The organism is Lachnospira pectinoschiza, assembly GCF_900103815.1.
Classification (GTDB): domain Bacteria; phylum Bacillota; class Clostridia; order Lachnospirales; family Lachnospiraceae; genus Lachnospira; species Lachnospira pectinoschiza_B.
Genome location: NZ_FNHZ01000007.1, coordinates 57672 through 163564 on the forward strand (window position 1 = coordinate 57672; position 105893 = coordinate 163564).

The window sequence follows — 105893 nt, forward strand, 5'->3', positions numbered from 1 at the left end:
TAAGGGTGGAAAGATTAATCCTGGCGACGTTGTTGTTATTAGATATGAAGGACCAAAGGGTGGACCTGGTATGAGAGAAATGCTTAATCCTACATCAGCTATTGCAGGTATGGGACTTGGCTCATCAGTAGCTTTAATTACTGATGGTAGATTCTCAGGCGCAAGCCGTGGTGCATCAATTGGACATGTTTCTCCAGAAGCTGCTGTTGGCGGACCTATTGCTTTAGTAGAAGAAGGAGATATTATCTCAATTGATATCCCTAAGCTAAGCCTTAACTTAAAGGTTTCTGATGAAGAATTAGAGAAGAGAAGACAGGCTTGGACTCCAAGAGAACCAAAGGTTACAACAGGCTACTTAAAGAGATATGCTTCTATGGTTACATCAGGTAACAGAGGTGCAATTCTAGAAGTTCCTAAGGGTGTAAACTAATATTTAGACTTTATTTATATATAAAAAAGTATTAAACTAAGTCTTAAGCTGTATTATGGCCACAGCTTAAGACTTATAACTTAATACTCAGGTATAATCGCATTTAATACCGGGTTTTAAGTATATTTTCCTAATAGTTACACATTTACTTAAAAACTATAGGGTCGAAATAGGAGAGAAGGTTTATGAAAATTAATGGTTCAGAGATCATCGTTGAATGTTTGAAAGAACAAGGCGTTGATACAGTTTTTGGATATCCAGGAGGAGCTATCCTTAACGTATATGACGCACTTTATAAGCATTCTGATGAAATTACTCATGTATTAACAAGTCATGAGCAAGGGGCTGCTCATGCTGCAGATGGATACGCAAGAGCAACAGGTAAGGTTGGTGTTTGCTTTGCTACATCAGGTCCTGGGGCAACTAATCTTGTAACTGGTATTGCTACAGCTTATATGGATTCAATTCCTGTAGTAGCAATTACTTGTAATGTTACTGTACCTTTACTTGGTAAGGATTCCTTCCAGGAGGTAGATATTGCAGGTGTTGCTATGCCTATTACTAAGCACAGCTATATCGTTAAGGATGTTACAAAACTTGCAGATACAATTAGAGCTGCATTTAGAATAGCTAAAGAGGGACGTCCAGGCCCTGTTTTAGTGGATGTTACAAAGGATGTAACAGCTAATTTAACTGAATTTACTAAGATGACAATTGAAGCTCCAAAAAGAAAAGTTGCTGATATCAGTGAGGAAGATTTAGATAAGGCAGCAGCTATGATTAAGGCTTCTAAAAAGCCATTCCTTTATGTTGGTGGTGGTGTAATTTTATCTGATGCTTCAGAAGAATTAAGAGAATTTGCTAACTTAGTAGATGCACCAGTTTGCGATTCCTTAATGGGTAAAGGTGCATTTTCAGGACATGACAAGAAATATACTGGCATGATTGGTATGCATGGTACTAAGACTTCAAACTTTGGAGTGTCTGAGTGTGACCTACTTATTGCCATCGGTGCTAGATTCTCAGATAGAGTGACAGGTAATGCTAAGAAGTTTGCCCGTCATGCTAAGATCTTACATATTGATGTAGATCCAGCTGAAATCAATAAGAATATTCATACAGATGCCTCAATTATTGGCGATGCTAAGGAAGTTTTAGCACGTCTTAATGCTAAGCTTACAAAGCAGGATCATGCTGAGTGGATTGCCCATATTGAGGATTATTCAAAGAAGTTCCCAATGAAGTATAATAAGGACTCTCTAAATGGTCCTAATATTATGGAGAATATCGATAGAATCACTAAGGGTGAGGCTATTATTGCAACAGATGTTGGACAGCATCAGATGTGGGCAGCCCAGCATTATAAGTACACAAGTCCACGTACACTTCTTACATCAGGTGGCCTTGGAACTATGGGTTATGGTCTAGGTGCTGCAATTGGTGCTAAGGTAGGCAAAAAGGATAAGATTGTAATTAACATTGCTGGTGATGGATGTTTTAGAATGAACATGAATGAAATTGCTACAGCAACTCGTTACAATATCCCAGTTATTGAGATTATCTTTAACAACCACGTACTTGGTATGGTTAGACAGTGGCAGGATCTCTATTATGGCAAGAGATATTCCGCTACAGTTTTAGAGGATCAGGTAGATTTTGTTAAGGTTTCAGAAGGTATGGGAGCTCACGCTGTTAGAGTTACAACTATTGAGGAGTTTAATAAGGCCCTAGAGGAGGCAATTAAGCTTAATATTCCTTGTGTTATTGAATGTGTAATTGAAAAGGATGACAAGGTATTCCCAATGGTTTCTCCAGGTGCAGCTATTTCTGAAGCATTTGATAGAGAAGATCTTAATAAAAAGGAAGCAGAGGCAAAGAAGGCTTCTAAGTAAAAGTAACTAATTAATGCCGTTAGCATTTATTAGATAGAAAATGTTTATAGCTAGGAGCTTTGTTAATTAGTTGACAAATCAAGTACTATAAACTAAAATTCTACTTGTCTGATATCTTTTGGCTGATGTCAGACAAGTCTAGGAGCCCCCAAGTTCTCTAACCGCATAAAAAGAGAATATGGCTACTTTAAGGGGCTTTTTGTAATTTAAAATCTAGGAGGAAGAGAAAAGTGGCAAGAGTTTATAACTTTAGTGCAGGTCCAGCTGTTTTACCTGAGGAAGTATTAAAAGAAGCAGCAGACGAAATGTTAGATTATAAGGGTTCTGGTCAGTCCGTAATGGAAATGAGTCATAGATCTAAGGTTTATGATGCAATCATTAAAGAGGCTGAAAAGGATTTAAGAGATCTATTAAACATTCCTGATAACTACAAGGTATTATTCCTTCAGGGTGGTGCATCACAGTTCTTTGCTGAAGTACCAATGAACCTTATGAAGAATAAGAAGGCTGGTTATATTCTTACAGGACAGTGGGCTAAGAAGGCCTTTGCTGAAGCTAAGATTTATGGTGAGGCTGTTGAATTAGCATCTTCTGCTGACAAGACATTCTCATATATTCCTGATTGCTCAGATTTAGCTATTACAGATGATATGGATTACGTTTACATTTGTGAAAATAATACTATCTACGGAACAAAGTATAAGACTCTTCCTAACACAAAGGGTAAGTTACTTGTATCTGATGTATCTTCATGCTTCTTATCTGAACCTATGGATGTAACTAAGTATGGTGTAGTTTATGGTGGTGTTCAAAAGAATATCGGACCTGCTGGTGTTGTAATTGCAATTATCAGAGAAGATTTAATTACAGACGATGTATTAGAAGGCACTCCAACAATGCTTAAGTGGAAGACTCAAAGTGATAATGATTCACTTTATAATACACCTCCTTGTTATAATATTTATATTTGCGGTAAGGTATTTAAGTGGATTAAGAAAATGGGCGGCCTTAGCGCTATGAAGGAACATAACGAGAAGAAGGCTAAGATCCTTTATGATTTCTTAGATGAGTCTAAGATGTTTAAGGGAACTGTTCGTAAGGAAGATAGATCACTTATGAACGTACCATTTGTAACAGATAGCGAAGAGCTTAATGCTAAATTCATTAAGGAAGCTAGTGAAGCTGGTTTTGTTAACTTAAAGGGACACAGAACAGTAGGCGGTATGAGAGCTTCTATCTACAATGCTATGCCAATCGAAGGCGTAGAAAAGTTAGTAGAATTCATGAGAGAATTTGAAAAGAAGAATGCTTAATAACTAGTTAATGAATTGTTAAAAGGGAGATTAAAATGGTTAACGTACATTGTTTAAATAATATAGCTAGCTGTGGTCTTGATTTATTCACAGCAGATTATAATACAGAAAGTTCATATGAGGATGCTAATGCAGTCTTAGTAAGATCTGCAAAGATGCATGATTTAGACCTTTCAAATAATTTAGTAGCAATTGCAAGAGCTGGTGCTGGTGTTAATAACATCCCTCTTGAAAAGTGCGCTGAGGCTGGTGTTGTTGTATTTAACACACCTGGTGCTAATGCAAATGCTGTTAAGGAGCAGGTACTTGCTACAATGTTACTTGCATCACGTGATTTAATTGGCGGTAACAAGTGGGTTGAGGAGAATAAGGCTGATGCTGATATTGCAAAGGCTACTGAAAAAGCTAAGAAGGCTTTTGCTGGTAGAGAAATTGCAGGCAAGAAGCTTGGTGTTATTGGCCTTGGTGCTATTGGACAGTTAGTTGCTAATGCAGCTATTAGTCTTGGTATGGAAGTTTATGGTTATGATCCATATCTTTCAGTAGCAGCAGCTCTTAACCTTTCAAGAGAAGTAAAGCATGTTATTGATGTTAATGATATTTACAAAGAGTGTAACTATATTACAGTACATGTTCCAGCGCTTGATTCTACAAAGGGCATGATTGGAAAAGAAGCATTTGAATTAATGCAGGATGGAACTGTAGTTATTAACTGTGCAAGAGATGTATTAGTTGATGAGGATGTTATTGGTGATTACTTAAAGTCTGGCAGAGTTAAGTGCTATGTTTCAGATTTCCCAAATCCTAAGACAGCTAACATGGAAGGTGCACTTGTATTCCCACATCTTGGCGCATCTTCTGCAGAAGCTGAAGACAACTGTGCTGTTATGGCAGTTAAGCAGATTAGAGATTTTATTGAAAATGGTAACATCAAGAATTCTGTTAACTATCCAGCTTGTGATTTAGGTGTTTGCCCTACTGAAAGCAGAGTAGCAGTTTGCCACAAGAATGTACCAGCTGTAATTTCTAAGATTACATCTGTTATGGGTGCTGCAAATGTAAACATTGAATCTATGGCTAATGCTTCAAGAGGTGAATATGCTTATTCATTACTTGACCTTGATAAGCAGGCAGATACAGCTGTAATTACTGAGCTTGCATCAATTGATGGCGTAATTAAGGTAAGAGTTGTAAAGTAAAATAGATAGTGATATAATTTCTAGCGGGTATTGGAAGTTTACTTTCAATACCCCTTTATTTTTTTGCTTATTTATAATAATATTTTAACTAATCTAAAGTCTTGTTATTAATGGGTAAAACTATAAAGCTTGTTATGTATTAAATATTAGTTAGGAGTAATTTATGCAAATAGAGAAGAAATCAACAGTAAAAGACATGACAAGTGGAAATATTGGAAAACAACTTATATTGTTTATGATTCCCTTGCTTGTAGGTAACATTTTCCAACAGCTATACAATACTATTGATAGTATCGTAGTTGGTAATTATGTAGGAAAGGATGCGCTAGCTGCAGTAACAAGTACATCTCCCATTTCTATTATGCTTGTGGGCTTCTTTATGGGTATGTCTACAGGTGCTGGTGTAATTGTTTCTCAGTATTTTGGCGCAAGAGATGAGAAATCTTTAAGAAAAAGCGTTCATACAGCTATTATGCTAACTATAATTCTAGGCTTTGCTTTTATGCTTATTGGTTATTTAATTACACCAATTATGCTTAAGCTTATGGATACACCAGATTCAGTAATGGCAGATGCCAATACTTATCTTAGAACTTACTTTTTAGGTATTTTAGGACTTATGCTTTATAATATGGCCTCTGGAATTTTAAGGGCGGTAGGTGATTCTAAGACACCGCTATACATTTTAATATTTAGCTCAATCCTTAATATTATTCTAGATTTATTCTTTGTAATTGTGCTTAATCTAGGAGTCGCAGGCGTGGCTTATGCAACAATTATTTCTCAGTTTTTATCAGCTGTAATTGTTATTGGTATGCTTCTTTTAAGTAAGGATATTTATAGCCTAAGATTAAAGGAATTAAGAATTGATATGCCAATTCTTAAAAAGATAGTAAAGGTGGGACTTCCAGCAGGACTTCAAACGGCCATCGTTTCATTTTCAAATGTATTCGTTCAATCCTATATCAATCACTTTGGGGCAGAAGCCGCTGCAGCCTGGGGCGTATATAGTAGAATTGATGCCTTTGTTATTTTACCAATGCAAAGTATGGGTCTTTCAATTACTACCTTTGTTGGCCAAAATGCTGGTGCAGGTCAGAAAAAGAGAATTAGAGATGGAATTAGAATTGCTATGATTATGGCCATTATTATAACTACAGTTATTTGTATCCCTCTAGTTTACTTTGCGCCAAAGATTGTGGTTTTATTTAACAAGGAAGCACAGGTTATTGCCTTTGCAGCTCTCTTTATTAGAGTGAATGAACTTTTTGATATAGTAGCTTGTACAAATCAGATTCAGGCAGGTGCCCTAAGAGGTGTGGGGAATGCCATTGTGCCATCAATTGTTATGATTTTTAGTTTTGTATTTTTTAGACAAATATACCTAAAAATCGTGTCTATGCTAACTAGCTCAATTATACCTATTGCTTGGGGTTATCCAGCAGGTTGGATTTGCTGTAGTATAGTACTTTTTATTTACTTTAGATTCAACAAAATAGCCTAAAAGTATCTATAAATAATTGTAATAAATTGACTTCAATGTTACAATAAAATACGTGGAAAATGATTTAAGCAATATTAGAATATTGCGAATTTGGAGGAAATTTTATGGCAATTATTAGACCATTTGAATGTGTAAGACCTAACACAGAAGTGGCAGCAAGATTTGCAGCTCTCCCTTATGATGTTTACAACAGGGAAGAGGCTACAAAGGAAGTGGAAAGAGAACCTATGTCCTTTTTAAAGATTGATAGGGCAGAGACTCAATTTAGTGAAGATGTAGATACTTATGCGGATGAGGTATATTTAAAGGCAAGAGAGCTATTTTTAAAGGCTATAGAGGATGGCACTTTAATTACAGATAGCGACAAGGCCTATTATATATATGAATTAACAATGGATAATAGAACCCAGACAGGTATAGTGGCTACTGCATCCATTGATGATTATGAGAATAATGTTATTAAGAAACACGAGAATACGAGAGCAGATAAAGAGGCTGATAGAATTAGACATGTGGATAGTCTATCAGCACAAACTGGCCCTATCTTTTTAGCTTATAGAGCAAGTGAAGCTATTAATGCCGAAGTTAAGAAGGCTAAGGAAAATGCGCCTCTGTATTCTTTTGTTTCAAATGATGGCATTAGACATAGAGTTTTTAAGATTAATAATCCTGAATCGGTTATGTGTATTAAGAATGCATTTGAAAAGATTGATTCTATCTATATTGCTGATGGTCATCACAGAGCAGCATCTGCTGTAAAAGTGGGACTTAAGCGTCGTAGTGAGGCTAAAAACTACACAGGGGAAGAAGAATTTAATTACTTCCTTTCAGTTTTATTCCCTGATGAAGAATTAATGATTATGGACTATAATAGAGTCATTAAGGACTTAAATGGTCTTTCTAGTATACAGTTTATAAAGGCGCTAGAGGATAAGGGTTTTGATGTCCTTGAAGCTAAGGAAGCTGTTAAACCTTCTAAGAAGGCAAGCTTTGGCATGTACTTAGAAGGAAAATGGTATGAACTAAGAGCAAGAGAAGAAATTTTATCAACAGATCCAGTGGATGGGCTTGATGTGGCAATTTTACAAAACAATTGCTTAACACCACTTCTTGGAATTTCAGATCCAAAGACTGATAAAAGAATTGATTTTGTTGGTGGAATTAGAGGCTTAAAAGAATTAGAGGAGAGATGTAACAAGGACTGTGTTTTAGCATTTTCAATGTATCCAACTTCTATTCAGGAATTGTTTGCAGTAGCGGATGCTAACAGACTTATGCCTCCTAAATCAACATGGTTTGAGCCTAAGCTTCGTTCTGGTTTATTTATCCATAGAATTTAGTTAAATAAATTCTTAAAAAATTTATTGGAAATATAAGAGGTATTATTATGACTCATGAAAGCTTTGAAATTGATATAGACTATGAAAAATTAGGTCTAAAGCATGATTGTAAAAAAGCGACAATAACAACTTATATTAAGGATTCATATCCTAATGATCAGGATAAGTTTAATAGACCCTTGATTGTGATTTTCCCAGGGGGTGGTTATCATCACCATTCTGTAAGAGAGGCAGAACCAATAGCTATAAAGATGCTTGATTATGGCTTTAATGCAGTGGTGGTTAGATATTCACTTATGCCTAATACTTATCCATGCCAGTTATATGAGGCTTGCGCTGCTATGAAATATGTAAGAGATAATGCAGCTAAATGGGATACTAATCCAGATAATATTGTTATTGCTGGTTTTTCTGCAGGGGCTCATGTGGCAGGACTTCTTGGAACAAAGTGGAATACTAGTGAAGTCACTCCAATTATAAAGGAGCTAAATTGTGATAATGAATATATAAAGCCTAATAAGATGATGCTTGGATATCCGGTTATTTCATCTGGAGAATGTGCCCATAGAGCTTCTTTTGAAAGACTCATATATGGTGGTACAAAGAATGAATTAGAAGGACAAAGATTAGAAGGAATTGCTGGCCAGGACGGGGATTTAACTGGAGGAATGCTAACAGGAGATAGGGATTATTTATATGAAGAATTGTCTTTGGAAAAATGTGTCACTAAGGATACTCCAACAACTTTCCTTTGGCATACCTTTAGCGACGCTTCAGTGCCAGTAAAGAATTCTTTACTTATGGCGGAGAGCTTAGAAGCTAAGGGAATTCCTTTTGAATATCATGTATTTCCAAAGGGACATCATGGTTCGGCTCTAGGAACAAAGGAAACCGCATCTAAAAACCTAGGTCACTACGAACCAAGTCTTGCAATATGGACTAAGATGTTTAGGAATTTTGTCTTAGGAGAACTTGTCTTATAATAATGGAGAACTTGTAAAAAGTAGACATAAGGGAATTGTAAAAAATAGACATTAAGAAAAGATAGAAATGATAGAGTAGATACAAAATGGGAGGTAGAAAAATGAATAAGAAATTGTACAATGTTATGAATTGGCCAGAAATTGAAGGGATTGTTTATGCGGAGGCTAGTAATCCCTTTAGTTTACTTGGCTCTCATGCAATTAAGGAAGGTAATTTAATCCAAATCTTTAGACCTGATGCTGTAGAAGTTTCAATTAAAGTGGATGGAAAAAAATACGAACTTGAAAAGGTAGATGAGGCAGGATTTTTTGCATGTCTTATTTCTTCAAAAAAGAAGAAGCTTGATTATAGTGTTGTATTAGAAGATGTTAAGGGTAAGACTATTAGTTATAAGGATGCTTACGCCTTTAATACATTTTCAAAAGCATCAGTCTTTAAAAATTTCTTTGCAGGTATGGAACATAAGGCAAATGAAATCTTTAGCCCTAAGCTAACAAGTATTGATGGTGTGGAAGGTTGCCTATTTACAGTTTGGGTAGAAGATGCAATTAGAGTTAGTGTGGTAGCAGATTTTAACAACTGGGATGGACGTATTCATCAGATGGAAAAAATTGATGATAGAGGTATTTTCCAGATATTTATTCCAGGTGTGACTGCTGGTGCTAAGTATCTTTATGAAATTAAGGTTAAGGGACAAAAGGAATTTAGAAAACTTGATCCCTTTGCATTAGAAGTTTCTAAAAAGCCAGAAGATTGCTGCATAGTAAGAGAAGCTAAATTAGAAGCAGATATTGTAAAATTTAAGAATAAAAAGACAGATGCTCCTATAAGAATCTATGAATTAAATTTGGATGCTTGGAGCAAGAAATCTGAAGCAAAGACTTATAAGTATTTGGCTAATGATATTATTTCCTATGTTAAAAAGGCAGGCTACACTCATGTTAATTTAATGCCAGTTGCACATTATCTAAATGATAAGACTTATGGTTATGCAACAGTCTCAATGTTTGCACCAACATCAAGATTTGGCAATTCAAAGGATTTCCTTGAATTTGTTAATGAATTTCATAAAAATGGCATAGCTGTAATAATTGATTGGAATTGCGCTTACTTTGGAACAGATGCTAGAGGCTTAGATAAGTTTAATGGAACTAATATTTATGGTGGTTTAAAGCCTATTCTTGAAAAAGATGAAACATGGGATGTTTATACCTATGATTATTATAATAACTGTGTTTTATCTTTCCTTTATAGTAGTTTGTATTATTGGATTGAGAACTATTCTATTGATGGAATTAGAATAGATAGCCTTGCCTCAATGCTATATCTTGATTATGGTAAGGAAGCAGGAAGTTGGATTCCTAATATTTATGGTGGAAATGAGAATTTAGCTGCAATTGATTTTATTAAGAAGATAAATAAGATTGCAACTAAAGAAGGCATTATTACTATAGCAGATGAAACTAGTGGTTGGATTGGAATTACAAAGACTTTTGATGGCGATAATTTAGGATTTGATTATTTACAAAACAAGAACTGGACAGAGGAATATTTAAATTTCTATGAACAAGATCCTTTATTTAGAAAAGGTTTATATGAGAATTTAACCTTCCCTATGGTTTATCATTTTAATGAGAAATTCCTTCAGAAATTTTCAAGTGCAGACCTTTATGGAACCGGAGTTTCTCTATATTCATTAGCTGCTGGTAAAGATGATGAAGAAAAAGAGTCAGATTTACGTACAGCTCTTGCTTATCTTTATTTTTATCCAGGTTCTAAGATGATTACTTTTGGACAGGATTTAGGCCTTGATATGACAAATCCTGCAAAAAAGGAAGCATGGGAATTAGTTGATGAGAATAGAGAAAACTATATTAAGTCATTAAATGGATTTTTAGATAAATACGCAGAGGTATTTAAGAATGATGATAATGAAGATTCCTTTGAATGGCTAGAAAACAATAATGCAACTGAGACGGTTTTAAGCTTTGCAAGAAAATCTGCAAAGGGTAAGATTTTAACAGTGGTATTTAACTTTACACCAGTAGAAAGAAAAGCATATAGATTATTCGTTTGTGAAGAAGGTAAATATAAGGAATGCTTTAATTCTTCTTTAAAAGAATTTGGTGGAAATTTGGCTAAAACAAAAACTGTATATAGGTCAGATAGAGAAGACGAACATCCTGATGCAAGAAAGTTTATTGATATTGATATTCCAGGATTTAGTGCAGTTTGTTATGAATGTGAGGCTTATACAGAAGAAGAAATTGAAGAGAATAAGATATTAAAGGAAGCTGCAATTGCTAAAAAGAATGCTGAGGATAAGGCAAAAATTGCTAAGGAATTAGCAACTAAAGCTGAAGAGGAAGCAAGAGTTGCCCTTGAAGCTGAAAAGAAAGCTAAATTAAAAGCTGATGAGGCAATTAAGGCAAAAGAAGAGGCAGAAAGAAAAGCTAAAGATGCAATTAAGGCCTCTAAAAGAATAGATGAAGAAACTAAATTACGTTTAGAAAAATTAAAAAGTAAAAGAAGTAAGAAATAGGATGGTTTAAGTTATGTTAGAAGTATTAAATTCTACATCTGTAAATGATGCAACTACACAGATGACAACTTTTTTTTCAAAAGAAAATTTAATGAATCTAGTTACTGATTTTTGTAATTGGGCAGTGGGAGCAGTTGGAACTCTAGTCCTAGCAATTGTAATATGGATTATTGGAAAAAAGATAATTAAGGCAGTAGGAAAATTTTTAAGGAAAGTGCTTGATAGGGGAAAGCTAGATGAAGGGGTTAAAACTTTCGTATTATCAGCAGCTAGAGTGCTTTTATACATTTTCTTATTTATTATTGTAGTTGATACATTGGGATTTCAAACTACTTCCTTAATAACACTTTTAGGTACAGGTGCCTTGGCTATTGGTATGTCACTACAAGGAAGTTTGTCAAATTTTGCAGGAGGAGTTTTAATACTTATATTTAAACCATTTACTATTGGTGATTATATTGTGGTGCAAAATTCTGAGGGTAGTGTAGTTTCTATAGGTATCCTTTATACTAAACTTAGAACAGTTGATAATAAAGTAATCATGTTACCAAATGGTACACTTAGTAATTCTAATATTACAAATGTTGGTGCAGAAAATTTACGTAGACTTGATATTGAAGTGGGAATATCTTATGAAGCTGATATTAAGGATGCAAAAAGAGTTTTATCTGAAATTATTGCAAAGAGAAAAAATATCCTTACATCAGCTGGAAAAGAACCAAGAGTTGTTGTTAAGAGTTTAGATGATTCTTGTGTAACACTTGAGACAAGAACATGGTTAAAAACTGAAGATTATTGGGATACAAAATTTGAATTGCTAGAAGAATATAAAGAAGAACTTGAAAAGAATAATATTAGTATTCCGTATAACCAAATGGATGTGCATATAATTAAATAAGATATGACTTTTGAGTAAAATTAAGTGCTATTGGAGGGGCTATAATAAATTTTCTTATTATAGCTCTTCTTTTTTGTTTTTAGTATATATATGAAAAATGATTTTGACCGATTAAAGCCAAACTGTTGTTAAATACTGTGTTTATGCTACTATTAAATTATTAAATTAATAAATAGTAATGGGGGGAATGTATGAAAAAAATTTTTTGTATTACATTAAGTTGTATGTTTATTTTTTTAACAGCATGTAATAAAACAAGTGAAAGTGAAACAGAAGAAAAATTATCAGAAGAATTCACTTATGAACAAACATCTGAGTTAATAGATAATAGTGGACAAAAATATTATAATGTTAATAGCTGGGTTAGAATACCAGAACTTGATTTTCATGATACACAGAATAATCTGATAGAAGCATACTATCCTAATCAATATTTTGAAAGTGGCGTAGATTCGTTATTAGATTCCTTTGATAATAAGCCTGTGATAATAAATGTTCCGAATGGAACAAAGAAAAAAGAGGAGTATGCTAGTCAGGGTGTGTTATTTACTAAAAATGGTAAATTGCCAATTATACAGAATGATGAAATTGTAGACTATTATAATAATTTGGATTCTGCAATCATGTCTTGTATTTTGTATGGAGTTGTTGGAGAAAGTACATCATTCGAATTTAATCCTGATAATTATAGGACAATAATAACAAATCATACACGATGCAGATGTGATGTTTTACCTTTTTCAGCAGCTTTATATGAGGATTTTTTTGAATGCGATATGAGCTTTCAACTTGATATTTATGGAGTATCAAAAGAATACTTTAATGATAAATTGGGAACGTATACATATTCATCGATACAATATGAAGAATATTGTAAAGGAATAGAAGAAGATTATAAAAGCTTTGATCATTTATCTAGCTATAATTTAGATGAATCAGGTGTGTATTATATAGATTTTACACAATATAACGATGCATATGAGGATTATTATTTAGTTATGACAGATAAATCTGTGGATAACATTACATATAATATTTATGGAAGTGGTGGATATATAGTGGAAGATGAAAATGCATATCAGAAATGGAGAGAGGATAATAAAGATAAGTTTATAAATTAATATTGACCGATTAAAGCCAAACTATTGTAATATATAAAAAATATGATAATATAAATTTATAAAATTTTTTATGAAATGGGAGGGATTTATGAAACTAAAAAGATTTTTTGTAGCGGCGTTATTGACATCGTCAGTTATATTGTCTTCATTAGCATTGGTATATGCAGGGTATAATGATGGAACATATGGATATGCATATCGAAATGTAGAAGGAAGAGATGGAGTGTATAAAATAAGTGCTGGTACAGTAAGAAAAAATGGTGCACAACAATCATCTGTTAAAGTAACAAAAACATATTATGATGGTGAAGTTCAAACAGAATCTTCTGGTGTGAGAAATGAAGATGTTAATTACACAAGTGGTTATGAATACATAGAAGATTATGTAACGGAACACAAAACATATAAGAATTCATTACCGGTTTATAATATTACATTGTATAGGTAAAAGTAATTAATATTTATAAAATTTAGCAAGTAGATTATAATAATAATCTACTTGCTATTAATAAAATTAAAGTAGCAAGAAGGGGGAGGACATATATGACAATTCAAGATATTGATTTATCACTTGTTGAGTATGTAGAGGTGAGGGGCCATTATCTATATTTTATTAGTGATAATTTAGAACATAAAATTAGGGGTTCATTAAGACAAAATTATGAGGTTTTAGAAAATAAGGAATTTTTAAAGGTTAATAAATCTACTATGGTTAATAAAAATCATGTGGTAGATACTAGAAAAATAAGCAGATATTTATATTTAAAAAGTGGTAAATGTATTGAAATAAGTCGAAGAAAACTAAAGATTATAGATTAAAAAAGGTAATATAATAGAGGGTGAATATGGTAGATGCTAGATTAATTTACAGAATATTTATGAAAAGACCATTATCTATATTTGTTATGACAATAATGTCTATAATTTCTTTTTATATGATTTCCAATGAATTGATGGAAAGTATATCTAATAAAGTTTATACTCAAAGAATTCACAATATGTTTTCAATAAATGAAAGTCGAGTAGGATTAATAAAAATGACTGATGATGTTGAATCAGGAAATATTGATATAAAAAAAGTAAAGCAAGATTTTGAAAAAAGTGAATATATAAAAGGTATTGGTTTTAATTCTTCAGATTATATTTATGAAGGGATAAATGCAGAAGTTTATTTTATTGATGAAAGTATGTTAGCTTCATATAATATAAGTGTGGAAAATGAATTAAAAGAGAATATGTTAAAAGATACAGAATATATACCAGTTGTAGTAGGTTATAATTTAAGGAATAAGTTTAATATAGGTGACACTATTGATTCAACTATTGGAAATAAATATAGGGTTTATGGCTATTTAGCTAAAGATGATGCTATGTATCATGAATCAGATTTATTTGGGGGATGGACTAATTCTGATTTATATAATTTGGATGATTCATTTGTTGCTATTGTAGATAATGTAGAGGATTTTAGTTTTTTTAATTGGTATTATATAAATTTCTATGTAGATGAAGGTGATTATAATCTTGCAAAAGAGGAAATTTTAAAAATTGCAGAAAGTGATAACATCAACATACAAGTTATAAATAGGGGAGAGGAAATATTAGAAGCACAGGAAGATAATAGTATTCTTCATAGTCCCAATCTTTATATCTTAATTGTAGTATTACTAGTTAATATAATTACTATAACTATAATGACAATAACATATGTAATGATTGAAAAAAGGCAATATGGTATTTTATCTATATGTACATATAGTAGAAGAAAAATATCATTTTTAATCATCAAACAGAATGCAATTATAGTCTATTTAGCAGCAATAATTGCTTGGGCCATTAATCAAAAGTTATATAATGGAAGCATTATTATAAAATTAGCAGACTACCCATCAAATTTGCCTTATAAGATAACATTATATAGTACAATGATTATTTTGCCATTAGTATTATTTCTTATTGCATCTCTTATTATAGTAATTTCAAGTATGATTCCGGTTATTCTAATAAATAGATATAAAATACCAGAGTTAATTCATAGTAATAATTAAACTAGAGGTGGATTAGAAATGAAAAAAATAATAAATATACTTTTTAGACATAAAATGATATTAATATTTGTTATGATAGGGCAATTTGCAATCTATATAAGCGTATTTGGAATTCTAAATACACTTAATATTGCTGAATTAAAAGAAAAAGATAGGATTGAATCTGTATATAAATCAAGAATAAAAATGGAAATAATAAAATCTGTTGATTCCTCTTTGATATCAGAAGATTTAAAGAATATTGATAAAGCTAATATTATTATTACAAAAGGCTTGGCTGTAAATTATAAAGAAGCAAATTCGTCATATATAGCAGACCTTATTATAGCTTTAAATGAAGAATCGCCATATAAATTAATAGAGGGACATATACCAGGCACAGATCCGGATGATAAAGGAAAAAATCTTGTAGCAATAGGTAGAGATAAATGTAAATATGCATATGAAGAAAATGGGAAAAAATATATTACTCTTGATAATGAAAAATATGAGGTATGTGGTATATTAGGAAGTAAATATTCAGATTTTTGGGATTATAAAATTATATTAAATGTAAATAATATTGGAGATAATATAATAAGTAGAATTAACGAGCTTACGTATTTTAATATAGAGATTTTATCAAATGAAATTAATGTAAGTGATATTTATGAAGATGTTTATGTTGCAATAAAAACATGTAATAATGACGCTGCTATAGATTCGTATAAACTTTATGGTAGAGGAGAAAGTGAAATTGGAAATACTTTAGCTAGAAATAATATTAACAAAAAAATATGTATTTTGTTATTTAGTTTATGTAATTGTATTGTAATATCTGAATTCTATTTCCTAGACTATAAAAAAGAAATTGTAATTTATAAAATTCTTGGCGCAAAAAATTCATTTATCATAAAAAGATTAATGATATCATTTGTTGTTATTAGTAGCTTTACATTAATTTTATATGGATTAGTTGCTACATTATTAAATACAATTGGAATGAATGGATTAATGTATTTTAGTGTTAATGCTAAGAATATAATAAGTATGTTTATAGTTATATTATTAGTTACAGCTTTATCTATGATATATCCATATATAAAAATGACAAAATTAAACATTACAAGCATGAGATTAAAGGAGTAGTTATGATAGATATTAAGGGGTTAACAAAAGTTTTTAAAGATGGTGATTATAATAAAGTCGCTTTAGATGATATTAATTTAAAAATAAATGATGGAGAAATGGTTTCTATAATGGGCCCATCTGGTTCAGGAAAATCTACTTTGCTAAATATTATTGCATGTTTTGATGATGTAAGTAAAGGTGAGGTGTATATAAATGATAATAATATAACTTCACTTAAAAAAAGAAAAAAAGAAAAATTTAGAAGAGACAATATAAGCTTTATATTTCAGGATTATGCCTTATTAGAAAATTTTACATGTTATGAAAATGTAGAATTACCTTTATTAATTAACAAAGTAAGATCAAGAAAGACTAAGACCTTATCTTTATTAGAAAAGATGAATTTGTTAGAAGAAAAGAATAAAAAGATTAATAAATTATCAGGTGGACAAAGACAAAGAGTAGCAATTGCAAGAGCTCTAGCACTTGATACAAATTTAATTCTTGCTGATGAACCTACGGGTGCATTAGATCAAAAAATGGGTGAAGAAGTAACAGACATCTTACGAGGCATTAATAAAGAAGGAAAAACAGTTATTATTGTTACACATGATGAAAAGGTGGCTAATAAAACAGATAGAATAATTAAGTTAATGGATGGAAAAATAATAGATGATATAAAAAATGTTTAGATTAGGTAAAATTAAAGATTAGAAATTATAAAAGGTTATCAAGTAGCAAAACTTGATAACCTTTTTTGTTCACAAAGAAGTCTTTTTTCATCCACAATTAAAACACATATTTCAATTAACATAATAAATGTAAAGAGGAGATACATTAGTGTTAAATTGAAAGGAGCAGTTATGGCTATTGAAGTATTTAATAGATATGAAAAAAAGTACATGCTAACAAAGAAAAGTTTTAGAAAGCTTTTAACTAGAATCGAAGATCATATGGATATGGATAAATACAATATAAATGGCAAGCCATACACAATAAGTAATATATATTTTGATACAGATAATGATGCCCTTATAAGAGCTTCAATTGAAAAGCCTGTGTATAAAGAAAAATTAAGAATGAGAGCTTATGGTACACCAGCACTTGATGACAAGGTGTTTATAGAAATAAAGAAGAAGTATGACGGCATAGTTAATAAGAGACGTACTTCTATGACTCTTAAAGATGCCTATAATTATATACTTAAAGACAATCCACCAACACCCGCTTCAGGAAAGATTAATACTCAAGTTTTACAAGAAATCGACTATTTTAAAGATTTCTACAAGGTAAAACCTAAGTTATATCTTTCTTATGATAGATATGCATACTTTGAAAAAAATGATGGCGATTTCAGAGTAACATTTGACACAAACATTCAGACAAGACGATATGATGTTGCACTAGAAAAAGGCCAGTATGGAAGTCAGTTACTAGAAGCAGATCAGGTTTTAATGGAAATTAAAATCAGTGGAGCTGTTCCAATGTGGTTTACGAAGATTTTATCAGAATTAAGAGTCTATCCAGTATCATTTTCTAAGTACGGAACAGAGTACAAGAGATATGTATTAGAGAATACTCAAAGAGAATTTATTGAAAATAAAGGAGAAATAATATGTTCGAATCAATTTTATCCTCAGCTACAAGCAGTAGCTTCACTGTAAATGAGTTTTTAATTGCTGAACTAGTAGCTATTGTTTTAGGTTTAATTATTGGCGTTGCTTATATGGTAGCTTGCAAGAATGACGGTTATTCTAAGAATTTTATCGTGGGTTTATCAATCTTACCAACAGTTGTGGCAGCAGTAATTTTATTTATTGGTAGTGATGTGGCAAGAGCATTTTCAATGGCAGGAGCACTTACACTTGTTAGATTCCGTTCTGCTCCTGGTAATGCTAAAGACATTTCAGTAGTATTTTTATCTATGGCAACAGGCCTAGGATGTGGTTTAGGTTATATAGGATATGCAGCAATCTTCGCAGTAATAGCAGTTATTCTATTAATTATTCTAAGTTTAAGCGCATTTGCTAAAAAGCCATCTAACAAAAAGCAGCTTAGAGTAACAATTCCTGAAAACTTAAATTATACTAATGCCTTTAATGATGTTTTTGAAAAATTTGTAAATGAATGTAGACTTACAAGAGTAAAGACAACTAACATGGGTACAATGTTTGAATTGACTTATGAAATGTCTTTAAAGGATGAATCTAAGGAAAAGAAATTTATTGATGAACTAAGAACTAGAAATGGCAATTTAAATATTATTCTTGGGATGATGCCAGCGGGAAATGAAGGTTCATTAAACGGTTAATCAATCCTTGTAGTTATTTGCGTAACAAATCACTACAAATTATAGTTTTCGTAAAAAGCAGGTTAGAGAAAATCTAGCCTGTTTTTTCTATCTTTGTATACATGCCCCTTTCTTCCTAAAATTTATTGACTATTTTATTGGAAGAGGTTATTATGAAAGTAGCTTTTTTAAAACATTTTTATAAAAGTTAGTTTATAATGTATGGGAGGTATGCAAATGAAATCTAAAAGTTTGCGTAAAGCATTAGCGCTAGCTATGGCAAATGCCATGATCCTTGGGGTGGTTGGATCAAATTGTAGCTTAACTAGTGCATCGGGGTTACCATCAACTACTGGCCATGATACTTATGTCAATAGTGATGTGTTTTCAGTAATATCAAGTGATAGTTTTGGTACAACAGCACTTGATAGTCCACTTTTTTCAAAAAATATTGGTAGTTATGATATTACTAATCTACAAGTACCAACATTAGCCTATGATGATACAAGCATAGGAGTAGTTTGGGAAAAACCAGAAAACTATGAAAATGTAGCTGATTATCATGTATATATTAATGGGGAATTACAGGAAACAGCTAGGGAAAATTTTAAAGAAAATGCTAAATGGACTTATACTTACATGCAGTCTTTCTACGATTATTATGAGACAGCTTCTGATGTAGATATGGTAGATGTAGATATCCATTCTTTTAGAGCAACAAATTTAAGTCCAGAGACAAGTTATGAAATTAGTGTCGTTGCAATTGATGAGAAAGGCAACGAACTTGGTAATAAGGTTTCTATTAATGCGTCAACAACTAAGACAGCAGAAGTAGTTAATGTCTTAGATTATGGGGTTACATATACAGAAGGTTATACAGAATATAATGATGAAATCAATGCAATTATCGAAGCTAATACTAAGGCTATTCAGGCAGCTATTGATGCAGTTCCTGAAGGTGGTAAATTAGTTATTCCAGATAATGACCAGGGACTTGTATTAGTATCTGGTGCTCTTTGGCTTCATTCTAATATGACTCTTGAACTAGATGGTACTTTATGGGCTTCACCAAATTCAGATCATTTTGAAATTGGTTTCCTTATGTATCCATTTTACACAGACACAAGAGATTGGGGCTTATTAAATGCAGTTTCACAAGATGAGAATGCGCCTCTTGAAAATATTAGAATCACAGGTTCTGGTACTCTTTATGGTAATGGTTGGAAGTATGGTGCTGGCAATACAGTGTATGGAGATGGCTATACATCTAATGCAGGTGATAACACCCAGAATGGAGATCCAGATGTAAAAAATACTCAGAAGGAATATGGCCTTCCAAGATATGTATCTGGAAATAATGCTGCAGTTTATGATTTTGGTATTCAGGCAGCAGATTCTGCTAAGAAGTATTTAGCTAATCTTTATAATGAAGATGGAACAAGAAAGTATTCTGATGAAATAATTAATTCTCTTGCTTCTAAGACAAAGTCTAATAAATGGTCTAAGACTTCTTTAAAGGGAATTATATCAGATCAGGATTTAAAGGATGCATATGCTACAAGAGCTTCTCTTTTAATTATGAGAAATGTAACTAATGTTTATGTAGCAGATATTACAGTAGAAAATCCTTCAAATCACTCAGTAAATATCCTTGATTCAAGAAATATTGCTACAACTAATGTTAAGGTATTCTCATATGATGGAAACAACGGTGATGGCCTTGGTTTTGGTTGCTCACAAAATGTAATTTGCTGGAATAACTTTACAGATACAGGTGATGATAACTTAGGCTTTGGTTCATCTGTAGGTGAAGGCGCAAGAGATTGTGACATTCAGACAAACTCAGAACTTTGGATGTTTAATAACTTCCTTCGTGAAGGTCACGGCGGTCTTGCTGCAGGTTCACATACAGGTAATGGTATTCAGGATGTATTATTTGAAGATACAGTAATGAACCATATTGATATGGCCTTTAGATTTAAATCAGCACCAACTAATGGTGGTTTTGCTGCAAATATTACTATGAGAGATTGTGCTGTAGCTGATACAAATCAGGCATGGGTATTAACAACCTCTTATTCAGACCCTAACTCTGCATCTTCAACAGAGGCAGCAGAAATAGCTGAGTTTTATAACTTCGCAGCTTATAATGTTTCTGTTTATGGAGCAAGCCAGAACACAATTTGCGTTTATGCAGATGTAGATTATGATTCAAATCCACAAAAGCCAGCACATTGTCACCACAATTTATATTTCCAGGATATTACTTTTGGAAATGTAGGTGGATATGGTAAATATAAGAATTACAGTGGTTGGGATACACTTACAGGCTGCGAAAATTCAGTATTTTATAATGTTAAAACAATATCTTATAATAAGAAGGCAGTTTCTAATAAAACAAATGCTGCTTGGACCAATATAAAGTACTGCAAGAATATTATTTTCCAAGGAACAACTCTTGATAGTTTAAACATTAATAGTTCTAATGTGGAAAATGCTATGCAGGCACCAGAGGTAATTGATACAAATATTACAGCTACAAGTGCTAGTGATGGTAAGAGTGTAGATTTATCATGGGCAGCACAAAAAGATAACTATTCTATGACTTATGGCGTAGAAACTTATGTAAATGGCGAAATGGTTGACTTTGTATCAGGTCTATCAGACACAAAGACTACAATTAGTTCTTTAAGTCCTGGAGTTGATTACATTTTCAAAGTATATGTATCAGATAAGACAGGAAACAAGACCTTTATTAATGAAGTAAGCCTAAAGACAGAGGGTGAGGATAGCGAGGAAATTAAAGCTCCAGAATCAACTACTGTTAAGCTTACAAATCCAATTTATACTTGTGCTCAGGCAAGCTTTGCATCTGCTTATACAAGTGATAACAGAGTTAGAGGTTATAAAATCTATGCTAACGGAAATTTAGTAAAGACAATTTATAACTATCAGATTAAAGAATATAAGAAAGGTGATACAGTTTCTCATCAGGTAGGTAGATTAACTCCTGGTATTGAAAATGAGGTCAAAGTAGTAGCATTTACAGATTCCGGCAAGGAATATACTTATGATATTTCAAAGGTTACAACACTTGCTAACTACGATTACAAGGCACCTGTTTTTGCTTCGACTGCAAAGATTAATGCTACAGTAAATAAGGACAATACAATTGATTTAAGCTGGGATGAGGCAGTAGATGATACAGCGGTAGGCGGTTATAGAGTTTACGTAGATGGTGTAGCTGTTTATACAGAGGAATCAACAGATACTTTCAATCCTGTAAATGGTGCCTACACAACTAATAAGACAGAAATTACATTAACAGATGTGGACACAACTAAGGCTCACACAATTACAGTTCAGGCTGGCGATACATGGTGGAAGGCAGCTATGACAATGGGTAACTTTGATAAGATGGCATGCTATAACTGGACAGTAAAGGGCTTAGAAACAACAGTAAAGGCTTACGAAGAGCCAAAAGAGGAGCCAGAAACACCAGAGCCAGGCGAAGAAGCAAGCGAGAATCCTTCAGAAAATCCTTCAGAAGAAGTAGCTGCAGATACAGATATTGTTTATGAAATGCTTACAGGTAGCGAAATCAACTATGTAAATGGTGAAAAGTTAACTCTTCGTAGCGCAGCTGACTTTGCAAAGTTTGTAGGAGTTAAGGTGGATGGTAAGTTAGTTGATAAGGCTAATTACACAGCTTACTCAGGCTCAACAATTATTGAGGTTAACGAAAACTACATGGCAAGCCTTTCTAATGGCAAGCATGATTTTGAAATCCTTTCTAAGGACGGTAGTGCTAAGGCTGTTGTAGTAGTTAATAAGCCTGAAAATGTATCAGATAATAACACAACAGTTTCAAATAATACTGTAGCTGAGGTGGCAGCAGATACAGCTGAGGTGGCAGCAGATTCAAGTGAAGTTACAAATAGCTCAAAAAATACAGCAGACTTAAATAACATGTTAATTTATTTCTTAATGATTCTTGCTTGTGGCACAATTAGTTTTGTGGTTGCAAGAAGAGAATATAAGAATCGTATGAACTAAAAAAATCTTACATACAAAAAACTTCATAAATCTAGAATTTCCGTAGGGATTAATGACTATTAAAATTGCAAAAAAGAGACATTTTTATAGTTAAAATCCCTACGGATTTTTCATCTTAATCAGTTAAATACTTAACACAGTTAAATCCACAAAATATTTAGCGATTTAGTGTACTAAATTTATGCAATTTTAACATTGATATAAAACTTTAATTATGAAAAAATAACCTTACCGTGTGGTAAATGTTGAAATGAATGGAGTTTTAAAGTTATGGCAATCAATGTAGTAGAAGAAGCAAAAAGGTGCTTACAATGTAAAGTGCCAATGTGTAGAAAAGGATGTCCGATTTCTACAAATATTCCAGAGATGAACAGACTCTTTTTGGAGTTTAAAAAGGATGAAGCAGGAAAGATGCTTTTTGAAAATAATCCTCTTTCTGCCATCTGTTCACTTGTCTGTAATCATGAAAAACAGTGTGAAGGTAACTGTGTACTAGGAAGAAAGGGCTCCCCTGTACATGTATCAAGCATTGAGAATTATATATCAGATGCTTATCTTGATCATTTAAATTTACAAAGAGAAGATGATAAGAAGCAGAGAGTTGCTATTATTGGTGGTGGTCCTGCTGGTATTACAATTTCAGTAATTCTTGCACAGCGTGGATATGATGTAACAATTTTTGAATCAAGAGATAAGATCGGTGGCGTTTTAAGATATGGTATTCCAGAATTCAGACTTCCAAAGACAGTTCTTGATAGATATGAAGAAAGATTAAAGAAGTTAGGTATTAAGATTCGTCCTCATACAGTAGTAGGCTATGCCTTAACTATTGATGATCTTGAAAGAGATGGCTATGAGGCAATCTTTATTGGTACTGGTGTTTGGAGACCAAAGAAGCTTGGAATTAAGGGTGAGAGTTTAGGAAATGTACATTTTGCCATTGACTATCTTGCTAACCCAGATGTATATGACTTAGGTAAGAGAGTCGTTATTATTGGTGCCGGTAATTCAGCTATGGATGTGGCAAGAACAGCTACAAGAAAGGGCGTATCTGAAGTTTATGTATTCTGTAGAAGAGGACATGCAGCAGCTTCTGTTCGTGAATTAGAATACGCTGAGGCTGATGGTGTACAGATTCTTTATGGTTATAGACCAGATGAATTTACTGATAGAGGCGTACTATATAAGGTTGCAACAATGGACGAAGAAGACAATGTCTTAGAGATGAGCGAGCAAAAGTTCTTTGAGGCAGACAGCATTGTAGTTGCAGCAAGTCAGGGTGCTATGAACAGAATCGTAAGTACTACAAAGGGTATTGAGACTAACGAGAAGGGCTTATTAAGTACAGATGAGAAGGGTAGCACATCAAGACCTGGTATCTTTAGTGCTGGTGATGTTGTAAATGGCGCTAGAACAGTAGTAGAAGCAGTTAGATATTCTAAGGATGTAGCAGAAGCTATGGATGAATATTTAAAGGCAAAAAGAGAAGAAAAAGAAAATGCTGATGAGGATGAAGAAGTAAAGGCAAGCTAAATATTTGTCTTAACATAGCTCGTTTGAAATATTAGGAGATTTATATAGAGGACCTATGTCTTATCTTAGACATAGGCCCTTGTTTTTTATAAAGACTATATATAGTAGATTTTTTTAAAAATAAAAATGAATATATCCAAGAAATTGTGAAAAATTATCGAAAGATTTCCCTTTAGTACTTGTTAAATAAGTAGATTTATTATATTATTAATACATATATAGGAAGGACGTGATTTATATGGCAGATAATAACACACAATTTTTTAAAACACAGCCTGAAAAGACAATTTCGGTTGAAGGAATTATTGAGCAAGTTTATCTTGCTTTAAAGGAGAAGGGATACAATCCTGTGAATCAAATAGTTGGATACATTATGTCTGGGGACCCAACTTATATTACTAGTCACAACAATGCTAGAAGTTTAATTATGAAAGTAGAACGTGATGAGCTTGTTGAAGAAGTAATCCGCTATTTTATTGAAGGTAAGGGACTTTAGTCTTACATGAGATATTTAGGATTAGATTATGGCAGTAAAACTGTAGGTGTTGCGCTGTCTGACCCTCTTGGTTGGACAGCACAAGCCTTTGAGACAATTACAAGAAAAGAAGAGAATAAGTTAAGAAAGACTTATGCAAGAATAGAGGAAATAATAAAAGAATATGGAGTTACTAAGGTAGTAGTGGGCTTACCTAAGAATATGGACGATACGGAAGGTGAGAGAGCTCTACTAGCAAGAGATTTTGCAAGTAATATCCATAGAAGAACAGGGATAGAAATCGTTATGTGGGACGAGAGATTGACCACAATTGCAGCTGATGAGGTTCTAGAAGAAGCTGGAGTTAAAAAGGAGAACAGAAAGGCTGTTATAGATCAGATAGCAGCAGTTTTTATATTACAAGGTTATCTTGATTTTGAGGCAAAAGAGGCCAAAAAGCAAGATTTCAATAAATAGGATGGCTAATCATGGGGAGTTTTAGCACTGTGATTAGAGTCTTTTTGTGTCTAGATATATGTGAAATATTTAGGCGAATGTATTAGGGTTTAAATTTTTAATTTGGAGAGAGATTTATGGAAAAGATTAGTTTGGTTTCAGAAGATGGAGATAAGATTGAACTCTATGTTCTAGAAGAGACAAGGATTAGTGGAATTAATTACATTTTAGTCACTGAATCAGATGATGAGAATGAAGATGCAGAAGTTTATATCTTAAAAGATACTTCTAAGAGCACAGATGCTGATGCTATTTATGAATACGTGGAAGACGATAGTGAACTTGATGCAGTAGCAAAGGTTTTTAGTGAATTATTAGAAGATGTGGATTTTAGATAATTAACAACGTGAATTTTTAATGAAAGAAATATTTTTTAGTTAAGGAGAGTTATATGAAGAAAGAGGCGAATTCTAGTTTAAAGATAGTGCCTTTAGGTGGTCTTGAACAAATTGGTATGAATATAACTGCGTTTTGCTATGAAGATAGTATTATCGTAGTGGATTGTGGACTTAAATTTCCAGATGATGATATGTTAGGTGTAGATTTAGTTATCCCTGACGTAACATTTTTAAAGGATAATATTGATAAGGTAAAGGGTTTTGTAATCACTCATGGTCATGAAGATCATATTGGTGCTATTCCATACATTTTAAAGGATATTAAGGTTCCTGTTTATGGTACAAAGCTTACAATTGCTTTAATTGAGTCAAAGCTTAAGGAACACAACATGATGAAGGAAGTTAAGAGAAAGGTTGTAAAGTACGGCCAGTCTATTTCTCTTGGAGACTTTAGAGTTGAATTTATTAGAACTAATCATAGTATCGCTGATGCAGCAGCACTTGCTATTTATTCACCAGCAGGTACTGTAGTTCATACAGGCGATTTCAAGGTAGATTATACACCAGTTGATGGTGATCCAATTGATTTACCTAGACTTGGTGAAATTGGTAAGAAGGGTGTACTTGCACTTATGTGTGATTCTACTAATGCCATTAGACCAGGTTTTACAATGTCAGAGCGTACAGTAGGTGCGACTTTTGATAAGATTTTTGCAGATAATAAGAATTCAAGAATTATCATTGCTACATTTGCATCAAATGTAGATAGAGTTCAGCAGATTATTAATACTGCTGTTAAGTACGACCGTAAGGTTTGTGTTGAGGGACGTAGTATGGTTAATATAATCGAGGTAGCACAAGACCTTGAATACCTTAAGTTCCCAGAGGGCACAATTATTGAAACAGAAGAAATGAAGAATTATAATCCTGAGCAGATTGTACTTATTACTACAGGTAGCCAGGGTGAATCAATGGCAGCTCTTTCAAGAATGGCAGCTAACATTCACCGTAAGGTTTCTATTATACCTGGGGACTGTGTTGTATTTTCATCAACACCAATTCCTGGTAATGAGAAGTCTGTATCAAAGGTTATTAATGAATTAGGAATGAAGGGCGCTAAGGTAATCTTCCAGGATACTCACGTTTCAGGACATGCTTGTCAGGAAGAAATCAAGCTTATTTATTCTTTAGTACGTCCTAAGTATTCAATTCCAGTCCATGGTGAATACCGCCACTTAATCGCTCAAAAAGAGCTTGTTATGGGACTAGGATATGATAAGCAGGATGTAATTATTGCTAAGTCTGGTGATATTATTGAATTATCAGAAAAGGAAGCTAAGATTGTTGGTAAGGCACCAGTTGGTGAAGTTATGGTTGATGGTCTTGGCGTTGGTGATATTGGTAATATCGTACTTCGTGATAGACAGAACTTAGCTGAGAACGGTATTATTATTGTAGTATTAACATTTGAGAGAAATTCAGGTCAGTTAATTGCTGGACCAGATATTGTTTCAAGAGGTTTCGTTTATGTACGTGGAGCTGAAGAATTACTTGATGAGGCAAGACTTATTGTTGAAGATTCAGTTCAGAAGTGTATTGATAATAGAATCTCTGACTGGGGCAAGATAAAGAACATTATTAAGGATGACTTATCAGAATTCTTATGGAAGAAAATGAAGAGAAATCCTTTAATTCTTCCAATTATTATGGAAGCTAATTTATAATTAAGACTTAAATAGGCGGCTAGATAAAAGGCCGCCTATTTTTAAAAGAAATCATTTAGGGAAAGTTAGTAGCAATTAGGTTTAAGTATTAATAGAGGTGAGAGACTATGACAGGGGATAAACTTGAAACACTAAAAAAGGAACTAACACAGACTATACTTGAAAGTGATGAGTATAAGGAGTACAAGCGCTTAGAGGCTATTATTAATAGAAACCCAGATTTAAGAAGAAGCGTGGACGAATTTAGAAGAAGAACATTTGAGATAGTTAATAATGATGATATTGAAGATGTCTATACAGCTATGCTAAATCTTAATATTGAGTTTGACAATATGAGAAGACAGGATATAGTTAATAGATATCTAACAGCAGAAATATGTTTTAGTAGCTTAGTAAAAGACATTGTAAAGTCTATTGTTGAGCCAATTGATATGGAACTTGATTTTTTGCGTTAAAACCCTTATTATAGCAAGTGATGGTAAAAAATGGAGGATTTCATGAGCAATAAAAATATTAGACTTATAATAGCAGTGTCAGTTAACGTAATAGTAATTCTTATTGGCGTTTTAATCATCTATAAAGTAGGAACTTATGCTTATACATTAGGCAATAACATATTTAATGAGGTTGCAGTAGATGATAGTTCTAATGCAAGATCTGTAGAAGTTACTATAACATCATCTATGTCTGCTAAGCAGCTTGCTAATTTATTCTACGAAAAAGGCTTAGTAGCTAAGGAGAAGCTTTTCTATTATCAGATTATAGCTTCAGATTATAATGGAGATTGGCTTGATGGAACATATACGCTTACAACAGATATGCTTCCAACAGAGATGCTAGAAACTATTTCAACGGCTAGTACAAGCAGTAATTAGTGTGCAATTAATAATCAATTAAGAATTTAATTTAGAAAGAGGATTATTTATGATAGTCAACGAAAGAATTGTGGCTTATATTAATTCTCTTGATTGTGGTAATTCAGATATTGTTAATACAATTGAAAAAGAAGCGATTGAAACAGGTGTTCCAATCATAAGGAAAGAGATGGGGAATTTACTTAAGGTCTTGCTTTCATTAAAGCAGCCCTTACGTATCTTAGAAGTAGGTACGGCAGTAGGTTACTCATCTATTCTTATGAGTGAGAATATGCCAGAGAATTGTCATATTACTACAATTGAGAATTATGAAAAGAGAATTCCAATAGCTAGGGAAAATTTTAAAAGGGCTAAAAAAGAAGATAAGATAACTTTAATTGAAGGCGATGCCACTCTAGTTTTAAAAGAATTAGAGGGAAGTTATGATTTTATTTTCATGGATGCAGCAAAGGGGCAGTATATTAACTTCCTCGATGACATTTTAAGGTTACTTAGTCCAGGAGGTCTACTAATTTCAGATAACATCCTACAGGAAGGCGAAATTGTAGAATCTCACTTTACAGTGGCAAGAAGAGATAAGACTATACATACAAGAATGAGAGAGTATGTCTATACCCTAACTCATCACAAAGACTTAATTACATCCATTGTTCCAATTGGAGATGGAATTACATTAAGCGTAAAAAGAAGCTAAGACTAGTATTACAGGTATTAGTTATATGTACTAGTTATTTAAGAAAGGATTTATATGAGAAACAGAGTTTATAATGGTAGAAAGCTTGAATTACTTATTCCAGCTAGTAGTTTAGAAGTACTAAAGATTGCAGTTCTTTACGGAGCTGATGCAGTTTATATTGGTGGTGAAGCCTTTGGTCTTAGAGCTAATGCTAAGAACTTCTCAGCAGATGATATGAGAGAAGGTATTAAGTTTGCCCATGAAAGAGATGTTAAGGTTTATGTTACAGCTAATATTTTAGCTCATAACTATGACTTAGAAGGAGCAAGACAGTATTTTGAAGAGCTTAAGGAAATCGGTCCTGATGCTTTAATTATTTCTGACCCTGGTATGTTTACAATTGCTAAGGAAGTATGTCCTGAAATTGATATTCATATTTCAACTCAGGCTAATAACACTAACTATTTAACATATAACTTCTGGTGGAAGCAGGGTGCAACAAGAGTTGTATCAGCTAGAGAATTAAGCCTTGCAGAAATCAAGGAAATCAGAGAGCATATTCCAGAGGAAATGGAAATTGAAAGTTTCATGCATGGTGCTATGTGTATTTCATATTCTGGTAGATGTTTACTTTCTAACTATATGGCAGGTAGAGATGCTAATAGAGGTGCTTGTACACACCCTTGCAGATGGAAGTACTCAATTGTTGAAGAGAACAGACCAGGTGAATATATGCCAGTATTTGAGAATGAAAGAGGAACATACATTTTCAACTCAAAGGATCTTAACATGATTGAACATATCCCAGAGATGGTAAGTTCAGGTATTGATTCCTTTAAGATTGAGGGCCGTATGAAGACAGCTCTTTACGTAGCAACAGTTGCAAGAACTTATAGCCTTGCTATTGATGATTTTTTAGAGGATCCAAAGAAGTATGAGGCTAGAATTCCATTTTACAAGGAAGAAATTGGAAAATGTACTTACAGACAGTTCACAACTGGCTTCTTCTTTAATAAGCCGACAGAAGAAACTCAGATTTATGATAGCAATACTTATGTTACAGAATATAAGTATCTTGGTATTGTAGGTAAGAAGAATGAAGAGGGCTTATATAATATTGAACAGCGTAATAAGTTCTCAGTAGGTGAAACTATTGAGGTTATGAGACCTAATGGAGATAATATTCCAGTAGTAGTTAAAAGAATTGTAGATGAATTTGGACATGATATGGAAAGCTGTCCACATCCAAAGCAGCAGTTATTTATCGACTTAGGAATCGAACTTAATGAGTTTGATATTTTAAGAAGAAAAGAAGGAAATAAAGAAATGGCTTAACATATTCCTTTCTAGTGTTAAAATAGCTAGTGAATACATTTATGAAGGAAGGTTTACTTATGTCGAAGGTAGAAACAATTAAAGAGAGATTGGCTTCTGTTAGAGAAACTATGGCTAAGACAGGGGTTGATATTTATCTCGTATTAACAAATGATTACCATATCTCAGAATATTCAGGTGATTATTTTAAGGAAAGAGAATTCATAACAGGCTTTACAGGTTCAGCAGGAACAGCTGTTATCTTAAAGGATGAGGCTAAGTTATTTACAGATGGTAGATACTATGTTCAGGCTGCTAAAGAAATTGAGGGAACAGGCTTTGAACTTATGAAGGATGGTTCTAGTGGTGTTCCAACTTTATCAGAATATGTAGCTTCTAAGTTAGAAGAAGGTATGTGCCTAGGCTTTGATGGTAGAACAGTAGATGCTAGATTAGGCCTTAAGTTAGCAGATATTGTAAAGAATAAGAAGGCAAGTTTTAACTTAACCTTTGATGCTATTGCTGATATCTTTACTGATAGAGCAGCATTCCCAGAAAGCAAGGCTTTTTATCTTGATGAGAAGTATTGTGGAACAACAATTAATGAGAAACTTGCTATGCTAAGAGAAAGCCTTAAGAAGGCTAATGCAGATTCTAATATTATTGCTAGTCTAGATGATGTTTGCTGGTTATTTAATATTAGAGGTAACGACGTTTGGTGTAATCCAGTAATTATGTCTTATGCTTATGTAAGCATGGATAAGGCTATTCTCTATACAGATGGCGATAGATTTAATGAAGAAATCCTAGCAAGATTTAAGGAAGCTAATGTAGAAATCCGTCCATACGAAGCAGTTTATACAGATGCAGCTAATATCTCAGGTCGCGTAATAGTAGATACTAAGAGAGTTAATATGCGTCTTTATAACATTTGCATGGATAATAAGAACTTAAACTGCGTGCTTTCTGAAAACCCAACAGTTTTACTTAAGGCAATTAAGAATGAGACAGAAATTAAGAACTTAAAGGATGTTCACCTTGAAGATGGTGCGGCCCTTACAAAGTTTATCTTCTGGACAAAGAAGCAGGTTAAGGAAGGAAAGCAGATTACTGAGGCAGATGCAGCAGAGTATCTTGATTCTTTAAGAGCTAAGATTAGTGATTATATTGAACTTAGTTTTGATACAATTTCAGCAACAGGTCCTAATGGCGCTATGATGCATTATCACGCAACTAAGGAGAATGCAGATATCTTAAAGCCAGAGGGAATGTTACTTGTAGATTCAGGCGGACAGTATTTAAGAGGTACAACAGATGTAACAAGAACATTTGCCCTTGGCCCTGTAACTGATGAAATGAAGAAGTGCTTTACACTTACGCTTAAAGGTATGTTAGCACTTGCTAATGCTAGATTCCTACATGGCTGTAACGGTTTTAGCCTTGATATCCTTGCTCGTGGCCCATTATGGGATGAGGGCATTGATTATAGATGTGGAACAGGTCATGGCGTTGGCTATTTACTTAATGTTCACGAGGCACCTAACGGCTTTAGATGGAAGCACATCCCAGGTGTTAATGATTTAGCAGTACTTGAGCCTGGCATGGTTACATCAGATGAACCTGGTGTTTACGAAGAAGGCAAGTTTGGTATACGTATTGAAAATGAAATCGTATGCAAGAAGGATTACGAGAACGAATATGGTACATTCTTAAGCTTTGATATGCTTACAATGGCACCAATCGATTTAGAGCTTGTAGATCCAAAGTATTTAGAAGCAGTTGATATTAAGCGACTTAATGCTTACCATGAAGAAGTTTATAATAACTTAAAGGACTTCTTTACAGGTGAAGAATTAGAAGAGCTTAAAGCGGCAACGAAAGCGATTTAATTAATTATGAAAGAATTTATTAGTAAGAAAAGAGAGAATAAAGACTTAAAGGAAATGAAAAGAGTGGTACCTGGAAAGGTAATTGCTTTAGTATTTATTGCACTTATAGCTGTAGTTATGATTATTGGATTTATTATTTATAATAATAGATTTGATGTTAGAGATTACATATCTGTTAGTTATGTGGGAGCAAATGATTATGCAAGCCCAGAATTTAGCGTAGATAAAGAAGGTCTTAAAAATGCCCTTATAGGAGATAAGACAGATGCTAATGTATTATCTGCAATTAATAGTTTAGTTAATTCCATTGAGGTTAGCTCAGATGCCACAGACCTATCAAATGGGGATAAGATAGAGGTTTATATAAACTATGACAGTTCCTATGAAGATGCTGCTGGGGTTAAATTAAATCTTACAAAGTATAGTCTTAGGGTAGATGGAATATCTTCCGGCACTAAGATATCTTTATTTGATAATATTGAAGTAACATTTCAGGGCATAAGTCCAGAGGCTACTGTTTTAATTACTAATAATGCTAGTGACGAATATTTACAAAGCTTAACATTTACAGCAGATAAAACTACTAACATTTCCTTTGGTGATACAGTTATAGTAAGCTGTGATCAAAGCTATGAAGATATAGCAAGACATGGCTATTTAGTAGATAGCTTAGAAGCTAGTTATACAGCTGATAAGCTAGGAGAATATATCAATGGCGTTGAAGATATTGATATTAGTGTAATTAATGAAATTGTAGAAGAGGCTAAGAGTGCTATTACTACAGAGACTAATGATACAACCTTTAGAATGCTTTATAAGGCCAGTGGAAACAAGGACTATTTAAAGCAGGCTAATGCAGAAACTGCTACAGATATTGCTTTAGTTTCAAAGTATCTATTAGCTAATGGAACTAATGGCAGCGATTACAATAATGTAATAATACTTTTATTTAGCGCTAAGATTTCAAATCAGGAATCAAGCGAAACGGTTTATTTTGCATTTTCATATTACAACAGTTACATAAGCGTTGATAATCAGTTTGACGTAGTTAGAAATCTATCTACTGAGAATTACGAAGTAAGCACAAATCTTGATTCTTTGGTTAATAGCCTTATTAACTCACAAAAGGAAAGATATACTGTTTATGAGTTAAGCAATTAATAATTAGAAATCATATTAAAAAATATATTAGAAACACTTCTAGGGATTATCCTAAATTAGGATTTTCTCTGGAAGTGTTTTTTATTATTTTAGGGTTTTGACTGCTAGCTTTAGCCCATGCTTTCTTGACTTTACTAGGCTTCAATGCTATGCTTTAATTAAAAGTTTGGTAGAATTTAATATAACAATAATCTATATTTTTCATATGGAGGCTGCTAATGAATTATAGAAAAAAAGTAAAGTTAGGCAGTTTATTAGTGTCTAAAAATGTAATTAGCAATGAGCAGTTAGACTCAGCCCTAAAGGAACAAAGGCAGAGAGGTTTAATGCTAGGTGAGACCATTGTGGCCCTTGGCTTTGCTAGTCAAAGCCAGATAAATGAGGCTTTGTGTGAAAGTCTAGGCATTGAATTTGTAGATATGAGAGCGGTAGAGGTGCCAGAAGAGATTCTAAATCTTTTAGATGATACATTTATGAGAAAGAATCTTTTAGTGCCCCTAGGCTTTAGACAGGATGAGGGTGGCAGTTTAAAGGTTGCCATGGCAGATCCAACTAATATTTATGCCATGGATGATGTAAATATTATTACAGGTAAGCAGGTTATTCCTTATCTTGCAGATGGCAATGCCATTAAGGCCTTTCTTGATAGAGTTATTAGTTCTAAGGAAGCTCAAAATATTATTGATAAATATAAAAAAGAGCAGGAAAACGCCATTAGTAAGGAAGAAGAGGATAGGGAAAGAGACAGACAGGCAAATATTGAGTCTGCCCCTATTGTTGTGCTTATAAATAACCTAATTGAGGCAGCAGTTAGAAACAGAGCCTCAGATATTCATATTGAACCCTTTAAGGATAATATAAGGGTTCGATATAGAATTGATGGTAGTTTAAGGGAAGTATTAAGCTATGAGTCTAGTTTATATGGTGCCATTATTACTAGAATTAAGATTATTTCTGGTATGGATATTTCTGAAAAAAGAAAGCCTCAAGATGGCAGAATCACTATAAATGTAGATGATAAGGAATACGATATTAGAGTTTCAGGTCTTCCAACTATTTATGGAGAAAAGTTTGTAATGAGAATTGCAGCGAAGGAAGGCTTTAATAAAGAGGCTTCAGAGCTTGGATTTTCTGAGCGTGACCTAAAGGTTTTTAATGACATTTTAAAAAATCCTCATGGAATCATCCTAGTTACAGGCCCTACAGGTTCAGGTAAGTCTACAACCCTTTATACAGCCCTTTCAAGTTTGAATAAAAAGGACGTAAATATTATTACTGTTGAGGACCCAGTAGAGGCAAATATTGATGGGGTAAATCAGGTGCAGGTAAATACAAAAGCAAATTTAACCTTTGCCAATGCCCTAAGATCAATCCTAAGACAGGATCCAGATATAATTATGATTGGTGAAATTAGAGATTCAGAAACTGCCAAGATTGCAGTTAGAGCCTCTATTACAGGACATTTAGTAGTATCTACACTGCATACTAATTCTACAGCCGCAACGGTTGCTAGACTAGAAGATATGGGCGTTGAAAACTACATGATTGCAGATTCTGTGGTGGGAATTATTGCCCAAAGACTAGTAAGAAAGCTATGTAGCTGTAAACAAGAGCGACAGGCAACAGATTCTGAGAAAAAGCTTCTAGGAAAGTCTTTAGAAGAGGATGTAAAAATCTATGAGCCCGTGGGCTGTAAACTTTGTAATGGCACAGGCTATTATGGCCGAACAGCTATTTATGAAATTATGAAGATTACACCTGCTATAAAGAAGCTTATTATTGAAAATGCGGGCGCAGACAGGATTTTAGAAGAGGCCAAAAAAGAAGGCATGCTAAGCTTAAAGGATTCTGCAAGTCTTTCAGTGCTTGAGGGGGTAAGCTCTATGGCAGAAATGATTAAGGCAACTTATGAGACAGAGGATTATTAAATTATAGAGGTGGATTATGGTTACTGTTGAACAGTTACTTATGCTTGCTAAGGAGAAAAAGGCTTCTGATGTACATATAACAGTAGGTCTTCCTCCAAAGGTAAGAATTAATGGAGAGTTAGTAAATCTTGATTATCCAAGACTTTCCCCTGAGGATTGTCAAAAGTTAATTGAGGAAATAATGGATGATAGGCAGTGGGAGATTTTTAAAGAGGAAGGCGAGGCGGATTTCTCTTTCTCAATCCCAAGAGTTGGTCGTTTTAGAGTAAATGTATATAGGCAGAGAGGTTCTGTTGCTTGTTCTATGCGTATTGTGGGTACTGAAATTCCAAAGCCAGAAAAGCTAGGTCTACCTAGGTCTGTAATAGATTTATATGATAAAAAAAGAGGCCTTGTACTAGTTACTGGTCCTACAGGTTCAGGTAAATCAACAACTCTTGCATCTATTATTGATAAGATAAATGATGAGAGAAATGCCCATGTTATTACACTAGAGGACCCGATTGAATATTTGCATAGTCATAGAAAGGCTATGATTAATCAGAGGGAAATTGGCATTGATACAGCAAATTACGCCAAGGCCCTACGTGCTGCCCTAAGAGAAGATCCAGATGTAATACTTGTTGGAGAAATGAGAGACTTAGAGACAATTTCAACAGCTATAACTGCCGCTGAAACAGGACATTTAGTGTTCTCAACTCTTCATACCATTGGAGCCGCAGCAACCATTGATAGAATTATAGATGTATTTCCACCACATCAACAACAGCAAATAAGAATTCAGCTAGCAGTGGTTTTAGAGGCCATTATATCTCAACAATTAGTGCCAACAATTGATAAATTAGGACGTGTGGCAGCTTTTGAGGTAATGCATGCTAATTTAGCTATTAAAAATCTAGTTAGAGAAGGCAAGACCCATCAAATTGAGGGCATTATGCAAACCTATAAAAAGGATGGCATGATTACCATGGATGATGCCTTATTTGACCTTTATATAAGGGGAGAGATAAGTGCTGAATCGGCTCTTAGTTTTTCACAGGATATGGCCTATTTAGATAGGAAAATAAATAATTTATATTAGTATTTATAGTTGTTTAAATTGTTGAATAGGAGCAATACATTTGCTATAATGAGTATAGGTACGGATAAGTTTGCGTGAAGCATGACAAGTGAATATGAGAGGTGAGTATGGAGACATATTTATATCAAGCCATAACCTCAGAGGGTATAGAAAAGAAAGGTTCTATAAAAGCGGAGAATGAAAGAGAGGCACAATTAAGGATTAGAGAAACTGGATTAATTCCTATTTCCGTATCAAGACAGAATTTTCTCAATAAAGATATAGAGCTTTCATTTTTAAAGGGGAAAGTTAAACAAAGGGATATGGCGGTTTTTTGCCGACAGTTTTCTAGCATTATAAAAGCTGGAATATCTATTGTTAGCGCACTTGAGATGTTAGAGGAACAAACAGAGGACTCTAGTTTAAAAGAGGGAATTAAAAGAGCTAGAGCAGGGGTAGAAAAGGGCGAGTCACTTGCAGACTCCCTAAGAGAAGATAAGATTTTTCCAAGTATTCTAATTGAAATGATTAAGGCTGGTGAGAGTTCAGGCAGCCTAGAAAAGTCTCTTGATAGAATGGCGATTCAATTTGAAAAAGAGGCAAAACTAAAGGGAATTATAAAAAAGGCAATGATGTATCCTATTGTTTTATTAATCGTAATGATAGGCATTTTAGTGGTTATGCTAACCTTTGTAATTCCAAACTTTGTGACCATGTTTGAAGACTTAAATACAAGCCTTCCAACTTCCACAAGGTTAATCATAGGACTTAGTGATTTATTTAGAAACTATTGGTTACTATTAGTTGTATTGGTAGCCTTTCTCATATTTTTATACAAAATCTATAAAGCTAGTGATGGTGGCAGACACAAAATAGACGGATTTAAATTAAAGCTTCCAATCTTTGGAAAGTTAGCTGTTAAAACCGCATGTGCTTCCATTTCAAGAACACTTGCAACCCTTATACAATCAGGTATGCCACTGATTTCGGCCCTAGATATAACGGCCCAGACCATGCCAAACATTCACTATAAGGATGCATTAATAAAAATGAAGGGCGGAGTAGCACTAGGTATTCCCCTTTCATCACAAATGAAAACAATGGATATTTTTCCAGCTATGCTAACACATATGGTGGGCATAGGAGAGCAGACGGGTAACATGGAGGAAATGCTTTCTAATAGTGCAAATTACTACGAGGAAGAGGTTGAAATTACAACCACAAGTCTTACAGCATTATTAGAACCAGTTATTATAATTATCATGGCGCTTTTAGTAATACTACTAATTGCAGCAATTTATCAGCCAATGATTCAATTATATAATAGCATTTAGAAAGCGATGAAAAGCATCGCAACAAAGAACAAGTGTGTTATAAACTTAGGAATTAAGTTTATATAAAAACTAAAAAAGGAGAACGAAAATGGTTAGATCACAGAAAAAGTTAGGAAACAAGGGTTTTTCATTGGTTGAATTAATAGTAGTTATTGCTATTATGGTTGTTTTAGTTGGCGTTCTAGCACCTACACTTTTAAGAAGTGTGGAAAGATCTAGAGAATCAACAGATTTACAGACGCTTGATTCAATCAGAGAAGCAGTTGTTGTGGCAATGGCAGATGAAGCAATTGAAAATGAAGTTGCAGACGGTGCCATTATTGACCTAGGCTCAGGGGATAGCGCAGATTTAGAGGGAACAAGTTTATCTAATTATTCTTCACTTCAACAGGAACTTCAGGCAACACTTACATCAAGCATTACAATGAAGTCATCAAAGGCAAAGTCAGGCAATATCTATATTGTTATTGCAGATAATGGCTCAGTATGTGTAATGGTTGCAACAACAGCACCTACATCAACAACACAGTTACCAGCAGATACTGATGCAGTAGCTTGTGCTAGAGTTACAGACACATACTTTATTGTAAAGTAGAGTAAAGGACTTAATTAAAATGCAACAAGAAATTTACCTGTATATTATAATTTTTATTTACGGCTTAGTAATTGGCAGTTTCATAAATGTATTAATTTATCGACTACCAAAGAAAGAAGATATTATAATTAAAGCTTCAAGTTGCACTAATTGTGGCCATAGATTACAGTGGTACGACCTCGTACCACTGTTAAGCTACATATGTTTACGAGGCCGTTGTAGATATTGTGGCAAGAAAATAAGCCTACAGTATCCAATTATTGAATTAGTTAATGCATTATTATACCTAGTTATATTTTTAAGATTTGGATTTGGAATTTATGGAGTTTTAGTTAGTTTATTTAGCTCCATTTTACTTGCAATAGCAGTTATAGATTATAAAAGCTATATTATTTATGATGGCTTAAATATAGTCTTATTAGTTATAGCCATTATTAACGCAATTATAAGCATAAATTTAGCTGATAAATTTTTAGGCTTTATAGGAGTTAGTGGCGTTATGTATTTACTAGTTGTAATTTTTAGACATTTTAAAAACATAGACGTCTTTGGAGGAGGAGATATAAAGCTTATGGCAGCCGCAGGACTTTTCTTAGGACTAAAAGAAACAGTTCTGGCTTTTTTTATTGCATGTATTTTAGGAAGTGTAATACATACTATTAGAATGAAACTGACAAATGAAGGACATATATTGGCTTTTGGACCTTATTTATGTTTAGGAATATATATTTCTATTCTATTTGGAAAGGAAATAGTAGCCGCCTATTTAGGCCTATTTATATAAGGAGGGCATATGGCATTTGTGAAAGTTAAAGGAAAACTAATTAGTGCAGTCCTAAATAATGAATTCATAAAGATGATGGAGGTATCACTAGTAGGTAAGCAAATCCATGTTTACAGAGCTGTGACCATTGAAACACCTAAGGACTGCGTAAATGATGGCATATTAACTGATCTTGATAAAATAGCTAAGGCTATGCAAAATGCCATGCTTGAAAAGGGCTTTGAATCTAGCAATATCTGCTTTTCTGTAAGCTCTACAAAGATTGCTACAAAAGAAATAGTTATACCAAATTTGCCAAAGAATAAGATTGCAAAACTTGTAGAGGCAAATGCATCTGAATATTTTCCAGTTAATATTAGTGATTACATAGTTGAATATTCTATAGTAGATAGATTTAATGAGAATGGGGCTAGTAAGTTAAAACTTATGCTTGCAGCCCTTAATTTGGATACGGCAAAAAGCTACTATGAGCTTGCTAAAAAGCTTGGCCTTAATCTATCTTTCATAGATTATACAGGTAACTCTGCCTATCAGTTAGTTAAACACCAGATTAATAGCGATTGTAATTTAGTTGTGGAGATTGAAAATGATGGCACCGTAGTTAACATTTTCAAAAATAATGTCCTAAAATTACAAAGAATAGTTCCTTATGGAAAGTCCCTTTTAGTGGACGCAGTTATGGAAGAATTTGACCTAAGCTATGAGGCAGCCCTACTTAAACTGCAAAATGAAGAACTGCTTCAAAGTGAATTTGATGGGGATACAATTACAGAATCTCTACGCTATTTAATTGGAAATATTAATAGAATCATGGATTATTACAGCTCAAGAAATAAGGGAGATGAAATTGCAAAGGCCTATGTTTTAGGTAATGCCATTACTATTAAGGGCTTTAACGAGCTTTTATCTAACGAGATTAAAAAGGAAGTTACAAATCTTGTGGATTTAAATAATGTAATATGTGATAAGAAGACAGCTTTTGAAAAAAGAAGACTTAATTCTTATTTAAATAACCTAGGTGCTTTAATTGAACCGGTAAATTTTATTCCAAAAGATATTGAAAAAGAAATAGTACTAAGGGATGAATTAAAGCCTTTTAAGTTAGTTTTAGGCCTGTCAATTATTGTGACGGCGGTTTTGATTATATATCCTCTAACAAAGAATTTCTATCTTGTACAAAAGGAGAAAAATCTTAATAAGTCCATAAGTCAAAAGAGTGAAATAAATGAAATTGTAAATGAATATTATGATGCTAAGGATGCCTATCTAGATGCTAAGGCCTTTAAGAATTTGACAGTTAGTAGTGATGATGAATTAGAAAAGCTAGTTAGCATTTTAGAAAAAAATTTACCAGCAGATGTTGTTATAAAAAATATGACTGTATCTAATGGCTATGTAACTATATCAGCAACAGCAAGTTCAAAGCTATCTATTGCAGCAATGATTACACAACTAACTAATACTTCTGGTATTAGCAATGTGGAATTGCCAAGCATACAGGAAAGTAAAAACAGCTTAGAGACAATAGTACTTTCCTTTAGTGTAAGCTTTAACTTTAGCGACCTTAGTGATGAGTCTTAGATAGAGGGGTGGTTATATGAGTAATTTTTTTAAAAATCTTTTTAAGAAGTTAAATATTAGCACCGAAGTATCAACTAGAGATAAAAAATTATTGTTATTGCTTTGTTCTTTTCTACTAATTATTGCCGCCTATTATCTTGTATTTACTAGGGTAGATGCAAAAAATGAAAAGCATGAGCTAGAAATTGTAAAGCTTGAAAAGCAAGTAAAGGACCTAGAAGAGAAGACAAAAAATAAGGATAAGTATTTAGAAGACACCAAGGATTACACAAGCAAAACAGAAGAAATACTATCAAATTATTCCTCAGGCAGCAGTAAAGCTTATATCATAAATTTTCTAAACACAGTAGAGTCAAGCACCGGAGTATGGATTAAATCTGCCGCCTTTGAAACAGCCAATCCAATTTATACCTTTGGTATATTAAATAGCTCAAATCCCGCAAGTACAACTAGTTATGAAACAGATATGGTGGGCTATAGTAACAGCCTATCTATTGCCTATGAGGCAGATTACAATGAATGGAAAAATTTTATTAGCTATGTAAATAGCTATTTTAGTAAGAATACAATAGATAATATATCTTCTTCCTATGATGCTTCCTCTAATATCGTGTCAGGCACCATGACCATTAGCATGTATTATATTACAAGCACTGATAGGGAGTTTAAGGAATCCACTTATGATTTCATAAGAGGAAAAGACAATTTATTTATGGAAAATGTAGACACAACACAGTCAGTTACAGTTAGTGATTAGTAAGGTGGTCCTATGGATAAAAGAAAAGGAAATGAAGGATTTTCTTTAGTAGAGGTTTTAATAAGTATAGCTATATTAGCTATTATAACTCTGCCAATTTTATCTATTTTTACAAATGCTGCAAAGACTAATTCAAAAGCTCGTCGCACTGAAAATGCCAACACTGCAGCAAATAATATTATTGAAGAGATAAAAAATGTATCAGTTTCTAATTTAGAAATTGAAGATCTAAATTATAGCTACCAAAAGGAGAGCAATCAAAGCTTTGAAGATGAGCAGGGAGTGCTCAAATTTTTGGTGTCTAATAATGATAATAATAGCTATACAGGAATTGATGGGGAAGACTTTATAATAGAGGCAATACTTGATCCTAGTTATTATAATGACAACTTTACAAATGGAGAGTCTAATAGCAAGAATAATGTCAACAGCTACGGCCTTTCAAGCTATGCAAGTCTAGATAAGGAAAAGAATATTATTTACACAGACGATGCCATAAATGAAGAGGCCGCCACCTACTTTTTAGAATCCACAGGAGACCTTTATGACAGATCTTGTATAAAAAAGACATCCGTTATTGATGTTAGTATAACTAAAGATAGAACAAGTTCTGATTTTGTCTCTTATATTCAAAAACTAGATGTGACAATTTCCTATTCCTACATAGACGAGGCTAGACCTGACCTTAATATTGCTGACTATATTAGAGAGTTTAATTATGAAACGAAACTAATTACAGCCTCTAATTTAGATACAAAACTAGAGCCAGATTTATCAGAAGATGACTATGACTACATAATTTCTTCTTCTAGTGATTACGAGAATAATGCCAACAAGATTTACATTTTCTATAGCATCTTTGATGATTATTATGCAGATGAAAATGTATCTATAGTTGATGGACAAAAAAAGCAGTATGCAAAGGATGAAATCACCATAAATTACTCCTATGATACTAGCTTTAATAAAAAGGTAGCCTTTTTAAATTTAGATCTACTTTTTATAGAGCAGGAAAAGCAAGGGGATGAAGGCTATGTAGTGCTTAGTAATGACAAAGTAACTTGTAATTATTATAGTGATGCCAATAAAAGCTCAAGGGAAAATCAAAGTCAAAAGGAAGTATCAAAAGACTTAGTGGTGTCCATTTTTTCCAATGTTGAAAACTGGGCCTTATCCATTGAAAATGGCATAAAAAGTCCTGGCAAAAACTACATCTATAGGCTTATTGTAAAGGTCTATTATAGAAGTAGAGAAGAAGAGAATTTACTTACAACTATTGTTAGCACAAAGATAGAATAGAGGAAATCCTATGAAGATTTTTAATAGAAAAAAATCAAAAATAAATTTAAAAATGAATAAAGCAGGTTCGACTCTTATTATTGTGCTAATTATGTGCTCTTTTATTCTTATTTTAGCAAGCTCAGTAACCTCTGTAGTTATGCTAAATCTTCGCATGAAAAAGACTAAGCTTAATTCTAAATCTAGTTTCTACACTTCAGAAGAGGCTGTAGATGAGATTTATTTAAGCCTTTCAAAGACTGCCATGGAAAGCTTTAATATGGCCTATATTGATGAATTAAGGCGCTATTCAGATAATCTAAATCAAGCAAGAACCGATGCAAGCTTTACTAATGCAAGTGCTAATTCCCTTTTTAGAAAAAACTATACAATAAGACTCCTAGAAAAGCTTGGCATAATCACTGAAGCTAACAGGGATAGTTATCTATCTGACATTTACCTATCAGCTAATAGCTTTGATAGCCTTTTTGGAGAATTTGACGTAGATAAAAAGGAAAATTTAATTGAGACACTAAAATCTTTCCTTGAGACTAATGCAGAAGGAAAGCTTGATGTTAAGGACATTTTAAGCCTTAGTCTTACTAAGGAAAATGAAACGCTAACAGATTTTTCAGGCCTTAATGTAAGTCTTGATAATTACACTTTGAAAATAAAAGACATAACTATTAGTTATATGACAAGTGCTGGTTATTATTCAGATATAACTATTGATTTTGATATTAGCTTTCCATCCGAGCTTCTTGACCTTGTGGATACTAATATAATTGCCACAACTAATTTTTCAAAATACGCTCTTATAGGAAACACAGGCATTATAAACTCTGGTAGCACTAATCTCTATGCAAGTGCTTATGGTGGCGGTGAAACTGGAATTACAGTAGATAATAATGCTAGCCTAAATTTTAGAGGCGGGGAGAATTCTAATTTAATTTCCGGCTCTGACATAAATATTAAGGGAGGCAGTTTTAACCTGCTTTCTGGAAGGCTCTGGGGGGAAAACATTTTCACAAAAAATAACCCTTCTAGCCTTACAATTGCAAGCAATGCCAGCGCTTATCTAAAGGATGATTTGCAGCTAGAAGCAGATAAATCTACTGCCACAATTAATGGAAACCTTTATGGCTACGGCTATGTGACGGCTAACGGGGCTAGTCACCTTTACTCAAGCTCCATGATAATTAACAGTAATGAGAGCAATATTTATATTAATGCCAATGCAAATGTGTTGCTATCCGGCAATGCCTATATTGGCTATAACGGTTTAGAAAGCCCCTATGCTACTGGCTTTTCCTATGCAGGCTATGGCAATCAGGAAAGCTATCTAGTGCCTTCTAGATACATTTCCGCTAAAGTAAATCCGGTGCCACTAATTACTGCCACAGACTATAACACAGCAGGAAACACAGGTGTCATAAACTATAAGGGTAAGGAAGTAACAATTAATATTGATGAGTCATTTTTTGCTTACGCCTTTCTTAATAGTGATAAGCCCTACGAACTTAAGTTAATTTCAAACGGGGACTCTACTGGCAGCGCCTATTATTATCTTAATTTTAAAAATGTAGCACTAAAGGCAGTTTATGCAAAACTAATTGAGTCTGATGAGGCCTTTGATGCCTTTAAGGAAAATAGTAGTTATTATCAGGGCTTAAGCAATAGCAAAAAGGAAGAGTATGAGGAGATTAGAGATGCCCTACATGATAGTCTAAGGGTTAATGCTTCCTCTACAGCTAGCAATATTTATCTTAGCGATTATGCTAATATGACAGCCCTTTCAGATAGCATTTATGATAGTTATTTAAGGGCGGTTAATACAGGCTCTACAACTATAGATTTTAACTATGATGCTTACCTTGCTAAATATAATAATTACTCTATAAGATATAACATTTTACATAAGATATTGCTTCCAATAGAGGATGTGGATACTAGACTGCTTACAAGTGCAGATATTGGCAGCGAAGAGGTTATGGATGTTGCTGCCTATAGCGACAACGTTTTCAATAATTTTATATCTAGTGAGGGCTTTAGAAAATATATTCAAAACCGAGCAGTAGCGGCGCACAACTACGGTGTTATATCAGAGGATGACTATATGCTTGTTGCCATTGATAATGAGGGCGCTAGTAAAAATGCTGTAATTGTGGATTCTAGCCTAGCTAATTCAAGCTACAGCCAGGGCAAATTAAAAATGTCAAAGGGCATAATAATTGCTTCAGGAGATGTAACTGTAAGATCTGATTTTACAGGGCTTATTATGGCTAAGGGCACAATTAGACTTGAGGGAAATGTAAATATTTACCCTCTAACGGAAAGCCAGATTATGAATATGATTGAAGCAGATGATGGTGTTACAAACGGGGCTGGAAGCGGTCTTTATCCTTTTAAGTCGATTTTCCTTTATGGCTATGAAGCAGAGGATGAGGACAGCCTAAATAGCACAGACCTTGAATACACGGATTTAGTTGAAATAAAGAATTGGAGAAATTAATGAAAAAAATGGACATGAAAGGCTTTAGTTTAATTGAATTACTAATAACGCTTGCCATAATGCTTGTGCTAATATCAGGCAGCGCTATACTTATGTCCACTTTAGTCAATGCCAATGAGCAAAGGGCAGTAAATTCACTAAAATCAGAGGTGGAGATGCTTAGAACTAACACCCTTTCAATTGATAATTCCTACTATATAGAAATTACTAATAAAGAGGGAATAATCTATATAAATAGCTATAAAAATGGAGATTTAATGGATTCTACTAAGCTTGGCTCTAGGATTTCCCTTTCTATAAGCTTTACAGAAGGAGATACAAGCACAGGTCTTACCCTATCAAAGGGCACTAGTCTCTTTATTGAATTTGACAAATCAAAGGGTTCTGTTAAAAGTCTAAATTATGGAGGAAGTGCAGTTAATTCATCTGAGGATGTCAATGGAACTAGGGTTTATTACATAACTTTTACAGGGGGAACTAATCTAATAGAGAATAGCTTTATAAACTTTAATATAAAGGGCAGAAAAACAAAGTCTTTACTACTTTATTTAAAGACAGGACTCTTTAAGGAATAGGGGGAACTATGAAGGAAAACGAAAAGTCAAAAATTACACAAAATAATAAAGGCTTTAGTTTTGTTGAACTTATCATAGCCCTTGCAATTTCAAGTATTGTGCTTTTTGCCCTAGGTGTTTTTGTAAGCCAAAGCGTAAGGTCTTATAGAAGGTCAACAGTTAATGCAAAGCTTGAGACTAAGCTAGATAATGCCATGGCCTTTGGGGAGAGTTGCGTACTAAATGCTAGCTCTATAAGGCTTTTTAAAGTCGGAGATTTAGTTTATCTACTAAGCTATGATAGTGACAACAACCAAGTAGGCCTTAAGTATGAAAATGAGACTCTGTATTACATTTTCAACCAAGAGGAAAGTTTTATAGCAGAAAACATTACAGACTTTAGTGTAAAGCTAAATAAGGACATGATAAGTTTAACAAGAAAAGATTCTAATAGCTTTAATCTAGATTATGTCTCAGATTATCCAATGCTTGATATAACTATTAGCTCAAAGCTATCGGGCCAGGAAAGGACCATAAATAAGAGCTTTAGCACTAGAAATAGCTGTAAGGATAAGCTTTATTTAGGGGAGGGAAATAGTGAGTCTAGTATAGATTTTGTAAAGCTTAGCACTAGTGAAAATCAAGTGATTCCTACTAGCTTAGTTGATAGTTTTATAAATCAGTAAATAGGAGTGCCTATGAATAAGGAATTTAAAAAGGATTTGTATAAAATAGCCCTTTTACTAGTTGTTATTTTTTGCATTTCGCTTCTAGCAATCTTAAAGGGAAGTAAATCAAGTACGGTGGCAGCAGATACTGTTAGCTACCCTATTAGAGTGCTTGAAATTGAGCCAAGTGGTGCAAGCAAATATAACAATTATTCATCGGCTAAGCAGATCCTTAAATGGTTTGGTTTTAAGGTAAAAAATATAAAGAAAAGTAATTACACAAATTATGTAACAATAGATAGCATCGCCTCAAACGGTTTTATTGGCATGAACTCTGATATTGTAAATGACTATGATTTAGTAATTATTGGAGATTATAATCCTAAAGGTTATCTTGCAAGCGGCGCCCTTCAGGGTAATGGAAACTACTCGCCAGCAGGTAAATTTTTAAAGATGAATTTATCCATAGAATCCACAGGAGAGACGGTTTATGCTGCCTTTAGTGGCAATGACTTTACCCTTAAAAGCCTTAATAAATTGATGAATTTTATAGACAATGGTAAGCCTCTAGTTTTAGCTAATTCCATTTATAATGCCATTAATGAAAAGACCTCAACTAATAGTAGTAATTACAGTGTAAATGTCTATAAATTAGCTCCTTATTATTTAGAAAAAAATGGACATAATACCTCTAATATATTTGATGAAACAAAAGATATTTCTCTTAACTATATTAGTCATCCAGAAATAAGTCTAGATGATGATTTTAAGGCAGATTATGACAGTAATAAGATAATTAATTCAAAAAAAGTTTTAGCTTCCTCCCTTTCTAGTTTTGAAATTTATGGACAAATTGGTTCTACTAGTGAGAGTTATGACCTTGATATTTATATTGATAAAAACGGCGATGGTATATTTTCAGAAATAGCAGGTGAGGAGTATGAGCTTTACTATTCTTCAACTCGTTCAACAGATAGTAAAATCACCACAGATAATAAGGGTAACTTTAGAGTAAGTCTTGCCCTTCCAACAGAGCTTAGAGGCTATGTGGGAATTAAGCTGGTGGCTACAAATAAAATGGGAGGCTCTTGTCAGGATACAGGCTGTATTATTGTTTCAGAAGAGGATGTAAGCGAAGTTAAGGTTTTACAAATTGTTCCTCTTGATGATGTAACCACAGGAAATTTCTTACTTGAAGATGAAGCTTTTATGGAAAGATTTGATGCCATTTCAGATTTGGTTGGAATTGATTTATCCATTGATAGTGTCTCAGTTAATGACTTTGTTAGCTGGTATGACGGGGTTGATTACGAAATGAATGGGCTGGATATCTATGATGAGTCCAAGAATAAATTGTATAAATACGACATGCTAGTCCTTGGCTTTTATGATAACTTTAACCGTGAGGATATTGAAAGTGAAAGTGCTCTAAATAATATTGAGGACTTTATAAATTCCGGCCGCGCAGTATTATTTAGCCACGATAATTTCATCTATTCCGCCTATTCAGATGTTAATTATGAAAATGTAAGAGTTCTAGATATGTCTTCTGCTAAGAAATCTAATATTGATACCTCCTTTAATTTAACCTCAAGGTTTAGAAATATGGCAGGTATGGATAGATACGGAGTTTCTGATAAGTCGGTTACAAGTGTAGCAGGGGCTAATAAAGCCACGGTTTTTGATGATAATTATCAGGGCTATACTAATTTAAATCTTATGCGAAGAGGCACGGATAATGGTAATCCTTTTAAGATATATACTAATATTTCCGATGAGATAAATAAAAGTGTTCTAACCACTACTAATGTAAGGCAGCTAAATAAGGGTCAGGTTACAGAATACCCTTATGGAATTGATGAGAGTATTACAGTTTCAAAGACCCACTCCCAGTGGTTTGTGGTAGATTTAGAGGCAACAAATTCAAAGCTAATTGATTCTTCAAAGGATGTAGTGGTTTGGTATGCACTCTACTCTTCAGATTCGGGCTCTTATTACCACCTATCAGGAGTTGACGCCCTTAATAACTACTACATTTACTCCAAAGGAAATATTACTTATTCCGGCTGTGGTCACTCAGAGGTTACAAAGGATGCAGAACTTAAGCTTTTTGTTAATACTGTAGTTAAGGCCATAAAGTCTGGTAATTCTACACCTAAGATTTCAAGCACTACAGGAATTAAGACGGGTTCTAATTCCTACGAGCAGGCAATTAGATCAAATGATCTTTCTTACTTATCAGACCTTACTACAACCACTAACTATCTAAGATTTACAGTAACGGATATTGATATGGGTATTTCAAATGGTGCCTATTCCTATGGAAGAGCCTTCTGGGATGTGGACGGAGATGGCAGCTTTACAGAAGGAGTGGATGTGATATTAGAAGAATACGAGGGAGACAATTGCCTCAGAAATAAAGTGGAAAATGTACTGGATTTACGAGATTATCTAAATCTAACAAATAGTGAAGGAATAAGCCTTTATGATAGTTTAACTAGGGGAGATTTAGTAATTACAATCTATGCAGAGGATGTTAATAAAACTAGGGGAACTACTAGCTTTAGTCTTGCAAGAAGGGATTTATTTGACTTAGATTAGAATTTATGATAGTCTAGGAAAGTCTTTTAGCTAGAATCTAGCAAAATTCCAATTAACAAAACAAAACTAAAGCAAAAAGTAATTAACAAAAGAATCAAAAGAAAGGACACTAGATGTATAGTTGTATTAAATCAGCCTCTGTTTATGGACTTGAAGCTATTTTAGTGGAAGTGGAAACAGATGTCTCAGATGGTCTACCAGATTTTAACATGAGTGGTTTACTTAGTAGTGAAGTAAAAGAAGCCAAGGAAAGAATCAAGGTAGCAATTAAAAATTCAAATTTCAAACTCCTACCCCAAAGAGTAGTAGTAAACATATCTCCTGCAGATATTAGAAAGGATGGAACGGGCTTTGACCTGCCTATTGCCCTTGGCTTACTTGCGGCAAATAATCTAATAACTAATGAATCTTTAGGAGAGTATTTCTGCATTGGAGAGCTTGGCCTTGATGGTAGTATAAAAGGAGTTAAGGGAATATTGCCCTGCGTATTAATGGCTCAAAAAGCTGGTATTAAAAATGTAATTATTCCAAAAGCTAACAAAGAAGAGGCCTTAATTGTAGAAGATATAAATGTAATTACCGTATCTAATCTAAAGGAATGTGTAAATATAATTAATGGTAAATTAGAGGCTTCAAGTCTTAATTTAAATAGTCTAGACACATTTTCAAAATCCCAAATTATAGAAGAAAAGGATATAAAGACCCCGGACTTTAGTGATGTCAGAGGACAAAATAGCGCTAAAAGAGCCACAATGATTGCAGTAGCCGGGATGCACAACATCATGTATATGGGGCCTCCAGGCAGTGGAAAAACCATGCTTGCAAGTAGAATACCCTATATTATGCCGGATATGACAAAAGAAGAAAGGCTTGAGGTCACTAAGATTGAAAGCGTGGCAGGAATATTAAAGGAGGGCAGTGGTCTTGTAAAAAAACGACCTTTTAGAAATCCTTATCATAACATCACCCTGAATGCCTTAATGGGAGGTGGCGCATTTGCTAAACCTGGGGAAATCACCTTAGCAAGTAAGGGAGTCTTATTTCTTGATGAAATCACAGAGTTTAATTCAAATATTATTGAAAGTCTTAGAAGCCCTATTGAGGATAGAAAGGTTAAGGTTACAAGACTTAATTATTCTTATGACTACCCTGCAGATTTTATGCTAGTGGCGGCCATGAATCCTTGCAAATGCGGCTATTACCCTGATAGAACTCGATGTAAATGTAGAGAAGTAGACATAAGAAGATATATTGGAAAGATTAGTAATCCAATTTGGGACCGCTTCGACATTTGCATAAAAACTAATGAAATTAAGTTTAAAGATATAGCCTATGAGACAGAGATGGATGAAAATGTGCTCTCAAATAAAAAGATGAAAGAAATGATTTTAAGGGCTAGAAAGGCACAGCTAGAAAGATTTAAAGACACTAATATCAATTTTAACTCCCAAATGAATTCAGAAATGGTAAAGAAATACTGCCAGTTAAAGGATAGGGAAAAGGAGCTTATGGAGCGCTTTTATGAAAAGAAACATTTAACTGCAAGAGCTTATACAAGGATCCTTAAGACGGCTAGAACTATTGCGGATTTAGAAGGGGAGAAGGACATTAACTGGAGTCATATTTCAGAGAGCTTTTCCTATAGAAGGGTTAATGAATAAAAACAAAAGAAGAATAAGGAGAATTTTATGGAAAATTTAAGCGAGATTACAAAGGGATTTTACTGGTATTGGATTAATAGCATCCCAAGGGTGGGCCTTGTAAAAATCCACAAATTACTAGAATATTTTGGAAATCCTAAGAGGGTATTTTTTGCAAAGAAGTCGGACTATTTAAATATAGAAAAGATTAGTGAAAATGATGCTAAGGCCATTGAAGAATCAAAGGAGGTTGGCTACATTTTAAAGGACTATATTAAGCTTAGAAAGTCAGATATGAAATTTAGCTATCCAGGAAAGGAAGACTATCCAAAGCAGTTACTTGATATAGAAAATTATCCTGTGAATCTATATTATTATGGAAGACTTCCGGATTTTAATAAGCCAATTGTTTCTATTGTAGGGGCTAGGGGCTGTACTGATTATGGAAGAAGAATTGCCTATGAGTTTGCAAAAAGCTTTGCTTCTAATGGTATTCAGGTAATTAGTGGTATGGCCCTTGGAATTGATTATTATGGACAAAAGGGGGCTATTAGTGCTGGCGGTTATTCTTTAGGAGTCCTTGGAACTGGGGCAGATGTATGTTATCCAAGAAATAATTTAGAGCTATATCTTCATTTAAAGAAAAATGGAGGAATATTGTCAGAATATAAGCCAAATACTCCTGCAATTCCTGGACATTTTCCAGAGAGAAATCGTATTATTAGTGCACTAAGTGATGCGGTAATTGTAGTTGAGGCAAGGAATAAAAGTGGTAGTAAAATTACGGTGGATTGGGCTCTAGAACAGGGAAAGGACGTCTTTGTAGTACCGGGGAGAATCTCTGATCCTTTATCAGTTGGATGTTTAGAATTATTGAAGGAAGGCGCTAATCCTATACTTAGACCAGAAGATATTTATCAATGCGATTTAATTTTTACTAAAAGCAATAAAAATCAAGCTTTATCTAGTGAAATTTCCCCACAAAACGAACAATTTAGACACAATTTAAATAAATTGCCTATTGCCAGTCCCAAAAATATGGTGTATAGTGAACTCGATTTGTATCCTTGTGCGTTAGATGATTTAGTAACTAAAACAGGGTTACCTTTAAGTATCGTGGTGGAAAATTTATTAGAGTTAGAGCTAGAGGGTTTAGTGGAGGAGACAACGAAGAATTGCTATGTAAGGGTACAAATCTAACATAGTAACGGAGGAATAAGAAGTGGCTAAGTATTTAGTAATAGTAGAGTCGCCAGCTAAGGTAAAAACAATTGGAAAGTTCTTGGGTTCAAATTACAAGGTAATGGCCTCTCAAGGACATGTACGTGACCTTCCAAAGTCACAGATGGGTATTGATCCAGAAAACGATTATGAACCTAAATATATAACAATTAGAGGTAAGGGTGAATTACTTGCTGCCCTAAGAAAGGAAGCAAAGAAGGCAACTAAAGTATATCTTGCAACCGATCCCGATCGTGAGGGAGAGGCGATTTCTTGGCATTTAGCAGCAGCTCTTAAATTAGAAGATAAGGATATCTATAGAATTACCTTTAATGAAATTACAAAGGGTGCAGTTAAGGAATCTTTAAAGAATGCAAGAAAGATTGATATGAATCTTGTTGATGCACAGCAAGCAAGACGTGCCCTTGATAGAATCGTGGGTTATGGAATCAGTCCTCTTTTATGGGCAAAGATTAAGAGAGGTTTATCAGCTGGTAGAGTTCAGTCTGTTGCGCTTAGAATCATTTGCGATAGAGAGAAGTTAATAGATGAATTTATTCCAGAAGAGTATTGGACAATTGAGGCTAATTTAAATATTGAAGGTGAGAAGAAGCCTATTGTTGCCCAGTTTACAGGAACATCTAAGGGTAAGCTTGAAATCAAGTCAAAGAATGAAGCAGATGAGATTTTAGCTAAACTTAAAAAAGAGAAATTTAGTGTTGATCAGATAAAGAAGGGTGAGAGAAATAAAAAAGCTCCACTTCCATTTACAACAAGTACAATGCAGCAGGAAGCAGCTAAGGCCCTTAACTTTGCAACTCAAAAGACCATGCGAATTGCACAGCAATTATATGAAGGTATTGAAATTGAGGGAAGAGGTAGCGTAGGTTTAATTACTTATTTACGTACTGATTCTACAAGAGTTGCAGATGAGGCAGTAGCTACAACAGCAAGCTTTATTAATGACAATTATGGTAAAGACTATGTAGCTGGTAATCATACTGAGGCAAAGAAGGATGAGAAGAGAATTCAGGATGCCCATGAGGCAATTCGTCCTACAGATTTAACTCTTTCACCAGTTGTTGTAAAGGATTCTCTATCTAGAGATCAGTTTAGATTATATCAATTAATATGGAAGAGATTTATTGCAAGTCAGATGACACCTGCAGTTTATGAAACAACTTCTGTTAAGATTAAGGCAGGAGATTATAGATTCTCAGTATCTGCATCTAAGGTTAAGTTTGAAGGTTTCATGGCAGTTTATAAGGAAGCTGATGATGAAGAGAAGTCTAATACTCTAGCTAAGAGCTTAGATGAGAATTCAAAGCTTAGCTTAGAAAATGTTGAGGGAATTCAGCATTTTACACAGCCACCTGCACACTACACAGAAGCTAGCCTAGTAAAGAGCCTTGAAGAGCTTGGTATTGGTAGACCATCTACTTATGCGCCAACAATTTCAACAATTATTGCTAGACATTATGTGGCAAAGGAACAGAAAAACCTTTATGTAACAGAGCTTGGCATTGCAGTTAATAACGCTATGACAACAGCCTTCCCAGTTATTGTAGATACACAATTTACAGCTAACATGGAATCTTTACTTGATGGAGTTGAAGATGGATATGTGGATTGGAAGGATATTATTAGAAACTTCTATCCAGATTTAAAGGAAGCAATTGATACAGCCTCTAAGGAATTGGAAAATGTAACAATTGAAGACGAGGTTACAGATGTTATCTGTGAAAACTGCGGTAGAAACATGGTTATTAAATATGGCCCACACGGTAAGTTCCTTGCTTGCCCTGGTTTCCCAGAGTGTAGAAATACAAAGCCTTATCTAGAAAAGATTGGCGTTCCTTGTCCTAAGTGTGGTAAGGATGTAGTTCTTAAAAAGACTAAGAAGGGTAGAATCTTCTTTGGTTGTGAAGGCTATCCAGAATGTGACTTTGTTTCATGGCAGAAGCCATCAGTTAAGCCATGTCCTGAATGTGGCGGTTATATGGTTGAAAAGGGCTCAAAGCTTGCTTGTGCTAACCCAGAATGTGGCCATGTAGAAGTACTTAAAAAGAACGAAAACTAGTATTACAGGGGTGAATTTATGAGTATACAATTATTGGACAAAACTCGTAAAATTAATAAGTTGTTACACAATAATCACACCTTAAGAGTAAATTTTACAGATATTTGTCTTTGCCTTTCAGAGATTTTATTATCTAATATTATTGTTACTAGTAAAAAGGGCAAAGTCCTTGGAATGGCTAATTTAGAGGAAGGTCCCTTTATAAAGGATTTTGTAATATCTAAGGGTGGTTTTATTGACCCAGAGCTTAATGAGAGATTTTTAAGTGTCCTTAGTACTAATGAAAATGTTAATCTTGCCATCTTAGGTTTTGATAGTAAGGATGTAAAGAATATTACGGCCCTTATTACACCTATTGAAATTGCTGGCGAGAGACTTGGTACACTTTTTATGTATCGAAAGAATAACAATTATGATATTGACGATATTATTCTTAGTGAATATGGAACTACAGTAGTAGGCCTTGGTCTTATGCAGTCTGTTAATGAAGAGTCTGCAATAGATGCAAGAAAGCGTCAGATTGTAAAGTCTGCAATCTCAACTCTTTCTTCTTCAGAGCTACAGGCTATGAAGTATGTTTTAAATGAACTTGATGGAACTGAAGGAATCTTAGTTGCCTCAAGAATAGCTGATAAGGTAGGCATTACTCGTTCTGTTATTGTAAATGCCCTAAGAAAATTTGAGTCGGCTAATGTAATAGAAACTAGATCTTCAGGTATGAAGGGAACTTATATTAAGGTATTAAATGACTTAATATTTGACGAGGTTGAGGCTAAGGATGGCAGTCTTTCTCTTTAGCTTATTAGGCTAAAAATCATAGAAAGATGAAAAATCCTACTAAAATTACTAAATATATAAATAATCTTGCTTTTTTACTATAAAGATAGTACAATATTACTATCCAAGGAGGATAAAGCGACGAATGGATGGATCCACATTAGTGGGTCCATTTTTTGTTTTATCCTGAAATACGTGATTTAAAGATCTTGCAGGATTTTGGCAAGGCAAAATTTACTTGTAATTTTATTAATTTATTTTATAATTAAATTAGTATTATTCGTGAATTAAATATACTCATAGTAAATAAAAAAGCTTTTTCTTTTGAAAGGAGAATCTATGGCGACAGGAGCATTTGGTTATGTAAACCTATTAACAACTGCTGCTAATGCAAGTTGGGCGAGGGAAGAAGTACTAAGTAATAATATTGCTAATGTTGATACTCCAAACTATAAAAGGCAAGACATAGAATTTACTACATTTTTAGAAAATGCCCTTCAAAGAGCAGGTAGCGATGCCACCTCTCTTAGTCAGAGAGTAAACAATGTTAATTACAATGATATTGCAATTAGAACTTATACAGATAATTCTACACTTTCATATAGAACAGATGGAAACAATGTGGATTTGTCCACTGAAAATGTAGAACTAGCCTCAGAACAGTTAAACTATTCGGCATTGATTGACAGCATTAAAAATGAGTTTAATAGGTTTGGTTATGTGATTAAGTAGTAGGAATAGTCTAGCTAAAGGAGGATTATATGGCACTTTTTACATCCTTTAACATTAGCGCTTCTGGAATGACAGCACAGCAGCTAAGAACTGATGTTATTGCAGAAAATATTGCTAATGCGGATACAACTAGAACTTCTGATGGAACAGCATACGTAAAGAAAAACGTTGTATTTACAGAAAAGACCTTAACAGGTACAGCACTTGGAAAGAAAGCAAGTGTTTATCAGAGCTATTCTACATTTGCAGATGCACTTCGTATGGCAAATGGAGGAATTGTAGGAAATGGTGTTAAGGTAACAAGCGTTTATGAAGATACAAATACAGATATGAATATTGTATATGACCCATCTCACCCAGATGCAGATGAGAACGGTTATGTAACATATCCTAATGTAAATGTAGTACAGGAAATGACAGACTTAATTGATGCTTCAAGATCTTATGAGGCAAATATTTCAGCCTTTAATGCAGCAAAGACTATGGCTCAAAAGGGCTTAACCATTGGAGAATAGGGAATAGAAATTTATTAATAAAAGAAATCATAAAGAGAAATTATAAAGAGAAATTAGTAAGGTTTATAAAGAGAAGTAAGATACTTAAATTTGGAGGTGGCTTATGGATGTTACACAGGCTGTAAACAATTTAAATTCAGACTATGTCTATAAGGTAACAAATGCCATGAATCAAGGGGCACTAGCAAACACTAGTGAAACTAATTCAGGGGATGCTTTTAGTGCAGTCTATTCTTCTGTTACAAGCTTACTTGAAAGTACTAACGACTATATTGAACAAGCTCAGCAGGCAGAAGTTGACTTTGCCCTTGGAAACTTAACGAACACACATGAATTAGGGGTATATCAGCAACAGGCAAATATTGCATTGCAATACACTGTTGCCATAAGAGATAAGGCACTAGAAGCCTACAACACAATAATGAATATGCAGATTTAACAAAACCATTTTTGAAGGATTTGGGGTGTGAGAATTATGTTAGAGAGAATTAGGGAAATACCGGCTAAGCTTCTAGACATTTGGAGAAGTTTTTCGAAAGTTCAAAAAATAATTATTGTCAGTGGTATTACTGTCTTTATTGTAGCAGTAATAGTACTGGCCTTTGTGCTGTCTAGACCTAAATACGAAGTCTTAAAGACTTGTAGTGATTATGAGACTTTAGGAGAGGTACAGACATTACTGGATGAAAATCAAATCAAATACAAAATTGATAATCTTATAGTTTATGTTGAAGATAAGGATTTAACTAAGGCTAAGGTAGCAATTGCCTCTGGTAATTTTACAGCTGATGGTTATACCTTTGAAGAGGCAATGTCTAACGATCTAACAACTACAGACTCCGATAGAATAAAGAAATACGCTAATTATTTGCGAAGTAAATTATCTAATGACCTTGAGGGTTATAACGGTATTAAGTCAGCAGAGGTAAATGTAACAATACCAGAGGACACCTCAAGCTTTTATGCAAATTCAGCTGAGACTACAGTAGCTGCAAAGCTTACAACAACAGGAAGCTTTGATGAGTCGCAGGCAGAAGCAATTGCCCTTTTCCTTGCAGCTTCAGTAGGTAATTCCACAACAGATAACATTACTATTACAGATGATAATGGAAATGTATTGTTTAGTGGTATTAATTCTGACTCCACATCCACAGTTACATTAAATAAAAAGCTTAAATACAAATCAACAATAGAAAATACAGTAGTTTTATCTCTTCAAAAGGCCATTACAAGCAGTGGTTTATATGATGAGGTAAATGTTGCTATTAATTTAGATTTAGACTGGGATACTATCAATGAAATCTCAACTACTTATACAGCACAAGATGGTAGAGAAGAAGGTCTATATTCAGAAAGTTATGAACTTGAATCTACTGGTACTACAGCTGCTAGTGGAACTCCAGGAACTACAAGTAATGATGAGACAACTTATGATGTTACAGATGGCACAGACTCTACTTCTACTTATACAGTAAAGCAGTATTCATATTTGCCAAATGAAATCGTAAAGACTACTAATAGTTCTCCTGGAGATATTGTTTATGATTCATCTACAATTGCAGTAACCCTCATACAAAAGGTTGTTTATAAGGAAGAGGAGGTGCAGGATGCTGGACTCTTGTCTGGTACAACTTGGGACCAATATAAGATAGATAATGCTGAATCTGTAAAGTTAGAGGTAGATGATGACTGGATTCAGATTATTGCTAAGGGTACTGGTATTACAAACACTGATAACATTTCAGTAGTTGCCTATCAGGTACCATATTTTGAAGATAAGCCAACAACTAATATTTTAAAGACAGCTAGCTTCTGGATTCAGATTGTGCTTGCTGTGGCTATCTTAGCAATTCTTATCTTAGTAGTTCTTAGAAGTACAAGACCTCTTACAGTTGAGGAGACAGAGCCTGAGTTATCTGTGGAAGATATGTTAGCTACTACTAAGGAAGCAACTGCTCAACAAACAGTTGATGATATTGATGTACAAGAAAAATCAGAAACCCGAATTGCTATTGAGAAATTCGTTGATGAAAATCCAGAGGCCGTGGCGCTACTATTGCGTAACTGGTTAAATGAAGACTGGAATTAGTAAGGGAGGAAGAGTATATGCCAAAAGGACCTAATGGTGAAAATGAGATGGATGGCGTTGAAAAAGCCGCCACACTATTAATTGCACTTGGACCAGAAAAATCAGCTAAAATATTTAAACATTTAAAGGAAGAAGAAATCGAACAGCTTACTCTTGAGATTGCCAACACAAGTAGTGTTTCACCACAGACTAAAGAGGCAATTCTTTCAGAGTTCTATGAAGTTTGTTTGGCTCAGCAGTATATTGCTGAAGGTGGTATTTCTTATGCTAAGGAGCTTCTTGAGAAAGCCCTTGGTGAAGATAAGGCTAAGGATGTTATTGGTAAGTTAACTGCCAGTCTTCAGGTTCGTCCCTTCGAATTCATTAGAAAGACAGATTCATCACAGTTACTTAACTTCATTCAGGATGAGCATCCACAGACTATTGCCCTTATTTTATCCTACCTACCAGCAAGCCAAGCTTCAATGGTTGTAGGTTCTCTAGCACCAGAAAAGCAGGCAGATGTTGCAAAACGTATTGCCTTAATGGATAGAACAAGTCCTGATGTAATTAAGCAGGTTGAAAAAGTATTAGAGCGTAAGCTATCAAGCCTTGTAAATCAGGATTACACAATCGTTGGTGGTGTAGATGCCATTGTTGAAATTTTAAATACTGTTGATAGAGGAACAGAAAAGCATATCATGGAGACTTTAGAAGTAGAAGAGCCAGAGCTTGCTGATGAAATCAGAAAGAAGATGTTCGTATTCGAAGATATTCTTTCACTTGATGATAGATCTATTCAGAGAGTTCTTCGTGATGTTGAAAATTCCGACCTTTCTCTTGCCCTCAAGGGTGCCACAGAGGAAGTTCAAAATGTTGTGCTTAACAACCTTTCAAGCCGTCTTGCTTCTATGATCAAGGAAGATATGGAATTCATGGGTCCTGTTCGTATGAAGGATGTTGAAGAGGCTCAGCAGAAGATTGTTAATATTATTAGAAAGCTCGAAGATTCAGCAGAAATTGTTATTGCTAGAGGTGGAGGTGACGAAATCATTGTCTAATCTTCTTAAACGTGGAAGTATTGTTAACAAGGACGAAAGAGTCATTGATTACAATGAAATAATACAAAAAAAGATCGAGGCTCTTAGTGAAAGCTACGCAAGAAGAGATGAGGATGGTTTTGTTAATGGCCTTGATGCAGATTACATAGACTATGATGACTATGAAAATGATGAGGACATAGATTCCTTACTTGAAGATGGTGAAGAGTATGAGGAAGATTATTCAGAGCTTACAGCAGATGTAGATGAGGAATTACAAAGGCTTTATAATCTTGAGAATATGGGCTTTGACGATGATGTATCACCAGAGGAGCGAGACGCCATTTTACAAACAAGAGAAAAAAGAAAGCAGGCTCTTTTAGAAAAAAAGGAGGAGCTAATTGAGGAGGCAAGAAAGCTAAGAGGCAAATCTAAGCCAAAGGAAAGACAGGCAAGATCTGCGTCTAGGCCTACTCCTAATATTACTACAGAGAGTCTAGCCCAAATTAATAAACAGTCAGAGGAAATACTTGCTGCTGCCAATGAGGAGGCAGAAAGAATTTTAGAGGAAGCAAGACAAATGGCTGAGGGCATTGTTAATGAGGCTAATGAAGAAACAGAGGCTATTAAAAATGATGCAGCCCAGTCAGGATACAACGATGGTTGTATTAAAGCGGAAGCTAAAATTGAAGAAATGCGACAAGAACTTGATAATGAATATGAGCAAAGAAAAGAAGAGCTTGAAAGAGAGTATGAAGAAAAGAAGGCCAATATTGAGCCGGAGCTTGTGGACATTTTAACAGATGTATTTAAAAAGGTGACCTTAACTGTGGCAGAGGATAATCAAGAGATTATTATGCATTTAATTAATGGGGTTATGAGAAATGCAGATAGCAGTCATAATTTTATTATTAAGGTTTCACCAGATGACTATAAATTCCTGATTAATAATCAGGGAAAGCTTTATGTGGCCATGTCAAAGGAAGTTAATATTGACATATTAGAGGATCCAACCATGAAGCGAAACGAGTGTATCATTGAAACGGATACGGGAGTATTTAATTGCGGCCTTGATATTGAGCTAGATAATCTAATTAAGGATTTAAAGCTACTTAGCTGCATTTAGAAATTTACATTAGTAGATACATTTTCATTAGTAAATAAGAATAAGAGGGGGAGTGGCATTGGTGTCATTAGTAGACAGAAATAAATACTATGCTCTAACAGATAAGTCTTTTTATGACAAGCTTGGTAAGGTTACCAAAATCGTAGGACTTACAATTGAATCTATTGGCCCAGATGCTAAGTTAAATGATCTATGCCGCATTGTCTCTGCGGACAAATCTGTGGTTTTATATGCAGAGGTAGTAGGTTTTAGAGATTCTAGGGTTTTACTTATGCCCTTTGATGTAGTAGATGGCATAGGTCCTGGTTCCGTTGTGGAAAATACAGAACATCCCCTTTCAGTTAAGGTAGGAGATGAAATTCTAGGTCACACCCTAGATGGTCTTGGAAATCCCACAGATGGCTTTGAGCTTGAAACTAGCACAGAGTATTCTGTTGAGGCCACACCACCAGATCCTATGGATAGGGTAATTATTAATGAAGTGCTTCCTCTTGGAGTTAAGGCAGTAGATGGACTTCTAACCGTTGGTAAGGGACAAAGAATCGGTATATTTGCAGGTTCAGGTGTTGGAAAATCCACCCTTCTTGGTATGTTTGCAAGAAATACTAAGGCGGATATTAATGTAATTGCCTTAATTGGCGAGCGAGGAAGAGAAGTAAGAGAGTTTATTGAAAGGGATTTAGGTCCTGAGGGTATGAAACGTAGCGTGCTTGTAGTTGCTACCTCAGATAAGCCTGCCCTTATTAGAAATAAGGCAGCAAAAACTGCCACAGCAATAGCAGAATATTTTAGAGACCAGGGAAAGGACGTGCTTTTAATGATGGATTCATTAACTCGTTTTTCCATGGCACAACGTGAAATAGGTTTGGCCTCTGGTGAGCCGCCAGTTACAAGAGGTTATCCACCTTCAGTTTATTCTGAAATGCCAAAGCTACTTGAAAGGGCTGGAATGTCAGATAAAGGTTCTATTACAGGTCTTTATACAGTCTTAGTTGATGGTGATGATTTTAATGAACCCATCACTGATACTGCAAGATCTATTCTTGATGGTCATATTATGTTATCTAGAAAACTTGGCCATCAAAATCACTATCCAGCAATTGATGTTTTACAAAGTATATCAAGATGTATGAGCCAGATTGCAAGCCCTGAACATAAAAAAATGGCAGGACGACTAAAGACTGTTATGGCAACCTATAATGAAGCAGAGGACTTAATTAATATTGGAGCCTACAGGTCTGGTTCTAATAAAAATATTGACTATGCCGTTTATAAAATCGACAAGGTTAACGCCTTTTTATGCCAGCAAACAGATGAGAAGTTTAGTTTTGATGAAGAACTTGCCCTTTTAGCTGACATTTTCTCAGATTATGAAAGCTTTGAAAAAGGGGAACTTAACCTATCTGGTGTAAAGCGAAAGTAGGGAGTGAGTAGTCTATGGCAAAGTTTGTTTATAGGATGGAAAATGTATTAAAACTTAAGGAACAAATCGAGAGTCAAAGACAGATGGAGTTTGTACAGGCACAAAATAAAGTTCTTGAAGAAGAGGAAAAAATGAAGGCCTTAATTAATCGTTACAGAGGATATGTAAATGATCAAAAGGAGGCCTCAAAAAATAAAATTAGCATTGTAAATTTACGACATTTCGGAGACTGTATAAGAGTTACAAAGGAGCTAATAAAGGCAGAAACGGTGCAAGTTAAGGTTGCAAAAAAGAATTTGGAGGTTGCACAAAAACGACTTGCAGATGCGGTTATGGAAAGAAAGATTCAGGATAAGTTAAAGGAAAGAGCCTTTGAAGAATTTAAGCAGGAATTAAGTAAGGAAGAAATGAAAGAGATTGACGAAGTTATTAGTTTTAATTACAATAATCGTAGTATTTGAACGCAGTGTAAGCAATTTTAAAGAGTAGCTAGTTTACTAGACAAAAGGGGAGGTCTATATGGCTAAGAAAAAGTCTAAGGACGAAATTGAAGACGAGTTACAAAACGAAGATGAAGAAAAAGAAAAAGAAGGCGGGATATTAGCTAAACTTGGCAGTATCTTTATTGCTTTAATTGTCATCGCTATTTGGCTTGCAATCTTTGCCCTACTGATTAAGATGAATGTAGGGGGGATTGGTAGTATGTTGCGCCCTTATTTAAAAAATGTGCCGGGAATAAATATGATTTTGCCAGAGGGTTCTGATGAGGAGACAGCAAAAGAAACTGGCAGCAGCTATAAAACCCTAGCAGAAGCTCTTGATAGAATTAATGAGTTAGAGGCTCAAATTGAGGAGTATGAAAATAATGGCCAGACAGAAAAAATCTCAGAGCTTGAAGCAGAGGTAGCAAGACTTAAGGTCTTTGAAGAGAATGCAGAATACTATCAGCAGCTAAAGGATAAGTTTGATACAGAGGTAGTTTATACAGATAACGCCCCTGATATTGAAAACTATAAGAGCTGGTATGAGTCTATTGATGCAGATAATGCGGCCAAAATCTATGAGCAGGTTATAAAGGATTTAGCTTATTCTGAGGCAGTAAAAGAGTGGGCTAGTACCTTTGGTAGTATGGAAGCTGCCAATGCTGCAGCAATTTTAGAAGAAATGACAGGAGATACAGACCTTGTGGCAGATATTTTACTTAATTTAGATACAGAGGTTAGAGCTGCTATTATGGCAGAGATGGATACTGTCTTTGCTGCTAAGCTAACAAAGGTTATGTATCCATAGCTATAAGCTAAGTAGCAGACCCGAATCCGGCGCTAGACTTACGAGCGAGTCTTGACAAATAAAGTCGGAGATATATTTTCAAAAGGATAAGCTTACAACCCTTTCTAATTAGGAAAGTTTTTTTAGGAAAATGTTACTAATTAGGAAGGGTTATTTTTGTGCCTGTAATTAGAAAACTTGTACTAAATTAGCCGCTATTCACTTCCGATATATTTCTTGAAAGGAGGTAGTAGATGCAACTAGCCAATTTAGAAACTAGCTTAAAGCTAAACTTTAACATGGGTCCAAACAGCACATCAAAAAAATTATCGGGCCCTGAGACTAATCCTTTTGGACAAGTTTTAAAAAATACACTAAAGACAAGTAATAGCACATCAAAAGAAACTAATGAAAGCTTTGCAAGTACACAGACAAAGCAAGTTAAAACTAATGATAATAATACTAATAAGGCTGATTTTGATAATGAGATTAAAACTTCTAATAATGAACTAGAATCAAGCGTAAACAAGTTAGAAGAAGTAGATGAAAGCACATCAATTCCTACAGATCTTATTAATGAAGAAGCCAAGGAAATTATTAGTGAAATCGCAGACTTACTTGATATTGACAGCGATGAAATTATTGAAACCATGGCAAGTCTTAACATGAATGTATTTGACCTATTTGATTTATCAAAGATTCAAGAACTTATGTTAGAACTAAATGGCGAGGGTGAAATTGCTTTAATTGTAGACGGAGATTTTTCATCTAAGCTTGAAGACATATTAGCATTTGTAAAGGACAAAATAGAAGACTTAGCAGAAAGTTTTGATATTCCAGTTGAAGAGCTTAGAAAAAATTTTGAGGGAGAGAAAAATATCTTTGAGGGCATATTCCTTAAAGAAGACAATAAAGAGTTAGTAGATACTAGTAAGCTAAATGCACAAAGCCAGCTTATAAGTCCTAAGCAAGCTTTTAATGAAGCTTCATTAGAAGAACCAAAGGAGGATTCACTAGAATCGGTAATTGAAGAAAAAACAATTATTAATCTAGAAAAAAATCCGGCCCAGGCAAATGAAAATGCAAGTTCTAATGAAAAGGGGCAAGACATTTTTAATAACAAAAAGGAAGACCTAAATACAGCAACAGTTAATAATCAGACAGTAACTTCCGATGTTTATAAAAATTTTGCCAACGCATTAGAATCCATTGAAAATACCACAATCAATCAGGTAGACGTAGCAAGACAGGTAATTGATCAAATCAAACTAACTAGCAGTCAGAATCTAAATCAGATTGAGGTAATGTTAAATCCTGAAAATCTTGGCTCAGTACATGTAACAGTTACAGCTAAGGAAGGAATTATAACAGCAGAACTTACAGCTACTAATGAGGCGGTTAAGAAAGCCCTAGAAAATCAGATGCAGACCTTAAAGGAAAACTTTAATAATCAGGGAATTAAGGTTGAGGCAGTTTCAGTAACTATTGAGAGCCACTCTTTTGAGGGAAATACTAGTTTTGAAGGGGATACAAGCAAGGACAATTTAGGACAGGATAAGAAAAAAAGAATGAATCTTGATTTAAGTTCGCTAAATGACCTTGATTTTGAAGAGCTAACTGCCGATGAAATAAGAGCAAGGGATTTAATTGAAAACGGCGATGCTTCCGTTTCTTATTTAGCATAAAAGAAAGGAGTTTTTTATGGCATCAGAAGTAGGAGTTTGGTCGCAGGTTAATGCCGATGGCAGCGTTTCACAAACCGCTACAACAATGAGTTCAAGTCTTAGTTCTATGGGTTCTACAGAAAGTAAGACAACAATTGATGTAGACGGATTTTTACAGTTAATGGTAGCTGAAATGCAAAACCAAGACCCATTAGAGCCAACAGATAATTCAAAATACATGGCTCAGCTTGCTACATTTACACAGGTAGAAGCAACAACAGAAATGAATGACAATCAGATTAAGCAAACAGCTTCTAACTTAGTTGGTAAATACGTAATTATGAAAACTAGTACAAATAATGACGGTTTTGTTGGTGGCAAGGTTGATTATTGGGAAGAGATAAGCGACGTTTTATATCTAGGCATTGGAGATAAATTATATGACATTAACGATTTAGACACAGTAATGGACGATGAATATTTCGACGTTTGGTCAGCACAGTAATCTAAAGAAGAGGTGACCGATATGAATAATATTGTAAATGGAAATATTAACTCAATTGAAGCTATGACCGATGCCGTACTTAAGTCTACTAAGCAAACTAGTAAGACAAATGAGTATAGCGGTCCAAGTTTTAAAGAGATATTTAATTCAAAAGCTTCTATTGATTCCGTTATTTCAAATAGTAGTATTGGCCAGGTAAAATTTTCAAAACACGCAAATCAGAGACTTGAAGAAAGAGACATAAATTTAAGTGATGAACAATTAAACAGGCTAGAAGAAGGAACACAAAAAGCAATTTCTAAAGGAATAAAGGAATCTTTAGTATTAGTTGATAACCTTGCATTTATAGTTAATACAACTAACAAAACAGTTGTAACAGCGATGGATAGTCAATCTAATGAGGAAAACGTATATACCAATATTGATGGAGCTGTTGTAATTTAGCCGGACCTTTTGGAGGTTAACATCCCAGACTGCTTGAAGGGATGAGCAACATTTTCTATTAATATGGTGTCATCGTGATTAACCTAATTGCATTAGTGGAAACACTATCAAACTAAATTAGGAGGACAAATATTATGATGAGATCATTATTCTCTGCTGTGTCAGGTTTAAAGGCGCATCAGACAAGAATGGATGTAGTTGGTAATAATATTGCCAATGTAAATACAGTGGCTTATAAGTCACAGTCAATGACATTTTCAGAGGTTTTTTATCAGACAACACAAACTGCTTCAGGACCTAATGATACAAAGGGTGGTACAAACCCAAAGCAGATCGGTTTAGGTTCATCTGTAGGAAGTATTGCTACTGCAGTTTCAACAGAAGGTGCTTCAGAGCGTACAGATAATCCTTACGATTTACAGATTTCTGGAAGTTCTTTCTTTGTTGTAAGTAGTGCAGGAAATACATACTTTACAAGAGCTGGTAACTTTAAGGTAGATGAAAGCGGTGCCTTAGTTACATCAGATGGTGCTAATGTAATGGGTTGGCAGACAGATGATGATGGTAATATTGTAAAAGATATTGTATCAAAGCTTTATGTTACAAGTTCAGAATTTACATATACAGCGCCAGCAAGAACAACAGCCCTTACCCTTACAGGAAATATCAATGCTTCTTCTACAGATTCAATTACAACAACAATGAACTTCTATGATAGTGTTGGTAACTCATATCAGGCTACAGTAACACTTGATTATGTAGATTCAGGTTCAGATACAGTAAAGACTTATAGTATTACACCAGTTTCAATTTCACAGAATGGTTCAATTACAAATCTTTCCTTTGATGTTTCAGGTCAGATTAGCTTTAATGCCGTAACTGGTGCCTCACTTGAATCAAACAGCGAAATCGTTTTAACTCTTAATAATAACGGCAGCGGTTCTACAGAAGTTTTATTAGATACTGTAGGTGCTGAAGATACATATCAGATAAATCTTGATGCCTCAGGTCTTACAATGTACTCAGATAAGACATCAGTTAAGTCTTCAATGGGTATTACAGAAGATGGTTCAACAACTGGTGCAGGTAAGGCAACAGGTACAATGACATCAGTAGGTATTGATACATCAGGTTGTATCGTAGCAAGTTATAGTAATGGTGATACAGTAACAATTGGTCAGATTGCTGTAGCAAGCTTTGCTAACCCAGAAGGTCTTGAAAAAGCAGGTGAAAACCTTTGGGCTGCAACTCTTAACTCAGGTCTCTTTGATGGAATTGGTGAAGACGTTACAGCAGGGGATGGCAAGATCACATCTGGCGTATTAGAGATGTCAAATGTAGACTTATCATCAGAGTTTACAACAATGATTACAACTCAGAGAGGTTTCCAGGCTAATTCAAGAATCATTACAGTATCAGATACAATGCTTGAGGAATTAATCAACTTAAAGAGATAAATTTTAGCATTTAACACAAGAGGCGCTAATTTCATTTTAGCGCCTCTTTTTTTCTCTGTGCTAATAAAGCATTTTAACTCAGTCGGGGTACAAACTAATCTTTATGAAAATGTATTTATAAGGAAAATTTGTCTGATTTAGCTAGGTAATTAGTACTATACAATTAGTGTAAAAGTATTGAAAAACTAAAATAATAGAAAAATATTAGTGAAAAATGACACATTTTCAAAAAAATATGTTAGAATAAAGAAAAATAGTGGTTAAAATAAATATATATTATTGCTTTATTTAGCTAAAAGTGTTTTAATATTATTAGTGAACATCGTGACAAATTACATAAGAGTCTTGGGGGAAAGATATGATTGACGTTACTAGATTTAATGATAAAAAGTTCGTGCTTAATGCTGAGCTAATCGAATCCATAGAAGAGACTCCAGACACAGTCATTACTTTAACTAATGGGCATAAATATCTCGTAAAAGAGACGATTGATGAGGTTATAGATAAGGTCTATAGCTACAAGTCTAGGATATTTTCTCAATTCGCAAAGGTAAATGATAACTAATTAAACTTTTAAAGAAGGGTGGGTCTTTAAATGGATATAGCTACATTAGCGGGTATTGTCCTTGGTTTGGTCATGGTATTATTCGGTATTATTTCTTCAGGTGGTGTGGCTGCCTTAGGAAACTTTATTGATGTACCATCCCTTATTATTACAATTTTTGGTTCCTTAACATCCCTTATGGCCTCATATACAATGGCCGATTTTACTGGTGGTTTCGCTGGTATAGGTGTTGCTATGAAGGATCCTAAACTTGACCATGGAGCAACCATTTCAAAAATTATAGAGCTATCAAATGTCGCACGTAAGGAAGGCTTACTTGCCCTAGAAGAGATAGCACGAAGCTTAGAAGATCAGTTTATGCAAAAGGGTATCTTGCTTATAGTTGATGGTACTGAACCAGAACTTGTAAGAGGTATCCTTGAAACAGAACTTATGAATATGGAAGCTAGACATAAAAATAAGGCGGGCTTTTTTGATGCTTGGGCAGCCCTAGGTCCTGCCTGGGGTATGATTGGTACACTGGTAGGTCTTGTAAACATGTTAAAGAACTTATCAGATGCATCTACAATCGGTCCTAACATGGCCGTTGCCTTACTTACTACACTTTATGGTTCTCTTCTTGCTAACTGGATTTGTACACCAGTTTCTAATAAGTTAAAGCAGAGAGCTGCCATTGAATTCCAGTTAAAGGAAATCGTAATTGAAGGCTTACTTTCAATTCAGGCAGGTGAGAACCCTAGAGTTATTGAAGAGAAACTTAAGTCATTCTTAGCACCTAAGGCTAGAGAAGCTATTTCATCAGAAGGAGGTGCGGCTTAATGGCAAAGAAGCAAGAAGATGAAGCTCCTGCTGGATCTCCAGCCTGGATGGCCACTTTCTCAGATCTGATGAATTTGCTGCTTTGTTTCTTCGTATTGCTTTTCTCAATGTCTAGTACAGATGCTGGAAAATTTGAAGAGGTAGCAGCCAGCCTTGCAGCTTCCTTTAGTATTTTGCCATCAGGTGGTTCGGCCCTTTCTTCAGAAGGTGTCTTAGTAAATAGTGGCGCTAGCCAGTTAAATGAACTTAGCACCTACTATAATAGCATGGGTCTTAATGCAGAAGGTGAGACAGATACTGAAGTGCAGGATGCCTATGAGGAGGTTCAAGAAGAAGGTCAGGCAGAATCTGAGCAAATGGCAGAGGAAATTACTGAAAGCCTTGCAGCCTCAAATGTTGCAGATCAGGTAGAGGTAACAGCTACAAGTAAGTATGTGGTATTAAATCTTAGTGGCGGAGTTTTATTTGATTCAGGAAGCTATACCATAAGAGAAGATGCTAAAACACTTTTAAAGGCAGTTTCAGTGGCAATAAAAGAATATGATGGAAATATTATTTCTATTGAAGGTCACACAGATAATGTGCCAATGCATTCAGCTCAAATTGAAGATAATATGATGCTCTCCCTTTATAGAGCTTATAGTGTTTACCGTTTCTTTGTTGATGAATACGGATTTTCTGAAGAGACCATGACAAGTTCTGGTCGTGGTGAAAATGTACCTATTGCCACAAATGAAACAGCAGAGGGAAGAGCACTAAACAGACGAGTAGAGATTAAAATTTATAACAATATTAATTCATAAAATCTAAAGCGAGGTGGAAAATTTGAAGAAAAGTTTGTTAAATGTAATTATTTTGGCATTGGTATTAATTAATTTAGTCTTAACGGCAGTATTAACATTTACATTAGTACAAACCAATACAAAGACTAATAGCCTTATAACCCATATTGCCGAAATAATCGATTTAGATGTTGCAGGGGGAACAACAGATTCAAGTTCTTCATCATCCTCAACAGATTTATCTAATATTGAGTATATCAGTGTAACAAATGGTGAAGAGACAACAATTACAGTAACTTATGTTGGCACTCAGACTCACTATGCGGTATTAACTGTAACTATTGGTGTGAATAAGTCCCACAAAGACTATTCAGAAAAGATTACAACAATTAAAAACAACATGACTTATATTGTTAACACAATCTCAACAATAGCTACAGAAAATTATACATATCAGACAATTGCTACAAACACAAAGGATTTCCAGAATGACTGTTTAGAGGCATTACAAGACCTATTCCAGACTAACTGTATCTATTCAGTACTTGTAACACCAGTTGTTCAATAGTTGTGGCAACAGCTTTAGCTGTTGTCATCTAGCCTGAGCCGATTGCGAAGCAATTCTAATGGCGAAGGTTCCCACCCTAGTAGTGGGATGCGTAGAATAGCGAAGGAGAGGATTTGAAAAGAGAGGTGGGAGTAAATGAGTGAAGTTCTTTCACAAAATGAAATTGATAACCTCTTAAAAGCACTTAGTAGTGGTGAACTTGATGTAGATGAGATGAAAAACTCCGACGAAAAGCAAGTCAAGAATTACGACTTTGCCAGACCGTCTAAGTTTGCTAAGGAGCATTTAAGAACACTAGAGATTATTTTTGAAAATTTTGGACGTTTGCTTGCAACTAATTTACCAGCATATCTTCGTAAATCAGTTACAGTAGATGTAGTAAACTCAGAAGTCGTTATTTATTCCGAGTTTTCAAACGCCCTTTCAAATCCTGTGTTACTAGGAGTTGTGGGAATGAATCCCCTAAACGGCTCTGTAATTATGGAAATGGCTTCAAACCTTGGTTTTGCCATAGTAGATAGACTACTTGGCGGACAGGGAAATGCCCTTGAAAAGGAAAGAGAATTTTCAGAAATCGAGCTTACTATTATTGAAAGAATTTTATCTATCTGTGTTAATCTAATGGAAGAACCTTGGGAAAATGTGGTAAAAGTACAGCCAAGACTAGAAAGAATCGAGACTAATTCCCAGTTTGCTCAGATTATATCACCAACAGAGACCATAGCCATTGTAACTATGAATCTAAAGATTGGTGATGTGGAAGGCCTTATGAATGTGTGTCTTCCATTTACAACACTAGAACCTGTTATGGATAAGTTAAATACAAAATATTGGTTTGCTAACATGCAAGAAAAGGGTGGCGAGACCTTTGAACGTGAAATTGAAAGCATGATTTCAAGGTCAGAGATCCCAATTAAGGCAGTTTTAGGAAAATCAAATATTAGCGTGGCAGATTTTGTTGGCCTACAATATGGGGATATTATTAGAGTCAACAAAAAGGTAGAACAAGAGCTTGATATTTACGTAGGTAATATTAAGAAGTTTAAAGCCTTGCCAGGTTATTTTGAAGATAAATATGCAGTGAGGGTTACAGAAGTTATAAGAGAGGAGGATACATAAAGCTATGGATGGAATGCTATCACAAGATGAAATCAATGCTCTCCTAAGTGGTATGTCCACAGATTCAGACGATGGCGGAGGGGTAGAAGAGCCATCTGAGAGTGCTGCCGCTGAGTTATCAGGAGAAGATACATTTAGCTTAGCTGATTCAGAAAAAGATGCTGTAGGAGAGATTTCTAATATAAGCATGGGGACTGCGGCTACAACTCTAAGTTCTCTTCTTAATCAAACAGTTAATATTACAACACCAAAGGTAGATGTATGTACTTGGGATGATTTATCCCACAGATACGACAGACCTTGTGTTATGATGCAGATTTCCTATAAGGAAGGTCTAGACGGTAATAATGTTTTAGTTTTAAAGGAAAACGATGTAAAGATTATTACTGACCTTATGATGGGTGGAGCAGGTGTTGCAAATGATGACGAACCTTTATCAGAGCTTCATTTAAGTGCCATTGGCGAAGCTATGAATCAGATGATGGGTTCGGCAGCTACATCTCTTTCATCAATGTTTAATAGGAAAATCGATATTAGTCCACCAGTTTCAAACCTTGTTGAAACCTACAATGATGTGGATGAAAATTTACCAAAATTCTTATCAAAGCCTTTTGTTATGGTTGCCTTTAAAATGCAAATCGGTGATTTAATCGATAGTGAAATCATGCAGCTATATCCTAAGGAATTTGCAGAAGAATTATTAGAAATGTTTATGCCAAAGGAAGAGGAAGCACCAGCACCAGCACCGGCGCCAGAACCAACACCGGCACCAGCAGCCGCTGCACCACCACCACAGGCAGCCCCAGATCCAAATGCTATGAATGCAGGAATGGGAATGCAGGGAATGGGAATGCAGGGAATGCCAATGCAAGGAATGCCAATGCAAGGAATGCCAATGCAGGGAATGCCAATGCAAGGAATGCCAATGCAGGGAATGCCAATGTATGGCTATGCACAGCCTGATGTTAATGTGGCACCAGCTTCCTTCCAGCCATTCTCACAAGACCTAGGACAGTTAACTGCCCAAGAAAATATTGGTCTTATTATGGATGTACCTCTTGAGGTAACAGTAGAACTTGGTAGAACCTCAAAATCAATTAAAGATATTCTAGATTTTGCACCAGGTACAATTATTGAACTTAATAAAATCGCCGGTGAGCCAGTAGATATCCTAGTTAATGGCAAGTATGTAGCCAAGGGCGAAGTAGTTGTAATCGAAGAAAGCTTCGGTGTTAGAATTACAGAAATTATTAAATAACAACTTTTTTGTAAAAAACAATAGTAAATTTATGATAAATGGTGTATAATACAGTTAAATGATTTTGTGAAAATTTAATTCAGATAGGAGATATTGTATGGCAAAGAATATTTTAATTTGTGATGACGCGGCATTTATGAGAATGATGATTAAAGATATTCTAACTAAGAATGGTTATAATATTGCTGGTGAGGCTGAAAATGGCGCGAAAGCAGTTGAAAAGTACGCTGAATTAAAGCCAGATCTTGTTCTTATGGATATCACTATGCCAGAGATGGATGGAATTGAGGCTTTAAAAAAGATTAAGGCTTCAGATCCTAACGCATCTGTAATTATGTGTTCTGCGATGGGACAGCAGGCCATGGTTATTGAATCAATTCAGTCAGGCGCTAAGGACTTTATCGTAAAGCCATTCCAGGCTGATAGAGTTATTGAGGCAGTGCAGAAAGTAGTAGGATAAATGACAACTAACTTGATTTTAACTAACAGCTTAGACGAAATCGCTGAGTTTGTTACATTACTAGTTATTTTTATAATAGTCATAGGAATTACTTATTTTTCAATAAGAATTGTAGGAAATATTCAAAAAGAAAAGCTTGGGCGTGGAAACATACAAATTCTTGAGACACAAAAGGTATCTAATACCAAGTATATTCAAATTGTGAGGATAGGAAAGAAGTGCTTTGCGATTGCTATATGCAAGGACAGCATAAGCTATTTATGTGAAGTGGATGAGGGAGATTTACAATTTAACACAGATTCATCTATCTCTAAGTCGAGCGCCGAAAGTTTTAAGACTATAATAGATAAGTTTAAGAAGGACAAGCCAGAAGATTGATGGGGTAGGGATGATTTATGTTGCAGTGGATGAAGAGGCATAAGAAGGCAATTTGTAAAATTTGGCTAATTACTAGTCTAGTTATTTTTGTTAGTCTTTTTGCTAGTGTAAATGTATTAGCAGAAGAGGAGACAACAGCTAGCGCTAATAATTTGATTGATGTTAATATCTCGGCTGGGGATGGCTCTGATATGGCAAGCGTTTTACAGATGCTCTTAGTGTTGACAGTTATTGCATTAGCTCCGTCAATACTTATAATGCTAACTTCTTTTACCCGTATTGTAATAGTGCTTCACTTTACAAGAGCGGCCATTGGAACACAGACTGTTCCGCCTAATCAAGTAATTATAGGTTTGTCCTTATTTTTGACCTTTTTTGTTATGCAACCTACTTTTAATGAGGTTTATACCAATGCCATAGAGCCCCTCTCTAATAATGAGATATCCTTAGAAGAGGCCTATGATATAGGAGTAAAGCCTATTAGAAAGTTTATGTTAAGCCAGGTATCTACAAAGGATCTAGACACATTTTTTAGCGCAGCAGGTGTAGAAGAAGGCTCAATAGAATCTGAAGATGATATTGAAATGCGAGTATTAGTTCCAGCTTTTATTATTAGCGAACTAAGAATTGCATTCATTATAGGTTTCTTAATTTATCTTCCATTTATTGTTATTGATATGGTAGTTTCTTCAACCCTTATGTCAATGGGTATGATGATGTTACCACCAACCACTATTAGCGCTCCATTTAAGATTTTGCTCTTTGTAATGGCAGATGGCTGGAATTTAATAATTGGAAACCTTTTAAAGACCTTTTAGATAGACATCGTAGTTAGTATAGCTAGCTAAAGAGATTTGGATTTGAATTTTTAAATGTATTACTAGAGGATTTGAGATTTGTTGGGGGATTTAGGATGCAAGTAGGAGACGTAATAACAGTTGCAAGACAGACAATTTGGGTAATTGTTAAAACTTCTGTTCCACTATTATTAGTATCTATGATAGTGGGTCTAGTTATCAGTTTGTTCCAAACATTAACATCTATTCAGGAACAGACTCTTACTTTCGTGCCAAAATTATTAGCAATAATGTTGGCTCTTATGATTCTTGGAAACTGGATTCTTTCAACAATCGTGGAATTTATGAACAACCTATGGGGAAACTTTGCTACATATATTCGATGATTAAGAGTCTAGAGGATTAAAATATGATAGAATACTCAATTATTATTGACCAGTTTTTAATTTTTATATTGATTTTAATAAGGCTCGCATCATTTTTGTATGTTGCGCCTTTTTTTAATACTAAGGGAATACCAGGCAGAATTAAAATCGGCCTAGCCTTTTTTATTAGTATGATAGTTTATGCTGCAAACCCTAGTTTATCCATTGAGTATAACAGCATGCTTGGCTATTCAATACTTGTATTAAGAGAAGTTTTAGTGGGGCTAATACTAGGTGCCCTAAGCCTTATGAGTGTGCAAATTATCTACTTTGCAGGCAAAATTATAGATATGGATATAGGTCTATCTATGGCCCAGCTATACGACCCGACTACTAGAATGCAAACCGGTATTATGGGAAATTTTTATTATTATCTAGTTATGCTTATTCTAGTAATTTCAGGCCTTCACAGATACCTAATTGGGGCAATAGTAGAGACCTTTAAGGTAATTCCTCTAGGGGGAGCTATATTTAAGGCAAGCATCTTTGATATAGTTCTAGACTTTATGTCTGACTATTTTATCATTGGCTTTAGAATTGCCCTGCCAGTATTTGCAGCAACTCTTTTACTAAATTGCGTTTTGGCAATTCTTGCAAAGGTGTCGCCTCAGATGAACATGTTTGTTGTAGGTATGCAGCTTAAGATTTTTGTAGGTATCTTTGTAATTCTAGTTACCATCTCTATGCTACCTTCCATTGCAAACTTTCTTCAAACTGAGATAAAGACCATCCTTGCCAAACTTGTAAAGAGCATGTATTAGGGGGATTTTTTATGGAAAATGTATCTCTTAATATAAATGAATACAAACTAGCTATAAAATTAAACCTTCAGTTCTTTGCACAAGATGGACCTGGTGGTGAAAAGACAGAGCCTGCAACTAATAAAAAGTTAAAGGATGTAAGAAAAGAAGGTCAGGTAGCAAAAAGTAAGGAAATAATTACTGCAGTGTCCCTGCTCTCCATTTTCATTCTTTTAAAAATTTATGTGGCAGGCATTGGAAATGGCTTTTTAGAGGCTTTCAATGAAATTTATTCCTACTTTGAAACAGTGGCCAGTACTAGTGGCTTTGGACTTGAATCAGAGATGGCTGTGGATATTTTAAAAAATGTTGGCATGATGATTATTACCATTATTGCACCGGTTTTAATTGTTGGTGTAGTTATAGCAATTTTAGGAAATGCCTTGCAGCAAAGCTGGATGGTAACGGCTAAACCATTAAAGCCTAAGGCTAGTAAAATAAGCCCACTAAATGGCTTTAAGAGAATGTTTTCCTTTAAGCAGGTATTTGAACTTATTAAGGCCATTGCCATGATGACAATTTTAGCGATTGTTGTATGGTCAACGGTTAAAAAGCAGGTTTATGTCATATATTCCTTTTACGATGTGTCTCTTTATACGGCTATTGTAAGAACCGGTCAGATAATTATTGATTTAGGAATTAGGGTTAGCCTAGTTTTTCTAATAATTGGCGTTGTGGATTTAATTTATCAAAGACATAAATTTAAAAACGACAACATGATGACAAAGCAAGAGATTAAGGATGAGTTTAAGGACTCTGAAGGTGATCCACAGGTTAAGGGTATGATTAGACGAAGAATGAATGAGATTTCTAGACGAAGAATGATGCAGGCCCTACCGGAAGCAGACGTTGTAATTACAAACCCAACTCACTTTGCAGTTGCCCTTAAATATGATCCTGAATCAGGCAAAGCCCCAGTTGTTATTGCAAAGGGTGCTGATTATCTAGCTTTCCAGATTAAGGATAAGGCTAGGGAATATAATATTGAGATTGTGGAAAATAAACCACTTGCAAGAATTCTTTATCACAATATTGAAATCGGTGAGGAAATACCTCCTGAATTATATGTGGCAGTTGCTGAAATTCTTGCAGCAGTAATGAAAACAAAGAATAGAAACTTAACTAGCACTATGGTATAATTTTAATGAATGAATAATATTTTATGTAATAAAATTACCATTTTGCTAAGGTGTTATTCATGAAAGGGGGAATAGGAATATGAAAATCAGTCTAAAAAAGACAGATTTGTTTGTAGGAATTTACCTACTTTCTGCAGTTATGTTCTTTATTATTTCCATCCCTTCATGGTTGCTAGATTTTTTACTAGCCTTTAATTTAAGTGTTGCCTTGATTGTACTTTTTAATGCTCTTTTTGCTAAGGAAGTACTTGATATGGCCTCTTATCCAACAATTTTGCTTTTCACAACAATCTTTAGAATTGGCTTGAATGTATCATCAACTAAGCTAATTTTAAGAGATGGTGATGCAGGTAAGGTCGTTCTTACTTTCGGTCAATTCGTTGGTGGCGGTAACTTAGTAATTGGTATTATCATTTTCATAATTATCATTATCATTCAGTTCATAGTTATTAATAAGGGTTCTGAAAGAGTAGCAGAAGTAACAGCAAGATTCACTCTTGATGCTATGGCTGGTAAGCAGATGGCTATTGATTCGGACCTTAATACAGGTGCTATTACAGATAAAGAGGCAGCAGAGAAGAGAAAGAAATTACAGCAAGAGAATGCTTTCTTTGGTTCTATGGATGGTGCTACTAAGTATGTAAAGGGTGATGCAACCGCAGGTCTTATTATTACAGGTATCAACTTAGTTGGTGGTATTGTAATGGGTATGTTATACGGCGGTCTATCAATTAATGAAGCCCTTAATAAGTACACAATCCTTACAATTGGTGATGGTTTAAGTTCACAGATTCCATCCCTTCTTATTTCTTTGGCAACTGGTATTTTGGTAACTAAAGCAAGTTCTGATGGCGAGCTTGGTGATGAAATCGTCGGTCAATTATTTTCAATTGATAAGGTATTAATGATGGTTGGTGCAGCCCTTGTGGTTATGGGCCTTTTTACACCTCTACCAAATTATATCTATATTCCTTTGGGAATAGCATTAATTGTAGTTGGCAGAAGATTAAAGAAGAGAACTGGAGTAGAGGCAATAGAAGAGGAAGTAGAGGAAAGTGAGGCAGAAGCCCAAGAAATTCGAAAACCAGAAAATGTGGTGAATTTACTAAATGTAGATCCTATTGAATTGGAATTTGGTTATGGAATTATTCCCCTTGCTGATGTAAATCAAGGTGGAGATTTACTTGATAGAGTTGTAATGATTAGACGACAGGTGGCCCTAGAACTAGGTGCCGTTGTTCCAATTATTAGACTTAGGGATAATATTCAGCTAAATCCTAATCAGTATGTAATTAAGATTAAGGGTATTCAGGTTTCAGATGGTGAGATTTTATTTGACCATTATATGGCTATGAATCCAGGTTATGTAGAAGAGGAAATCACTGGTATACCAACCTTTGAACCATCCTTCCATCTACCAGCTATTTGGATTACTGAAAGTCAGAGAGAAAGAGCAGAATCCCTTGGTTACACTGTAGTAGACCCACCTTCAATTATAGCTACTCATCTTACAGAAATTATAAGACAGCATATATCTGAGCTTCTTACAAGACAGGATGTATCTAATCTTATTAATAACATTAAGGACAATAATCAGGCATTAATAGATGAATTAGTGCCAAAGCTACTTGGTATTGGCGAAATCCAAAAGGTTTTACAAAATCTTTTATCAGAGGGTATCTCTATTAGGGATTTAGTTACTATTTTTGAAACTCTAGCAGATCATGCATCTGTAACAAGAGATACAGATATATTAACGGAATATGTAAGACAAAGTTTAAAGAGAGCAATTTCCGGTAAGTATTTCCCATCAAATGAAACTACAAGTGTAGTTACTCTTGATCCAAATATTGAGCAGGAAATCATGGGCTCTGTTAAAAATACCGAGCAGGGGTCATATCTTTCTCTTGATCCTGAGAGAACTAAAAAGATTATGGCTTCTACAGGAAGTGAGTTAAAGAAATTAGAGGATATGGGAAAAAATCCAATAGTTATCACTTCACCAATTGTGAGATTATATTTTAAAAAGCTTGCAGTTGACTACTATAAGGACATAATAGTGATTTCCTATAATGAAGTGGAATCCAACGTAGAATTACAATCAGTGGGGATGGTGACAGCGTAAATGATAGTTAAGAAATTTCAAGCGCCAACAGAAAATGAGGCAATGAAAAAAGCTAAGGAGGAGCTTGGGGCCAATGCTGTGGTCCTAAATATTAAGTTTTTAAAGGCTAGAGGACTTTTTAGAATTTTCAAAAAGGACCAGGTGGAGATTACTGCGGCTCTTGAAGAGAAGGAATTTATAAAAAATGTAAACACAAGAAAACCAGAAATGAAGACTATAGATTTTAAAGAGGATAAGCCTGATGAAAATGCATCTAATACAGTTGATCCTAAAAAATCTAATGACACAGCTTCTCTTGATTTAAGAGCTGATGAGGACATTGATTTAAATGATCCAAAAAGAATCGAGGAAAGACTAGATGCTCTTCAAAAACTTATGAAGGAATCTAGTGCTAATAACCAGAAACTAAGACAAGACAATCGCTTTGATTCTAAGAATAGAAAAAGCGAAATCTATAGAAATCCTGATATTATTTATGAGGATGAGGAAGAAAAAAAGAATACTAAGCTAGAAGCTAAAACAGAAGCTAAGCTAGAAGCGAAGACAGAAGCGAAGACAGAAACTAAGACATTAGAGGCAGAACAAACAAAAACAAGTTCTAAGGAAAACTCCTCTAATGATACATTTTTAAAGCTAATCCATAAAAAGCTAGTAGATAGCGAAGTGGATGAAAAGTATGTAGATGAAATTCTAGGAGAGATTGCCTTATCTATGCAAAAGGAATCTGACATTGATAGCATTCTTTCTGCAGTTTATCAAAAAATCATACTTAAGCTTGGTGAGGCTAGTCCGGTTAAACTTAATTCAAAGCCAAAGCTTGCCTTCTTTATTGGACCTACAGGAGTTGGAAAAACTACAACTATTGCTAAGATTGCATCTAAGTTTAAGCTTGAAAACTATGCAAAGGTAGCCTTTATTACTTCAGATACCTATAGAATTGCAGCGGTAGAGCAGCTAAATACCTATGCTTCAATTATTGACTGCCCTGTGGATGTAGTTTATGGACCAGAGGAATTAAGGGAAAGCCTTGAAAGCTTTAAAAACTACGACTTAGTCTTAGTGGATACTGCAGGTAGATCTCATAAGTCTGAAGAACAGATGGAAGAGTTAAAGCGCTTACTTGAGGTGGCAACAGATTATAAGGAAGACTATGACCTAGATATTTACTTAACTCTTAGCGTAACAACTAAGTATAAGGACTTAGTTAATATTGCTAAGAAATATGATGACATAAAGGGTTGGAAAATCATTTTTACAAAGCTAGATGAAACTTGTTCTCTAGGTAACATTATTAATGTGAAAATGCTTACAAATGCCCCTTTATCTTACACAACATCAGGACAAAATGTTCCTAATGATATTGAGCTTATTAATGAGCAATTTATTGCTAAACAGCTATTGGGAGGTAACACATAATGGATCAAGCCCAGACTTTACGCAATATAATAAAATTTCAAAATCAAAACTATCAGGCAAATGCTAGAGTAATAGCCGTAACTAGCGGTAAGGGTGGTGTAGGTAAGAGCAATGTCTCTATTAATCTTGCCATCCAGCTAGTAAATATGGGAAAGAAGGTTATTATTCTAGATGCCGATTTTGGCCTTGCTAATATCGAGGTAATGTTTGGGGTTATACCAAGGTATAACCTTAGTGACATTTTATATAAAGGCAAGGATATAAAGGAAATTATAACAAAAGGGCCTCTTGATATAGGTTTTATATCTGGTGGCTCTGGTATTGCTAAGCTCGTAAATCTTGACAGTGAGCAGATTAAGCGCCTAGTAAATAAAATGAGCGAGCTTGAAAGTCTATGCGATGTAATAATTATTGATACAGGGGCTGGTATTGCAGATTCTGTTATGGAGTTTTTAGTGGCAAGCCCAGAGACCATTATTGTTACAACCCCTGAACCAACCTCTATTACTGATTCCTATGCCCTACTTAAATCCCTAAGTATGCATCCACAGTTTAATAATGACAATTGTAAGATTAAGATGATTGCAAACCGCGTGGAATCAGAAAAAGAAGGGGAGCTTTTATATGAAAAGCTTAATTTAGTAGTTTCTAAGTTCTTAGATATTGATGTGGAATATTTAGGTTTAATACCACAGGATAATAACGTAACTAAGGCAGTTATGAAGCAAAATCCGGTGTCTATTATTTATCCTAATTCCCCAGCGACTAAGGCTTTTGAAAATATAACTAAAAAGATAATTGACTCAAAAGATGAAATCCCTGTAGCTAAAAGGGGCATAAGAGGATATTTAAAAAATGTATTTGCTAAGATGTTATAAGTTTTATTTGCCTTAGCTTTTAAGAGGAAAACTGGAGGTGAGTGTATGCTTGATAATATTGTACTTGGAACAAAAATCGAATTACAAAAAAGAATGGATAGGTTTAGTTTGTCACAACAATCAAAGAGAAGTTACATAAGTCAGGTCCTTGATTACTCTGAGGAGGATGAGGATGAGCTTGTGTGTGCTATGCCTATTTTTGAGGGCAGAATAATCCCACTTGAAGTCAACTCTGAATATGATGCTTTCTTTTATACTAGTAAAGGCATCTATAAGGCAGCAGTTAGCATTACAAGAAGAGCAAAAGAAAGAAATATCTATACAGTTAATCTAAAATTATTATCAAATCCAGAAAAATTTCAACGACGTGAATATTATAGACTTGAATGCACAATTGAGGTGCAATATAGCCTCTTTAATGAAGAGGAAACCCAGTATTTTTTAAGACATTCAAAATTACCTAATAACTTGCAAGCAAACCCTGTTAAGGCTATAATAGTAGATATAAGTGGCGGTGGAGTAAGAGTGTTTACTCAAGAACAATTAAATACTGGAAGTTTTATTTTGCTTAACTTTCAACTATTTATTTCAGGGAAACTAAAGCAGTTTAATGTGGCAGGAAAGATAGTAATGTCCCTTGAAAGTCCTAATGTTAGTGATATATACGATACTAGAATAGAATTTAAGCGAATTGCTGATAATGAGAGAAGCGAGATAGTAAAGTACATTTTTGAACAGCAAAGGCAACTTCGTAATAAGGAAAGGGGATAGTCATGGCTAAAAAAATTTTGATTATTGATGACTCTGCACTCATGAGAAGGGTAATATCTGATATAATAAACGAAAGTAATGAGTACGAAGTCGCAGATTTAGCTAGAGATGGCTTGGAAGGTTTTGATAAAATTGTTTCAAATCCTAACTTGTATAGTGCAGTAATTCTAGATATTAATATGCCGAAGATGAATGGTATTGAACTACTAAAGAAGCTTCAGCAAAACCGTATTGATCAGACGGTTATAGTTGTTAGTACAGTCGCAAAGGAAGGTGCTAAGGAAACTATACAAGCCCTAGAATATGGAGCCTTTGATTTTGTTACAAAGCCAGAGAATTATCTTGAAACTAAAAGCGAAACATTTAAGAAAAAAATTCATGAGATGCTAGATGTTGCTACTAATACAAGGGCATCCCTTCAAAGAGTGGCAAGAGGCGCATCTTTTTCACCTTCAAGCAATACTAATACTAGAGATAATAAAGATACAAAAGTGGGATTATCATCAAAAGATAGACCTACTCCTAGCTTTCAAAAATCTAGAGAAGACAATACCTTTAAAGCTAGTAGGGTAACTCCTTCTCAGTATTCAGGTATTAAAAAGGGCAAGAGTAAGCTAATTGCTCTAGCCTGCTCAACAGGTGGACCTAAATCATTACAATCTGTAATACCAATGCTTCCAAAGAATTTGGACGCACCAATGGTTTTAGTTCAGCACATGCCAGCAGGATTTACAGCAAGCCTTGCAGCAAGACTTAACGAAATGAGCGAGCTTAATGTAAAAGAGGCAGCAGACGGTGATGTCATTACTAAAGGTAATGTCTATATTGCCCCTGGTGGTAAGCACATTAAGGTTATGAAGGAAGGTGCAAGCTACGTTATTAGACTTAACGAAGCACCTGCTATAGATGGACTTAGACCATGCGCCAATGTAATGTATGATTCCCTTCAAAATTCTAATTTTGATGAGATAACTTGCGTAGTGTTAACGGGAATGGGAGCTGATGGAACCAATGGCATAAAGGGCCTAGCAGCCAGCCATAAGAACATACATGTCATCGCACAGGATGAGCAATCTTGCGTAGTTTATGGCATGCCAAAAGCACTAGCTTCAACAGGTTTAGTTAACGAGGTTGTACCTCTTAATAAGGTAGCTGAAGCAATAACTAAGAACGTGGGGGTATCTTAAATGGATGTAAGCCAGTATTTAGAGATATTTATTGATGAATCAAATGAACATTTACAGTCTATTTCAGACGGCGTAATGGTCCTCGAGAAGGAACCAGACAATCAGGATACTATTAATGAAATTTTCCGTGCTGCTCACTCTCTTAAGGGTATGGCAGGTACAATGGGTTATAAGAGAATGCAGAACTTAACTCATGATATGGAAAATGTATTCTCTGAGGTTCGTAATGGCAATATCAGTGTTACATCTGATATGTGTGACGTTTTATTCCAGTGTATGGATGCACTTGAAAGCTATGTTGATAATATTCGTAATAACCAGGATGAAGGTACAGATGATAACGAAGATATCATTAAGGCTTTAAATGCCTTCATTGAAGGAATTGGTGGTGACGGAAAGAAAGAAGCTAAAAAGGAAGAGCCAAAGGCTGAGGAAGCAAAGGAAGAGCCAAAGCAGGAAGAAGCTAAGGCGGCTAAATCAGATAATAATCAGCTTGAAGGCTTAACACTAGCAGACTTTGAAAGGTCAGCAGTAAATGAAGCCCTTGAAAAGAATATTAGCGTCTTTAATATTAAGGTAGAGGTTGAAGAGAGCTGTGTACTTAAGGCAGCTAGAGCCTTCTTAGTATTTAAAAACTTAGAGGGTCACTGTGAAGTTATTAAGTCAGAACCTACTACTCAGGATATTGAAGATGAGAAATTTGAATTTGAATTTAGAATTCTTATTACAACAGAAGAGGAAATCGATTCTATTGTAAGCATCATTAAGAGCGTTTCTGAAATTAAGGATGCAACTCCAATTCAGGTAACAGATAAGCTTGATGATGAAGAAGAAAAGCCGGAGGAGAAGCCAAAGGAAGAGAAGAAACCTGCGGCAAAGGAAACAAAGCCAGCTCCAAAGGAAGAGAAAAAGCCAGCAGCAAAAGAACCTGCAAAGGGTGGCGGCAAGGCTGTTTCTCATACAGTTAGAGTAGATATTGAAAAGTTGGATGTATTAATGAACTTAGTATCCGAGCTTATTATTGCTAAGAACGGTTTAGTTTCAGCAAGTAATGATGGAGAAAATGGTGGCATTAAGTCAGCTAACTTTACAGAACAGATCGAATACTTAGAGAGAGTTACAACAAATCTTCATGAGTCAGTTATGAAGGTTCGAATGATGCCTATTGAAAGTGTTATTTCAAAATTCCCTCGAATGGTTCGAGACTTATCAAAGAAGCTTGATAAGAAGATGGAATTATATATCACTGGTGAAGATACAGAACTTGACCGTACTGTAATTGATGAAATCGGCGATCCAATCATGCATATGATTAGAAACTCTGCCGATCACGGTCTTGAACCTACAGACGTTCGTATTGAAAGAGGTAAGCCAGAGGTAGGTACTATCGCTCTTAACGCCTTCCAGGAAGGTAATAACGTAGTTATTGAAGTTAAGGATGATGGTAATGGTATTGATACAGAAAGAGTTAAGGCTAAGGCTGTTGAAAAGGGTGCAATCACTCAGGAACAGGCTGATTCAATGACAGAAAAAGAAGCTGTTGACTTACTCTTTAGACCATCCTTCTCTACAGCAGAAAAGATTACAGATGTATCTGGTAGAGGTGTTGGTCTTGATGTAGTTAAGTCAAAGATTGAAGCCTTAGGTGGTGATGTTGAGGTTAAGTCGGTATTTGGACAAGGTTCAACATTTAGCATTAGACTTCCACTTACTCTTGCTATTATTCAGGCTTTAATGGTAAAGCTTGGCGAAGAAAAATATGCTATTTCCCTTGGTTCTATTGAAACCATTGAAGATATTGCAATCAGTGAAATTAAGTATGTACATGCCAAGGAAGTAATCCATTTAAGAGGATCAGTTATTCCTTTAATTAGATTAAGAGAACTTCTTGATGTTCCAGGTGAACCTGAAGAGTCAGATACAATCGTAGTTGTAATTGTACGTAAGGGTGATAAGCTTGCAGGACTTGTAGTAGATAGCTTAATTGGACAGATGGAAATCGTTATTAAATCACTTGGTAAGTATATCAGCATTAATAAGATGATTAGTGGTGCAACAATCCTTGGTGATGGTTCTGTAGCATTAATTATTGATGCTAATACATTAGTATAGGGGGTAACGGCTGTGGATAATGTTAATGCTATTGAAGATAAGAGCATGGAGAGTACAACTTCCGTGCAGTATATTGTAGTAAAAATTGGAAGCGAACAGTATGGTATCAATATTAATTATATTGACAACATCGTAAGAAGCGAGCCAATTACAAGAGTTCCAAAGACTCAGACATATTATAAGGGCGTAATTAACCTTCGTGGTGAGATTATTCCTGTAATGAGTGTAAGAATTAAGCTTGGCCTTGAGCCAGACGAATTTACAGATAAGACACGTTTTATCATTGTAAAGGTAGATGGCGCTACAATTGGTGTAATTGTAGATCAGGTCAAGGAAGTAGTAACACTTGATGATAACAGTATAGAAAAGGTTAATAAGGCTAATAATTCTGATGCTGCTGCAAATTACATTGAGAGCATTGGTAAAAGTAATGGTGAATTAATTTCCTTACTAGATATTGTTGGTTTAATTGTGGAGGCTAGTGAGAAGTAGCTAGAATGGTGGTATCATGTCCAAGATAAATTTAGAAGAACTTAGTGATATGCAATTTGATATATTAAAAGAAATCGGTAATATTGGCGCAGGCAATGCAACAACTGCCCTTGCAAAGATGTTACAGATGAAAATGGATATGTCAGTTCCTAAAGTAGCTCTCTTGCCCTTTAAGGATATATCTCAGTTGATTGGTTCTGAAGACCAAATAGTAGTGGGTATATTACTAGACATGGAGGGTGAAATTAACGGAATGATGATGTTTCTTTTTGATACAAAATCGGCTCATCATCTAGTTAATAAGCTTATGATGCAGGAAGATGTGGCAGAAGATTATGCAACAGATTTTACAGAGATGGAAATGTCTGCAATTAGTGAAATTGGTAATATTGTATCCGGCTCTTATTTAACAGCCCTTGCAAGTCTTACTAATTTAAAGGTTCAGGCAAGCGTTCCTTCCCTTACAGTTGATATGATTGGAGCTTTAATGTCGGTACCTGCCTCAGAATTTGGTAAATATGGAGATAAGCTTCTATTAATCCAATCTCAGTTTGGAGAAGAGGGTTATGTAAATGGATACTTTATGTTAATTCCAGAGTTAGAATCTTATGACAAAATTTTATCAGCTCTTGGTATGTGAGTTTTTTAATCCAAATGTCCATTAGTAGTTTAGGATTACTATGGGCATTTGGATTGAATTTGAGTAGTGTATAAGGATTGACTATGAATATAAACAGTATGATTAAGGTCGGAATGGGCGATTTAAAAGCTTGTAAAAGCCCAGGAGTTTTGACTACCCTTGGCCTTGGCTCATGTGTAGGGGTGGCCCTATACGATCCGGTAACTAAGGTTAGTGGCCTTCTGCATTGCATGTTACCAGATAGTAAACAATTTAAAAATGCATCAAATGTTGCAAAATATGCGGATACCGGTTTGGTTGAATTAGTTAATCAAATGGAGAAACTAGGAGCTAATAGGACAAGATTAGTTGCAAAGATAGCCGGAGGTGCCCAGATGTTTTCAACTAATACCAATAACGATAACTTAAAGGTAGGCCAAAGAAATGTAATGGCAGTCAAGATGAAGTTATCGGAGATGCATATTAAATTACTAGCAGAAGACACAGGATTAAATTTTGGTAGAACAGTAGAGTTTTATTCAGAAACAGGAAAATATAAGATAAAGGCTGTGGGTAAACCAGAAAAGTTAATTTAGGCTAGTTTAGAGGTGACTATATGAGTAGATATAGAGTGGTGCCTGCAATAGTTACTTTACTTGCAGGTTTTATTACAAGCGTACTACTTATTTTAAACAAATACAGTTTAGAAAGTTTTGTCTGGATAGTGCTTCTTGTAATGGTTTGCTTCTTTGTTGCTAGCTGGCTTGTAGTTTATGCTCTTAATCGCCTAGCGGATAAGATGGAAGAAGAACAAAAAGAGGAAGAAAACATTGATCAAGACGAGGATATACCTGATATTGATCTAGATAATATAGATAGTATTGAAGGGGTAGACGGCAAAGATTTTGATTATAGTGATTTTGGGGATGAATAAAGTAACTTATTAAAATGGGGGACATGTAAACATGGATGAAGCAGGCAGAAATAAACTTTGGCAAAGTTATATGACTAACAGGTCTAGTGAAACAAGAGACCAACTTATAATGGAATATGCTCAGTTGGTCAAACTTGTGGCCGGCAGAATGAACATGTACTTAGGTTACAACGTTGAATATGATGACTTAGTAGGTTATGGAATTTTTGGCCTAATTGATGCTATTGATAAGTTTGATTATGGTAAAAATGTAAAGTTTGAAACCTATGCAAGTTTAAGAATCAGGGGTGCAATTCTAGATCAAATTAGAAAAATGGATTGGATTCCTAGATCTTTGCGTCAAAAGCAAAAAAAGATAGATGCTGCTATGGCAAAGGTTGAGGCAGAAACTGGCCATGTGGCAACGGATGAGGACATTGCTAAGGAATTAGGTATTTCAGAGGATGAATTACTAGAGTGGCAGGGTCAAACTAAGGCTACTAATCTCATTTCCTTAGATGAATATACAGAAGCTGGCAGCGAAGTAAAAATGGATAGCATCGGCAATTCCCACTTTGAACAGCCAGAAGAAGCTATTGAAAAAGAAGAATTAAAGCAGCTTATGGCAAAGGCAATTGAGAGTCTAACTGAAAAAGAAAGACTTGTAATTACTCTTTACTATTATGAAGAAATGACACTAAAGGAAATCAGTTTAACTCTTGAAGTATCTGAATCAAGAGTTTCACAGTTACATACCAAGGCCTTAATTAAGATGAAGGCATTACTTGGAGATTATGTATTCCCAATGTAGGCAAAAAGGAGCGGCTTATGATAGAAAAATGTAGAGTGGGCTATTTTCAATTTGAAAACAAGAGCGACGGCTTATATGTAAATGTATACCCTCCTAAAGAGGAAACATTTTCACCCGCCAAAATTGACGATGCCATGTTTTATATTGATAAGAAGAAAATAAGCTGCGACATTGTAAAATTAGATGAAGCTATTAAAACAGGAGCATCAAAAGAGGTGTGCCAAAAGATTAGCGAGGAGTGCCCAAATCCAGTAGGAGAATTTGCAGATTACTACATTAATCCTGATGGAATGAGCGTGGAAGCTATCTTTTATCCACCTTTCGTTGGGGCTTCTTTTTTAGATTTAGAGGAAATTAAAAAGGATATTACATTTAAGGGCGTTAGGTCAGGCACGGATGAGGCAGCCATTAATGACTTTTTAGAAAATAAAGAGTACGGTAAGGTCTATGTGCTAGCTAAGGGTAAGGAGCCAAGGCAAGGAACTGACGGCTACATAGAATATAAATTTAATACAGATTTAAAGCCAAGGCCTAAGATTAATGAAGATGGAACGGTAGATTTTCATTCCCTTGAAAATCTTAATCATATAGAAAAAGGTGACGTGGTGGCTATTCTTCACCCAGAAGATAGAGGCGAGGAGGGTATTGATTGCCTTAATAGAAAGGTTAATCCAAGACCTGTAAAGCACGTGGTCTTTAGATATGGAAGAAATCTTGTAATTTCCGAGGATGGACTAAATCTTATCTCAAAGGTAAGCGGTCATGTAATGCTTGAAGGGGACAAAATTTTTGTATCAGACGTCCTTGAACTTGTGGATGTAGGCCCTCAAACCGGAGATATTGATTATGATGGAAATGTATTAATTAAAGGAAATGTACAAGCGGGTTTTAAGATTAAAGCTAGCGGGGATATAAGCGTTAGCGGACTTGTTGAAGGAGCTGAGGTTATTGCTGGTGGCACAATTACTCTTAATCGTGGTGTGCAGGGAAAGACAAAGGCAGTAATTAAGGCAGGCAAAAACATTGTAGCCAAGTTTTTAGAGTCTTGTGAGAGCGTATATGCCGGAGGAGATATTGAGGCGGATTCCATTTTGCATAGCAAGGTTATTGCTAAGGGAAAGGTAACTGCTAATGGTAAAAATGGACTTATAATCGGAGGGGATGTTAGAGCCACTCTTTGCATCGAAGCCAAAAATATTGGTAATGAAATGGGTACAAATACCACAGTTGCCGTAGGCGTTGACCCTACTATGAAGAGGCGACTAGAGGAGCTTAAAAAGATTTTAAATGATCTAGGAAAAAATAAGATTCAGCTAAATCAGTTACTTGAAGCTCTAAGAAAAAAGCAACAGGCGGAAGGAAGTCTAGCTCCTGAAAAGCAGGAGATGATGACAAAGACCATGCGAAATGTAATTATGCTTGAACAAGAAATTGCTAAAAATAAAAAGGAATTTGAGGAATTAAGGCAGTCTATTGGGGAAGAACAAAATGCCATAATTAGGGTAGCAGACGCGGCATATCCAGGAACCAAAATCGTCTTTGGAGATGTGTCCATGTTTGTAAAAAAGAAATATGATTTCTGCTCTTTTGTCAGGGATGGCGCAGAGGTTAGATTATCAGCATATTAGTTAATGGCTCTTGGGGATAAAATCTTCAAGAGCTATTGTTTGTTTTAAGAAATTATAGTATATTTAGACGTGTGCTATGATTGGAGGTTGTTATGGTAATTAAACCAGTAGAATTTGGAATGATACAACAGCAAAACCTAGTATCAAGTGAGCAGGCAGCAGAGAATAACAGACCTGTGGCCAATCAATCTAATATTCAGACAACTATACAGCATAATGTGGAAGCTAAGGCAGAAACTGTAACTAACAAAGACGATACAGAATTAAATAGTGGAAGCTTTGATGCTAAGGAAAAAAGTAATAATGAATACGATAAGGACCGCGCTAAGGGTAAGAATAATAAGAAAAGCGATGGCCGCGTATTTATTAAAGGACAGGGAAGCACGGATTTTGATATTAAAATCTAATAAATTAATGGGAGGGTTATATGACAACCGTTAGTGTAACTTTAATTATTATTGGAATTATCTGTGTCGTATTAAGTATTGTATTTAATTTCGACAAGGATAACAAGGAAAGCCAGGGACTATCCTCTGAGCTTACAAAGGAACAGCAGGATAAGTTAAGAAAGCAGATCAACGAAATTATTGATTCAGAAATCCTTAATGTAACAGAGAAGACTGAAAGTTCTCTTGATAAGATTTCTAATACTAAGATTTTAGAGATGAATGAGTATGCTGAAAATGTACTTGGTGAAATCAACAGAAATCACAACGAAACAGTATTTTTATATGACATGCTCAATGAAAAGGCTAAGGAAATCAAGTCAACTGTAAAAGATGTTAATATAACAAAGAGACAGGTTGAAAAGATTCATGCTGAGGTTACAGAAAATGTCAACAAGGATGAAGAGGCAATTTCTGAAATCGAGGCTAGCGATAGCGCAGATGTTAAGGACTTAGCTCGTCAAAGATTAGAAGAGCTTGTAAAGAAGTCAGATTCTAATAGAGATAAGACTTTAACTATGAGAAAGACTCAGGCTGAAGAGCTTGAAAGAAAGAAGGTAGCCTCAGAAGTAGATAAGGAAGTCTTTAAGGTAGTTGATTTTGCTAAGGAAAAAGAGAATATTATCCTTTCTGAAGAGAATCAAAAAAAGGACTTTATTAAAGCTGAGGATGCCAATCCATTTTCAGATGTAATCACTGACATTGAAGAGATAAAGGAATCTGCTAAGAAAGCAACTAGTAAAGAAGCTAAGGAAGATGCAGAATTAGATGCTGAAGCAGATGTATTAGAAGGTTTTGAATTTGAAGAGCCAGTTGGTTTTGAAGAAGTTAAGGCAGAGGCTACTAGTGAAGCTGCAGCCACAGAAACAGCTACAGAAACAAAGGCAACTTCTGCAGAGACAAGTTCTGCTAAAACAAAGACTTCTAAGCTTTCAGAAGCAGCAGACACTACAGAAGTTCCTGAGGTGGCAGCAGACGAAGTTAAGAAGGTTTCAAAGTCAAGAAAGAAGTCTGAAACAACTGTAAAGAAGAGCACTACAAGAAAGACAAGCACTAAAAAGACTTCTGATCAAAGAAAGCTAGACCTTTTAAAGCAGAATATTAGCGATGTTGAATTTGACAGCGACGCTTCTAATAATGATAGAATCTTAAAGCTTTCAAGCTTAGGTTTCTCTAATAAGGATATTGCTAAATACTTAAATCTTGGTATTGGCGAGGTTAAATTAGTAGTAGATCTTTATAAAGAAACTAAGTAAGGAGGGGTAACATGAGATTCAAGCAGTATTTAGGCGGTTTTGGCGCAGGAGTTATTGTTAGCGCAAGCGTTTTAACTATAGCTAATGCAGTCACAACTAACACAACAGCAAACGAAGACACAACATCAGCATATATTTCATATACAGTTCAGGAAGAGAACGGTGACACAATCTCTTCAGAAACTAAGAGCTCTAATGAAAATGTAGAAGAGACAACTCTAGCTACAGAAAGTCAGACAGAAGCCACAACTGAAGCTACAACAGAGGCTACTACAGAGGCTACAACAGAGGCTACTACAGAAGCTACTACAGCTGCTTCAACAACAGCTACAATTGAAATTCCATCAGGTACTTCAACAAAGGAAGTATTTAATATTATTTATAATGCTGGTGTAATTTCTGATGTTTCAGCTTTTAGTAAGTATATGTATGATACTGGCTATGATACAAAGATTAGAATAGGAACTTACACTTTAACAAAGGGTGATTCTTATGAGAATATCGCAAAGATTATTACACATCAGTAGAATTCAAACTATAATAGGCTTGCATATTTTGTAAATAGCTGATATACTATCATAGTTTGAGACTAAACATGTAGGTGGATTTTAGATTTGGTGCCGATAGTAACGCATCGGTGGTTCTAAAAGAAGAAGCCTATAGAAGATTATTTAACCAATGGAGGTATAACAATGAGCGTTATTTCAATGAAGCAGTTACTTGAAGCTGGTGTACATTTTGGTCACCAGACTAGAAGATGGAACCCTAAGATGGCTGAGTACATCTACACAGAAAGAAATGGTATCCATATTATCGATTTACAGAAGTCTGTAGGTAAGGTTGACGAAGCTTACAAGGCAATTTCTGATATCGTAGCAGAAGGCGGTACAGTTCTTTTCGTAGGTACAAAGAAGCAGGCTCAGGATGCTATCGCAACAGAAGCTGAAAGATGTGGTATGTACTACGTTAACGAAAGATGGTTAGGTGGTATGTTAACTAACTTCAGAACAATTCAGTCAAGAATTGCTAAGCTTAAGGAAATCGAAGCTATGCAGGAAGATGGAACATTTGATGTTCTTCCTAAGAAGGAAGTTATCAACTTAAAGAAGGAACTTGAAAAGCTCCAGAAGAACCTTGGTGGTATCAAGGATATGACTAAGATTCCAGATGCTATCTTCATCGTAGATCCTAAGAAGGAAAGAATTTGTGTTCAGGAAGCTCAGGCTTTAGGAATTAAGTTAATCGGTATCGCAGATACAAACTGTGATCCAGATGAATTAGATTATGTTATTCCTGGTAACGATGACGCTATCAGAGCTGTTAAGTTAATCGTTGCTAAGATGGCAGATGCTGTTATCGAAGCTAATCAGGGTGCAGAAGCTGATTCTTATGTTGAAGAAACAGAAGAAGTAGCAGACGCTGAATAATTTAACTAATATAACCAATATAATTAAGTTGTGTCTGTCATTTAGGCAGACACAACGTTTATAAAGAGAATAATTTTTTTATGGAGGTTTTGACATGGCAGCAGTAACAGCAGCAATGGTTAAGGAATTAAGAGAATCAACAGGTGCCGGCATGATGGATTGTAAGAAGGCACTTTCAAACACAGATGGTGATATGGATAAGGCTGTAGAATGGTTAAGAGAGAATGGTCTTGCTAAGGCAGCTAAGAAGGCTGGTAGAATCGCAGCTGAAGGTATTGTTAAGACTGTTATCGAAGGTAAGAAGGCAGCAATCGTAGAAGTTAACTCAGAAACAGACTTCGTTGCTAAGAACGCTGATTTCCAGGCATACGTAGCAGAAGTTGCTAATCAGGCTCTTACAACAACAGCTACAGATATCGATGCATTCTTAGCTGAAAAGTGCGCTACAGATGCTTCTAAGACAGTAGCTGAAGAACTTGCTAGCAAGGTAGCTATTATCGGTGAGAACCTTAAGATCAGAAGATTTGCTCAGGTTGAAGCAACTAACGGTTTCGTAGCTGATTACATCCACATGGGTGGTAAGATTGGTGTTTTAGTTGACGTTGAAACAGATGTTGATAACGAAGCTATTAGAGAGATGGCTAAGAACGTAGCTATGCAGGCAGCAGCTCTTAAGCCACTTTACACAACAAGAGCAGAAGTTGATCAGGAATATCTTGCTAAGGAAACAGAAATCATTACAGCAGCAGCTAAGAATGAGAAGCCAGATGCTAACGATAAGATTATCGAAGGTATGGTTAAGGGTAGAATTAACAAGGAACTTAAGGAAATCTGTTTAGTAGATCAGGTTTATGTTAAGGCTGAAGATGGTAAGCAGTCAGTTGCTCAGTACGTTGCAGAAGTAGCTAAGGCTAACAATGCTAACATCTCAATCAAGAGCTTTGTTCGTTTCGAAACAGGCGAAGGTATCGAGAAGAAGCAGGAAGATTTCGCAGCAGAAGTTGCAGCTCAGTTAGCTTAATTCTATATTTAATAAATAATAATTTATTAGAAAAAGTTAGAATTTATGGGCGTCAGTCACTTGTGTGGCTGACGCTTTTATGCTATACTAACTTAAAAATGTTTATATGAGTAGATGTAGACATTTTGCTTGTTTAAGCTAGATGTAATTTATGGGAGGAAATGTATCGATGGGTTTTTTTAAGGATTTCAAAGATGACATATCAGAAGATCTTAACGATTTGACAGACGAGAATTACGAGAAAGAGAATGAGGAAGTAGAAGAGATGGTAAACACATTGGATGATCCAGAATTAGCTCAGATGGCTGCTGAATTAAAGAAGGAGGCAGAAGACACTATTTCAGACAAGCTTAATACAAAGCTTGAAGAAAAAGAGTCTAAGAGTGTAAAAGAAACTAAGCAGGAAACTGCTAGTAAGGAAGAAGAAGTTAGCGATGATGGAGAAGAGATCGCTGATGAAACAGCTGTTATTACAGCAGGTTTAAAAGTAACAGGCGATTTAGAGTCAGTAGGCTCAATCGATATTTTTGGTTCCGTAACAGGAAATGTAGCTTGCAGAGGAAAGTTAACAGTAAGTGGCGTTCTTGCTGGTAATTCTCAAGCTAATGAAATCTTTGCTAATAGCGCTAAGATTAATGGCGATATTAATGCAAAGGGTTCAGTAAAGGTTGGACAGGGCACAGTTATTGTTGGTAACATTACTGCAACATCAGCTGTAATTGCTGGCGCTGTTAAGGGCGATATTGATGTGCAGGGTCCAGTTATTGTTGATTCAACAGCAATCGTTGTTGGTGATATCAAGTCTAAGTCAGTACAGATTAACAATGGTGCAACTATCGATGGTAGATGCTCACAGTGCTACTCTGATATTGATACTAACGCAATTTTTGGATAAAAAGCAATTAATGGAGGCTTATTGTGAAGGATATTAAAAGAGTAATACTTAAGCTTAGCGGTGAAGCATTGGCTGCTAAGGAAGGCGGTTATAACGATGCACTTATTGAGAACATTGCAGGTCAGGTAAAGCAAGTTATCGATAAAGGAATCGATGTAGGCGTTGTTATTGGTGGTGGAAATTATTGGAGAGGACGTTCTAATAATAACATCGATAGACCAAAGGCTGATCAGATTGGTATGTTAGCTACAATCATGAATTGTATCTATGTATCAGAGATTTTTAGATCATGTGGTCTTAAAACTAATATTCTTACTCCTTTTGAATGTGGTAGTATGACAAAACTTTTCTCTAAGGATAGAGCTAATAAGTATTTTGAGAAGGGTATGGTAGTTTTCTTTGCAGGTGGTACAGGACATCCATTCTTCTCAACAGATACAGGTATTGCCCTTAGAGCAATTGAACTTGATGCAGATGCAATTTTACTTGCAAAGGCAATTGATGGCGTTTATGATAGTGATCCTAAGATCAATCCTAATGCTAAGAAGTATGATTCTATTTCAATTGAAGAAGTAGTTGAGAAGAAGCTTGGTGTTATTGATTTAACAGCATCAGTTATGTGTATGGAGAATAAGGTTCCTCTTATGATTTTTGGTTTAGAGGAAGAGAATAGTATTGTTAATGCACTTACTGGTAAGTTTAACGGAACTATCGTTACAGCATAAAAAGATAATAAGAAAGGTAGAAGACAATGAGCGATATTAAAGAATTCGAAGATAGAATGAAGAAATCAATCGATGCTTTATATGATGAATATTCAAGCATTAGAGCTGGAAGAGCTAACCCACATATTTTAGACAAGATTAGAGTTGATTACTATGGAACTCCATCACCTCTTCAGTCAGTGGCTAACATTTCAGTTCCAGAAGCTAGAATTATTCAGATTCAACCATGGGAAGCTAGCTTAATCAAGGAGATCGAAAAGGCAATCTTGATTTCAGACTTAGGAATTACTCCTAATAACGATGGTAAGGTTATTAGATTAGTATTCCCTGAATTAACAGAGGAAAGACGTAAGGAATTAGCTAAGGATGTTAAGAAGAAGGGTGACAATGCTAAGGTTGCAATTCGTAACATCAGAAGAGATGCTAATGACGATGTTAAAAAGCAGAATAAGGCTGGAGATATTTCAGACGATGAAGCTAAGAACTTAGAGGATGATGTTCAGAAACTTACAGATAAGTACGTTGCTTTAATTGACAAGGCAATCGAAGATAAGTCAAAGGAAATCCTTACAGTTTAATTACTAGCTAAACTAAAAGTCTAGGCTCCATTAAGCAGACTGAAGTAGGTGTGCTTAATGGGGCTTTTTATGTTATAATACAGGTGGTTTTTAAAGACCAATTTTATACAATTATTATTAGATAAATTAGAATTTATTGGAGAAGAAGAATGGACTATTATAACGAAGAATTAGATTTGAAAATTCCTGCACATGTGGCAGTTATTCTAGATGGTAACGGTAGATGGGCTAAGGCAAAGCATATGCCAAGAACCTATGGACACCTACAGGGTAGTAAGGTAGTTGAGAAGATGCTCTATACTGTAGATGAACTTGGCGTTAAGTATTTTACAGTATATGCCTTTTCTACTGAGAATTGGAAACGTTCTGATGAAGAAGTAGGAACACTTATGAATATCCTAAGAACTTATCTTAAGGACTGTGTAAAGAAGTCTATGAAGAACAATGTTCGTTGTAGAGTTATTGGTAGAAGAGATGAGTTATCTGATGATATTAATGAAGCTATTGACAACTTAGAGGAGCAGACAAAGGATAATACAGGTCTTACATTTACAATCGCAATTAATTATGGTGGCCGTGATGAAATTACTAGAGCTGTTAGAAAGCTTGCAGATAAGGTAAAGTTAGGAGAGTTAAAGCCTGAAGATATAACAGAAGATATGATTTCTGCTAATTTAGACACTAATTATATGCCAGACCCAGATTTACTTATTAGAACATCTGGCGAGCAAAGACTATCTAATTACCTACCTTGGCAGTTAGCTTATACAGAGTTTTATTTCACAGATTGCTATTGGCCAGATTTCAACAAGGACGAATTGGTTAAGGCCTTTATAAAATATAATAAACGCGAAAGAAGATTTGGCGGTGTTAAGGAGGACTAGTTGTGAAAACTAGAATTATTAGTGGTATTTTCTTGGTTATAATATTAGCTCTTACAGGAGGCTTTGGTGGTTGGCTATTATTTGGCGCCTGCCTATGTATTTCCCTAATTGGAATGTATGAGTTAAACAGAGTTAAAAACCTTGAGAGAACAGGAATAGCTATTATTAGCTATATTTCAGCAATAGCTTATTATGCTTTACTTTTACTAGATCCAACAAAGTATAATATGATTGTTGTTATTATTTCCTTTTTAGTATTAATGAGCTTTTATGTATTTAGATTTCCTAAGCATAAGGCAGAAGACATTATGTGGACATTTTTCTCACTTATTTATGTAGCTGTAATGATTTCTTACATCTATCTTGTAAGAGATATGGATAATGGAATTTACCTTGTTTGGTTAATCTTTGTAGCTTCATGGGGTAATGACACATTTGCCTACTTTACAGGTGTATTTCTTGGAAAGCATAAGATGGCACCTGTACTTTCACCTAAGAAGTCTATTGAGGGCGCAATTGGTGGAGTTTTAGGGGCTTGCTTACTTGGCGCAATTTATGGCTTTGTAATAAGTGAAGTTTCAGCAGATGTATCATCAGTGGCTATTATTGTTTATGCTGCAGCATCCTTAGTTGGTGCCCTAATCTCTATTATTGGTGATTTAGCAGCTTCAGCAATTAAGAGAAATTATGATGTTAAGGATTATGGCAACTTAATCCCAGGACATGGCGGAATCCTAGATAGATTTGATAGCGTAATTTTTACAGCACCAGTAGTTTACTGGATTATCTACCTAGTTTCAGGTATGTTCTAAATTATAAGACCCTTTAGTCTTAAATTTTTGTAACTATTAATTGGAGGCAGTTTTATGAAAAATGTATCAATCTTGGGATCAACAGGTTCCATCGGAACACAGACACTTGATGTTTGTAGAAATTATAAGGATGATCTTAATGTTGTTGCATTAGCATGTGGAACAAGAATTAATGATTTAGCTAAGCAGATTGAGGAGTTTAAGCCTGAACTTGCCTGTGTGGCAACTAAGGAATTAGCAGAAGAATTAGCTAAATTAGTAGATAATAAGAATTTAAAAATCGTTTATGGCATGGAAGGTTTAATTGAAGCAGCTACAATTTCAAGCGCTGATATTGTCCTTACAGCAGTTGTGGGCATGATGGGTATTAAGCCAACAATTGAGGCCATTAATGCAGGCAAGGATATTGCCCTTGCTAATAAAGAGACTTTAGTTTGCGCAGGCCATATTATTATGAAGCTTGCAAAGGAGAAGAATGTAGCTATTTTACCAGTAGATAGCGAACATTCAGCAATTTTCCAATCCTTAAATGGAGAGAAGAAGTCTCAGCTTAGAAAGATTTTACTAACAGCTAGTGGTGGCCCATTTAGAGGTAAGGATAGAGCCTTCCTTGAAAATGTAAAGCTTGAGGACGCACTAAAGCACCCTAACTGGTCCATGGGTAGAAAGATCACAATCGACTCATCCACTATGGTTAATAAGGGCTTAGAGGTAATTGAGGCTAAGTGGTTATTTGGAGTAGATGCAACAGACGTGCAGGTGGTAGTTCAGCCACAAAGCGTTATTCATTCAATGGTAGAATTTGAAGATGGCGGTGTTATGGCCCAGCTTGGAACACCAGATATGCGTCTTCCAATTCAGTATGCCCTTTTCTATCCAGATAGAAAGCCTATAGCTAATTCGGAATTTCTTGATTTTTATAAATTAGGACAGATTAGCTTTGAAAAGCCTGATATGGATACTTTTGTAGGCCTTAAGATGGCTTATGAGGCCGCAGCTAAGGGAGGCAATATTCCAACAGCTCTTAATGCAGCTAACGAATATGCAGTAGCCCTCTTCTTAGATAGAAAGATTAAGTATTTACAGATATATGATATGATTAGATTTGCAATGGATAATGTCAGATTTATTGACAATCCAACAGTAGAGGAAATTTTAGAAACAGAGCAGGAAGTGTATAAGCTATTAAAGGAAAACTTTAATTAAGCTCAAACTAGCTTTAAAGCTTAAGCATATAATTTGGGAGGATTACAATGATTTTAAATGTCATTTTGGCAATCTTAGTTTTAAGTATAATTATTATTGTTCATGAATTTGGACATTTTATAATTGCAAAGGCAAATGGAGTACACGTACTTGAATTTGCAGTAGGCATGGGACCTAAGTTTTTAACAATCAAGAAGGGTGAAACTAAGTATAGTTTCTCACTTTTCCTTTTTGGCGGATATTGTATGATGCTTGGGGACGAATACATGGAAATGGCTGTCACAGATAGCCTTGATGCCGATGAAGATGATGAAGATTTTGAAGATAAGAAGGAAGCCGCAAAGAAAGAATTCGCAAAGAAATATGATGAATCAAGATCATATGACAATAAGTCTGTTTGGGCTAGAATTGCAATCACTCTTGCAGGCCCAGTCTTTAACTTCTTTTTAGCCCTTGTTTGCTCAATTATTATTATTGGTAATATTGGCTATGACCCTGCAACTATTGACTATGTTGCCGATAATTCAGTAGCATCTACTGCAGGTCTAGAAGAAGGAGATTTAATTCTTGCAATCAATAACGATAAAATCAACTTTGCAAGAGAGTATAACTTCTTTATTAATTATCATGCAGATGAAACATTTACCATAACTTATTTAAGAGATGGTCAAAAGTATAAGACAACAATCACACCTGAATATCAGGTTACAAGTAAGTACCTTCTAGGTCTTATGATTAGTGAAAATTGTGGCATAAGCTCCGTTAGTGAAGATTCTGCCGCAAGTGAGGCTGGCTTTAAAGATGGTGATGTAATTAAGAGTGTAAATGGTAATGAAGTTTCCACAAACACTGAAATAACAGATTATATCACTTCGTCAAATGGTGAGGAAATGACTTTTGTGGTTTCTCGTAATGGAGAAGATGTAACACTAGTTGCAACTCCTAGATTAAGTGAGTCAGAAGGCTATGTTACAGGTTTTAGCTGTTATGGCCAAAGAGTAAAGCTATCACCAATTCAGTCGGTTAAGTATGCCTTCCTAGAAGTAGGTTATGATATAGGCACAGTTGTTGATAGTCTTGGCATGTTATTTACAGGAAAATTATCAGTAAATAACCTTTCAGGTCCTGTGGGAACTGTAAGTGCCATGAGCGAAATTGTAGAAGAAAGTAAGTCTGATGGAGCATTTTATGTGTTCTTAAACTTAATTAACTTATGTGGACTTATTTCAGCAAACCTTGGAGTAATGAATCTTTTACCAATTCCAGGTCTTGATGGTGGTAAGTTGATTTTCTTGCTAATTGAAGCGGTTAGAGGTAAGCCAATAGATAAGAAGTATGCCGGTATTGTAACAATTATTGGCGTAATCTTCTTAGTAATTTTAATGGCTTATGTTTTATTCCACGATATTTATTCTTTATTCTAATTTAATTATTCCCTTAAAGCCGCATTTTATCTGGCTTTATTAGGAAAATGTAATTAGTTATGAAGGCTTTCTACTTTACAAAAAAATTTAAAAGGCATATAAAGTATAATGAAATAAAAATTGTTTTTTGAATGGAGTTTAATATGTATAGAGATAATACTAAAGTTGTAAAAATTGGTAATAAGGTCATTGGTGGCGGAAATCCTATTATGATTCAGTCCATGACTAATACTCATACAGAGGATGTTGTAAAAACAGTTGCTCAGATTAAAGCATTAGAAAAAGCTGGTTGTGACATCATTCGTGCCACTGTTCCAACTCACGAGGCAGCCCTTGCCTTTAAAGAAATCAAAAAGCAAATTAACATCCCATTAGTTGCAGATATTCATTTTGATTATAGACTTGCAATTGAAGCTATGGAAAATGGAGCTGATAAGATTAGAATTAACCCTGGTAACATCGGCGGTAAGGATAAGATTAAGGCTGTAGTTGACGTAGCAAAGGAAAGAAATATTCCTATTAGAGTTGGTGTAAATTCAGGTTCTCTTGAGAAAGATATCCTTGAAAAATACCACGGCGTAACAGCTGAAGGTATTGTAGAATCAGCCCTTGATAAGGTAAAGATAATTGAAGACTTAGGCTATGATAATTTAGTTGTAAGTATTAAATCATCAGATGTATTAATGAGCGTTAAGACTCATGAATTAATTTCAAAGGAATGTAATCATCCACTTCACGTAGGTATCACAGAGGCTGGTACTGCATTTTCAGGAACAATTAAGTCTTCAATCGGACTTGGACTTATCCTAAATCAGGGAATTGGTGATACAATCAGAGTTTCTCTAACTGATGATCCTGTTAAGGAAGTTTTAACAGCTAAGCAGATTCTAAGAACGCTCGGACTAAGAAAGGGCGGAATCGAAGTTGTATCATGTCCTACATGCGGTAGAACACAGATTGACTTAATTAATCTTGCAAAGCGCGTAGAGGAAGAAGTAAGCAATTACGACCTAGACCTTAAACTTGCAGTTATGGGTTGCGTTGTAAATGGACCTGGTGAAGCTAAGGAAGCAGATCTTGGTATTGCTGGCGGTAAGGGCGTTGGCGTTTTAATTAAACATGGGGAAATTGTAAAGAAGGTTCCTGAAGAACAGCTATTTGATGTTCTAAAGGAAGAACTAGATAATTGGGAGAAATAATATGTATAACTTTTTTGATGTTTTCAAGACACTAAGATTACCAGACAACTTAAGAGCGTACTTTGAAGATGTAGAGGTAATTAAGGTTACTAAGACATCAACTAATTCTCTTGCTAGAATTTATATAAGTTCTAGCAGGATTATTGAAAAAGAAGTTGTTTATAAAGTGGAATCTGCCTTAAAAAGGCAGGTTTTTCGCATCCAGAACATGGATGTAAGAATTATCGAAAGATATAAGCTATCCAAAAATTATAATCCACAGAATATTATGGATATTTACTATGACAGTATTTTATTTGAATTAGAGAAATACTGGACGCTAGAGTATAACATTTTAAAAAATTCCAAGTGGGAATTTAGAGCTAGCGATAATCTAGCCCTTTATATTGAAGATAGTTTCCTATCAAGAGCTCATGGCGAAGATCTAGTGGATTATTTTAAGCAAATATTCTTAAACCGTTTCGGCTTTGAAATTGATGTAGAATACGAATTCGTTGAGTCTAAGTCTTCATTTGAAGAAGAGAAGGCCTATAAGGTTAGACGAAGAGTTGAGGAAATTCAAAATAATATCAAGGAAGTTGACGAAGAGGTTAAGGCTGCTAAAAAGCTTAAGGAAGAAAAGGAAGCTAAGCAGAAAGCCTACTTAGAAAAGATGAATGCAAGAGAAAGGGGAGGAAGCAGAAACTCTCTTAATTTTGCGCGCCAAAAAGCCAACGACGATGTGCTTTGGGGTAGAGATTTCTTTGATGATCCAATTGAGATAAAAACTATCGATTCAGCCATTGGCGAATGCGCCATCTCAGGTATGATAAGATCCATTGATCTTAGAGAAATCAGAAACGAGAGAACTATTGTAAGCTTTGTAATGACAGATTTTACAGATTCTATCGTTGTAAAGATTTTTAGTAAAAATGAAATGCTTCCGGAACTTTTAGACGTAGTTAAAGAGAAGAATTTTATTAAGTTAAAGGGTATTGCCCAGCTTGATAAATACGACGGTGAAATAACTATTTCTAACGTTTCTGGTATTAGAAGAGCTAATGATACAAGAGTAGTGCGCTCAGATGACGCCCTTTATAAAAGAGTTGAGCTTCACTGCCATACTAAGATGAGTGATATGGATGGTGTTTCCTATGTGCAGGATATTATTGATCAGGCCTATAAGTGGGGACATAGAAGTATTGCCATTACAGATCACGGTGTAGCCCAGGCCTTCCCTGATGCCTTCCATAAGGTGCAAGCACTAGAAAAGAGTGCTAAAAAGGCCGGTAAGGACTTTGATTTTAAGGTAATTTATGGAGTTGAATGTTATTTAGTTGATGATACAGTAAAGATTGTAACGGACTCAAAAAGCCAGTCCTTAAGAGATAGCTTCGTTGTATTTGATATTGAAACAACAGGTTTTTCAGCCATTGAAGATAAGATTATAGAAATTGGTGCTGTAAAAGTTGAAAATGGAGAAATCACAGATAGATTCTCTACTTTCATCAACCCTCAGATTCCAATTCCTTTTAGAATTGAGAATTTAACTCATATTAATGACCAAATGGTAATGGATGCTCCAACTATAGATGTTGCCCTTCCGAAATTCTTAGAGTTTTGCAAGGGAAGCGCAGTAGTTGCCCATAATGCCATGTTTGATACAAGTTTTATAGGCCATAAGGCTGAAGATTTAGGACTAGAGGTGGACTTTACAATTATTGATACAGTGCCACTTGCACAGTTCCTTATGCCAAATCTTCACAACTATAAGCTTGATACACTTACAAAGCATTTAGCAGTTGTACTAGATAGCCACCATAGAGCGGTTGATGATGCAGCAGCTACAGCAGATATATTTGTAAAATTTATAAAGATGCTTGAAGAAAGAGATATATTTACTCTAGACCAGTTAAATGAAAAAGCTAAGATGACAGATGATATTATTAGAAAATTACACCAGTATCACTGTATTATTCTTGCTTCTAATGAACTTGGAAGAATAAATCTATATAGACTTATTTCAGCATCGCATCTACAGTATTTTAGCCGTTTCCCAAAGATGCCAAAGAGCCTTATTAATAAATATCGTGAAGGCTTAATTATTGGTTCAGCCTGTGAGGCAGGTGAGCTTTTTAGAGCTTTGGTAAATGGTCGTTCAAATGCAGAAATAGCAAGAATTGTAAGCTTTTATGACTATCTTGAAATTCAGCCAATTGGCAATAATGCCTTTATGATTGAAAAGGAAGATTACTATGTGAAGTCAGAAGAAGACTTACGTGATTTAAATAGAAAGATAGTAGCTCTTGGCGAAAAATTTAAAAAGCCAGTAGTAGCTACCTGTGATGTACATTTTCTTAATCCAGAAGATGAAGTCTATAGACGAATTCTTATGGCGGGTAAGGGCTTTGATGATGCAGATAATCAGGCACCTCTATACCTTCATACCACTGAGGAAATGTTACATGAGTTCGATTATTTAGGAGAAGAGAAGGCCTTTGAAGTGGTTGTAACTAATCCTAATAAAATTTCAGATATGTGCGAGAAAATCGAGCCAGTTAGACCGGATAAGAGACCGCCTGTCATTGAAAATTCAGATGAAATGCTAAGGAAAATTTGTTATGACAGAGCTCATGAACTATATGGCCCAGAACTACCAGAAATCGTATCAGAAAGACTAGAAAGAGAGCTAAATTCTATTATTTCCAATGGATATTCCGTAATGTATATCATTGCCCAGAAGCTAGTTTGGAAGTCTAATGATGATGGTTACTTAGTAGGTTCAAGAGGTTCTGTAGGTTCCTCTTTTGCAGCTACAATGGCCGGTATCACTGAGGTTAATCCCCTTAGCCCTCACTATCTTTGTCCTGAGTGTTATTATGTGGACTTTGATTCAGAGGACGTTAAGGCCTTTGCCGGTGGTGCTGGTTGTGATATGCCAGATAAGGTTTGCCCAAAATGTGGTCATAAACTAGACAAATTAGGCTTTGATATTCCCTTTGAAACTTTCCTTGGATTTAAAGGAAACAAAGAGCCTGATATCGATCTTAACTTCTCTAATGAGTATCAGTCAAAGGCCCATGCCTACACTGAAGTTATTTTTGGTAAAGGTCAGACCTTTAAAGCTGGAACTGTAGGTACTGTTGCAGAAAAGACAGCCTATGGATACGTATTAAAATATATCGAAGAAAAGAATGAAAAAAGAGCCGCCCAGGGACTTCCACCGATTGTTAAAAGAAGATGTGAAATCGAGAGAATCTCTAATGGTTGCATAGATGTTAAAAGAACAACAGGACAGCATCCTGGTGGTATCGTAGTACTTCCACTTGGCGATGAAATTCATACATTTACACCGGTACAGCACCCTGCAAATGATATGACATCCCCAATTATTACTACACATTTTGATTACCACAGTATTGATCATAACTTGTTAAAGCTGGATATTTTAGGACACCTTGATCCTACTATGATTCGAATGCTACAGGATTTAACAGGAATGGATCCACTAACAATACCCCTTGATTCTAAGGAAGTAATGTCTTTATTTATGAACACATCTGCCCTTGGAATAAAGCCGGAAGATATTGATGGCTGTAAGCTTGGAGCCCTTGGTATCCCTGAGTTTGGTACAGATTTTGCCATGCAGATGCTTATTGATACAAAGCCAACTAAGTTCTCGGATTTAGTTCGAATTGCAGGTTTATCTCATGGTACTGACGTATGGCTAGGTAACGCCCAAGAATTGTTAAAAGAAGGCAAGGCTACAATCAGTACAGCGATTTGTACTCGTGATGATATTATGACTTACTTGATTTATAATGGCATCGAATCAGAGACAGCCTTTAAAATCATGGAAGCTGTAAGAAAGGGTAAGGTAGCTAAAGGCGCCGAGCCTAAGTGGGAAGAGTGGAAACAAATGTTACTAGATAAGGGAATTCCTGACTGGTATATTTGGTCCTGTGAAAAGATTCAGTATATGTTCCCTAAGGCCCATGCCGCAGCTTACGTAATGATGGCTTGGCGAGTAGCCTACTGTAAGGTATTCTATCCACTAGAATTCTACACAGCCTTTTTCTCAATTAGAGCTAAAGCCTTTGATTATGAGAAAATGGCCATGGGACGCGATAGACTTGACTACTATATTAATCTATATAAACAAAAGAAGGCAGAAGGCACACTCTCTAATACGGAAGATGATGAACTTCATGATATGCGTATTGTGCAGGAAATGTATGCTAGAGGCTTTGAGTTTATGCCAATTGATATATATAAAGCCAAGGCAAGAAGCTTCCAGATAATAGACGGCAAGATTATGCCATCCTTTAAGGTGGTAGAAAAGATTGGTGAATCTGCCGGTGAAAATATTGAAATCGCCGCTCGTGCAGGAAAGTTCCTATCTAAGGAAGACCTACGTACTAGAGCTAAGATTGGACAGACTGTAATAGATAAGCTATCAGATCTAGGTTTACTAGAGGGTATGGCTCAGTCTAACCAGTTGTCTTTATTTGATTTTTAAGAAAATGTAACATAAAACCCTCTTTACTATATAAGTATGAAAGAAGTTTTTTAGGTAACTTATATTAGTAAAGAGGGTTATTTTTATAGAAAAATTTAAGAGCATTTTTATATTAAAGCTATAGTAAAATTTGACCTGATTTTAAGGAAACTCGCAACCATGCGGCTTTAGTCAAGTCTATTTTTTAAAGGATAGATAAGGATAAAATATACAGTAAAAAAATTGGAGAAAAAAGCAAAAAAGGTGTTGACATAAAGTGTTAGGGATGATAATATGTATAAGCCGTTGCGACACAGCAATGACAACAAAACATCAACAAAGCCAGTAAACACAAGGCTTTGAAGATAAGAACCTTGACAACTGAACAGAATGACAACCTTGAAAATTCTTTGAAATATTCAAGCGAGTAATCAATCGTAAAACAAATTTTGTTTTGAAATGATTATCCTTAATAACAGTAATGTTAAACGGAAACGAAACTATTAAGCTAGTTCGTTCAGAACTAAGCTAAGGTAAAACTTTTTATGAGAGTTTGATCCTGGCTCAGGATGAACGCTGGCGGCGTGCTTAACACATGCAAGTCGAACGAAGCAACTTATCACGATTCCTTCGGGATGAC

96 protein-coding genes and 1 rRNA gene (1 of these 97 only partly in view) are annotated in these 105893 nt (G+C 34.9%); all 97 read left to right on the forward strand.

What is annotated here, in order from left to right; translation table 11 throughout:
• Nucleotides 1–430, forward strand: the final stretch of a protein-coding gene (gene ilvD / locus BLQ66_RS09975) for a dihydroxy-acid dehydratase (RefSeq protein ID WP_074522033.1). 1247 nt of this gene lie to the left of the window's left edge; only the last 430 of its 1677 coding nucleotides appear in the window; its start codon lies beyond the left edge, outside the window; its stop codon occupies nucleotides 428–430.
• 185 nt (nucleotides 431–615) lie between these two features.
• Nucleotides 616–2322, forward strand: a complete 1707-nt coding sequence (gene ilvB, locus BLQ66_RS09980) for a biosynthetic-type acetolactate synthase large subunit (protein ID WP_074522034.1) — start codon at nucleotides 616–618, stop codon at nucleotides 2320–2322.
• Nucleotides 2323–2552: 230 nt separating this feature from the next.
• Nucleotides 2553–3635 carry a 3-phosphoserine/phosphohydroxythreonine transaminase gene (gene serC, locus BLQ66_RS09985; RefSeq protein ID WP_074522035.1) on the forward strand — a complete coding sequence of 361 codons (1083 nt, stop codon included), beginning with the start codon at nucleotides 2553–2555 and terminating at the stop codon, nucleotides 3633–3635.
• A gap of 35 nt (nucleotides 3636–3670) precedes the next feature.
• Nucleotides 3671–4834 (forward strand): phosphoglycerate dehydrogenase, encoded by a 1164-nt coding sequence (locus tag BLQ66_RS09990; protein WP_074522036.1) that lies wholly within the window; start codon nucleotides 3671–3673, stop codon nucleotides 4832–4834.
• A 163-nt stretch (nucleotides 4835–4997) separates the two neighbouring features.
• Nucleotides 4998–6338, forward strand: a complete 1341-nt coding sequence (locus BLQ66_RS09995; RefSeq protein WP_074522037.1) for an MATE family efflux transporter — start codon at nucleotides 4998–5000, stop codon at nucleotides 6336–6338.
• Nucleotides 6339–6442: 104 nt separating this feature from the next.
• A complete protein-coding gene (locus BLQ66_RS10000) occupies nucleotides 6443–7678 on the forward strand; it encodes a DUF1015 domain-containing protein (protein WP_074522038.1) in 1236 nt (411 codons plus the stop codon).
• A 47-nt stretch (nucleotides 7679–7725) separates the two neighbouring features.
• Complete coding sequence (locus tag BLQ66_RS10005; protein ID WP_083330341.1) at nucleotides 7726–8661, forward strand: alpha/beta hydrolase; 936 nt, start codon at nucleotides 7726–7728, stop codon at nucleotides 8659–8661.
• 101 nt (nucleotides 8662–8762) lie between these two features.
• On the forward strand, nucleotides 8763–11204 hold the full coding sequence (glgB, locus tag BLQ66_RS10010) for a 1,4-alpha-glucan branching enzyme (RefSeq protein WP_074522039.1): 2442 nt from the start codon (nucleotides 8763–8765) through the stop codon (nucleotides 11202–11204).
• Nucleotides 11205–11217: 13 nt separating this feature from the next.
• Nucleotides 11218–12102 (forward strand): mechanosensitive ion channel family protein, encoded by an 885-nt coding sequence (locus BLQ66_RS10015; protein WP_074522040.1) that lies wholly within the window; start codon nucleotides 11218–11220, stop codon nucleotides 12100–12102.
• 191 nt (nucleotides 12103–12293) lie between these two features.
• The gene (locus BLQ66_RS10020; RefSeq protein WP_074522041.1) at nucleotides 12294–13223 is read left to right on the forward strand and encodes a hypothetical protein; all 930 of its coding nucleotides are present in this window, start codon (nucleotides 12294–12296) and stop codon (nucleotides 13221–13223) included.
• An 88-nt stretch (nucleotides 13224–13311) separates the two neighbouring features.
• Nucleotides 13312–13671 (forward strand): hypothetical protein, encoded by a 360-nt coding sequence (locus BLQ66_RS10025; RefSeq protein WP_074522042.1) that lies wholly within the window; start codon nucleotides 13312–13314, stop codon nucleotides 13669–13671.
• Nucleotides 13672–13766: 95 nt separating this feature from the next.
• Nucleotides 13767–14042, forward strand: coding sequence for a LytTR family DNA-binding domain-containing protein (locus BLQ66_RS10030; protein WP_074522043.1), 276 nt, complete (start codon nucleotides 13767–13769; stop codon nucleotides 14040–14042).
• A gap of 26 nt (nucleotides 14043–14068) precedes the next feature.
• Nucleotides 14069–15271: an ABC transporter permease family protein gene (locus BLQ66_RS10035; RefSeq protein WP_074522044.1), complete on the forward strand. Its 1203-nt coding sequence runs from the start codon at nucleotides 14069–14071 to the stop codon at nucleotides 15269–15271.
• An 18-nt stretch (nucleotides 15272–15289) separates the two neighbouring features.
• Complete coding sequence (locus BLQ66_RS10040; RefSeq protein WP_074522045.1) at nucleotides 15290–16399, forward strand: ABC transporter permease; 1110 nt, start codon at nucleotides 15290–15292, stop codon at nucleotides 16397–16399.
• A gap of 2 nt (nucleotides 16400–16401) precedes the next feature.
• On the forward strand, nucleotides 16402–17073 hold the full coding sequence (locus BLQ66_RS10045; protein WP_074522046.1) for an ABC transporter ATP-binding protein: 672 nt from the start codon (nucleotides 16402–16404) through the stop codon (nucleotides 17071–17073).
• A gap of 171 nt (nucleotides 17074–17244) precedes the next feature.
• Entirely contained in the window at nucleotides 17245–18045 is an 801-nt protein-coding gene (locus BLQ66_RS10050; protein ID WP_074522047.1) for a polyphosphate polymerase domain-containing protein, read from the forward strand.
• Nucleotides 17997–18692, forward strand: a complete 696-nt coding sequence (locus BLQ66_RS10055; RefSeq protein WP_074522048.1) for a DUF4956 domain-containing protein — start codon at nucleotides 17997–17999, stop codon at nucleotides 18690–18692. The genes BLQ66_RS10050 and BLQ66_RS10055 overlap by 49 nt, the downstream gene beginning before the upstream one ends.
• 216 nt (nucleotides 18693–18908) lie before the next feature.
• Complete coding sequence (locus tag BLQ66_RS10060; RefSeq protein WP_074522049.1) at nucleotides 18909–22727, forward strand: hypothetical protein; 3819 nt, start codon at nucleotides 18909–18911, stop codon at nucleotides 22725–22727.
• A gap of 270 nt (nucleotides 22728–22997) precedes the next feature.
• Nucleotides 22998–24260, forward strand: a complete 1263-nt coding sequence (locus tag BLQ66_RS10065; RefSeq protein WP_074522050.1) for an NAD(P)-dependent oxidoreductase — start codon at nucleotides 22998–23000, stop codon at nucleotides 24258–24260.
• 238 nt (nucleotides 24261–24498) lie between these two features.
• Nucleotides 24499–24756, forward strand: a complete 258-nt coding sequence (locus BLQ66_RS10070; protein WP_027431389.1) for an IreB family regulatory phosphoprotein — start codon at nucleotides 24499–24501, stop codon at nucleotides 24754–24756.
• A gap of 6 nt (nucleotides 24757–24762) precedes the next feature.
• The gene (gene ruvX / locus BLQ66_RS10075) at nucleotides 24763–25212 is read left to right on the forward strand and encodes a Holliday junction resolvase RuvX (RefSeq protein ID WP_027431388.1); all 450 of its coding nucleotides are present in this window, start codon (nucleotides 24763–24765) and stop codon (nucleotides 25210–25212) included.
• A gap of 116 nt (nucleotides 25213–25328) precedes the next feature.
• Nucleotides 25329–25589: a DUF1292 domain-containing protein gene (locus BLQ66_RS10080; RefSeq protein ID WP_074522051.1), complete on the forward strand. Its 261-nt coding sequence runs from the start codon at nucleotides 25329–25331 to the stop codon at nucleotides 25587–25589.
• A 53-nt stretch (nucleotides 25590–25642) separates the two neighbouring features.
• A complete protein-coding gene (locus BLQ66_RS10085; protein ID WP_074522052.1) occupies nucleotides 25643–27313 on the forward strand; it encodes a ribonuclease J in 1671 nt (556 codons plus the stop codon).
• A 107-nt stretch (nucleotides 27314–27420) separates the two neighbouring features.
• A complete protein-coding gene (locus tag BLQ66_RS10090; RefSeq protein ID WP_027431385.1) occupies nucleotides 27421–27768 on the forward strand; it encodes a YlbF/YmcA family competence regulator in 348 nt (115 codons plus the stop codon).
• A 42-nt stretch (nucleotides 27769–27810) separates the two neighbouring features.
• A complete protein-coding gene (locus tag BLQ66_RS10095; protein ID WP_074522053.1) occupies nucleotides 27811–28188 on the forward strand; it encodes a hypothetical protein in 378 nt (125 codons plus the stop codon).
• A gap of 49 nt (nucleotides 28189–28237) precedes the next feature.
• Nucleotides 28238–28882 (forward strand): O-methyltransferase, encoded by a 645-nt coding sequence (locus BLQ66_RS10100; protein ID WP_074522054.1) that lies wholly within the window; start codon nucleotides 28238–28240, stop codon nucleotides 28880–28882.
• Nucleotides 28883–28936: 54 nt separating this feature from the next.
• Nucleotides 28937–30199 (forward strand): peptidase U32 family protein, encoded by a 1263-nt coding sequence (locus BLQ66_RS10105; RefSeq protein ID WP_074522055.1) that lies wholly within the window; start codon nucleotides 28937–28939, stop codon nucleotides 30197–30199.
• A gap of 59 nt (nucleotides 30200–30258) precedes the next feature.
• The gene (locus tag BLQ66_RS10110) at nucleotides 30259–32067 is read left to right on the forward strand and encodes an aminopeptidase P family protein (RefSeq protein WP_074522056.1); all 1809 of its coding nucleotides are present in this window, start codon (nucleotides 30259–30261) and stop codon (nucleotides 32065–32067) included.
• A 6-nt stretch (nucleotides 32068–32073) separates the two neighbouring features.
• Complete coding sequence (locus tag BLQ66_RS10115) at nucleotides 32074–33228, forward strand: hypothetical protein (RefSeq protein WP_074522057.1); 1155 nt, start codon at nucleotides 32074–32076, stop codon at nucleotides 33226–33228.
• 218 nt (nucleotides 33229–33446) lie between these two features.
• Nucleotides 33447–35156, forward strand: coding sequence for a GspE/PulE family protein (locus tag BLQ66_RS10120; RefSeq protein ID WP_074522058.1), 1710 nt, complete (start codon nucleotides 33447–33449; stop codon nucleotides 35154–35156).
• Between the two features lie 16 nt (nucleotides 35157–35172).
• A complete protein-coding gene (locus BLQ66_RS10125) occupies nucleotides 35173–36237 on the forward strand; it encodes a type IV pilus twitching motility protein PilT (protein WP_074522059.1) in 1065 nt (354 codons plus the stop codon).
• A 107-nt stretch (nucleotides 36238–36344) separates the two neighbouring features.
• Nucleotides 36345–37550 (forward strand): type II secretion system F family protein, encoded by a 1206-nt coding sequence (locus tag BLQ66_RS10130; RefSeq protein ID WP_074522060.1) that lies wholly within the window; start codon nucleotides 36345–36347, stop codon nucleotides 37548–37550.
• An 88-nt stretch (nucleotides 37551–37638) separates the two neighbouring features.
• Entirely contained in the window at nucleotides 37639–38145 is a 507-nt protein-coding gene (locus tag BLQ66_RS10135; RefSeq protein WP_074522061.1) for a type II secretion system protein, read from the forward strand.
• A 19-nt stretch (nucleotides 38146–38164) separates the two neighbouring features.
• The gene (locus BLQ66_RS10140; protein ID WP_074522062.1) at nucleotides 38165–38929 is read left to right on the forward strand and encodes a prepilin peptidase; all 765 of its coding nucleotides are present in this window, start codon (nucleotides 38165–38167) and stop codon (nucleotides 38927–38929) included.
• A gap of 9 nt (nucleotides 38930–38938) precedes the next feature.
• A complete protein-coding gene (pilM, locus tag BLQ66_RS10145) occupies nucleotides 38939–40510 on the forward strand; it encodes a pilus assembly protein PilM (protein WP_074522063.1) in 1572 nt (523 codons plus the stop codon).
• Between the two features lie 16 nt (nucleotides 40511–40526).
• The gene (locus tag BLQ66_RS10150) at nucleotides 40527–41267 is read left to right on the forward strand and encodes a hypothetical protein (protein ID WP_074522064.1); all 741 of its coding nucleotides are present in this window, start codon (nucleotides 40527–40529) and stop codon (nucleotides 41265–41267) included.
• A 12-nt stretch (nucleotides 41268–41279) separates the two neighbouring features.
• The gene (locus BLQ66_RS10155; RefSeq protein WP_074522065.1) at nucleotides 41280–42566 is read left to right on the forward strand and encodes a prepilin-type N-terminal cleavage/methylation domain-containing protein; all 1287 of its coding nucleotides are present in this window, start codon (nucleotides 41280–41282) and stop codon (nucleotides 42564–42566) included.
• Nucleotides 42567–42576: 10 nt separating this feature from the next.
• Complete coding sequence (locus BLQ66_RS10160; RefSeq protein ID WP_074522066.1) at nucleotides 42577–45057, forward strand: hypothetical protein; 2481 nt, start codon at nucleotides 42577–42579, stop codon at nucleotides 45055–45057.
• Nucleotides 45057–45632, forward strand: a complete 576-nt coding sequence (locus BLQ66_RS10165) for a type II secretion system protein (RefSeq protein WP_074522067.1) — start codon at nucleotides 45057–45059, stop codon at nucleotides 45630–45632. Before BLQ66_RS10160 ends, BLQ66_RS10165 begins: the two co-directional genes overlap by 1 nt.
• A gap of 8 nt (nucleotides 45633–45640) precedes the next feature.
• Nucleotides 45641–46297 carry a PulJ/GspJ family protein gene (locus tag BLQ66_RS10170; RefSeq protein WP_074522068.1) on the forward strand — a complete coding sequence of 219 codons (657 nt, stop codon included), beginning with the start codon at nucleotides 45641–45643 and terminating at the stop codon, nucleotides 46295–46297.
• A 12-nt stretch (nucleotides 46298–46309) separates the two neighbouring features.
• Nucleotides 46310–48880, forward strand: coding sequence for a DUF5057 domain-containing protein (locus BLQ66_RS10175; RefSeq protein WP_074522069.1), 2571 nt, complete (start codon nucleotides 46310–46312; stop codon nucleotides 48878–48880).
• A 113-nt stretch (nucleotides 48881–48993) separates the two neighbouring features.
• Complete coding sequence (locus BLQ66_RS10180) at nucleotides 48994–50541, forward strand: YifB family Mg chelatase-like AAA ATPase (protein ID WP_074522070.1); 1548 nt, start codon at nucleotides 48994–48996, stop codon at nucleotides 50539–50541.
• Between the two features lie 27 nt (nucleotides 50542–50568).
• Nucleotides 50569–51720 carry a DNA-processing protein DprA gene (gene dprA, locus BLQ66_RS10185; protein WP_083330344.1) on the forward strand — a complete coding sequence of 384 codons (1152 nt, stop codon included), beginning with the start codon at nucleotides 50569–50571 and terminating at the stop codon, nucleotides 51718–51720.
• A gap of 22 nt (nucleotides 51721–51742) precedes the next feature.
• Complete coding sequence (gene topA, locus BLQ66_RS10190; protein WP_074522071.1) at nucleotides 51743–53821, forward strand: type I DNA topoisomerase; 2079 nt, start codon at nucleotides 51743–51745, stop codon at nucleotides 53819–53821.
• A gap of 18 nt (nucleotides 53822–53839) precedes the next feature.
• The gene (codY, locus tag BLQ66_RS10195; RefSeq protein WP_074522072.1) at nucleotides 53840–54619 is read left to right on the forward strand and encodes a GTP-sensing pleiotropic transcriptional regulator CodY; all 780 of its coding nucleotides are present in this window, start codon (nucleotides 53840–53842) and stop codon (nucleotides 54617–54619) included.
• A 318-nt stretch (nucleotides 54620–54937) separates the two neighbouring features.
• Nucleotides 54938–55330, forward strand: coding sequence for a flagellar basal body rod protein FlgB (gene flgB, locus BLQ66_RS10200; RefSeq protein ID WP_027431364.1), 393 nt, complete (start codon nucleotides 54938–54940; stop codon nucleotides 55328–55330).
• A gap of 29 nt (nucleotides 55331–55359) precedes the next feature.
• Nucleotides 55360–55845: a flagellar basal body rod protein FlgC gene (gene flgC / locus BLQ66_RS10205; protein ID WP_074522073.1), complete on the forward strand. Its 486-nt coding sequence runs from the start codon at nucleotides 55360–55362 to the stop codon at nucleotides 55843–55845.
• Nucleotides 55846–55948: 103 nt separating this feature from the next.
• Nucleotides 55949–56284 carry a flagellar hook-basal body complex protein FliE gene (locus BLQ66_RS10210; protein WP_074522074.1) on the forward strand — a complete coding sequence of 112 codons (336 nt, stop codon included), beginning with the start codon at nucleotides 55949–55951 and terminating at the stop codon, nucleotides 56282–56284.
• Between the two features lie 36 nt (nucleotides 56285–56320).
• Entirely contained in the window at nucleotides 56321–57934 is a 1614-nt protein-coding gene (locus BLQ66_RS10215) for a flagellar M-ring protein FliF C-terminal domain-containing protein (RefSeq protein ID WP_074522075.1), read from the forward strand.
• Nucleotides 57935–57951: 17 nt separating this feature from the next.
• Nucleotides 57952–58974 carry a flagellar motor switch protein FliG gene (fliG, locus tag BLQ66_RS10220; protein WP_180364717.1) on the forward strand — a complete coding sequence of 341 codons (1023 nt, stop codon included), beginning with the start codon at nucleotides 57952–57954 and terminating at the stop codon, nucleotides 58972–58974.
• Entirely contained in the window at nucleotides 58955–60079 is a 1125-nt protein-coding gene (locus BLQ66_RS11810) for a FliH/SctL family protein (protein WP_180364718.1), read from the forward strand. Before fliG ends, BLQ66_RS11810 begins: the two co-directional genes overlap by 20 nt.
• 58 nt (nucleotides 60080–60137) lie before the next feature.
• The gene (gene fliI / locus BLQ66_RS10230; RefSeq protein ID WP_074522076.1) at nucleotides 60138–61502 is read left to right on the forward strand and encodes a flagellar protein export ATPase FliI; all 1365 of its coding nucleotides are present in this window, start codon (nucleotides 60138–60140) and stop codon (nucleotides 61500–61502) included.
• Between the two features lie 14 nt (nucleotides 61503–61516).
• Complete coding sequence (fliJ, locus tag BLQ66_RS10235; RefSeq protein WP_027431357.1) at nucleotides 61517–61963, forward strand: flagellar export protein FliJ; 447 nt, start codon at nucleotides 61517–61519, stop codon at nucleotides 61961–61963.
• A 58-nt stretch (nucleotides 61964–62021) separates the two neighbouring features.
• Complete coding sequence (locus BLQ66_RS10240) at nucleotides 62022–62792, forward strand: MotE family protein (RefSeq protein WP_074522077.1); 771 nt, start codon at nucleotides 62022–62024, stop codon at nucleotides 62790–62792.
• Nucleotides 62793–63025: 233 nt separating this feature from the next.
• Complete coding sequence (locus BLQ66_RS10245; RefSeq protein WP_074522078.1) at nucleotides 63026–64456, forward strand: flagellar hook-length control protein FliK; 1431 nt, start codon at nucleotides 63026–63028, stop codon at nucleotides 64454–64456.
• 16 nt (nucleotides 64457–64472) lie between these two features.
• Nucleotides 64473–64940 carry a flagellar hook capping FlgD N-terminal domain-containing protein gene (locus BLQ66_RS10250; protein WP_074522079.1) on the forward strand — a complete coding sequence of 156 codons (468 nt, stop codon included), beginning with the start codon at nucleotides 64473–64475 and terminating at the stop codon, nucleotides 64938–64940.
• A gap of 21 nt (nucleotides 64941–64961) precedes the next feature.
• Complete coding sequence (locus tag BLQ66_RS10255) at nucleotides 64962–65384, forward strand: TIGR02530 family flagellar biosynthesis protein (RefSeq protein ID WP_074522080.1); 423 nt, start codon at nucleotides 64962–64964, stop codon at nucleotides 65382–65384.
• A gap of 134 nt (nucleotides 65385–65518) precedes the next feature.
• The gene (locus BLQ66_RS10260) at nucleotides 65519–66841 is read left to right on the forward strand and encodes a flagellar hook protein FlgE (protein ID WP_074522081.1); all 1323 of its coding nucleotides are present in this window, start codon (nucleotides 65519–65521) and stop codon (nucleotides 66839–66841) included.
• A 358-nt stretch (nucleotides 66842–67199) separates the two neighbouring features.
• Complete coding sequence (locus tag BLQ66_RS10265) at nucleotides 67200–67406, forward strand: flagellar FlbD family protein (protein WP_027431352.1); 207 nt, start codon at nucleotides 67200–67202, stop codon at nucleotides 67404–67406.
• Between the two features lie 30 nt (nucleotides 67407–67436).
• Nucleotides 67437–68225: a motility protein A gene (locus tag BLQ66_RS10270; protein WP_074522082.1), complete on the forward strand. Its 789-nt coding sequence runs from the start codon at nucleotides 67437–67439 to the stop codon at nucleotides 68223–68225.
• Complete coding sequence (locus BLQ66_RS10275) at nucleotides 68225–69028, forward strand: OmpA/MotB family protein (RefSeq protein ID WP_074522083.1); 804 nt, start codon at nucleotides 68225–68227, stop codon at nucleotides 69026–69028. The genes BLQ66_RS10270 and BLQ66_RS10275 overlap by 1 nt, the downstream gene beginning before the upstream one ends.
• A 13-nt stretch (nucleotides 69029–69041) precedes the next feature.
• Entirely contained in the window at nucleotides 69042–69575 is a 534-nt protein-coding gene (locus BLQ66_RS10280) for a hypothetical protein (protein ID WP_242869346.1), read from the forward strand.
• Between the two features lie 135 nt (nucleotides 69576–69710).
• The gene (fliM, locus tag BLQ66_RS10285) at nucleotides 69711–70694 is read left to right on the forward strand and encodes a flagellar motor switch protein FliM (RefSeq protein ID WP_027431348.1); all 984 of its coding nucleotides are present in this window, start codon (nucleotides 69711–69713) and stop codon (nucleotides 70692–70694) included.
• A gap of 4 nt (nucleotides 70695–70698) precedes the next feature.
• The gene (fliY, locus tag BLQ66_RS10290; protein WP_074522085.1) at nucleotides 70699–71952 is read left to right on the forward strand and encodes a flagellar motor switch phosphatase FliY; all 1254 of its coding nucleotides are present in this window, start codon (nucleotides 70699–70701) and stop codon (nucleotides 71950–71952) included.
• Between the two features lie 97 nt (nucleotides 71953–72049).
• Nucleotides 72050–72412 (forward strand): response regulator, encoded by a 363-nt coding sequence (locus tag BLQ66_RS10295; protein ID WP_027431346.1) that lies wholly within the window; start codon nucleotides 72050–72052, stop codon nucleotides 72410–72412.
• Nucleotides 72413–72790, forward strand: coding sequence for a flagellar biosynthetic protein FliO (locus tag BLQ66_RS10300; protein WP_074522086.1), 378 nt, complete (start codon nucleotides 72413–72415; stop codon nucleotides 72788–72790).
• 17 nt (nucleotides 72791–72807) lie between these two features.
• Nucleotides 72808–73608, forward strand: coding sequence for a flagellar type III secretion system pore protein FliP (gene fliP, locus BLQ66_RS10305; protein ID WP_051195415.1), 801 nt, complete (start codon nucleotides 72808–72810; stop codon nucleotides 73606–73608).
• Nucleotides 73609–73703: 95 nt separating this feature from the next.
• Complete coding sequence (gene fliQ / locus BLQ66_RS10310; protein WP_027431343.1) at nucleotides 73704–73973, forward strand: flagellar biosynthesis protein FliQ; 270 nt, start codon at nucleotides 73704–73706, stop codon at nucleotides 73971–73973.
• Nucleotides 73974–73996: 23 nt separating this feature from the next.
• The gene (gene fliR / locus BLQ66_RS10315) at nucleotides 73997–74773 is read left to right on the forward strand and encodes a flagellar biosynthetic protein FliR (protein WP_074522087.1); all 777 of its coding nucleotides are present in this window, start codon (nucleotides 73997–73999) and stop codon (nucleotides 74771–74773) included.
• A gap of 11 nt (nucleotides 74774–74784) precedes the next feature.
• The gene (gene flhB / locus BLQ66_RS10320; protein WP_074522088.1) at nucleotides 74785–75951 is read left to right on the forward strand and encodes a flagellar biosynthesis protein FlhB; all 1167 of its coding nucleotides are present in this window, start codon (nucleotides 74785–74787) and stop codon (nucleotides 75949–75951) included.
• A 79-nt stretch (nucleotides 75952–76030) separates the two neighbouring features.
• Nucleotides 76031–78076, forward strand: coding sequence for a flagellar biosynthesis protein FlhA (flhA, locus tag BLQ66_RS10325; RefSeq protein WP_074522089.1), 2046 nt, complete (start codon nucleotides 76031–76033; stop codon nucleotides 78074–78076).
• Nucleotides 78077–79492 (forward strand): flagellar biosynthesis GTPase FlhF, encoded by a 1416-nt coding sequence (flhF, locus tag BLQ66_RS10330; RefSeq protein ID WP_074522090.1) that lies wholly within the window; start codon nucleotides 78077–78079, stop codon nucleotides 79490–79492.
• Nucleotides 79492–80370: a MinD/ParA family protein gene (locus BLQ66_RS10335; protein WP_074522091.1), complete on the forward strand. Its 879-nt coding sequence runs from the start codon at nucleotides 79492–79494 to the stop codon at nucleotides 80368–80370. Before flhF ends, BLQ66_RS10335 begins: the two co-directional genes overlap by 1 nt.
• A gap of 45 nt (nucleotides 80371–80415) precedes the next feature.
• Entirely contained in the window at nucleotides 80416–81141 is a 726-nt protein-coding gene (locus BLQ66_RS10340; protein ID WP_074522092.1) for a flagellar brake protein, read from the forward strand.
• Between the two features lie 2 nt (nucleotides 81142–81143).
• Nucleotides 81144–82328: a chemotaxis-specific protein-glutamate methyltransferase CheB gene (cheB, locus tag BLQ66_RS10345; RefSeq protein WP_074522093.1), complete on the forward strand. Its 1185-nt coding sequence runs from the start codon at nucleotides 81144–81146 to the stop codon at nucleotides 82326–82328.
• Nucleotides 82329–84440 carry a chemotaxis protein CheA gene (locus BLQ66_RS10350; protein WP_074522094.1) on the forward strand — a complete coding sequence of 704 codons (2112 nt, stop codon included), beginning with the start codon at nucleotides 82329–82331 and terminating at the stop codon, nucleotides 84438–84440. It abuts the gene before it with no gap.
• Between the two features lie 12 nt (nucleotides 84441–84452).
• The gene (locus tag BLQ66_RS10355; protein WP_330389855.1) at nucleotides 84453–84932 is read left to right on the forward strand and encodes a chemotaxis protein CheW; all 480 of its coding nucleotides are present in this window, start codon (nucleotides 84453–84455) and stop codon (nucleotides 84930–84932) included.
• 16 nt (nucleotides 84933–84948) lie between these two features.
• A complete protein-coding gene (locus tag BLQ66_RS10360; RefSeq protein ID WP_074522095.1) occupies nucleotides 84949–85572 on the forward strand; it encodes a chemotaxis protein CheC in 624 nt (207 codons plus the stop codon).
• An 89-nt stretch (nucleotides 85573–85661) separates the two neighbouring features.
• On the forward strand, nucleotides 85662–86147 hold the full coding sequence (locus tag BLQ66_RS10365) for a chemotaxis protein CheD (protein WP_074522114.1): 486 nt from the start codon (nucleotides 85662–85664) through the stop codon (nucleotides 86145–86147).
• A 20-nt stretch (nucleotides 86148–86167) separates the two neighbouring features.
• Entirely contained in the window at nucleotides 86168–86485 is a 318-nt protein-coding gene (locus BLQ66_RS10370; protein ID WP_074522096.1) for a hypothetical protein, read from the forward strand.
• 31 nt (nucleotides 86486–86516) lie between these two features.
• Nucleotides 86517–87275 (forward strand): FliA/WhiG family RNA polymerase sigma factor, encoded by a 759-nt coding sequence (locus BLQ66_RS10375; protein ID WP_074522097.1) that lies wholly within the window; start codon nucleotides 86517–86519, stop codon nucleotides 87273–87275.
• Nucleotides 87276–87292: 17 nt separating this feature from the next.
• Nucleotides 87293–88903 (forward strand): FapA family protein, encoded by a 1611-nt coding sequence (locus BLQ66_RS10380; protein ID WP_074522098.1) that lies wholly within the window; start codon nucleotides 87293–87295, stop codon nucleotides 88901–88903.
• Between the two features lie 92 nt (nucleotides 88904–88995).
• Nucleotides 88996–89310, forward strand: coding sequence for a hypothetical protein (locus BLQ66_RS10385; protein WP_074522099.1), 315 nt, complete (start codon nucleotides 88996–88998; stop codon nucleotides 89308–89310).
• Nucleotides 89311–89330: 20 nt separating this feature from the next.
• Complete coding sequence (locus BLQ66_RS10390) at nucleotides 89331–90605, forward strand: DUF6115 domain-containing protein (RefSeq protein WP_074522100.1); 1275 nt, start codon at nucleotides 89331–89333, stop codon at nucleotides 90603–90605.
• A gap of 11 nt (nucleotides 90606–90616) precedes the next feature.
• Nucleotides 90617–91132, forward strand: a complete 516-nt coding sequence (locus BLQ66_RS10395; RefSeq protein ID WP_074522101.1) for an endolytic transglycosylase MltG — start codon at nucleotides 90617–90619, stop codon at nucleotides 91130–91132.
• A gap of 165 nt (nucleotides 91133–91297) precedes the next feature.
• The gene (gene rpsB / locus BLQ66_RS10400) at nucleotides 91298–92032 is read left to right on the forward strand and encodes a 30S ribosomal protein S2 (RefSeq protein ID WP_027431325.1); all 735 of its coding nucleotides are present in this window, start codon (nucleotides 91298–91300) and stop codon (nucleotides 92030–92032) included.
• Nucleotides 92033–92126: 94 nt separating this feature from the next.
• Nucleotides 92127–93053 carry a translation elongation factor Ts gene (gene tsf / locus BLQ66_RS10405; RefSeq protein WP_074522102.1) on the forward strand — a complete coding sequence of 309 codons (927 nt, stop codon included), beginning with the start codon at nucleotides 92127–92129 and terminating at the stop codon, nucleotides 93051–93053.
• 169 nt (nucleotides 93054–93222) lie between these two features.
• A complete protein-coding gene (locus tag BLQ66_RS10410) occupies nucleotides 93223–93948 on the forward strand; it encodes a polymer-forming cytoskeletal protein (RefSeq protein WP_074522103.1) in 726 nt (241 codons plus the stop codon).
• A 32-nt stretch (nucleotides 93949–93980) separates the two neighbouring features.
• Entirely contained in the window at nucleotides 93981–94673 is a 693-nt protein-coding gene (gene pyrH / locus BLQ66_RS10415; RefSeq protein WP_027431322.1) for a UMP kinase, read from the forward strand.
• A gap of 26 nt (nucleotides 94674–94699) precedes the next feature.
• Complete coding sequence (gene frr / locus BLQ66_RS10420) at nucleotides 94700–95251, forward strand: ribosome recycling factor (protein WP_027431321.1); 552 nt, start codon at nucleotides 94700–94702, stop codon at nucleotides 95249–95251.
• Nucleotides 95252–95400: 149 nt separating this feature from the next.
• Nucleotides 95401–96135 carry an isoprenyl transferase gene (locus tag BLQ66_RS10425; RefSeq protein ID WP_180364719.1) on the forward strand — a complete coding sequence of 245 codons (735 nt, stop codon included), beginning with the start codon at nucleotides 95401–95403 and terminating at the stop codon, nucleotides 96133–96135.
• Nucleotides 96136–96137: 2 nt separating this feature from the next.
• Nucleotides 96138–96947 (forward strand): phosphatidate cytidylyltransferase, encoded by an 810-nt coding sequence (locus BLQ66_RS10430; RefSeq protein ID WP_074522104.1) that lies wholly within the window; start codon nucleotides 96138–96140, stop codon nucleotides 96945–96947.
• Between the two features lie 54 nt (nucleotides 96948–97001).
• Complete coding sequence (locus BLQ66_RS10435) at nucleotides 97002–98153, forward strand: 1-deoxy-D-xylulose-5-phosphate reductoisomerase (protein ID WP_027431318.1); 1152 nt, start codon at nucleotides 97002–97004, stop codon at nucleotides 98151–98153.
• 47 nt (nucleotides 98154–98200) lie between these two features.
• Nucleotides 98201–99577, forward strand: coding sequence for an RIP metalloprotease RseP (gene rseP, locus BLQ66_RS10440; protein ID WP_074522105.1), 1377 nt, complete (start codon nucleotides 98201–98203; stop codon nucleotides 99575–99577).
• 143 nt (nucleotides 99578–99720) lie between these two features.
• The gene (ispG, locus tag BLQ66_RS10445) at nucleotides 99721–100776 is read left to right on the forward strand and encodes a flavodoxin-dependent (E)-4-hydroxy-3-methylbut-2-enyl-diphosphate synthase (RefSeq protein ID WP_074522106.1); all 1056 of its coding nucleotides are present in this window, start codon (nucleotides 99721–99723) and stop codon (nucleotides 100774–100776) included.
• 1 nt (nucleotide 100777) lies between these two features.
• Nucleotides 100778–105274: a PolC-type DNA polymerase III gene (locus tag BLQ66_RS10450; protein WP_074522107.1), complete on the forward strand. Its 4497-nt coding sequence runs from the start codon at nucleotides 100778–100780 to the stop codon at nucleotides 105272–105274.
• Between the two features lie 520 nt (nucleotides 105275–105794).
• Nucleotides 105795–105893 (forward strand): 16S ribosomal RNA (locus BLQ66_RS10455); the annotation flags it as partial.

Coding starts and splice junctions, on each gene's coding strand:
- ilvB (WP_074522034.1), top strand. CDS start 616: ATGAAAATTAATGGTTCAGAGATCATCGTTGAATGTTTGAAAGAACAA.
- BLQ66_RS09990 (WP_074522036.1), top strand. CDS start 3,671: ATGGTTAACGTACATTGTTTAAATAATATAGCTAGCTGTGGTCTTGAT.
- BLQ66_RS09995 (WP_074522037.1), top strand. CDS start 4,998: ATGCAAATAGAGAAGAAATCAACAGTAAAAGACATGACAAGTGGAAAT.
- BLQ66_RS10000 (WP_074522038.1), top strand. CDS start 6,443: ATGGCAATTATTAGACCATTTGAATGTGTAAGACCTAACACAGAAGTG.
- BLQ66_RS10005 (WP_083330341.1), top strand. CDS start 7,726: ATGACTCATGAAAGCTTTGAAATTGATATAGACTATGAAAAATTAGGT.
- glgB (WP_074522039.1), top strand. CDS start 8,763: ATGAATAAGAAATTGTACAATGTTATGAATTGGCCAGAAATTGAAGGG.
- BLQ66_RS10015 (WP_074522040.1), top strand. CDS start 11,218: ATGTTAGAAGTATTAAATTCTACATCTGTAAATGATGCAACTACACAG.
- BLQ66_RS10020 (WP_074522041.1), top strand. CDS start 12,294: ATGAAAAAAATTTTTTGTATTACATTAAGTTGTATGTTTATTTTTTTA.
- BLQ66_RS10025 (WP_074522042.1), top strand. CDS start 13,312: ATGAAACTAAAAAGATTTTTTGTAGCGGCGTTATTGACATCGTCAGTT.
- BLQ66_RS10030 (WP_074522043.1), top strand. CDS start 13,767: ATGACAATTCAAGATATTGATTTATCACTTGTTGAGTATGTAGAGGTG.
- BLQ66_RS10035 (WP_074522044.1), top strand. CDS start 14,069: ATGGTAGATGCTAGATTAATTTACAGAATATTTATGAAAAGACCATTA.
- BLQ66_RS10040 (WP_074522045.1), top strand. CDS start 15,290: ATGAAAAAAATAATAAATATACTTTTTAGACATAAAATGATATTAATA.
- BLQ66_RS10045 (WP_074522046.1), top strand. CDS start 16,402: ATGATAGATATTAAGGGGTTAACAAAAGTTTTTAAAGATGGTGATTAT.
- BLQ66_RS10050 (WP_074522047.1), top strand. CDS start 17,245: ATGGCTATTGAAGTATTTAATAGATATGAAAAAAAGTACATGCTAACA.
- BLQ66_RS10055 (WP_074522048.1), top strand. CDS start 17,997: ATGTTCGAATCAATTTTATCCTCAGCTACAAGCAGTAGCTTCACTGTA.
- BLQ66_RS10060 (WP_074522049.1), top strand. CDS start 18,909: ATGAAATCTAAAAGTTTGCGTAAAGCATTAGCGCTAGCTATGGCAAAT.
- BLQ66_RS10065 (WP_074522050.1), top strand. CDS start 22,998: ATGGCAATCAATGTAGTAGAAGAAGCAAAAAGGTGCTTACAATGTAAA.
- BLQ66_RS10070 (WP_027431389.1), top strand. CDS start 24,499: ATGGCAGATAATAACACACAATTTTTTAAAACACAGCCTGAAAAGACA.
- ruvX (WP_027431388.1), top strand. CDS start 24,763: ATGAGATATTTAGGATTAGATTATGGCAGTAAAACTGTAGGTGTTGCG.
- BLQ66_RS10080 (WP_074522051.1), top strand. CDS start 25,329: ATGGAAAAGATTAGTTTGGTTTCAGAAGATGGAGATAAGATTGAACTC.
- BLQ66_RS10085 (WP_074522052.1), top strand. CDS start 25,643: ATGAAGAAAGAGGCGAATTCTAGTTTAAAGATAGTGCCTTTAGGTGGT.
- BLQ66_RS10090 (WP_027431385.1), top strand. CDS start 27,421: ATGACAGGGGATAAACTTGAAACACTAAAAAAGGAACTAACACAGACT.
- BLQ66_RS10095 (WP_074522053.1), top strand. CDS start 27,811: ATGAGCAATAAAAATATTAGACTTATAATAGCAGTGTCAGTTAACGTA.
- BLQ66_RS10100 (WP_074522054.1), top strand. CDS start 28,238: ATGATAGTCAACGAAAGAATTGTGGCTTATATTAATTCTCTTGATTGT.
- BLQ66_RS10105 (WP_074522055.1), top strand. CDS start 28,937: ATGAGAAACAGAGTTTATAATGGTAGAAAGCTTGAATTACTTATTCCA.
- BLQ66_RS10110 (WP_074522056.1), top strand. CDS start 30,259: ATGTCGAAGGTAGAAACAATTAAAGAGAGATTGGCTTCTGTTAGAGAA.
- BLQ66_RS10115 (WP_074522057.1), top strand. CDS start 32,074: ATGAAAGAATTTATTAGTAAGAAAAGAGAGAATAAAGACTTAAAGGAA.
- BLQ66_RS10120 (WP_074522058.1), top strand. CDS start 33,447: ATGAATTATAGAAAAAAAGTAAAGTTAGGCAGTTTATTAGTGTCTAAA.
- BLQ66_RS10125 (WP_074522059.1), top strand. CDS start 35,173: ATGGTTACTGTTGAACAGTTACTTATGCTTGCTAAGGAGAAAAAGGCT.
- BLQ66_RS10130 (WP_074522060.1), top strand. CDS start 36,345: ATGGAGACATATTTATATCAAGCCATAACCTCAGAGGGTATAGAAAAG.
- BLQ66_RS10135 (WP_074522061.1), top strand. CDS start 37,639: ATGGTTAGATCACAGAAAAAGTTAGGAAACAAGGGTTTTTCATTGGTT.
- BLQ66_RS10140 (WP_074522062.1), top strand. CDS start 38,165: ATGCAACAAGAAATTTACCTGTATATTATAATTTTTATTTACGGCTTA.
- pilM (WP_074522063.1), top strand. CDS start 38,939: ATGGCATTTGTGAAAGTTAAAGGAAAACTAATTAGTGCAGTCCTAAAT.
- BLQ66_RS10150 (WP_074522064.1), top strand. CDS start 40,527: ATGAGTAATTTTTTTAAAAATCTTTTTAAGAAGTTAAATATTAGCACC.
- BLQ66_RS10155 (WP_074522065.1), top strand. CDS start 41,280: ATGGATAAAAGAAAAGGAAATGAAGGATTTTCTTTAGTAGAGGTTTTA.
- BLQ66_RS10160 (WP_074522066.1), top strand. CDS start 42,577: ATGAAGATTTTTAATAGAAAAAAATCAAAAATAAATTTAAAAATGAAT.
- BLQ66_RS10165 (WP_074522067.1), top strand. CDS start 45,057: ATGAAAAAAATGGACATGAAAGGCTTTAGTTTAATTGAATTACTAATA.
- BLQ66_RS10170 (WP_074522068.1), top strand. CDS start 45,641: ATGAAGGAAAACGAAAAGTCAAAAATTACACAAAATAATAAAGGCTTT.
- BLQ66_RS10175 (WP_074522069.1), top strand. CDS start 46,310: ATGAATAAGGAATTTAAAAAGGATTTGTATAAAATAGCCCTTTTACTA.
- BLQ66_RS10180 (WP_074522070.1), top strand. CDS start 48,994: ATGTATAGTTGTATTAAATCAGCCTCTGTTTATGGACTTGAAGCTATT.
- dprA (WP_083330344.1), top strand. CDS start 50,569: ATGGAAAATTTAAGCGAGATTACAAAGGGATTTTACTGGTATTGGATT.
- codY (WP_074522072.1), top strand. CDS start 53,840: ATGAGTATACAATTATTGGACAAAACTCGTAAAATTAATAAGTTGTTA.
- flgB (WP_027431364.1), top strand. CDS start 54,938: ATGGCGACAGGAGCATTTGGTTATGTAAACCTATTAACAACTGCTGCT.
- flgC (WP_074522073.1), top strand. CDS start 55,360: ATGGCACTTTTTACATCCTTTAACATTAGCGCTTCTGGAATGACAGCA.
- BLQ66_RS10210 (WP_074522074.1), top strand. CDS start 55,949: ATGGATGTTACACAGGCTGTAAACAATTTAAATTCAGACTATGTCTAT.
- BLQ66_RS10215 (WP_074522075.1), top strand. CDS start 56,321: ATGTTAGAGAGAATTAGGGAAATACCGGCTAAGCTTCTAGACATTTGG.
- fliG (WP_180364717.1), top strand. CDS start 57,952: ATGCCAAAAGGACCTAATGGTGAAAATGAGATGGATGGCGTTGAAAAA.
- fliJ (WP_027431357.1), top strand. CDS start 61,517: ATGGCAAAGTTTGTTTATAGGATGGAAAATGTATTAAAACTTAAGGAA.
- BLQ66_RS10240 (WP_074522077.1), top strand. CDS start 62,022: ATGGCTAAGAAAAAGTCTAAGGACGAAATTGAAGACGAGTTACAAAAC.
- BLQ66_RS10245 (WP_074522078.1), top strand. CDS start 63,026: ATGCAACTAGCCAATTTAGAAACTAGCTTAAAGCTAAACTTTAACATG.
- BLQ66_RS10250 (WP_074522079.1), top strand. CDS start 64,473: ATGGCATCAGAAGTAGGAGTTTGGTCGCAGGTTAATGCCGATGGCAGC.
- BLQ66_RS10255 (WP_074522080.1), top strand. CDS start 64,962: ATGAATAATATTGTAAATGGAAATATTAACTCAATTGAAGCTATGACC.
- BLQ66_RS10260 (WP_074522081.1), top strand. CDS start 65,519: ATGATGAGATCATTATTCTCTGCTGTGTCAGGTTTAAAGGCGCATCAG.
- BLQ66_RS10265 (WP_027431352.1), top strand. CDS start 67,200: ATGATTGACGTTACTAGATTTAATGATAAAAAGTTCGTGCTTAATGCT.
- BLQ66_RS10270 (WP_074522082.1), top strand. CDS start 67,437: ATGGATATAGCTACATTAGCGGGTATTGTCCTTGGTTTGGTCATGGTA.
- BLQ66_RS10275 (WP_074522083.1), top strand. CDS start 68,225: ATGGCAAAGAAGCAAGAAGATGAAGCTCCTGCTGGATCTCCAGCCTGG.
- fliM (WP_027431348.1), top strand. CDS start 69,711: ATGAGTGAAGTTCTTTCACAAAATGAAATTGATAACCTCTTAAAAGCA.
- fliY (WP_074522085.1), top strand. CDS start 70,699: ATGGATGGAATGCTATCACAAGATGAAATCAATGCTCTCCTAAGTGGT.
- BLQ66_RS10295 (WP_027431346.1), top strand. CDS start 72,050: ATGGCAAAGAATATTTTAATTTGTGATGACGCGGCATTTATGAGAATG.
- BLQ66_RS10300 (WP_074522086.1), top strand. CDS start 72,413: ATGACAACTAACTTGATTTTAACTAACAGCTTAGACGAAATCGCTGAG.
- fliP (WP_051195415.1), top strand. CDS start 72,808: ATGTTGCAGTGGATGAAGAGGCATAAGAAGGCAATTTGTAAAATTTGG.
- fliQ (WP_027431343.1), top strand. CDS start 73,704: ATGCAAGTAGGAGACGTAATAACAGTTGCAAGACAGACAATTTGGGTA.
- fliR (WP_074522087.1), top strand. CDS start 73,997: ATGATAGAATACTCAATTATTATTGACCAGTTTTTAATTTTTATATTG.
- flhB (WP_074522088.1), top strand. CDS start 74,785: ATGGAAAATGTATCTCTTAATATAAATGAATACAAACTAGCTATAAAA.
- flhA (WP_074522089.1), top strand. CDS start 76,031: ATGAAAATCAGTCTAAAAAAGACAGATTTGTTTGTAGGAATTTACCTA.
- flhF (WP_074522090.1), top strand. CDS start 78,077: ATGATAGTTAAGAAATTTCAAGCGCCAACAGAAAATGAGGCAATGAAA.
- BLQ66_RS10335 (WP_074522091.1), top strand. CDS start 79,492: ATGGATCAAGCCCAGACTTTACGCAATATAATAAAATTTCAAAATCAA.
- BLQ66_RS10340 (WP_074522092.1), top strand. CDS start 80,416: ATGCTTGATAATATTGTACTTGGAACAAAAATCGAATTACAAAAAAGA.
- cheB (WP_074522093.1), top strand. CDS start 81,144: ATGGCTAAAAAAATTTTGATTATTGATGACTCTGCACTCATGAGAAGG.
- BLQ66_RS10350 (WP_074522094.1), top strand. CDS start 82,329: ATGGATGTAAGCCAGTATTTAGAGATATTTATTGATGAATCAAATGAA.
- BLQ66_RS10360 (WP_074522095.1), top strand. CDS start 84,949: ATGTCCAAGATAAATTTAGAAGAACTTAGTGATATGCAATTTGATATA.
- BLQ66_RS10370 (WP_074522096.1), top strand. CDS start 86,168: ATGAGTAGATATAGAGTGGTGCCTGCAATAGTTACTTTACTTGCAGGT.
- BLQ66_RS10375 (WP_074522097.1), top strand. CDS start 86,517: ATGGATGAAGCAGGCAGAAATAAACTTTGGCAAAGTTATATGACTAAC.
- BLQ66_RS10380 (WP_074522098.1), top strand. CDS start 87,293: ATGATAGAAAAATGTAGAGTGGGCTATTTTCAATTTGAAAACAAGAGC.
- BLQ66_RS10385 (WP_074522099.1), top strand. CDS start 88,996: ATGGTAATTAAACCAGTAGAATTTGGAATGATACAACAGCAAAACCTA.
- BLQ66_RS10390 (WP_074522100.1), top strand. CDS start 89,331: ATGACAACCGTTAGTGTAACTTTAATTATTATTGGAATTATCTGTGTC.
- BLQ66_RS10395 (WP_074522101.1), top strand. CDS start 90,617: ATGAGATTCAAGCAGTATTTAGGCGGTTTTGGCGCAGGAGTTATTGTT.
- rpsB (WP_027431325.1), top strand. CDS start 91,298: ATGAGCGTTATTTCAATGAAGCAGTTACTTGAAGCTGGTGTACATTTT.
- tsf (WP_074522102.1), top strand. CDS start 92,127: ATGGCAGCAGTAACAGCAGCAATGGTTAAGGAATTAAGAGAATCAACA.
- BLQ66_RS10410 (WP_074522103.1), top strand. CDS start 93,223: ATGGGTTTTTTTAAGGATTTCAAAGATGACATATCAGAAGATCTTAAC.
- frr (WP_027431321.1), top strand. CDS start 94,700: ATGAGCGATATTAAAGAATTCGAAGATAGAATGAAGAAATCAATCGAT.
- BLQ66_RS10425 (WP_180364719.1), top strand. CDS start 95,401: ATGGACTATTATAACGAAGAATTAGATTTGAAAATTCCTGCACATGTG.
- BLQ66_RS10435 (WP_027431318.1), top strand. CDS start 97,002: ATGAAAAATGTATCAATCTTGGGATCAACAGGTTCCATCGGAACACAG.
- rseP (WP_074522105.1), top strand. CDS start 98,201: ATGATTTTAAATGTCATTTTGGCAATCTTAGTTTTAAGTATAATTATT.
- ispG (WP_074522106.1), top strand. CDS start 99,721: ATGTATAGAGATAATACTAAAGTTGTAAAAATTGGTAATAAGGTCATT.
- BLQ66_RS10450 (WP_074522107.1), top strand. CDS start 100,778: ATGTATAACTTTTTTGATGTTTTCAAGACACTAAGATTACCAGACAAC.